Here is a 115,343-nt window from a genome sequence, read left to right on the forward strand (position 1 = left end):
CCGCGGTGTCCGCGGTGGTGTCCGCGTCGGTCATGACGTAACTCCTCGCGCGTGCGTTCGATGATGCCTGGTGTGTTCTCCCTGCTCGGCTGGAAGGATAGGCGGGCGGTGGGGGATCACGCGTCGGCGGTCCGTGGTGCGGACGCCCGTTGGTGAGGAGTCGCCCACGGGGGCGATGCGATGAGTGCGGTGCATGCCGTCGCGGCGTACGCCGTGTCTGCGGTGCATGCGGTGCATGCGGTGCATGCGGGTGATCGGGGGCGCGTCGGGCCGATCGGTGGGGCGGGGGCCAGTGTGATCATCTGTACATTTCGCGCATGGGTGCGATGCGTAGGGCGACGGTGGTGACGGTGGCGGCTGTCTCGGCGGCCATGGTGGTGGCGCTCGGCGCGGGGCCGGACGCGGTGGGGGCGGCCAGGGTGCCGGAGGTCTCGGACGGGCCGGACCTGCCGGTCGCGTCGGACGGGTCGGCTTCTGCCGCGGCGCAGGACGTCGACGGGCGCGAGGCCGATCTGGCGCACCACGGGCGGGTTTCGCTGACCCGCGGCCTGCTGGAGGTTCGCTTCGAGTCCGAGAACCACGGGCCGTCCCGGCTCGCGGACGCGACCGTACGGCTGGACTTCTCCGAACCCCTGGCCGCCGGCCAGACACTGCCGGCCGACTGCCTCTGGAACGGCGCGCGCACGGTGCTGTGCCGCACGGGGCAGCTCAGGGCGGTGGGGCGGAGCCACGCGTTCGACGTCCGGCTGCGGACGGCGGGACGCCCGCACCAGGTGGTGTTGCGGGTCGACACGGCGTGGAACGGGGGCGCGCTGGACTCCAATCCCGAGAACCACCGGCACCGGGTGCTGGTGCCCGACACGGGGGACAAGTACGCCTTCTGACGCGTCGATCGCCTCGCCTACGCCGCGTCGCCGAACTCGCGTACCGCGTCCTCGACGATCGCCGCCAGCCGGGCGTGGTGCGCGCCGCGCCAGTAGACCCGGTCGCAGGCGCCGCACTGCGCGAAGACGTCGTACGTGCGCTGAGTGCCGTCCCGCAGCCGTTCCCGCACGGATTCCTTGTCGGCCGGGCCCAGCTCCCCGTTGCAGGCGGTGCACCGGGTCCAGGGAGCGAGCACCGGGGCGAAGCGTTCGAGTACGTCCCTGAGCTGGTCCTCGGGGCGGTCGCTGTAGACGTACCCCCCGGCCCACAGTTCGCGTCGCCGCAGCAGGCCCCGGTCCCGGGAGAGCATGACCCGGCGCTCGGTGGCGGATCGGGTGGCCAGGGCGGCGTCGCCGATGTCCTCGCTCTCGTACGCCGCGTCGACCCCCAGCAGCCGCAGCCGCCGCGCGAGGGTGCCGAGGTGGACGTCGAGCAGGAAGCGCAGCGGTGCGCCCGGCACCCGCTGGGGGCGGCTCACCGCCCGGACCACCACGGATTCGCCCGCGGCCGGAATGTGCGAGACGGGCACCTCGCGGCCGTCGACGAGGAGCGCGCCGACCTCGGTGAGCGGGACGCCGAGCGACTCGACGGCGTGGCCGAGGGTGGACGAGCCGTCGGTGAGCAGGGCCGTCCGCCCCTGACGCCGCTCGGCGGGGACGAAGAGGCGCAGTTCAGGGGTGAAGTCGAGGTGGATCTCGGGACCGTTCACGCGGCCAGGATGCCACCGGGCGGGGGAGCGGGCCAGGGCTTTCCGCGCCGTCGCCGACGGTCCGGTACGGCCCGCGGCCCGGCCCGGCCCAGTACGGCCCGCCCCGCCCCGCACGCGGCGGCGCCCGACTCCTACGGAACGACTCCTACGGCACGACTCTGAAGTGCGTGATGACGGCGTCGGCGGCCCCGCTCTCCGGCAGGACGTGGAACGCGACACCGGGCGGCGCCACCCGGTCCGTCAGGCCCAGCCCGCTCTCCCAGGGCAGTCGCAGCGTCGAGACCACCCCGGGCGCCACCAGCAGCGGCCGGCCCGCGAACGTCGCGGCGGCCGGGGTGTGGGCGTGGCCCGTGAGGACGGCGGGGACGTTCGCGCGGCCGGCCAGGACCTCCGCGAGCCGGTCCGCGTTGGTCAGCGCTATCGAGTCCAGGTACGGGTGGTGCAGGGGCGTCGGCGGGTGGTGGAAGGCGGGTATCGCGGGGGTGTCGCCCAGCTCGTCCAGCGTGCGCGCCAGCCAGTGCAGCGTCTCGTCGTCCAGCAGTCCCTCGTCCGCGCCGGGAATGGTGGAGTCGCAGAGCAGCAGAGCGTGCCCGGCCACGAGTTCCACCCGGTTGACCGGTCTGTACGAGGCGGGGCCCGGGGCGGTCGCCTCCCCCAGCAGGACGGCGCGGTAGTTCGCCCGGTCGTCGTGGTTGCCGGGGCAGGAGAAGGCGGGCGCGTGGATGCCGGCGAGCAGCTTCGCCGCCTCCGCGTACTCGTCCGGGCCGCCGTGGTCCGCGATGTCACCGGTCACCAGCACGGCGTCGGGCCGCCGGGTCAGCCCGTTCAGGTAGGCGACGACGCGGGCCGCCCGCTCCGCAGCGAACTCCGAGCCGTCCAGGTGCAGATCGCTGATATGGGCCAGCAGCATGGCGCCCCTCCGTGGTTCTGTTGTCCCGTGCCCCATTGTCCCTAATGGTTGAGGAAGTCTATTCCATTAGGGTGTGGAGGCAGGGCGTCCCCCTTTCCCGGGGTGCCGGGCCTGGAATTCCGCTTCCCGGGCCCGGACCGGGCCCGTGCCCGCCAGGTCCAGGCGCCAGTCGTTGCAGCGCATCAGGTGCCCCAGGGGGTACTCGATGTCGCACTCGTCGCGCAGTTCGAAGCCCGCCCTGCGGCACACCCCGTTCGACGGCGGATTGCCGACGGACGGGAAGGCGTGCACGTACCGGTGTCCGCCCGCCGCCCGGGCCCGCTCGACGACCGCCTCCGCCGCTGCCGCCGCCATGCCCCGCCCCTGGTACGCGCCGAGCACCGTCCAGCCCGTCTCGTAGACGCACTGTCCCTGCCAGACCCGCTCCCAGAAGCCGATCGTCCCGACGGCCTCCCCGCCCGGGAGCAGGACGATGCGGAACATCCGGCCCTCCTCCGGCCGGGCCGCGCTCAGCGCGACATAGCGCCGGTGCCTGCCGAGCAGCTGTTCCTCGGTCTCCGGGCCGCCGAGGTGGTGCATCAGCTCGGGTGCGTTGGTGGCGCGGAGCAGGCCGAGATCGTCCTCCGTCCAGGGCTCCAGCCGGACGGGCGGCAGACCGTGGCTTCTTCGTACCGGGGACGTCGTGGTGTCCATTCGACGACTCTAGAGCGGTGCGCTGACATCGACAGTGGTATGTGGGTACGCGGGTGCGCGGGAGGCCGTACGGCAGCGGTCCTGTGCGGCGGCCGGTCCGTACGGTGCCCGTCCCGTACGGTGCCCGTCCCGTACGGCCTCCCGCCGTACCGTCACGGCAGGGGCAGCTCCGCCCAGATGACCTTGCCGTCCGGGGTGTAGCGGGTGCCCCAGCGTTCCGCGAACTGCGCGACCAGGAACAGCCCCCGGCCGCCCTCGTCCGTCGCCGCCGCGTAGCGCAGGTGCGGCGAGGTGCTGCTCGCGTCGGCGACCTCGCAGATCAGATGGCGTACGTGGAGCAGCCGTACCCGGATCGGACCGGCGGCGTAGCGGATGGAGTTCGTGATCAGCTCGCTGAGGATCAGCTCCGTCGTGAAGGCGATCTCGCCCAGGCCCCAGTCCTCCAGCTGCCGCGCCACGGCGGCCCGCAGGGCGGAGACCTCCGAGGGGTGGGAGGGCACCTCCCAGTGCGCGACCTGGTCGGGCCTGAGCAGCCGGGTACGGGCGACGATCAGCGCGATGTCGTCGCTCGGCCGGGCCGGGAGCAGCACGTCGAGCACCGCCTCGCAGGTCTCCTCGGGGGTGCGGCCGGGCGAGCCCGGGTGGCTGAGCGCCGTACGCAGCAGTTCGAGCCCGGCGTCGATCTCCCGGCTGCGGTCCTCGACCAGCCCGTCCGTGTAGAGCACGAGATGGCTCGCCTCGGGCAGCAGGAAGTCGGCCGTCTCGAACGGCCGCCCGCCGAGACCCAGCGGGGTCCCGGCCGGCAGGTCCAGGAACTCCACGCTCCCGTCCGGGCGGACCAGCGCGGGCGGCGGGTGGCCGGCGCGGGCGATGGCGCAGCGCCGCGTCACCGGGTCGTAGATGGCGTACAGGCAGGTCGCGCCGGTGACGTCCGTACCGCCGCCCGCGAGCCCCTCGTCCTGGTCGATATGGGCGATCAGCTCGTCCAGGTGGGAGAGGATCTCGTCGGGTGTCAGGTCGAGCGCGGAGAAGTTGTGCACCGCCGTCCGCAGCCGTCCCATCGTCGCCGCCGCGTGCATGCCGTGCCCGACGACGTCGCCGACCACCAGCGCCACCCGGGCGCCCGGCAGCGGGATGACGTCGAACCAGTCGCCGCCCACCCCCGACTCGGCGGGCAGATAGCGGTAGGCGACGTCGAGGGCGTTCTGCTCGGGCAGGACGCGCGGCAGCAGGCTGCGTTGCAGGGTCACCGCCATCGAGTGCTCACGCGTGTAGCGCCGGGCGTTGTCGATGCACACCGCCGCGTGGGCCGCCAGCTCCTCCGCGAGGGAGATGTCCTCCTCGTCGAACGGCTCGGAATTCTGCGCGCGCCAGTAGTTGACGACCCCGAGGAGCACCCCGCGCGCCCGCAGCGGGGCGGTGACGAGCGAGTGGACGCCGTATGTGACGATCCGGCCGGTCGCCTCCGGGTCCTGGGCGCGCCAGCCGGGGGCGCGGGTGAGGTCCGGCTGCACGGCGCCCCGGCCGCTGCCCATGCTCCACGCCGCGGGGGTGGCGGTGTGGAGGACGAACTCCCGGCCCACCTCGTAGAACGGATGGTCGTCGCGGATGCCCACCACGGCCGTACGGCGCATCGTGGAGGCGGGCTCCCGCGCTGGTTCCTCGCCCCGCAGAACGGGCTCCGCGAGGTCCACCGTGACGAAATCGGCGAACCGCGGCACGGCCACCCGCGCCAGCTCCTCGGCCGTACGGGGCACATCCAGGCTGGTGCCGATCTCCACGCCCGCGTCGTACAGCAGCTTGAGGCGTTTCTGCGCGATCTCGGCCCGGCCGGTGAGCGCGCTCAGTTCGGTGGAGTCGCGGAGCGTCGCGACGGTGCCGGGCGGGCCGCCGTCCTGGTCGGTGGAGCGGTTGTTCACCGCCAGCAGCCGGTCGCCCGTGGCCACCACCTCGTCGGAGACGATCCGCCCCGACGCGAGCATGTCGGCGATGTGCGGCTCCAGCCCGAGCTCGGTGACCCGCAGCCCCTCCGGGTGCGGAGGCAGGTCGAGGAGGCGCTGTGCCTCGTCGTTGGCGAGCATCAGCCGGCCGTCGCCGCCGACGATGAGGACACCCTCCCGTACGACGTGCAGCACCGCGTCGTGGTGCTCGTACATACGGGTCATCTCGCCCGGGTCGAGCCCGCGGGTCTGGCGCCGCAGCCGGCTGCTGACCAGCGCCGTGCCGCCGGCCGAGAGGGCCAGGGCGGTCGCGGCGGCGCCGAGGATCAGCGGGATCTCGCGGTTGGCGAGGCTGCTGACCTTGCTGACCGTGATCCCCGCGGAGACCAGGCCGGCCACCTTCCCGTCGGTGTCCTTGACGGGGGTGACGGCCGCCACCGCGGGGCCGAGGGTGCCGGGCCTGGTCTCGGTGACCGTACGGCCGTGGAGGGCGGGCCCGATCGTGCCGATGTAGTGCTCGCCGATGCGCTTGGGGTTGGGGTGGGTGAGGCGGATCCCCTTGGTCGTGATGACGACGACGAAGTCGAGTCCGGTCGCCTTGCGGATGGCCTCCGCCCTGGGTTGCAGGATCGCCGTGGGGTCGGGGGAGTGGATCGCCCGGACCATGCCGGGGGAGTTGGCGAAGGCGGTGGCGACGGCGATGGAGCGGTTACGGGCCTCCTGCTCGGCGTCGTCGTGGGCGACGATGAGGAGGGAGACGATGGCGGCGCCGATCAGGAGGACGACGATGGCGATCTGGAGGATGAAGACCTGACCGGCGACGGTGTGCGTGTTCAGCCAGGAGAGGGAGCCGCGCCGGCGCGACGAGGTGCCTGGACCGGCCGAGTTGCCTGGACCGGCCGAGGCGCCTTGGCCGGGCGAAGTGCGTGGGCCGGACGACGAGTCGTGGCCGGACGACGAGTCGTGGCGGTGCGCGGCGCCTGGGCCGGGCGATGTGCCGGGGGGCATGGTGCTCGCGCCGGGGCTCCTCGTACCCGCGCCGGAATCCGCGCGTGCGTCGTCCCGCCGCCGACTCCCTGAGCGGCGGCGGGGGAACACGCGACTGGTGGACAGGGATTTTGCCCAGGATCGACCCCTATTTCGGGCCATGTACCTACATCTACACCGCCTGCCTCTGTGAGGCGAGTGCGGTTCCGGGTACCCGCGGGGGGCGGGGGGAGAGAGTCAGGGGTGACCGTGGTGGCCGTGGTGCAGGGGGCGGCCGCCGACCAGATTCCACCGGCCCGCGCGTCCGCCGAGTTCGGTGAGGGTCAGCGGCCGTACGTCGATCCTCCAGAAGGCGGCCGGGGGCGCGCCGAGAGCGTGGACGGTGGCGGCGCGGATGACGTCGGGTTCCGCCACGACGAGGATTCGGCCGGTGCCGGTGCCGGTGCCGGTGCCGGTGCCGGTGCCATCGGCTTGCGTGTCGGTATCGGTATCGGTATCGGTACCGGTACCGGTATCGGTGTCGGCGTTTTTGGCTGTGGCCGCGGCTGCGGTGCTCAGGGTGTCGAGCCGACGGCCGACGCGGGCGAGGAAGTGGTCCAGCGACTCGCCGCCGTGCGGCGCGGTGGCCGGGTCCGTGAGCCAGCCGGCCACGGCGTCCGGTTCGGCGGCGGCCACCTCGTCGAGGGTCCGGCCCCGCCAGCGGCCCATCGCGCAGGGCGCCAGGCCGGGCAGCGGTTCGGCGGCCAGGCCGAGCACGTCGGCGGTGCGACGGCAGCGGGGCGTGGGGGAGACGTACCGGGCCGTGGCGCGGAGCGGGGAGCCGTCGCCCGCCCGATCCCGGAGGCACGCCGCCACGGCCTCCGCCTGACGCAGCCCGACGCCGTCCAGCGCGTCGGCGGCCCGGCCCTGCCCGGCCTTCTCGTGGCCGTACGGCTCCTCGCCGTCCGCCACGGGGAAACGGGCCTCGCGGAGGGCCGGGCCCATGGCGGGAGAAACGAACATCACGCGGGTGCTCATCACGCGGGCGGTCATACGAGTACGGCTCACTCTCTCGTCGGTCCTGAGTGCGGCGGGGGGCGGAACGGCGGCGGGAGGCGCCCTTGGCCCGTCCGCCTCTTCGCGGTACGTTCACGTCCGTCGCCCTCGACCCACGACAGTCGACCGGCGACACACAACTGCGACAGAGAACAGCGACACACAACAGAACGACATACGCGACGGCACGACGGAAGCCCGGTGAGAATCCGGCACGGTCGCGCCACTGTATGCCGGCGCCACGCCGCGTACGTACGACGTAACCACACGTCACGTACGGCGCGACAGGCTCCGGCGAGTCAGACCCGAGGGCCGTCGCCTCGAGCTCCACCGATCGGGACGCGAGTTCCCCAAGGAGGTTCAACGCCATGGCCCAGTCCATCGCGACGCCCGGCGGTCTGCCCGCCGACGCCCCCGCCATCCCCACCCCGCAGGACCCCATTCCGCTGCGCGCGGTCGCGCCGTGGGCCGTCTTCGGCGGTGTCCTGATGCTCGTACTGCTGTATTTCGTCGGCGCCGAACAGGGCGCCACCTCGGTGTTCTCCGGTGCCGGTGTGCACGAGTGGGTGCACGACGGCCGTCATCTCCTCGGCTTCCCGTGCCACTGACGGCCGGCGGAGACCACCTTCATGCGCGCTTCAGGCTCGTCCCCCGCGTCCGCCGTGTCCCCGGCGCCCGCCCCGACCGCCGTGACCGACGCGTCCACGGTCAGAACGCTCCTCGTCCACGGCATGATCGCGGGACTGCTCGCCGGTCTCTGCGCGTTCCTGCCGGCCTATGCGGCGGGGGAGCCCCCCGTACGGGACTCGATCGCGCTGGAGGAGACCCGGTCCGCTGCCTCCGCGCACGAGCCGTCGGCCCACGAGCCGTCGGCCCACGAGCCGTCGGCCCATGGGGCGGCGGCGCCTGAGCAGAAAGAGGAGGAGGCGGAAGAGGAACTGGTCAGCCGTCCGGTTCAGTCGACGTTCGGGCTGGCCACCGGCGTCCTCGTGTACGGCGTGGCCGTCGGCGGCATCGCCTCGCTGGTCTTCGCCGTGAGTCTGGGCAGGACCGGGCGGTTCCGGCCGAGGACGACGGCGGCGCTGGTGGCCGGGGCCGCGTTCACCACCGTCTGTCTGGTGCCGTTCCTGAAGTATCCGGCGACGCCGCCCGCGGTGGGCAACCCGGACACCATCGGGAAACGCACGGCACTGTTCTTCCTGATGATCGCGCTCAGTGTGCTGCTGGCGGTCATCGCCGTCATCGTCGGCAGACGGCTGGCCCCACGGCTGGGCAACTGGAGCGCCTCGGTGGTGGCGGGCGGCGGATACGTCCTCGCCGTGGTGGTGGCCTGTCTGGTCCTCCCGGCCAACTCGGACGCCGTGGCGGCGGATTTCCCGGCAGCGCTGCTGTGGGAGTTCCGCCTGGCGTCGCTCGGGGTGCAGGCGCTGCTGTGGACGGCCTTCGGGCTGATCTTCGGGGCGCTGGCGGAACGGGCGCTCGCGGAACGGGCACCGGCGGAACGGGCAGCGGCGCCGTCCGGTGACGTCGTACGGCCTGCCCCGTAGGCCGTGTTCGAGGAGCGGACGTGAGGGCCCGGCCTCTCATGTCCGCTCAGCCCGCCTCCCGGCCGCGCAGCGCACGGCGCGCGTACCGGCTCCGCAGCCAGTGGCCGGCCTCGCCCAACGCGACGAAGAAGGCGGCGGACGCCGCGCAGCCCGGCACGTTCGGCCCCTGGCCGAGCCCCATGGACAGCAGCGACAGAGCTGCCGTCACGACCACCCACCACGCGACCACCGACCACATACCGAACCACCGTCGTCCGTTTCGCACGGTCTCCCCTTCCGTCGTCGCGGGCCCCCATTATCTGTTTTATCTGTGTGTCCGCGTGCGGCGGCATTGCCCTGCCGGTTCCGGGCGGAACTCCCGCGTCGGACTCTCCCGCATTCGCGGCCAGTAGAGTGTGGGGCCGGTCTTTTCCCAGCTCAGCCAGGTCAGAGGTGTTGTACGGCAGTGAGCCCCCCGCCCCCAGCGTCCCCCGCACCCATCCCCGCGCCCGTCGCCACCGCTCCCGCCTCCGTCGCGCCCGTCACGGTCGTCGGGATCGGCGCCGACGGCTGGGCGGGGCTCACCGAGGAAGCACGGGCGGCGTTGCGGAGCGCCGAGGTGGTGATCGGCGGGCCCCGGCAGCTGGCGCTGCTGCCGACGGCCGACGGCCCGGGCGGTGGCCCGGCCGGTGCTCCGGCCGACGGCCCCGACGGGTGCCCGGGCGAGCGGCTGGCCTGGCCGTCGCCGCTGCGGCCCGCCGTGCCCGCCCTGCTCGCGGCCCACGCGGGACGGCGGCTGTGCGTGCTGGCCAGCGGGGACCCGATGTTCTACGGCATCGGCCGGGCCCTGGCCCAGGAGGCCGGGGCCGAGCGGCTGCGGGTCCTGCCGCACCCCTCCTCGGTCGCGTACGCGTGCGCCCGGCTCGGCTGGGCGGTGGAGGACACCGAGGTCGTCACGGTGGTGGGCCGTCCCGTCGAGCGGCTGGCCGCGGCCCTGCACGACGGTCGGCGGGTGCTGGTGCTGAGCGCGGGGGCCGCGACGCCGGGGCAGGTGGCGGCGCTGCTGCGCGAGCGGGGGTACGGGCCGAGCCGTATGCACGTACTGGAACAGCTGGGCGCGGACACCGTCACCCCGGACGGCAGCGTCCCCGGCGGCAGCGCGCCGGACACCGACGCCCGTGAGCGCCTGGTGTCGGGCCTCGCCGAGCAGTGGACCGAGCCGCCGGGGGACCCGCTGAACGTGGTGGCCGTCGAGTGCCGCCGGGCGGACGGCGCGCTGCGGCTCGGCGCGGTACCCGGGCTGCCGGACGAGGCGTACGAACACGACGGCCAGCTCACCAAGCGCCATGTGCGCGCCGCGACGCTGGCCGCCCTGGCCCCGGCACCCGGGGAACTGCTGTGGGACGTCGGCGGCGGGTCGGGATCGATCGCGGTGGAGTGGCTGCGTACGCACCGCTCCTGCCGGGCCGTGTCCGTGGAACGCGACCCGGCGCGCGCCGAGCGCATCGGCCGCAACGCGCGGGCGCTCGGCGTCCCGGAGCTCCGCGTGGTCACCGGCGCCGCGCCCGCCGCGCTGGCCGGACTGCCCGCGCCCGACGCCGTGTTCATCGGCGGCGGCCTGACCGTGCCCGGCCTGCTCGACGCGTGCTGGGACGCCCTGCGGGAGGGCGGCCGGCTGGTCGCCAACACGGTGACGATGGAGTCGGAGGCCCTGCTGGCGGACCGCTACCGCCGGTACGGCGGCGAGCTGGTACGGCTGGCCGTCGCGCACGCGGCCCCCGTCGGCGGCTTCACGGGCTGGCGGCAGGCGATGCCGGTCACGCAGTGGACGGTCACGAAAGCTCCTGGAGGAGAACGAGGATGACGGTGTACTTCATAGGCGCCGGTCCCGGCGCCGCCGATCTGATCACGGTGCGCGGCGCCCGTACGCTCGCGGCCTGTCACGTCTGCCTGTACGCGGGCAGCCTCGTACCGCGCGAGCTGCTGGCGGAGTGCCCGCCGGACGCGCGGCTGATCGACTCCGCGCGGATGGACCTGGACGCCATCACGGCCGAGCTGGTGCGGGCCCACGAGGAGGGCCACGACGTGGCCCGGCTGCACTCCGGCGACCCGTCGGTCTTCAGCGCCGTCGCGGAACAGATGCGCCGTCTGGACGCGGCGGGGGTGCCGTACGAAGTCGTCCCCGGCGTCCCGGCCTTCGCGGCGGCGGCAGCGGCTCTCAAGCGCGAGCTGACGGTGCCGACGGTGGGCCAGACGGTGATCCTGACGCGCGTCGCCCAGCAGGCCACGCCCATGCCGGCCGGCGAGGACCTGGCCACCCTGGGCCGCAGCGGCGCGCTGCTGGTGCTGCACCTGGCGGCGCGGTACGTGGACCGCGTGGTCGGCGAGCTGCTGCCGCACTACGGCCCGGACTGTCCGGCGGCGGTGGTGGCGATGGCCAGCCGCCCGGACGAACTCGTGCTCCGCGGCACGCTGTCGGACATCGCGCCGAGGGTGAAGGCGGCGGGCGTGGTCCGGACGGCGGTCATCATGGTCGGCCGCACGCTGGGGGCGGAGCAGTTCCGGGACAGCCACCTGTACTCGTCGGACCGGAACCGGGACGAGGAGCCCTGCGGCCGCTGACACGGCGGGGCCCGTGCCGCCGCCGACGCCGGTGACATCGGCGGCGCCCGCCCCGCAAGCCCGGGCTTCCGTACCCATGGACAAGGGGCCGTGGGTACCTCGTCCGGACGTCTCTCGTTATGGCGAGTGACGAGCAGCCGCTCCCGTGTGGAGCGAGGAAGACGGAAGCGCTGACCGTAGGAGAACCTGTGACGGCACTGAACACCGGGCGGGTCCGACGGGCGCCGGGGGGCGGGGGCCCAGGGGGCCGGGTCAGGCCAAGGGCGGACCGGGGCGTTCGCTGCGGCCCACCACCGCGCCCGCCCTGTCTATGCAGATGACGTCCACCGCCACCGGGGCCCCGCGCAGGACCCGGGCCGCCTCGTCCCGGGCCCGCGCCGCCACCGCGTCGCCGAGGGGGACGCCGCGCTCCTCGCACAGGCGCAACGCCGCCAGGCCGGTGTTGGCCTCCGCCACCGCCGCCGTCAGCGCCTCGTCCGCGCCCACCGACGCCGCCAGCTCCGCCAGGAACGCCTTGTCCACCTGGGAACGGGCCGAGTGGAGGTCCAGATGACCCGCGGCCAGCTTGGAGAGCTTCGCGAAGCCGCCGCAGATGGTCAGCCGGTCCACCGGGTGGCGGCGGACGTACTTGAGGACCGCGCCCGCGAAGTCGCCCATGTCCAGCAGCGCGTCCTCCGGGAGGCCGTGCACGGCGACGACCGTCCTCTCCGACGTCGACCCCGTGCAGCCCGCCACATGCGTCCGGCCCGCCGCGCGGGCCACGTCCACACCGCGCCGGATCGAGTCGATCCAGGCCGAGCACGAGTACGGGACGACGACGCCGGTCGTGCCGAGTATGGACAGGCCGCCGAGGATGCCCAGCCGGGGGTTCCACGTGGAACGGGCCAGCTCGGCGCCGTTCTCGACGGACACGGTGATCTCCACATCGCCCGTCCCGCCGTGCCGGGCCGCCACTTCGGCCACATGGGTACGCATCAGCTCGCGCGGCACCGGGTTGATCGCCGGCTCGCCCACCTCCAGCGGCAGACCCGGGCGGGTCACCGTACCCACGCCGGGGCCCGCGCGGAAGACGACACCGGAGCCGGGCGGCAGCAGCCGTACCGTCGCCCGTATCAGCGCGCCGTGCGTGACGTCGGGGTCGTCCCCGGCGTCCTTGACGACACCGGCCGTGGCCACGGCGCCCGGGTCTTTCGGGTGGGTGGTGGCCCTGAGAGCATCCGTGACCTCCGTGATCTCCGTGACCCCCACGGCCTCCACGGCCTCCACGGCCTCCATGGCATCCGGGGGCGACGGCGGGCGTTCCGCCGGCGACGAGAGCTCTTCCGTCGCCAGCGCGAACGCCGGTGTCTGCCCCTTCGGGAGCGTGATCGTCACCGGGTCCGGGAAGTCGCCCGTCAGCAGCGCCTCGTACGCGGCCGTCGCCGCCGCCGTCGCGCACGCCCCGGTCGTCCAGCCGTGCCGCAGACCCGTGTGCTTGAGTTGTGCGTCGCGCCCGCCACGGGCGTCACGCCCGCCCGTCACCTTCTCAGCCATGGACCGTTCCGATGCCGCACGTGTTGATCCTCGGTGGTACGAGTGAGGGCCGGGCGCTGGCCGAGGCCCTGGTGCCGTACGGCCCGCGCCTCGCCGTCACGTCCTCCCTCGCCGGGCGGGTCGCCCGGCCCGTCCTGCCGCCCGGCGAGGTACGCGTCGGAGGCTTCGGCGGCGCCGGAGGGCTCGGCCGCTGGCTCCACGAGCACCGTGTGGACGCGCTCATCGACGCCACCCATCCCTTCGCCGAAACGATCAGCCGTAACGCGGCCCTGGCGGCCGCCTCCGCCCATGTTCCCCTCCTCGCCCTGCGCCGCCCCTCCTGGGCCCCGGGTGCCGGGGACCGCTGGCACCGGGTCGGCTCGCTGGCGGAGGCCGCCGACGCGCTGCCCGCGCTCGGCGCCCGGCGGGTCTTCCTCACCACGGGGCGCATGGGGCTCGCCGCGTTCGCGCACCTGGACCGGACGTGGTTCCTCGTCCGGTCCGTGGATGCCCCCGAGCCGCCGTTTCCGGCTCGCACGCACCCCCTGCTGGACCGGGGCCCGTTCACCCTCGACGGGGAGCGCGAGGTGCTGCGCCGCCACCGGATCGACACCGTCGTCACGAAGGACAGCGGCGGTGCCGCCACCGCCCCCAAGCTCACCGCGGCCCGGGAGGCCGGGCTGCCGGTGGTCGTCGTACGCCGGCCGGCCGCGCCCGAGGGGGTGCCGGTGGTGGAGACGGTGACGGACGCGGTCGGCTGGGCACGGCGGGTCTGCGGCTGACGCGGGCGCACTCGCCCGGGGTGCGGCGACGGCGCGGGCCGGGGGGACGGCGCGGGCCGCGGGGTGTTCAGGTGGTGGTTCAGGGCGTCAGCCGGACGACCGGCCCGGCGTCGGTGTCGGAGTTGGTTCCGGCGTCGGTGCCGGCTCTTCGGTCGGCACCCGCTCCACTGCCAGGGCGGGCTCTGCCCGCGCGGGCTCCCCGGCCGGGGCCCGCCGAGCCCGGGGCAGGGGTTGGTGACGGGACCCGGCCCGCGTCGGGGGCGCGTCGCCGTGCGGAGCCGCGTCGCGGTCCGGGTAGCGGCGGGGGGTCCAGACGATCTCATCGCCGTCCCCGCGCCGTACCGCCACCGTCTGCGACGAGCCCACCAGCAGGATCGTCCGCATGTCCACCGACGCCGGATCGAGGTCCGCGAGGCGCGTGATCCGTACGTCCTCCGTCGCGCCGCCCACGTCCCGGGCCACCACGACCGGGGTGTCCGGCGCGCGGTGTTCCAGCAGGAGGTCGCGGGCCTTGCCGACCTGCCACGTACGGCTGCGGGAGCCGGGGTTGTACAGCGCGAGCACCAGGTCGGCCGACGCCGCCGCGCGCAGCCGGTCCGCGACGACGTCCCAGGGCTTGAGACGGTCGGAGAGCGAGAAGACCGCGTAGTCGTGGCCGAGCGGGGCGCCCGCGCGGGCCGCCGCCGCGTTGGCGGCCGTCACCCCCGGCAGGACCCGTACGGGAACGTCCCGGTACGGGTCCGCCGACGCCACCTCCAGCACCGCCGTGGCCATAGCGAAGACCCCCGGGTCGCCGCCCGAGACCACGGCCACCCGCCGGCCGCGCCGCGCCAGATCCAGGGCGAACTCCGCGCGCTCGGACTCCACCTTGTTGTCGGAGCCGTGCCGCGTCTGGCCGGGGCGGGCCGGGACCCGGTCCAGATAGGTGGTGTAACCCACCAGGTCCTGCGCGCCGGCCAGCGCGCCGCGCGCCTCCGGCGTCAGCCACAGCGGTCCGGCCGGGCCGGTGCCCACGACCACCACCTCGCCCATGACCGCCGCGTCCGTGGCCGCCTCGCCCACGGCCACCTCGTCCATGACTGCCTCGCCCATGGCCGCCTCGTCCGGGCCAGGAGGCGTGTCCGCGCCCGGCGTCGGGCCGGGGGCCGGGTCCGGTGCGGAGTACCACGCGCCCGCGCGGCTCGGCAGCACCGCCACGGAGAAGTACGGCACGGACCCGGCGTCGGTGTCCGCCAGCGCCCCGGTGCGCTCACCGCTCATCGTGGCCCGCTCGACGTACCGCGCCTCCGCCAGCCGTCCGGAGCGCTCGACCGCCCGCCGGACGGCCGGGAACGTCCGGCCCAGCTTCATCACCACCGCCGAGTCCGTGGCCGCCAGCCGGGCCGTCAGTTCCTCCTCGGACAGCGTGCCGGGCAGGACCGTCAGCACCTCCTCGCCCTCCACGAGCGGCGCCCCGAGCCGGGCCGCCGCGGCGCTCACCGAGGTGACCCCGGGGATCACCTCGGTCGGGTAGCGGTCGGCCAGCCGCTTGTGCATGTGCATGTACGAGCCGTAGAAGAGCGGGTCGCCCTCGGCGAGCACGGCGACGGTACGGCCCGCGTCGAGGTGCGCGGCCAGCCGGGCGGCGGACTCGGCGTAGAAGTCCTCCATCGCGCCCTGGTAGCCGCCGGGGTGGTCGGTGGTCCCGGTCGTGACCGGGTAGACCAGGGGCTCCTCGATGTGGTCGGGGCGCAGCAGCCCCGCGGCTATCGAGCGGGCTATGGACCGGCCGTGGCCCGCGCTGTGGTACGCGACGACATCGGCCTCGGCGATGACCCGCGTGGCCCGTACGGTCATCAGCGAGGGGTCGCCGGGGCCGAGCCCGACTCCGTACAGGCGGCCGGTGCCGGTGCTCGTGGTCTGCCCGCTCATTCTTCCTCGCTCGCGATCGCGTTGACGGCCGCGGCCGCGATGGCGCTGCCGCCCCGCCGGCCCCGTACGACCAGGTGGTCGAGGCCGGACGGGTGCCCGGCGAGCGCGTCCTTGGACTCGGCCGCGCCGATGAACCCGACCGGCACCCCGATCACCGCGGCCGGCCGCGGGGCGCCCGCCTCGATCATCTCCAGCAGCCGGAAGAGCGCGGTCGGCGCGTTGCCGACGGCCACCACCGAGCCCTCCAGCCGGTCCCGCCACAGCTCCAGCGCGGCGGCGCTGCGCGTCGTGCCCAGCTCGGCGGCCAGCGCGGGGACGGCCGGGTCGGACAGCGTGCAGACGACCTCGTTGGCCGCGGGCAGCCGCTTGCGGGTGACTCCGCTCGCGACCATCGCGACATCGCACAGGACCGGCGCGCCCGCGCGCAGCGCCGCCCGGGCGCGGGCCACCACGCCGGGCGTGAAGGCGAGGTCGCGCACCAGGTCGACCATGCCGCAGGCGTGGATCATCCGGACCGCGACCTGGGAGACGTCGGCGGGCAGCCCGGCGAGGTCCGCCTCGGCGCGGATCGTGGCGAAGGACTGGCGGTAGATCGCCGCGCCGTCCTTCTCGTAGTCGAACACTGTGGACACTGTGGTCTCGCTCATCTCGTCACTGTGGTTGTGCGTGCCGTCGCCACCGCCGCGGCGAGTTCCGGGCCCGCCGTCGTCGTCGTCAGGAGGCGTCCCCGTAGGGAGATTTCGTAGCTGTCGTCGGCCGTGGCCACCACGTCCACGTGTCCGCCGCCGGGACCGCCGGCCGGCCGGCCGCACCGGCGGGCGCAGCCCGACCAGTGGACGGGGCGGGCGCCCGGCACCGCGTCGGTGCCCGTGGTGTCCGGTACCGCGCCCGTGGCTGGGGTGTCCGGTACCGCGCCCGTGGCCGCGGCACGTGTGGCCGCCTCGGCGTCGGACCGGACGTCCGTGAGCGCCTTCGCGCACCCGGGCCTGCCCGTACAGGCGCTGACGCCGTACGAGGGCGCGGCCGCCGTGGTGATCAGCCCCGCCGCCCGGAGCCGGTCCAGCGAGGCGTCGGCGCCGGCCGGGTCGAGGCCCGGCACGATCACACCGCGCCAGGGCGTCACCCGCAGTTCGCCGGATCCGCCGACGGTGGTGAGCAGTCGCCACTGCCCGGCCGTCAGGCGCCCCAGCGGCGCGTACACGGACAAGGCCGTGGTGCCGTCGCCGGCGGTGACCGGACCCGGCGGTGGAGGGCCCGCCTCCGGCAGGTCCGGTGGCGGAGAGGTCGGCCCCGCCGCGATGCCGGCCTCCACCAGCCCCGCCGCCACCGCCTCGCCCAGCCCGTGGCCGGACGGCAGCTCCCGTACCCGCCAGGCTCCCGGACCGGTCGCCGTCGCCACCGTGAGGAATGTCTCGGCGGCGATCAGCGCGGCCTTCGGGGCATCGGCCGCCGCCACCTGGAACGCGGTGAAGAGCGGGCCGGAGGCCGTGCGTTCAGGGCGGTTCGTCCCGATACACAACACCGCCGTATCCGCGCCCTGGGCGCCCCGTGCGTCCTGCGTACCCCGTACACCCCGTGCGTCCTGCCTGCCCTGCGCGCGCTGTGCGAGCAACATCACATCCGCGCCCAGGCCGGCCATGTCGCCCCGGCCGTCGTCCAGCGCGAACAGGAACCGGCCCGACAGCGCCGTCGCCGCCGCGCTCGCGCACAGCAGCTCGTCCAGTCGCCGCGCCCACACCTGGACGTCCGCGCCCGGCCGTTGCACTGTGCCGTCCAGTCCGGCCAGGGGGGAGGCGACGATGTTCCGTACCCGCTCGTGCGCTTCCGAGGGCAGCAGACCCGCTCCGTGCAGGAGGTCCGCCAGCTCCGCGCCGCAGCTCTCGCCGAGCCCGCGCAGCTGGATGTTGCCGCGTGAGGTGATGTCCAGATGACCGTCGCCCAGCCGCTCGGCGACCGTGGCCAGCAGCAGTGCCTGACGGTACGTCAGAATCCCTGCGGGCAGGCGGAGCCGGGCCAGCCGGCCGTCGTCGGCGGGGTGCAGCCGCAGGGCACCGGGGCAGGCGTCGGCCCGGTCCCGTACGGGTGCCCCGTCCCCGTTCACGGGGGTCGGAGAGGTGGTGGGCGGCATGGCGGCGAGCATACCCACGTACGGCGCCGCCGCCCCCGGGCCGACCCCGCACCCGGGCCCCGCCCGGCACAGGCACCCTCCCCACCGTGATCCGCACCGCCTACTATGCAGTCGGCGGGTCCGCAGCCGGGCCCGTCACCGCCAGCGACGGCGTCAGGGGAGGAAGCCCGGTGTGAATCCGGCGCGGTCCCGCCACTGTGAGCCCGGCGCACGCACGACAGCACGACAGTCCGGCCGTACAACGGCACATCGCACAACGGCGCGACACCACGCCACCACGTGGGGGCCGCACCGCGCGGTGGCCGCCGTACGACGGACGACCACACGGCCGTGCGGGCCCCGGGTGAGCCAGGAACTCCCGCCGTCCTCCTACCGCCCGGGGCGCGGACCCCGAGGAAGGCCAGCCGCCGCATGATCCTGCTCCTGTCGACCTCCGACACCGATCTGCTCAGCGCACGCGCGGCGGGCGGTCCGGTCCCGTACCGCTACGCCAACCCCGCCCGGCTCCCGCTCGACGACCTGCCCGGACTGCTGGACGGCGCCGACCTCGTCGTCGTACGGCTCCTCGGCGGGCTGCGCGCCTGGCAGGAGGGGATCGACCAACTCCTCTCCGGGGACCGGCCGGTCGTCGTCCTCACCGGGGAACAGGCCCCGGACGCCCAGCTGATGGAGGCGTCCACCGTCCCCATCGGCATCGCCGCCGAGGCCCACGCCTACCTCGCGCACGGCGGCCCGGCGAACCTGGAGCAGCTCGCGCGCTTCCTCTCCGACACCGTCCTGCTCACCGGGCACGGCTTCGAGCCGCCCGCGCCCGCGCCGACCTGGGGCCGGGTCCACCGGCCTGCCAAGGCCACGCGCCTCGGCGCCGTGCGGCCGATCGTCGCGGTGCTCTACTACCGCGCGCACCACCTCAGCGGCAACACCGCCTTCGTCGACACCCTGTGCGAGGCGCTGGAGGAGGCCGACGCCCGGCCCCTGCCGATCTACGTCTCCTCGCTGCGCGCCCCCGAGCCCGAACTGCTCGCCGCGCTGCGCGAGGCGGACGCCATCGTCACCACCGTCCTCGCCGCCGGCGGCACCAAGCCCGCCGAGGCGTCCGCCGGCGGTGACGAGGAGGCGTGGGACGCGGGCGCGCTGGCCGCGCTGGACGTGCCGATCCTCCAGGCCCTCTGCCTCACCGGCAGCCGCGCCGCCTGGGAGGAGAACGACGAGGGCCTGTCCCCGCTGGACGCGGCCTCGCAGGTCGCGGTGCCGGAGTTCGACGGCCGCCTGATCACCGTCCCGTTCTCCTTCAAGGAGCTGGACCCGGAGGGCCTGCCGGTCTACGTCGCCGACCCGGAACGGGCCGCGCGCGTGGCTGGGATCGCCGTACGCCACGCCCGCCTGCGCCACCTCATGAACCGGGACAAGCGCATCGCCCTGGTGCTCTCCGCGTACCCCACCAAGCACTCCCGCATCGGCAACGCGGTCGGCCTGGACACCCCCGCCAGCGCGATCGCCCTGCTGCGCGAGTTGCGCGAGATGGGCTACGACTTCGGCGACGGCCACGGGGACGAGTCCGACGAAGACCACGGCGACGGCCTCGCGGGCGACTCCGACAGGGACCCCGGCGGCGACTTCCGTGGCGAGGAGGTCCCCGGCCTGGAGTCCGGCGACGGCGACGAGCTGATCTACGCGCTCATCGAGGCCGGCGGCCACGACCAGGCGTGGCTGACGGAGGAGCAGCTCGCCCGCAACCCGGTCCGCATCCCCGCCGCCGACTACCGGCGCTGGTACGGGAAACTGCCCGCCGAACTGCGCGCCTCCGTCGAGGAACACTGGGGCCCGCCGCCGGGCGAGATGTTCGTGGACCGCACGCACAACCCGGACGGCGACATCGTGCTCGCCGCCCTCCGGCGCGGCAACCTGCTGATCCTCATCCAGCCGCCGCGCGGCTTCGGCGAGAACCCGATCGCGATCTACCACGACCCGGACCTGCCGCCCTCGCACCACTACCTCGCCGCGTACCGCTGGATCCAGGCGGACCGCGAGGACGGCGGCTTCGGCGCCGACGCCATGATCCACCTGGGCAAGCACGGCAACCTGGAGTGGCTGCCCGGCAAGAACGCGGGGCTCTCCGCCGCCTGCGCGCCCGACGCGGCGCTCGGCGACCTGCCGCTGATCTACCCGTTCCTCGTCAACGACCCGGGCGAGGGCACACAGGCCAAGCGGCGCGTACACGCCACGCTGGTGGACCACCTCGTACCGCCCATGGCGCGCGCCGAGTCCTACGGCGACATCGCGCGGCTGGAACAGCTCCTGGACGAGTACGCGGCGATCTCCGCCATGGACCCGGCCAAGCTGCCCGCCATCCGGGCGCAGATCTGGACGCTGATCCAGGCGGCCAGGCTCGATCACGACCTGGGCCTGGAGGACCGGCCGGACGACGCCGGGTTCGACGACTTCCTCCTGCACGTCGACGGCTGGCTGTGCGAGGTCAAGGACGCGCAGATCCGGGACGGGCTGCACGTCCTGGGCGGCGCGCCGACCGGCCCGGAGCGGGTCAACCTGGTGCTGGCGATCCTGCGGGCCCGGCAGATCTGGGGCGGCACGACGGCCCTGCCGGGGCTGCGCGAGGCGCTGGGCCTGGACGAGTCGGCCGCGAGCCGCACCGCCGCCGACGAGACGGAGGCGCGCGCCCGGGACCTGGTCCAGGCGATGGAGGACGCCGGCTGGGACCCGGCGGCCGTGGAGCGGGTGGCCGACGGCCACCCGAAGCCGGTCGCGGACATCCTGGCCTTCGCCGCGACCGAGGTCGTCCCCCGGCTGGCCTCCACCACCGACGAGATCGAGCACGTGATCTCCGCGCTGGACGGGGGCTTCGTGCCGGCGGGCCCGTCCGGGTCCCCGCTGCGCGGCCTGGTCAACGTCCTGCCGACCGGCCGCAACTTCTACTCCGTCGACCCCAAGGCCGTACCCAGCCGGCTGGCCTGGGAGACCGGTCAGGCCCTCGCCGACTCCCTCCTCACCCGCTACCGCGACGACAACGGCGACTGGCCCACCTCCGTCGGACTCTCCCTGTGGGGCACGAGCGCGATGCGCACCTCGGGCGACGACATCGCGGAGGCGCTGGCGCTGCTCGGCATCCGCCCCGTCTGGGACGACGCCTCGCGCCGGGTGACGGGACTCGAACCCGTACCCCTCGCCGAACTGGGCCGCCCCCGCATCGATGTGACCCTGCGCATCAGCGGCTTCTTCCGGGACGCGTTCCCGCACGCGATCGGCCTGCTGGACGACGCCGTACGGCTCGCCGCCTCGCTGGACGAACCGGCCGACGCCAACCACGTACGCGCCCACGCGCAGGCCGACCTCGCCGAGCACGGTGACGAACGCCGCGCCACGACCCGTATCTTCGGCTCCCGCCCCGGCACGTACGGAGCCGGCCTCCTCCAGCTCATCGACAGCCGCGACTGGCGCACGGACGCGGACCTCGCCGAGGTGTACACGGTCTGGGGCGGCTACGCGTACGGGCGCGAGCTGGACGGGCGCCCGGCCCGGGAGGAGATGGAGACCGCGTACCGGCGCATCGCGGTGGCCGCCAAGAACACGGACACGCGCGAGCACGACATCGCGGACTCGGACGACTACTTCCAGTACCACGGCGGCATGGTCGCCACCGTGCGCGCCCTCAAGGGCACGGCCCCCGAGGCGTACATCGGCGACTCCACCCGCCCGGAGACCGTCCGCACCCGCACGCTCGTGGAGGAGACCTCGCGTGTCTTCCGCGCCCGCGTGGTCAACCCGCGCTGGATCGAGGCGATGCGCCGCCACGGCTACAAGGGCGCCTTCGAACTGGCCGCGACCGTCGACTACCTCTTCGGGTACGACGCGACGACGGGCGTGGTCGCCGACTGGATGTACGACAAGCTGACCGAGACCTACGTCCTGGACCCGGAGAACCGCGCCTTCCTCCAGGAGGCCAACCCCTGGGCCCTGCACGGCATCGCGGAACGCCTCCTGGAGGCGGAGTCGCGCGGCATGTGGGAGAAGCCGGACCCGCAGGTGCTGGCCGCGCTGCGGGAGGCGTACCTGGAGACGGAGGGCGAGCTGGAGGGAGAGGACCCGGAAGGCGACGCCTGACGCCGAGTCGGGTTCTCCGGCGGCGAGTACCGGCCCGAACCGGGCCGGCCGTCTGCGTGAGTGGCCGGGCCGTGCGCCGCACGGCCCGGCTCATCGCAGGCGCGAGACGTACGCGGGCGCCAGGGCCCGGACGCGGTCCTCCGGCATGTCGCCCCTGAGCGCCTGCACCGCCATGTCGACGCCGACGGTGCGACGTGCCCCGAAAAGCCGGTGCAGCAGCTCCGCGCCCTGGGAGGTGATGGCACCCACCCTGGGATCTTTTCGGAGGAGAGCGAACGACTCGGCGACCTCGCGTGCCGGCACGGACCGCATGATGCGCAGGACGTCACCCGCGTCCTTGTCCGTCAGGCGGTCAGGGCGCTTCTCCGCTTGTTCGACACGATCATTGATCTTGAAAGCCTTCGCGACCAGGAGGGCCGCGGGGCCCGCGACATTGACCATGACGGAACGGTGGTCCCCGGCCTCGAGGCTGGGAACGCGCATGGGCGACCTGTCCACGGCGGCGACCTCGAGGCCGGGCACCCATCGTGCCGACATGACGTCGTGCGGCGGGACCTTGGCGCTCCGGCGGCCGATCGCCGGCGCCAAGGTCTTCCCCATCAGAAGGTCGAACTCGATGGGGACGGTTTTGTCGCCGATGCGGGCCGCACGCGCCCAGAGCCCCGGCTCGTGTCGGCGTAAGAGCTCGAAACCCGCTCCCTGGAGCGCCTCGTCCAATCGCGGCCGGTCGCCCAGAAGCTCGGGGTCGATGCTGATGTCCCCGTCGGAGGTGAAGGTCGCGCCGTGCAGGGTGGTGTCCGGAGTACGCAGGTGGACGGCTTGGGCTCCGACAACAGTGAGCGCGTCGAGCTGATCACTGAGTGCGACGAGGCCGTCGAGGAGTACCCGCCGCGCGGCGATCGTGAGTTCGCGGGCATCGATGCCGTCGGGGACTTTGGCCACCGGTCTCCTCGCCCTGTGTTCAGCTGCTGAGGGAATGATCTTAAGGTTCCGGCGCCTTCGGGGCTCACGGATTACGGGAAAGCTCGCCACTCGCTCTCGTGTTCTGACATGTAGCCCATGACAGCCTCGCCCTCCGCCGGCATGCGCCCCGGACCGGACAGACAGTCCAGTACCAGTTGGCTCAGAGCGACGTGCCCGAGGCCGTCGACCGCTCTGGTGCGTTCGAAGACGACGTCATCGCCGGCACGGAGCAGCAGAACGTCGGCGCCCTCCTCGACGGGCAGGAGTCCCAGATCGTCCCCGATTTCCTCCGCCGCACCGGGGGCGGCCGGCACGTAGACCATCACTTGTCCTCCTCCCGTGAGAGGTGCCACGGCGCGCGCGGCGTAGGAGCCGGTGATCGGCAGAGGGCCGTACGCGCGGTACGAGCGGAGTCGCCGGAGTAGTTCGTCGATGCCGTTGGGGGCGAGCACGCTCACGAAGGGGTTGTGCTTCAGCAGGGTGACCTGTTCGGCGCGGACGCGCAGAAGTCCCTGCCAGTCGACGTCCGTGATGACGCGGTCCGCACGCCGGATGAGGAGTTGGTCCTCGAGGGCGTCGAGGAGGCGGGACACGTAGGGCAGGCTGAGAGAAGCGGCGATGGCGAGATCTTTGGCGCGGTGGGGCGGTGCGACATCGACCAGGAGCCGTACCAGACGTCCGGCCTTCGCGCCCGCCAGTGTGGGCTTGCCGCGTGAGGGCGCGCCTGCGCGCGAGGCCGGCTTCGTCCCCTGTGTGCGGATGACGACGGTGGGGCGCCGCATGCGGAGAGAGACATTGCCCGCCAGGTCCAGGTACCCGATGTCGTGCTCGCGGAGGACTTGCCGAGCGGCGGGCGGAATGAACGGCGCCATGACCAATACCGAGGTGTAAGCGTTCACCCGTTGGAGGAAGAGCTGTTTGGGAAGTGTGAGATCACGCACCCCCTTGGGGGAGACGGTGGTCTTCAGGTCGACCAGCAGCCGTCCGTAAGCGGCCTCGCCCTTGGCCTGGACACGCACCATGGTGTCGTGCTCCTGGTCGAACAGATCCGACTCACGGTGAAACGGGTCGATCGTGACATCCCAGTCCGGGCCGAGAAGATCACGTAGATGTTGCAAGCCGGTTCGGAGGATCGCTTCCAGGGTCGGATCGTCGGTGCTCATGGCCGCCTGCGGTCGAAGTTCACTTGCTCGTCCAGCTTACTTTTCCGGAACGGGAAAGTCTCGAATCCAGGTAAGTGGACAGGGTGTGGCGCACCGCGCAGGGGTGGAAAGTTCCTGTTCAATGACCCATTGATTGCGAGCCAACGGAGAGTGGTGCGCTCTGGATGATTACCCGCAGACTTTGTATCCTCAAGGTCTTGGTGTGCAAAGTCCAGAGTGGAGGTCGACATGCGCGGGAAGAGGACGATCGAGATCGACGCGGAGGTCTTCGCCTATCTGCAGCGCCATGGCGAACCCTTGGTCGATACTCCGAACGATGTGCTACGGCGTCTGCTTTTGGGGGACACCGAGTCATCGGCAGGCGAGGCGCGTCAGCCGGGAGCGCTGATGTTCATCCTGGAGGCCGGTCTGGTCGCGCCGGGGGACAGGCTGCGGCACCATCAGCCGCGCCTGAAGCGGACGCACGAGTCCGTCATCACGCCGGACGGCTGGGTCGAACTCCCCGACGGCAGAGTGTTCGCCCAGCCCTCGCCCGCCCTCAAGGCCCAGACCGGGGTCGACATCAACGGATGGGGTCAGTACATCCACCTCGCCAGTGGCCGCCGCCTGCAAGACCTGCGGGAGGAAGCCGCCGGGCGGCGGCAGAGCTGACTCGTCGTGCCGCGGGGGCTCTCCGCCTGTCGGCCCCGCTGCCCGTGCCCGCGCCATGCCGTGCTCAACGCCCCGTGCTGAGGGTGGTGCCCGCCCCCGCGTCCCGCCTCCCGCCTCCTGCGTCCTGCGTCCTGCGTTCTGCGGTCCCGCGACCCGCGTCGCGCGCCCGTGCGACGAAAGTGGCCAAAGCGGTGGATGACCGCCGTGTTGCCGCACCGTAAAGGCGCACGTGATCGGCCGCGTCCGGGCGTGCGCTGCGTTGAACGGCCGTGCCGCGTTTTGGACAACGTTGTCGTGCGCTCCTGACAGAACGTGTCCGCCATTGAAACGATCTCCGTACCGCACGGGCGTCATCGCACCTCTCCTCGCCGGACGGCACCTCCGCCTCCGGTCCCTTTTCCAGCCGGCCGGCCGTCACCGCACGGCCGGGCAGAAGGAGCACCAGGAGTGACGAACACCTCCCGTACCACCAACAGCACCACCAACAGCGCCAGTACCGGCGCCAGTTCGCCGTACGCATCGCGTCCGTTCCGCCCCGGCCGCGTCGCGGCCCTCGCCGCCGCCACCGTGGCCGCGCTCTTCGTCTCCGCCCTCCCGGCCTCGGCCGCCCCCGCCCCCGCCGGTGACGGCTCCCCGAGCGCGGCCACCGAGGCCGCCCGGCAGCGCCTCGTCGCCGCCGAGCCCAGACCCGGCGCGAGATCCGTGGGGCTCAGCCCCGCTCAGCGCGCGAAGTCCCTCCGGGCCGCGGCCGGGACCGGCCCCGCCACCGCCCGCGCCCTGGGCCTCGGCGACAAGGAGAAACTGCTGCCCAAGGACGTCGTCAAGGACGCCGACGGCACCGTCCACACCCGCTACGAGCGGACCTACGCGGGCCTGCCCGTCCTCGGCGGCGACCTCGTCGTCCACGCCCGCCCCGGCGACCGTACGCCCACAGTCTCCCGGACCACGGACGCCTCGGTCGCCGTCCCCACGACCACCGCCACCGTCCCGGCCGCCGCCGCGCGGAAGACCGCGCTCGCCACCGCGAAGGCCGACGGCACGACGAAGACGGCCGCGGACGGCGCCCCCCGGCGGGTCGTGTGGGCCGAGGACGGCGCCGCCACGCTCGCCTGGGAGTCCGTGGTCAACGGCGTACGCGAGGACGGCACCCCCAGCGAACTCCACGTCGTCACCGACGCCAGGAGCGGCAAGAAGCTCGCCGAGTTCGACCGCGTGCACACGGGCGTCGGCCACGGCCAGTTCAACGGGGAGGTCCAGGTCGGCACCGTCCGCGACGGCGACGTCTTCGAACTGACCGACCCCCAGGGCGGCAACCACAGCACGTACGACCTGAACAACACCGCCTCGACCGGCACCGGCACCCTCGTCACCGACGCCGACGACGTCTGGGGCGACGGCACGGTCGCCGACCGGCAGACGGCCGCCGTCGACGCCGCGTACGGCGCGCGCAAGACGTACGACTTCTACCACGACCGCTTCGGCCGCGACGGCATAGCCGACGACGGCATCGGCGCGTACTCCCGGGTCCACTACGGCAACCAGTACGTCAACGCCTTCTGGAGCGACGCCTGCTTCTGCATGACGTACGGAGACGGCGCGGGAGACGCCAACCCGCTCACCGAACTCGACGTCGCCGCCCACGAGATGAGCCACGGCGTCACCTCCGTGACCGCGGACCTGATCTACAGCGGCGAGTCCGGCGGCCTCAACGAGGGCACCAGCGACATCATGGCCGCCGCCGTCGAGTTCTTCGCCGGCAACCCCGCCGACGTACCGGACTACACCGTCGGCGAGCTCATCGACATCAACGGCGACGGCACCCCGCTGCGCTACATGGACCAGCCGTCGAAGGACGGCGTCTCCCAGGACTACTGGACCCCCGGCACGGCGAGCCTCGACCCGCACTACTCCTCGGGCGTGGCCAACCACTTCTTCTACCTGCTCGCCGAGGGCAGTGGAGCCAAGTCGGTGGAAGGCGTGGCGTACGACAGCCCCACCTACGACGATCTGCCGGTCCCGGGGATCGGCCTGCACAACGCGATCAACGTCTGGTACCGGGCGCTGACCCTTTACATGACATCCGGCACCGACTACGCGGACGCCCGCACCGCCACGCTCCAGGCCGCCGCCGACCTGTTCGGCCGGTCGAGCGAGGTGTACGAGACGGTCGGCAACACCTGGGCCGCCGTCAACGTCGGTGAGCGCTTCGTCGACCACATCGCGTTCGCCACCCCGGCCGCCCAGGAAGCCGCCGTCGGCCAGCCGGCGTCCTTCCGGGTCACCGCGACGACGAGCCGCGCCTCCGGCCTGACGTACGAGGCCACGGACCTGCCCGCCGGCCTGACGCTCGACGCCGCCACCGGCCTGATCACCGGCATCCCGGAGGAGGCCGGCGCCCACACGCCGACGATCACGGCGAGGACGGCGGACAGCTCCCTGTCCAGGACGTTCAGCTGGACGGTCATCCCCTCGGGTGGCGACTTCTTCGTCAACCCGGGCAACGTGCCGATCCCCGACGCCGACCCGGCCGGCGCCGAGTCGCCCCTGATCGTCACGGGCCACGACGGCAACGCCCCGAGCGACCTCCAGGTGACCGTCGACATCGTGCACACCTGGCGCGGTGACCTGGCGATCGACCTGGTGGGTACGGACGGCACGGTGGTCCGCCGCCTGAAGGCCCCGGATTCGAGCAGCGCGGACGACGTGCACGAGACCTACACGGTGGACGCCTCGGCCCTCCCGGCCGACGGGACGTGGAAGCTGCGCGTCACCGATGTCTACGCGAGGGACACGGGCTACATCGACAGCTGGAAGCTGACGTTCTGACGGCGCCCGGTTCCGAGGCGTGACGCCCGGTTCCGAGGCGTGCCGGTCACGTCGGGTCAGCCGCGTCGGGTCAGCCGCGTCGAGCCAGCCGCGCCGGATCAGTCGCATCCGACGTCGACCCACACCAGATCGAGCACGCGGAACTCACGCGTCCCGGGAAACCAGCGATAACTGACGAGCACGGGCAGGCGCGGCACATCGATGACGTACCTGCCGCCGTCGCCGACGGGCAGGCCGGGCAGTCCCTTGCCCGCGGCGACGGCGTTCCCGGCCTCGATGGCGAGCGCGCGGACGAAGAGCACGACCGCCCGGTACGTCTCCCCGTACCCGCCGGCCCGCATGGCCTCCAGGACGCGCGCGGCGTGCTCCGTGCGCTGCAGGCTCCAACCACGCTCGGGCTGGGTGGTCACGGGTCCTCCTCGCGGCCCGCGAACGGGGCCGAGCGCTCCGGGTCTCTCACCTTTGGCCACGGACCGACTCCGATTTCCGGCAAGCCCGTTGTACCGGCCACCCCTTTCCGACCCTAGCGGCATCGACTCCGGGTTGAACACGAAACGTCAATACTCGCTCACGGAGGGCAAGATGAGCCTGGTCGGGGGAGGAGCCCCGTCGCCCTTCGGCTCCGTGAAGCCGCCGGAACGGGCCCCCGGAACGCGCCGCCGGGAAGCCGCCGGAAGGCCGCCGGAAGGCCGCCGGAACGGTGCCGGCGACTACCGAGCCGGTCCGCGTACGCCCCGGTCCGCCGCCCGCAGGTCCAGCACCGCCCACAGTCGGCGCCCGTCCTCCGCCATGTCCGTACCGCAACTGGTCGCGCCCAGCGCGGCCAGCCGCGGCAGTACGTCCGTACCCGACAGGGCCAGGTCCGCGCGGTGGCTGAGGACCACGACCAGCGCCTGCCCGTCCTGATCCGCCAGATGGACGCTCAGCCGCCGGCCGCCGTCGGACAGGGCGGCCTCCACCAGCAGCGTCACCGCCTCGCCGACCAGGCGCTCGGACCCCGTACGCCCCGGTCCCGGTCCCGGCCCCGTACAGCCCCAGTCGCGCAGCCGGTCCAGCACCTGCGTCCGGGCGCGGCCGACCGACCACGGCTGGGCCTCCAGCGTCCAGTTGGCCCCCCGGCGGTTCGCCATGGTCACCGCCCGCCGGCTCGTCCTGGCGACCGTGCCCGTCGCGGAACGCGGCTTCGTGTCCGGACTCGGACGCGGCGGCTGCGCCGGACTCTTCGGCGGCGGAGGGGTCTTCGGCGGGTAGTCGGGCTGGTGACCGGCGTCCGGCGACGGTGACGGCATGGCGGCTCCCGGGCGAAGGGGGGAGGGACGTGCGAGGCCCCTCATCGTAGGACCGCGCCCATCCGTTACCGGCCGGTTCTGGCCGGTACGCCCTTCGCGTGGGCGACTTTCGGCGACTGTCGCGCGGGGCGTGGCGACGAACGCGCCGCGCGACGCAAAAGGCGGGAGCCCCTCGTGGAACGGCCGGGGTTCATTGGCCCGGGCGCACGCGGAACCATTCGAACTCCGCCTCGCCGCCCCGCGCGCCGGCCGAGTTCCCCGCTGTGTCGCCTGCCGGGTCGTCTGCCGCGTCGCCTGCCGCCTCGCGGGTCGTGCCGACGGCCTCCGGCCCGGTGGCGAAGAGGCCCACGGTCGCGCCGATCCACTTCCCCGCGGTCGCGGTGAACGGCGTACCGAGCGGAGCGAATCCCCGGCCGTCCGCGTCCGCCGCGAACTGGCACACCGCCCCGGGGCCCACGCTCACCCGCAGTCGTACCGCCGCCTTTCCCCTCCCCAACAGCACTGGGCGGGCGGCCTCCGTCTCGGCGGCGTCGGCCGCCGCGGTGCGGTACGTCAGAACGATCCGGTCGCCGTCGTGGCGGAGGCCCGCCCAGGCGTACGTCCCGCCCAAGACGACCAGCCCGGCACGGGCCCCGGCGGTGGTGGTGGACAGCGTCACCGAGGTCGTCGCGGTGAAGGTCTCCGCGGGAAACCGCTGACCCAGCACATTGGGCAGCAGCCGGAGGTCATGGGTGACGGGGCTCGGCCGGCAGGCCAGCGCCAGCCGACCCGGGAACCGGCGCAGGGACCACCAGGACGGGTCGGTGTTCGCCTGCCAGATCCACTGCCGCCCGAGTTCCGGACCGGTGAACTCGTCGCTCGTGGCCGGCGCGGTCACCCTCACCCGGGCGTCGACGCGCGGCTTGGCGTGCACCGGCACCGGGGTGCCCCGGCCGCTGCCGTCGTCGGCGCCCATCACCGGCCAGCCGTCCGTACGCCAGCGCATCGGCTGGAGGTGCACCACCCGCCCGTAGGCCTCTCGGTCCTGGAAGTGCAGGAACCAGTCCTCACCGCCCGCCGTACTCACCCAGGCCCCCTGGTGCGGCCCGTTGACGGGGCTGTCACCCTGGGCGAGCACGACACGGTCCTCGTACGGGCCCCAGACCGAGCGGGAACGGAACGCCGACTGCCAGCCGTGGGCGACGCCCCCGGCCGGAGCGAAGATCCAGTACCAGCCGTCCCGCTTGTACAGTTTCGGGCCTTCGAGCGTGGTGTAGCCGGGCAGTTCGTCGCCGTTGACCACGACTTCGCCCTCGTCGAGCAACCGCGTGCCGTCCGGGCTCATACGGTGCAGGGTCAGCCGGTTGTTGATGCCGCTCCGGCTCTTGGCCCAGGCGTGGACCAGGTAGGCCCGCCCGTCGTCGTCCCACAGCGGGCACGGGTCGATCAGACCCTTGCCCAGCTTGACCGGGTGGGGCCTGCTCCACGGTCCACTCGGGTCGGTGGCGGTCACCACGAAGATCCCGAAGTCCGGGTCCGGATAGAAGATCCAGAACGTGCCGTCGTGGTGGCGCAGCGCCGGGGCCCACACCCCGCCGCCGTGCCGAGGGGTGCTGAAGTGGTCCTTGGGCTCCAGCTCGGTCAGGGCGTGCCCGATGACGCTCCAGTTGACCAGGTCGGCCGAGCGCAGGACCGGCAGTCCGGGGACGCGGTTGAACGAGGAGGCGACCAGGTAGAAGTACGCGCCCACCCGAACCGCGTCGGGATCGGACCAGTCGGCGTTGAGCACCGGGTTCCGGTAGCGGCCGTCCCCGAGGTCCGCCACCCACGGGAGCCGCTGCCGAGCCGAGGCCGCCTCGCTCCCGGCGTCCCCGCCGAGTGCCCCGGCCGGTGCCGCCGGCCCGCCGGACCCCGGTGGCGCCGAGGCGTGGGCGGTACCACCGACGCCGCCGAGCACCGCCGATCCGGCCGCCGCCGCACCGAGGCCGGCCCGCAGTACCTGCCTGCGACTGTGCTCGTTCATCTGGTCTCCTCCGCGTCTCGGATCGGGGTGCGGGGCGCACTGGTGTGCCGGGCGCACCACGGCAGGCTCGCCGCGGTGCGCCCGGCGCTACAGCCTGGTGTCCTACGGTCAGGCGCCGATGGCCGCCTGGGGACCGGCGCCCTTGCCGACCAGGGACGGGACCTGGGCGGCGGCGTCCAGCGTGTAGGAGTAGTGGTCGCGGGGGCTGAACGTCGTACCGCCGGTCTGCTGGCGGCCTGTGCACCCGTTCAGGATGCTGCCGGTCTGCGTCAGTGAGGCGGTGGAGTCCCGGTAGTAGGGGTCCTTGACCTTGTCGAAGTAGCCGTTCTCGATGACGGTCCTGGACGAACCCCGCGAGTAGTTGCCGTAACCGGCCACGTTCTGCATGTAGTTGTTGTAGAGGTGGGCGTAGGCGACGTTGTCGATGCTGGGGTTGCGGGAGTTGGTGCCGCGGATCCAGTTGTGGTGGATGGTGATCCGGGCGGTGACGTTGTCGGTCCAGCCGATACCGAAGGACTTGTTGCCCTCGTTGAGGATGTTCCAGGACACGGTGAGGTTGGTGGTGTCCTTACGGCTGTCGATCAGGCCGTCGTTCATCCGCTCGATGCGGTTGTGGTCGATCCAGATGTGGTCCGCGGTGTCCATCTGGATGCCGTCGTAGTCGTAGGCCTTGTCGTCCGGGTCGTCGTCGGGCATCCGGGTGTCGCGGATCGTGAGGTTGCGGATGATGACGTTGCGGACGCCGGTGCCGAGGAAGAACCCGCCGCCCACGATCTGGCCCTGGGTGCCGACGCCGATGATCGTCTTGTCCGAGGTGACGCGGATCTCGTGGCCGAAGGGGCTGACGCTGATGGCGGCGGCGACCTTGATGACGTACGGGGTGGCGGCGGTGGCGTAGCGGTTGAGGTCGGCGAACGTGGTGACCGTGACCGTGGCCCCGGCGGCGCCGCCCGTCGTACCGCCATTGGTGGCCGCGAACCCCTCGGGCCCGTCCGCCCAGGCCGCGGCCGTACCGACGGCGGTCTCCGCGCCCGATGGCGGGGCCAGGGCCGGGCCGGCCGCCAGGGGCGCGGGCGCGCCGTACGCGGGGGCGCCCGCCAGCAGGCCGCAGAGGGCCACCACGAGCGCCACGAGTAACGAGCGGGGTCGCGTTGCGCTTCTCTCGGTCATGGATCGTCTCCAGACATGGTGTGGGGGGCGGAGTACCGGACCGGCATCCTGACCGGGGGAGCCCAGGACCTTGCGAAATTTTCGTTCATCCCGGTCCGCTAGTAAGCGCTTGCCGAGAACGTAGGACTCGCTGCTATGCCCGTCAAGAGCCCGGAGGCGAGCGAATCCGAGCGAATCACGGCGCAGCCGTGCGCGCGAAAATTTCGAAGCCGCTGGCTAGAATCGCCCCATGCCCTCAGCGGATTCAGGAAGGGGGCCGTTGACCAGCGCGGAGATCGCCCGGCAGGCCGGGGTCTCGCTGTCGACGGTCTCCAAGGTGGTCAACGGGCGCGCGGACGTCGGAGCCGAGACCCGCGCCCGCATCGAGGACGTCATCCGCCGGCACGGGTACCGGTGGCAGAAGCAGCGGGTCACCGGGCGCGCGGCCCTGCTGGAACTGGTTTTCCGTCAAGTACGGGACGCCTACGCCATCCAGATCATCAACGGTGTGCAACAGGTGGCGCGAGACAACCATCTCGCCGTCGTGCTCTCCGAGTTGCACGGCCGTCACACGCCGGGGCGGGGCTGGGTCGAGGACGTGCTGGCCCGTCGCCCGACCGGCGTCATCGCGGTGTTCGCCGGTCTCACCGACGCCCAAAGCGCCCAACTACGCGGCCGGGACGTCCCGTTCGTCCTCGTCGACCCCGGCGGCGAACCGGCCCACGCCGCCCCGTCGGTCGGGGCGACCAACTGGAACGGCGGACTGGCGGCCACCCGCCACCTCCTGGAACTCGGGCACCGCCGCATCGCGGTCGTCACCGGCCCGGCACACTCCCTGGCCGCCCGCGCCCGGCTCGACGGCTACCGCACCGCGATGGAGACGGCGGGCGTACCCGTGGACCCAGTGCTCGTCCGCGTAGGCAACTTCCGGCACGAGGACGGCCTGACGCACACCCGCGCCTTGCTCCGCCTGCCGGACCCGCCCACCGCCGTGTTCGCCTGCAACGACGCCCAGGCCCAGGGCGCGTACCTGGCCGCCGCCGAAGCCGGCCTGCGCATCCCGGCCGACCTGAGCGTCGTCGGCTTCGACGACCTTCCGCCGGCCCGCTGGACCGTCCCGCCACTGACCACGGTCCGCCAGCCCCTCACCGAGATGGCCGCCACCGCCGCCACCATGATCGTCACCCTCTCGCAGGGCACCCCACTGCCCCAGCACCGCGTCGAGCTCGCGACCGAACTCGTCGTCAGAAACAGTACGGCGCCGCCGCGCTGACGGGCGAACGGCGCGATTCTGTGACGCGGGGTCCGGTCAGGGCCGTCGTCCTGGTGCGGCCGGTAGATCAGTCTTGAGCGGTGGCCGGGTTTGTAGCAGGTCAGCGCACCGATTGATATCGGTCTGCGGGAACGGCCTCGCACCCGCACCACCGGGGTCCGGCCGCGTGGTGACCCGGTCCTGGCCTGCGGCGGCGTCATGGAGAACCCGGCTTCGTCCTCGAAATGGATACCGGCTAATCATCAGGAAGATCTGCGCGTTGCCGTATGCGTGCGTGAGGCAATCGCATGACACGGTGGACAAGTTGAAGTCAACAGGCTTGAACGCGTACAACAAGAAAACAGGGCCCCCGGGACCGCCCAGAATAGGGTAGCACCCTGAGCTGCCAGGAGGCCCTGCCCTCAGTCGTGCGCGTACCGCCGAAAGGCCACCCGATCAGGAGCTCTGTTCGACTTGTACGTTCCATGATCTGTTGAGACGCGGCTTCTCAGGAAAAAGCCATTACGTAGGCCCCCAGCCCGGCCCGACGCAGTTGTATTCTTTCTTGGTTGACACGTCGAAGTCGCAGAGCTCATAGGAGACGAAGAGGTTTTCTTCGAAGCTCTTGTTCACACTGGTCCAGACCCCCGGACCGCGGTCGCTGTAGATCACTCCACGACGCCAACTACCGTTGAGCGTCTGGTGACTCCATCTGATGGCGATGGGAACGTGGTCGTCGTAGTCGTCCAGCAGGTAGAACCATTCGCCGTACCCATCGAAGCAGGCCTTGCCGTCCCAGTCGATGACTGCGCAATAGCCGTCATCCGGAACGGTAGAACTCAGGCCGGCGCGCTGCAAACCGTCCGCCGCAGAAGCCGGCGATGGTGTGACCCCCAGAACGAGCGCGGAAGCAAACACCCCGCTCGCAAGAAATTTTCGAATACGCAACTCTTCTTATCCCTCTCCACTGGCCGTGAATCTCTGTTTCGCCCGTTGGTCGGGCCAGATAGAGAGTGTCGAGATGGAAGAGTGCGGGCAAGTAGGTGAGCTGTCCGGGACAGGTTGCTAGTTGTCCGGCCTGGTAGGAGGCCTGTCCGGATGTGTATCCGAAGGCTTGTCCGACGCTTCGTGGCTGAGCTTGTAGCCCCAGGGCGGCCGCGACACGGAGTATTACGTCGCCGGCGTGGTCAAGGTGCTGGCCGCGTTGTCGTCCACGTGCGCAAGTCACTCGCGCGACACAGCGGACAGCGGAAGTTGCCGGCGCGGTCGCGATCAACAGCGACAACAGGGCCTCCCGGCGTCGGTCGGTTCGGATTCGCGTGTCCGGTCTATCGAGAGGCCCTGACCTCGGGCTGTCCGTCCTCGATCAGGCGGCTCAAACGGCCCAGGAGTACGGGCTGAGTCACCAGCTGCGCAGCATCGAGGGCATCCGAAAGGGCCAGCAAGGATGAGCCAGGGAGTGCCAGTGCCGGAGCACCAGCAGCGCCAGATCACCGACGAGCAGTTCCACGACGCGACGCTGATCTGGAAGTACCACCATATGGGCCACGAGCTGCGGCCCTGCTCGGCGGCGATCGGCCTGGGCAGCCACGACCTGGGCGTGGCCACCGCGGCCGCCGGCCTCTACCGCGCCGGTCTGTTCCCCGTCCTGGTCCTCAGCGGCGGCAACAGCCCCACCACCCGCGCTCGCTTCCCACGCGGCGAGGCCGTCCACTACCGCGAGCACGCCCTGAGCCTGGGCGTGCCGGACGAAGCGATTCTCGTGGAGCCGAAGGCCGCGAACACCGGGCAGAACATCACCTTCTCTCGCGAACTGCTGGTCGACGCAGGTGTCATGGTGGAATCGCTGCTGCTGATCTCCAAGCCGTACATGGAGCGCCGCTCGTACGCGACCTGTCGCAAGCTGTGGCCCGAGGCCGAGGTCGTATGCGCCTCCGAGCCGCTGGAGCTGGATGACTACATCAAGTCCATCGGCGACGAGAAGCTCGTCGTCGACATGCTCGTCGGGGACCTGCAACGGGTGATCGAGTACCCGAAGCTCGGCTTCGCCGTCGAGCAGGATGTACCGGGGGATGTGTATGACGCCTATGAGCGCCTCCTGGGCGCCGGGTTCGACAGCCGCCTCATCAGCACCTGAGCCACCTCTTGGCAGGAAGGCACCTCCAGGCGGCCGCCTGATGGTCCCCGCACGGGCCACGGGCCACGGGCATGAAAAAGGCGGAGCCCGAAAGCCCCGCCCAATCCGCAGGAAACGCCAGGTCAGGTCAGGGCCACACCAGGCAGTACGGCTGGTGCCCGTTCTCGTGCAGCCTCTTGGAGAAGTCCTGCCATTCGTGCAGCGAATGGTAAAGGCGGGGTGTTGACCTGGGATTTTCTTGCGTCATGCGCACTGGCCAACAAAAACTACTCTCGGTAGCTGTCGCTGGGCGGCGTCATTTCCTAGGTTTATATGCCCTGAATGTTCCCTCGCGCGGGTAGGCCATCAGTCGCAACTGCTGAAGGGCCGCCCACCTCGGGGGACACCCCGGTCACTGAGGCGACTTGATCAGGAGAGCTCCCTACTCGCCACGCCTTGTGCCTGCCAAGTGCTCGTGGAAGGCGATGAGGCACACACTTCAGTTCCCGTCGGCTCTCTCCCAATACTCGTACACGCCCGGCATACGGCTGGTGCGGCGGGCGCGCCCACGAGGTCGTGGTGCCACTCAAAGCAACCAGGCCGTCGGCATGGCCGCCACTGCCGGCCCCCAGCCGGGCCCGTGCCCTGTCTGCGGCCCAGATGCAGACGCCTGCCTCTTCCTCGGTTCTTCTGGCCGCCCTGTACGGAGACCCCCGCCGCCAAGTCGTCTTGCTCTCCCGGCACTTGCCCGACCTCGTGGAACGACTCGGCAACCCGCCGTGGTGGTTCATCCGCTTCCGCGACCCGGACCAGCACCTCCGCGTACGCATCGCCCTCCCCGACCCGGAAGCCTTCGCCGACACGGCCCGAACGGTGAGCGCCTGGGCCGACGAGCTACGAAGCATCGGCCTGCTGGCCGACCTGCGCTATCCCACCTCCTACCGGGAGATGGGCCGCTGGGGCTCCGGTACCGCATGGGAGGCAGCCGAGGAGGTGTTCCGGGCGGACTCGTGCGCCATCCTGGCCCAGCTCATGCAGCCACAGTGCCCCAGCCGGCGCACGCTGGTGGCGGCCCACACCGTCGCCATCGCCTCGGCGTTCCTCGGCAGCACCGCAGCCGGGATGCGGTGGCTGATCGACCACATCCCGCCGACAGCCCCCAAACCGGTTCCACGCCCGCAGTTCATCGACGCCGTACGGCTCGCCGACCCGCGAGACGACTGGGCGAGGCTACGCCAGGTCCCGGGCGGGGACGCCATCGTGTCGGCATGGGCCGATCGGGATATGGCGCTCGCCGCGTACCGGCCGCACCTGCCCGGCCCGGACACCCAGGGCATCGCCGCCGACGACGTCCTGACCTCCCTGCTGCACGTCCACTTCGTACGCCACGTCGCCGTGAACTTCCCGGAGGAAGAGGTATGCCTCTACCTGGCACGTGCCGCCGCCCTGGCCTGGACCGCCCGCACCAGGGGGAAGGCCTCGTGACCGCTCTCCCCGCACTCGGCCTGGTCGACGCCATCGCCGCCCGGCTCGCCGCCCCGGACACCGTGCCCCTCGGCTCCAGGCTGCTGTCCTCGAACCGGCAGCATCTTGCTTACGGCCCGCCCGGAATCGTGCTCCTGCACATCGAGCTGGCGGCTAACGGCCTCGGCCCGTGGCAGCGCGCCCACGACTGGCTCGCCGCAGCCGCCCGGCAGCCGCTCACCAGCGGCCCGGACAGCCACCCCTTTTACGGAGTGCCCGCCTTCGCCTACGCCATGACCTGTGCCGCCGACCACCTTTCCGGCTCCTACCAGCGCGCCCTCGACGCGATGGATGAACAGATCGCAGTCGACGTCGGACGCCGCCTCGACACCGCACACCGCCGCATCGACGCCGAGCGGCTGCCGCAGCTCGCAGAGTTCGACGCCATCCGGGGCCTCACCGGATACGGCGCCTACTTACTGCGCCGAAACCCCGGCAGCTCCACGATGCGTGCCGTTCTCGACTACTGCGTGCGCCTCACAGAACCGATCACCCACCTCGGCGAGACCCTGCCAGGCTGGTGGGCGGATACCGGGCCCTCGGGCAGCCCGGACGACCGATTCTCCGGCGGGCACGCCAACACCGGTATGGCGCACGGCATCGGCTGCGTGCTCGCGCTCCTGGCCCTCGCCGCTCGGAACGGCTTCCTCACCGACGGGCACCACGCAGCACTGCGCACCATCCTGGCCTGGCTGGACCGCTGGAAGGCCGACGGCGGCGGGGCTTGGCCGTACTGGGTCACTCGGGGCGAACTGCGCCAGGGGCGTCTCGGCTCGTCAGGCCCCAGACGGCCGTCCTGGTGCTACGGCACCGCCGGCCTCGCCCGCGCCCAGCAACTTGCCGCGCTGGCCCTCGGCGATGCCAGCCGCCAGATTGACGCGGAGAACGCGCTCGTGGCTGCCCTCACCGATCTCGAGCAGCTGAAGGCCACGACGGACAACGGCCTCTGCCACGGGTTCGCCGGCCTCGCCCACACGGCCGCGCGTACGGCCGACGACGCCCACCCCTCGACCGCGGGGAAACTTCGAGCCGCGATCCCGGCCCTCCTGGCTGCGGTCATTCCACCGGGCACTGTCCCCGAACTCATGGCCACGGCGCTCATTCAGGACGAGAACGGCGGCCCCGGCTTACTCGATGGCGCCGCCGGCATAGCCCTGGCCCTCCTGGCGCCCAGCACCGCCGCACCACCCCGGTCCGCCTGGGACGCCTGCCTCCTCATCGCTTGATCCACCGACCAAAGGACCTCTATGCCGCCCGACCGCTGGCAGCAGTACAACATCACCTTCGTCGACCGCGAGAGCGCCCGGCGCGCCATCGCCGAACGCCTCCGCCCCGCCCTGATCGAGGCCGAGGCCGACGGGCAGCTCACTGGCTGGTGGTTCTTGAACAAGCAGCCTTGGCCGTTGCGTTACCTCGCGGACAAGCCCTCACCAGCCATTGAGTCGCTGCTGAGCGATCTCATCGGCGACGGCGTGGCTGTGTCGTGCCTGCCCTGCGTCTACGAGCCCGAGACCGACGCATTCGGTGGCCCGGAGGCCATGGCCGCGGCCCACGAACTGTTCCACAGCGACTCTCGCCACCTGCTCGCCTACCAGCCGAGCCCGATGCATTTGGGACGCCGGGAGACCACCGTCGTGCTTGCGAGCGTCATGATGCGCGGCGCCGGACTCGACTGGTTCGAACAGGGCGACGTATGGGCGAAGGTCGCGGCCCTTCGACCGGCCACCGCTCCACCACAACCCGAACGAGCCGCCGAACTGGCCCCGGCCATGCGGAAGCTCATGACCGCCGACGCCCACAGCCTCTGCCTCCCGGATGGCCCGCTCGACGCGCACGAGGAATGGGTGACCGCTTTCGAACGGGCCGGAGCCACGCTCGCCGACCTCGCAGACTGCGGCGCCCTCACCCGTGGCCTGCGAGCGGTCATCGCCCACCACGTGATCTTCCACGCCAACCGCGCCGGTCTCCTCCGGGACGACCAGAGTGCCCTGTCCCACATCGCACGAGAGGTAGTCATGGGAACGAGTGACCACACCGAGTCGCCCACCGACGCAACGACCGAGATCGATAGCGTCAGCGCGGTGAACACCGACACGATCACCACCCCCACGGCGGACGCCGAGCGCCTTCGTAACGCCCTCGTCGACCAGCTCCGTGCGGACGGACACGCCCGCGCCACTGCCGTCGAGACCGCGTTGCGGACCGTGCCCCGCCACGTGTTCGTGCCCGAGGCGTCACTCGAAGACGCCTACGCCAACGCACCCGTACACATCAAGTACAACACCGACGGCACGTCCATCTCCTGCGCCTCCCAGCCAGGCGTCGTCGCCCTCATGCTGGACCAGCTCGACGCCCGGCCCGGCGAGCGCATCCTCGAACTCGGTGCCGGCACCGGCTACAACGCCGGTCTGCTCGCCCACCTGGTTGGCGAGAACGGACACGTGACCACCCTTGATGTCGACGACGACCTCGTGGAGGGTGCCCGCACGCACCTCGCCGCCGCCGGAATCACCAACGTCGAGGCCGTGACCCGCGGTGGGGCCCTCGGCTACGCCGAAGCAGCGCCGTACGACCGGATCATCGCCACCGTCGGCGCGCACGGAGTACCGCACGCCTGGCTGCAGCAGCTCGCACCTGGCGGTCGGCTCCTCGTCCCCCAGCGCCTCAAGGGCACCGTCTCCCGCTCCATCGCCTACGAGCAGCGCGACGGCCGGTGGGTGTCCCTCGGCAGCGAGATGAACACCTTCATGCCGCTTCGGCGGGGCATCGCTGACGACGACCGCCGAGTGATCCCTCTCAGCACGGACGGCGCCGTACGACTCCAGGCCCCCGCCGGGCTCAACATCGACGCCGACGCCCTCGCGGGCGTACTTGACCAGCCGCGCACCGAGGAGTGGACCGGTATGACGGTCCGCGCCATGGAGTCGCCGGAGTGGATGGAACTGTTCGTCACCTGCTCCCTGCCCTCCGGTCTGATCCGGATGCTGTTCCCTCAGAGCGCCAAGGGCACTCTCCTCACCGAGGACCCCTACCCCTCGTCGACCGCGGTTGTCGACAAGGGCGCAGTCACCTACCTCGCCCGGCGCCTTTCGAAGAAGAAGACCCCCGAGGGTGGCAAGCTCTGGGAATTCGGCGTCGTCGGCCACGGCTCCGGCAGCGATGAGCTGGCCGCGAGGGTCGCCGATGCCATCCGCACCTGGGACCGCGACTACCGCGACCGTGAGGTCAGGTTCGAGATCCAGCCTCTCGACGCCCCCGAGATCGAGCAGCGCCCCGGTCTCTTCACTCTCGAGACCCCGGTGAACCGCATCATCGTCGACTGGCGGTGACGTCCCACGTGCAGCGGACGGTGCCCGCCGACCTACGGCCGACAGGCACCGTCACCTCAGCAGTTATCGCTCACGCCCGGGGGACCCATGGACCCGCACGGACCCACAGCCCAGCGCTTCCCGCTCGTAGCCCGATTCCGGCCCGCCTGTCTGCCCCTACCCGAGCGTGTGCGCGGTCTCGTCGACCTGGCCGACACTGCGGTGAACAAGACCGACCAAGGGCTCGCGTCGGCCGTTTACAACCAGGCCGCGCTCATCGCCTCCGACCTCGGTCTACCCGACCTCGCGCGCGAGATGCGCCACCAGCACGCCGCCGCCTACCTCGACGCCTGCCCCCTCCCCGGCATGAGCGCGATCCGAGGGTTGGAACCGGCCGTCAACCTGGCCCGCCTCCAGATCCGCGCCGGCCGCGCAGATGAGGGCCGTCGGCGACTGCTCGACCTGTACGAGGCCGTCGAAAAGGGCACGGCTGCCCGGTTCGGCGGCATCGTGGTACCGGCGCACCTCACCGCGACCGACGAGGACCACCACGAGGTCCGCGCATGGCTGTGGCGCGTGCTCCTCGCCGACGGCACGCGCACTCTCACCACCATGGGACGCTGGGCCGAGGCGCTGACGCACATTGAAGCTCACCGCGGCGTAGGCAAGCGGATGCTCGATGGGCGCCAAGTCGCCGTACTCGCCGCTCTCCTTGCGAATGACGTGGCAGGGGCCACTGAGCTCCTCGCCGACACGATGCCGGGCGACCCGTGGGAGCAGGCCGTCACGGCATGCCTGACCGTCCTGTGCCGACGCGACGCCGGGCAGCCGGTGAACGGCCACCTGGCGGACCTGGTGACGGTCTACTCCGAGCGGCAGGCCGAACCTGGGATGACTGTCTTCGACATCCGGCTCGGTCTAACCGTCCTGGACGCCCTCGACTCCGCTGATTCGCCCGCCGCGCACCGCATCGTCGCGGACCTCCACCGCAGAACGATGGACGCCGAAGACGGCTACGCGGCCCGCGAGATCCTCGCGAATCCTCTGTTCGCCGCACTTGCCACAGACCGGCAAGGTCATGACTGCCACGCTCTGTTGCGCGCCTGCGCTCTTGGCACAGGGGCCATCCCCGAGGAGCTGGGGGTGCAACTGGCCGCTGCTCTGCGCGTCGGCGACGGCGTGATTCGGAAGAGCCTCGGGCACGCACGTGCCCGCGACGTGTCCTGACCGCCCGACGGTCACTGTCGATGCCCGGCGAGGCGGCAAGGCGCGAAGCCCGCCCCGACCGACAACGTCATCTAACGCCTCGACTCAGGGCCACACCAGGCAGTACGGCTGGTGGCCGTTCTCGTGCAGCCTCTTGGAGAAGTCCTGCCATTCGTGCAGCAGTTGGTACACGTTGTACGCGTCCCTCGGGCCGCCCCTGTCCGGGACCGTCGACCAGATGAACGCAGCCGCGCCCACCGACTCCTCGCCGACGCCGCGCAGCGGGTCGACGACCGTCATGGGGAGCTTGACCACCGCGTAATCCGGGTGCAGGACGACCAGTTCGAGCGGCGGGACCTTGTGCAGCGGCATTCCCTGAATTCCCGTCAGGACCATCGCCGCTATCGTCTCGGGCTTGATCTTCGTGAACATGCCGCCCATGCCGAGCTCGTCGCCGCCCAGCTCCTCCGGGCGCATGGAAATCGGTACGCGGGCGGCCGTCGCGCCGTCGGGCGCGCCGAAGTATTTGTAGGTCACCCCCACCCGGCCACCACTCCTGATCTCCGGTACCTCCTCGGACCGCTCCGAGCCCGAGGATTCCGAGGAGCGCCCCCGCGCATCGCGCTCGCCACGACGGTGCTTCCCCCGCCTGGCCGGCTCCGGACCCAGGCCGTCGGTCCCCTCACCCAGTCCGCCACCGCGATGCATATCTCCACCCGACCACTCGCAGCCATGGCCGCGCAACCCGATCATCGTGACAGTGACCTCCCCCACGAACGGCACGTGAAACACCAGCCCGCAAGAACGTCCGAACCTCTGCCACCATGGATTCTGTGAGCCATCCCTTTGACGCCCCAGTTTCGCAGACGCTTTTCGACCGCGCGGCCGTTGTGACGCCCGGCGGCGTGAACTCTCCCGTGCGCGCCTTCCGCGCCGTGGGCGGTACGCCCCGGTTCATGGTGTCCGGGCGCGGTCCGTACCTCACCGACGCGGACGGCCGCGAATACGTGGACCTCGTGTGTTCGTGGGGTCCGATGATTCTCGGTCACGCCCATCCCCAGGTCATCGAGGCCGTCCAGGCCGCGGTCGCGCGGGGTACGTCCTTCGGTACGCCCGGTGAGGGCGAGGTCGCGCTCGCCGAGGAGATCGTGGCCCGGGTGGCGCCCGTCGAGCAGGTGCGGCTCGTGTCGTCCGGGACCGAGGCGACCATGTCCGCCATCCGGCTGGCCAGGGGTTTCACCGGGCGCGCGAAGGTCGTGAAGTTCGCCGGCTGCTACCACGGACACGTCGACGCGCTGCTGGCCGCGGCCGGCTCCGGGGTCGCCACCTTCGGGCTGCCGGACACGCCCGGGGTGACCGGGGCGCAGGCGGGGGACACGATCGTGCTGCCGTACAACGACCTCGACGCCGTACGGACGGCCTTCGCCGCGCACCCCGGCGAGATCGCCTGCGTGATCACGGAGGCGTCACCGGGCAACATGGGCGTCGTGCCGCCGCGCCACGGGTTCAACGCCGGGCTCAAGGAGCTGTGCGCTGCCGACGGCGCGCTCTACATCTCCGACGAGGTCATGACCGGGTTCCGTACGTCGAAGGCCGGCTGGTACGGGATCGACGGAGTCGTACCCGATCTGATGACGTTCGGAAAGGTCATGGGCGGCGGCTTCCCCGCCGCCGCGTTCGGCGGGCGCGCCGACGTCATGGGCCGGCTCGCCCCGGCGGGCCCGGTCTACCAGGCGGGCACGCTCTCCGGGAACCCGGTCGCCACGGCCGCGGGCCTCGCGCAGCTGCGGCTGCTCGGGGACGCGGAGTACGCGAAGGTCGACGCCGTCTCGCGCCAGGTCCAGGCGCTGGTGAGCGAGGCGCTCGACAAGGAGGGCGTCGCCCACCGCGTCCAGACGGCGAGCAACATGTTCTCCGTCTTCTTCACCGACGACGAGGTCCACGACTACGAGGACGCGAAGCGGCAGGAGTCCTTCCGTTTCACCCCGTTCTTCCACTCGATGCTGGCCGACGGCGTCTACCTGCCGCCGTCCTCCTTCGAGTCCTGGTTCGTCTCCACCGCGCACGACGACCGCGCGATCGAGCGGATCGCCGCGGCCCTGCCCGCCGCGGCCCGCGCCGCCGCCGAAGCCACCGAACCGGAGAGTGCCGCGTGAGCGAGAACGAAGAGAGGGACGCGAACAAGGACGTGGAGAGGGACGAGAAGAGCGACCTGACCGTCGTCCACCTCATGCGCCACGGGGAGGTCCACAACCCGGACGGCGTTCTCTACGGCCGCAGGCCCGGCTATCACCTCTCCGACCTGGGCCGGAAGATGGCTGACCGGGTCGCCGAGCATCTCGCGGAGCGCGACATCACCCATGTCGTCGCCTCCCCGCTGGAGCGCGCCCAGGAGACCGCGTCCCCCATCGCCCAGGCGCACGGGCTGGCCCTCGCCACCGACGGCCGGCTGATCGAGGCGGCCAACGTCTTCGAGGGCAGGAACTTCGGCGTCGGCGACGGCGCGCTGCGCCGGCCGGCCAACTGGAAGCACCTGACGAATCCCTTCCGGCCGTCCTGGGGCGAGCCGTACGTGGAGCAGGTCGTACGGATGCTCGCCGCCCTGAACGCCGCGCGGGACGCCGCCCGCGGGCACGAGGCGGTCTGCGTCAGCCACCAGCTGCCGATCTGGATCGTGCGCAGTTTCGTGGAGCGGCGCCGGCTCTGGCACGATCCGCGCCGGCGGGAGTGCACGCTCGCCTCGTTGACGACCTTCACCTACCGGGGGGACAGGATCATCTCCGTCGGCTACTCCGAGCCCGCGCGCGATCTCGTCCCCGCCCATCTCCTGGCCGGAGCCAGGCCGGTGAAGGGCGGTACGAAGGCGTACGGGGCCTGAGCGGCGGCCGCTTGCCCCTTGCCCCTTGCCCCTCGCGCTACGCGCGTCGCCCGCCGACGTAGGCCGACGCCCGACGCCCCACCCGGTATGCGCGTTGCCCGCAGCCTGATATGCACCGCTTGGCGCTTGGCGCGTAACGCGTTGTGTCCGGCGTCCGACACTTTCCGTCACAGCCGCTGTTACGCAAGTAAAGGCAATTAAAAGTTCGTCAATTGCTGGAACCCCACCCGCACGTGTCACCCTCTTCCGTGCTGCCGATCGTACGCACGTATGAACGGCCGACGAAGTAACGAGCGCGGATGGGAACGGTAATGCGCGACATCAGCCGACGGGGTCTGCTCGGAGCCGGAATGGGGGCCGCCGCCGCGATGGGGCTCGCGGCGTGCGGCTCCGACAGCGGTAAGCCGCATCTCCCCGGCGGAGCGGGCGACGGGGGGAAGAACGGCAATGGAAAGAACGGCAATGGAAAGAACGGCGGCGAAGGTCCGGGGAAGAACGTCCGGCCCATAGGCGACGGGTCCACGGCGCACACCGGAAAGCAGCCGCACCAGCCGCCCGAGCCCGTTCCCCTGGAGCCCGGTCAGACGCCGCCGCAGTTCGTCGTCTTCTCCTGGGACGGCGCGGGCGAGGTCGGCAACGGTCTCTTCCCGCGTTTCCTGGACCTCGCCAAGGACCACGGCGCGGCCATGACCTTCTTCCTCTCCGGGATCTACCTGCTGCCCGAGTCGAAGAAGACGCTCTACCGCCCGCCGAACAACCCGGTCGGCGCCTCCGACATCGGCTATCTCACCGACGACCACGTCAAGGCCACCCTGGAGAACGTGCGCCGGGCCTGGCTGGACGGCCACGAGATAGGCACCCACTTCAACGGCCACTTCTGCGCCGGCTCCGGTTCCGGGGCCAACTGGACCCCCGAGCAGTGGCGCAGCGAGATAGACCAGGCCGTGTCCTTCGTCACCGAGTGGCGTACGAATACGGGCTGGAAGGACCTCGAACCGCTGCCCTTCGACTACCGCAAGGAGTTGACAGGCGGCCGGACCCCGTGCCTGCTCGGGCAGGAGAACCTGCTGCCGACCGCGAAGAAGCTCGGCTGGCGTTACGACGCCAGTTCCCCGGGTGGCCACCAGATGTGGCCGGAGCAGAAGCAGGGAATATGGGACCTGCCGCTCCAGGGAATGCCTTTCCCCGGCCACAGCTTCGAAGTCCTTTCGATGGACTACAACATACTCGCCAACCAGTCGCAGAATTCGACCAAGGGTCCCCCCGCGAATTACCCGGGCTGGCGCAAGCAGGCCACGGAGGCGTACCTCGGCGGTTTCAACCGGGCGTACGAGTCGAATCGCGCCCCCTTCTTCATCGGAAACCACTTCGAGGAGTGGAACGGCGGCATCTACATGGACGCCGTGGAAGAGGCGCTGAAGGGAATGGCGGGAAAGAAGGACGTGCGGCTGGTGTCCTTCCGGCAGTTCGTCGACTGGCTCGACGTCCAGGACCCCGCCGTTCTCACGAAGTTGCGCACCCTGCAGCCGGGACAGGCGCCGGCCGGCGGGTGGAACGCTTTCTTTAAGGCGGCTTGACAAGCAGCTTTAGCGCCCGTAACGGGCAAGCAGGGGGGTGGGCAAGATCCCTGAATCGCCCATGCGAAACTTTTCACATGAACTCAGGCCGCGCCCCCCGACGCCCGACCGGGCGCCGGCCCGTCCTGCCGACGGGCCGGCGCCTTCGTGCTGTGCAGCCCACGCCGCGCCGCCGTCCCCGCGGCGCGCTGCTGTCCGCCGCGGCCGTCGCCGTGTCCGCGCTGACGCTCTCCGCGTGCTCGGGCGGCGGCACGTCCGGCGGTGGCGGCGACACCAACTTCGTGACGAACACGGGTGGTATCTCCACCGTCGCCAAGGGTGAGCGCAAGCCCGTCAACACGATCGCGGGCGAGACCCTGGAGGGGGAGAAGCTCGACGTCGCAGACCTCAAGGGCAAGATCGTCGTGCTGAACGTCTGGGGTTCCTGGTGCGGTCCCTGCCGCGCCGAGGCCCCGCACTTCGCGAAGGTCTCCGAGGAGACGGAGGCCAAGGGGGTGGCGTTCGTCGGGATCAACACCCGCGATCCCAACAAGGGCCCCGCCCTCGCCTTCGAGGAGGACTACGGCGTCCGCTACCCGAGCCTGTACGACCCGACGGGCAAGCTGATCGTCACCGGCTTCCCCAAGGGCAACCTCAACCCGCAGGCCATCCCCTCCACGATCGTGCTGGACCGGGAAGGCAAGGTCGCGGCCCGCTCGCTGATGGCGCTGGACGAGACGAAGCTGCGCAAGATGATCGACCCGCTGATCGCGGAGAAGTGATCCCGTGCAGGCTCTCGCCGCGGCCCCCGGACTGCTCGCCGCGCCCTCCGACGCGTACGCCGCGCTCGCCGCGTCCCCCGACACGTACACCGCGCTCGCCGCGACCTCCGGCATGAACGAGACCGTCTACAGCGGGGCGCTGCTGCTCGCGCTGCCGATCGCGCTGCTCGGCGGGCTCGTCTCGTTCTTCTCGCCGTGTGTGCTGCCGCTCGTGCCCGGCTACCTCTCGTACGTCACCGGTGTCAGCGGCACCGACCTCGCGGACGCCCGGCGGGGCCGGATGGCGGCCGGCGCGGCCCTCTTCGTCCTCGGGTTCACCGTGGTCTTCGTCTCGGGCGGGGCCCTGTTCGGGTACTTCGGCGCGACGCTGCAGAGCTACCGGGACGTGGTGTCCAAGGTGCTCGGCGCGCTGATGATCCTCATGGGCGCGTTCTTCATGGGGCTGATGCCCTGGCTCACCCAGCGGGAGTTCCGCCTGCACAAGCGGCCGGTGACGGGCCTCGCGGGCGCGCCCCTGCTGGGCGCGCTGTTCGGAGTCGGCTGGACGCCCTGCCTGGGGCCGACCATCTCCGCCGTCAACACCCTCGCGCTCAGTCAGGGCAGCGCGGGGCGGGGGGCCATACTGACCGTGGCGTACTGCCTGGGCCTCGGGCTGCCGTTCGTCGTCGCGGCGGTGGCGTTCCGCAGGGCGCTCGGCGCCTTCGCCTGGGTCAAGAGGCACTACGCCTGGGTCATGCGGATCGGCGGCGTGATGATGATCCTGACCGGGCTGGCCCTGATCACCGGGGCCTGGGACCTGCTCGTACAGCAGACGCAGTCCTGGTCCGACGGCTTCACGGTGGGGATCTAGTGCCATGAACGAGGTGTTCGGCCCCTACGCCACCCACGAGCAAGAATTCCGCGAGTGATTCCATGAGCGAGACAGAGACCGACGAGACCACGGCCGCCGGTCAGAACACGGCCCCCGGCCCGGAGCGCCAGGGGGCTTCGGCCGGCCCGGGCGGTTCGGGGGCTTCGGCCGGTTCGGGCGACGATGCCGCCGCCGCCCGCCTGTCCACCGCCCCGCGCGAGGAGGGCGAGGACCGCGACGGGACGGTCGTCGGCGGCCCCACCCTCGGGATCATCGGCTGGCTGCGCTGGTTCTGGCGCCAGCTCACCTCCATGCGCGTGGCGCTGATCCTCCTCTTCCTGCTCTCCCTCGCCTCCATCCCCGGCTCGCTGATCCCGCAGGCCGGGATCGACGAGCTCAAGGTGCAGGAGTTCAAGGACCGGCACGAGACCCTCGCGTCGGTCTACGACAAGCTCCAGCTCTTCCACGTCTACAGCTCGGTGTGGTTCTCCGCGATCTACATCCTGCTGTTCGTCTCGCTGATCGGCTGTATCGTCCCGCGCACCTGGCAGTTCGTCGGCCAGCTGCGCTCCCGCCCGCCGCGCGCGCCCGGGCGGCTCGACCGGCTCCCCGCGTACACCACCTGGCGCACCGCCGCCGAGCCGGAGGCCGTCCGTGAGGCGGCGCGCGCGCTGCTGCGGAAGCGCCGGTTCCGCTCGCACGTCTCCGGTGACGCGGTCGCCGCGGAGAAGGGCTACCTCCGCGAGGCGGGGAACCTGATCTTCCATGTCGCGCTGATCGTGATGCTGATCGCGTTCGCCTGCGGACAACTGCTGAAGTCCGAGGGCGGCAAGCTGATCGTCGAGGGCGACGGCTTCGCCAACACGCTCCTCCAGTACGACGACTTCAAGTCCGGCTCGCTGTTCGACCCCGACGACCTCGAACCGTTCGCCTTCACCCTGGACAAATTCACGGGGACGTACGAGCGGACCGGACCGCAGCGGGGCACCCCGCGCACGTACAAGGCCGACCTCCGCTACACCGTCGGGGACGGCACGGAGGAGCGCAGGTCGGTCGTCGAGGTCAACAAGCCGTTGGTGATCGACAACACCAAGGTCTACCTGAACGCGCACGGGTACGCGCCGGTCGTCACCGTCCGGGACGGGCGCGGCAAGGTCGTCTACAACGGCGCGGTGCCGCTGCTGCCCGTCGACAACAACGTCTCGTCCACGGGCGCCATCAAGGTCATGGACGGATACCGCGACAAGAAGGGCGAACGGGACCAATTGGGCTTCGCGGCCTTCTTCGTGCCGACGTACGGTGGCAAGGGCTCGGGCCAGATGTTCTCCCAGTTCCCCGCGCTCGACTTCCCGGTGCTCAACGTGGGCGCTTACCACGGCAGCCTGGGCGTCGACTCCGGGCTGCCGCAGAACGTGTACCAGCTGGACACCCGCAAGATGAAGCCCTTCAAGGACGCGGACGGCAACGTCCTGAAGAAGACGCTGCTGCCAGGTGAGAAGCTCACGCTGCCGGACGGCGCCGGCTCGATCACCTTCGAGAAGGACGTCAAGGAGTGGGCGAGCTTCCAGATCACCGAACAGCCCGGTGACGGCTGGGCGCTGGCCGGCGCGATCGCCGCCATCGGCGGACTGGCCGCCTCGCTGTTCATCCAGCGGCGCCGGGTCTGGGTCAGGGCCGTACGGGGGGCCGACGGCGTGACCGTGGTCGAGATGGCCGGGCTCGGCCGCAGTGAGTCCGCGAAGCTCCCCGAGGAACTGGGCGAACTGGCCGCCGCCGTGCACGAGGAGGCGCCGACCGCGCCGAGCGACGCGCCGACCGCACCGGGCGACGCACCTGCCGCGTCGGGCGACGCGTCCACCGCGTCGGGCGACACTGAAGATTCCGCGGAGCCGGAGTCACCGAAGTCCGTGGCGTCGGCGGAGTCGCCGAAGTCCCCAGGGCCCCCGAAGTCCCCGGCCGAGTCCGCATCCGAGTCCCCGTCCGAGTCCCCGTCCGAGTCCGAGTCCGCAGAGAAGCCCGAAGCGAAGCCTGTCGAAGGGCCTGAGAAGTGAATCTCGCCGCCGCAGCAACCAACGAGAGCCTGGCGAACACCAGCAATGTGCTGATCTATTCGGCCATGGCCGTCTACCTGCTGGCCTTCTTCGCCCATATGGCGGAGTGGCTCTTCGGCAGCCGCAGCAAGGTCGCCCGCACGGCGGCCGCGCTGACGAGCGACCGTACGGGCACGGGGAAGGCGGCCGGTCCGGCCGCTGCCCGGGCGCGGGCCGACGGCGCCGAGGGCAAGGGCGGCACCGCCGTCCTGGACCGGCCGAAGGTCGTCACCCGCTCCGCGCCCGGCGCGCGCGACGTCCCGGACGGCCCCGGCGCGCACGGCGGGGACGAACAGGGCGACCTCTACGGCCGGATCGCCGTCTCCCTCATGGCCCTCGCCTGGGCCCTGGAGGCCGGTGGCGTCCTCACCCGCGCGCTGTCCGTGCGGCGGGCGCCTTGGGGCAACATGTACGAGTTCAACATCACGATCACCACCGTGGTCGTCGGCGTGTACCTCGTACTGCTCGCGCTGAGGAAGAACGTCCGGTGGCTGGGCCTGCCGCTGGTGCTCACGGTCCTGCTCGACCTCGGACTCGCGGTCACCGTCCTCTACACCGCGAGCGCCCAGCTCGTGCCCGCCCTCCACTCGTACTGGCTGTGGATCCACGTCTCCACGGCCATCTTCTGCGGCGCGGTCTTCTACGTCGGCGCGGTCGCCACCCTGCTCTACCTCTTCCGGGAGCGGTACGAGACCAAGCTGGCCGCCGGCCTGACACCCGGCAGGTTCGCCACCTCCGTCATGGAACGGCTGCCGGCCTCCATGACGCTCGACAAGTTCGCGTACCGCGTCAACGCCGCCGTCTTCCCGCTGTGGACGTTCACGATCATCGCGGGCGCGATCTGGGCCGGCGACGCCTGGGGCCGCTACTGGGGCTGGGACCCCAAGGAGGTCTGGTCGTTCATCACCTGGGTCGCGTTCGCCGCCTACCTGCACGCCCGTGCCACGGCCGGCTGGAAGGGCCGCAAGGCCGCCTACCTGGCGCTGATCGCCTTCGGCTGCTGGCTGTTCAACTACTACGGCGTCAACATCTTCGTGACCGGCAAGCACTCGTACGCCGGCGTGTGACAACAAGAGGGGGCGTGCGCCCGCGTACACCCTCTTCATGCGAAAGTGCCCCGCACGGACTTGACTCCGTGCGGGGCATCGGTGTATTCGACGAAGATTCGCCGATGATGCTGTGGAGGTGCGATGGGGGGTGTGCGCGCCCTCGGCTGAGCGGCCGACGGCGATGGGGCCCGACGGCGGTGGTGGGAGGCCCGGAGGACGGGCGGCGTGCGGATCGAGCCACGGCACCGTGCCAGTTCCGTTCCCGAGCAGAGGCCGTACGTGCGCCGGGCCCCCGAGAGTCATCATTGCACAATGCAAAGGATTATGAACTGCCTTTACATAAAGCCCACTTGACGGCCTTGCGGCTACTCGGAGGTCTACTTCGGTGTCACGGCCTTCTCGACGTCCGCGAGGGTCGAGCCGTCGACCAGCCCGGTGTCCTCCAGGACCTCCATGTGGTCCAGGACGGTCTGGTTGGCCTGCCGCGCGTGGCGCCGGATCAGGTCGTTCTGCGTGGCCGCCCTGACCTCGCCGATGGTGGCGAAGATCTTGCCGTGCGAGGCACGCAGGACGTTGGCGAACATGCGGTCGAACTCGGCCCCCTTGGCGTTCTCCAGGTTCGTGACCCACTCCTGCTGCTCGGGGGTGGCCTCGTCGGGCAGGTCGACCCCGAGGATCCGGGCGTCCTCGCGTACCAGCTGGTCGAGCTTGCTGTGCCCGTCGAGCAGGTGCAGCCCGGCGCGCTTGACCTGCTCGCTGGACGCCTGCGTCTGGGCGAGCTTGCCGGCCGGGATCTCCCACAGTCCGGCCTGCCGGACCGCGACGAGGAACGTCTTGTCCACCTCGGTCACCGGCTGGGGTCCTGACGCCGCCTGACCCTCCGCCGCGTCGGTCCGGCCGGAAGCCGCGTGCCCCGCGTTCCCGCTGTCGTGGTCGCTGTTGGGCTGGTAGGGCGCGTTCGCGGCGACCGGCCCCGCGCTCGCCTCGCCCTGGTCGTTCTGTACGAAGACCGTCACGGCCACGGCCGCGACGACGGCGGTCGCGAGGGCCACGACCGCCCGCATGGAGATCCTCGACTGTTCTGCGCGTCGATTCGTGCGCATGACGCCTCCCGGTTGAGCAGTGAAAGTCCTTCGGGTCGTCGGGAGCGGAACAATGCGGCTGGCACGGCGCGCAGAGAGGAATACGGACGCGGCCGCCCGGGCGTTCACCGTGAGTCAGGCGCGGTGAACCCGCACACCCTGAGCCACACCCCGGGCGCACACCGGGCCCGCGCCGGGCGGACCCGTCAGGTGGACCACGCCAGGAGGACCCGTCAGAAGGAGAACACGGTCGGGAGGCCGGTCGGGAAGACCCGTCAGGAGGGAGATTCGTCGGTGCCCTTCCCGCCGCCCCCAGAGCCCTTCCCGCCGCCCCCAGAGCCCTTCTCGCGCCGCTCGACCTCTTCCTCGCGCCGCTTCAGCTCGGCCTCCCAGCGCGCCAACTGCTCCTGCTGCTCCCGCCGCTGCTCGCCGCCCGCGTCGTTCGCCGGGTCGTCCTTCGACGCGCTGTCGTCCTTCAGCCGGTCGCCCTTCGGCCTGTCGTCCTTCAACCGGTCGCCCTTTGCCTTGTCGCCCTTGAGCGAGTTGAGGAACTCCGGATTGTCGTCGGGCGCGACCCAGTTCCCCCGCCGCGCGGTCCTCGCGCGGTCGCGGCCCACGATCAGCCACGAGATGGACCCGACCAGCGGGAAGAGCAGCACGAGGATCGCCCAGATCGGCTTGGGGAGGTAACGGATCTCCTTCTCCTCGGTGGTGATGCAGTCGATGAACGCGTAGATGCTGAGAGCCAGCGGCACCAGAATCATCAGCACCCGAAGCATGGCGGTCCCCCTGGGAACGGAGTGGGAACGGAGATCGGGACCGGCCGGGCGGCCCCCGTGACAGGTCCAGGGTAGCGAGTGGCGGATACTGGACCACATGGCTTACGACGATCTCCGCTCGCTGCTGCGGGCTCTGGAGCGCGAGGGCGACCTCAAGCGCATCAAGGCCGAAGTCGACCCCCACCTGGAGGTCGGGGAGATCGTCGACCGGGTGAACAAGGCGGGCGGGCCCGCGTTGCTCTTCGAGAACGTACGCGGGTCCTCGATGCCCCTTGCCATGAACGTGTACGGCACGGACCGGCGGCTGCTCAAGGCCCTCGGGCTGTCCTCGTACGGCGAGATCGGCGAGAAGATCGGCGGACTGCTCAAGCCCGAGCTGCCGCACGGGTTCGTCGGCGTGCGCGAGGCGTTCGGCAAGCTCGGGTCGATGGCGCACGTGCCGCCGAAGAAGGTCAAGGACGCCCCGGTCCAGGAGCGGGTCCTGACGGGGGACGAGGTGGACCTCGACCAGCTCCCCGCGCTGTTCAGCTGGCCCGGGGACGGCGGGTCGTTCTTCAACCTCGGTCTCACGCACACCAAGCACCCCGAGACCGGCATCCGCAACCTCGGCCTCTACCGGCTCCAGCGGCACGACCGCCGCACCATCGGCATGCACTGGCAGATCCACAAGGACAGCCGCAACCACTACCAGGTGGCGGCCCGGCGCGGCGAACGGCTGCCCGTGGCCATCGCGTTCGGCTGCCCGCCCGCCGTCACGTACGCCTCGACCGCGCCGCTCCCCGGCGACATCGACGAATACCTCTTCGCCGGCTTCCTCCAGGGGCGGCGGATCGAGATGGTCGACTGCAAGACCGTGCCGCTCCAGGTCCCGGCGCAGGCCGAGGTCGTCATCGAGGGCTGGCTGGAGCCGGGCACCATGCTGCCCGAGGGGCCGTTCGGCGACCACACGGGCTTCTACACCCCGCAGGAGCCGTTCCCGGCGCTGACCATCGACTGCGTGACGATGCGGCGGAGGCCGCTGCTCCAGTCGATCGTGGTCGGCCGGCCGCCGACGGAGGACGGGCCGCTGGGCCGCGCGACGGAACGGTTCTTCCTGCCGCTGCTGAAGATCATCGTGCCGGACATCGTGGACTACCACCTCCCCGAGTCGGGCGGATTCCACAACTGTGCGATCGTTTCGATCGACAAGAAGTACCCCAAACACGCACAGAAGGTGATGCACGCGATCTGGGGCGCGCACATGATGTCACTGACCAAGCTGATCGTGGTCGTCGACGCGGACTGCGACGTCCACGATCTGCACGAGGTCTCCTGGCGCGCGCTGGGGAACACGGACTACGCGCGCGACCTCACCGTCGTCGAGGGCCCGGTCGACCATCTCGACCACGCCTCCTACCAGCAGTTCTGGGGCGGCAAGGCGGGCATCGACGCGACGCGCAAGCTCCCCGAGGAGGGCTACACCCGGGACGGCGGCTGGCCGGAGATGGTCGAGTCGGACCCCGCGACGGCGGCCACGGTGACGAGGCGCTGGAAGGAGTACGGCCTGTGAGCAGCGCCGCCGCCGTCCCGCAGCCGGGCAGGACCAGGGCCTTTCTGCGGCTGGTGATGATCGAGCACTCGGTCTTCGCGCTGCCCTTCGCCTACATCGCCTCGCTCACCGCGATGTTCCGCCAGGACGGGAGCATCCACTGGGGCACCCTGCTGCTGGTCACGGTCGCGATGGTCGGCCTGCGCACGTTCGCGATGGCCTGCAACCGGATCATCGACCGCGAGATCGACGCCCGTAACCCGCGCACCGCCGGCCGGGAGCTGGTCACGGGCGCGGTGTCCGTACGGTCCGCCTGGACCGGCGCGCTGATCGCCGTCGTCATATTCCTCGGCGCCGCCGCGCTGCTGAACCCGCTCTGCCTCGCGCTCGCGCCCGTCGCCGTGGTGCCGATGGTGGTCTACCCGTACGGGAAGCGGTTCACGAACTTCCCGCACGCCATCCTCGGCCTCGCCCAGGCGATGGGCCCGGTCGGCGCCTGGATAGCGGTGACCGGGACCTGGTCGTGGGACGCGGTGATCCTCGGTCTCGCGGTCGGCGTCTGGATCGGCGGCTTCGACCTGATCTTCGGCTGCCAGGACGTCCAGGCGGACCGCGCCCACGGCGTGATGTCCGTACCGGCCCGCTTCGGTATCCCGGCCGCCCTCCACGGCGCCCGCGCCGCGCACGCCGTGACGACGGTGCTGCTGGTCTGGTACGGGCTGGCGACGGACGCGGGGGGCTTCTTCTGGCTGGGCCTGCTGATCGTGGCGGGGGCGTTCCTCTACGAGCACACGATCGTGCGGCCGCACGACCTGTCCCGCCTGAACAGGGCGTTTTTCTCCGTCAATGGTTTTATCGGGATTGCCCTTTTCGTGTGTGCGCTGCTCGATCTGCTGGTGCGTGGTCTGACGGTCTAGCTACCGTCGGCCCTGCCATCGAGTGCAGGACAGGGGCAGGGAGGCCGACGTGACCATCTCGGAGACCGAACGCCCGCACTCACAGCTCAGCCGGTTCGAGGACATGTTCCCTGGCTACGGGACAGAGATGGGCCGCCTCGCCTTCGACACGAGCGAACTGCCGGTGGACCCCCGCCACACCTGACCTCGGCCCCGGCTCCGGGCGCCGATAGGCTCGTACGCGTGGAGCAGGCGAATGTGGACGGTCAGCGGCGGCGCGTTCCGTGGGTCGTCGGAGTGTCCGGCGCTTCGGGGACGCCGTACGCGGCGGCCGTGCTGCGGGGGTTGCTGGACGCGGGGGAGAGCGTCGACCTCGTGGTCAGCAGGGCGTCGCGGCTGACGCTGCTGGACGAGACGGGCATCGCGTTCCGCGACGCGCACTGGCGGGACGATCTCGCCGCCTGGCTGGCGCGGGGCGCGGACGGGAAGCCGCTGGGGACGGCGCCGGACCTGCGCGACGTACGGCACTGGCCCGCCGGGGACCTGGCCGCCGGACCGTCCTCCGGTTCGTATCCCGTCAAGGGCATGCTCATCGTGCCCGCGTCCACGGCCAGTGTGGCCGGCGTCGCGCTCGGGCTGTCGAAGGACCTGCTCCAGCGGGCCGCGAGCGTGACGCTCAAGGAACGGCGCCCGCTGGTCGTCGCAGTACGGGAGACCCCGCTGAACGGGCAGACGCTCAAGCACCTGGTGGCGCTGGACGAGGCGGGCGCGGTGGTGCTGCCGGCGTCCCCGGCGTTCTACGCGGGCGCGACCCATATCCAGGACCTGGTGGACTTCGTCGCCGGGCGGGTGCTGGACGCGGCCGGCGTACCGCACCGGCTCTACCGCCGCTGGGCAGGGGAACTCGGCGGCGGCTCGCGCCGTGCCGGCGACGGGGGTGACGGGGTGACGGAGCGACGGTGAAAGGCGGGGGCGGTGACCCGGCGCCGTCGTGCTTCTCCGTACAGTGCGTGCCCTGGCCCTTGCGTGCCTTAGATTTTATCTGTAAAACGTGGCATCGCTGAGTAATGGAAGGCTTCAGGCATATGGACGCCGTGGATAGGCAGCTCATCCAGGCTCTGCGGGAGAACGGCAGAGCCTCGTACGCCGAGCTCGGCCGGCTCGTCGGGCTCTCCGGTCCCAGTGTCACCGACCGGATCAACCGCCTCGAAGCGGCGGGCGTGATCACCGGTTACCGCGCCACGGTCGACTCGGCCTCGCTCGGCCTCGGAGTCACCGCGCTCATCGGGATCTCGCTCTCCGACGCCGCCGACCACGAGGACGTGGCCCGCCGGATGCGGGACCTCGGGGAGATCGAGGACTGCTGGTTCATCGCGGGTGACGACTCGTACATGCTCAAGGTGCGGGCGAGCGACGTGGACGGCCTGGAGAAGACCATCGGCCGCCTCACCGGGACGAAGGGCGTCTCCCGGACCCGTACCACCATCGTGCTCTCCACCAAGTGGGAGAACAGGGTGGGGGAGCTGCCCGAGGAGTGAGGCGGCGACGGGCACGCCCTCGCCGTCGCGGAAACGCCCCGCCGGAAACGCCCCCGCGCGTCGGCGGGAGGGCCGCGTCCGTGGTGTCCGAGCGGGGGCGTAGGCTCGACAGGCCCGATTGGTAGACGTATGGGAGGCGGCCGACATGGACGCGGGGCTCAAGCGCGAGCTGGAGGAGAAGGTCCGGGCCGGTGAGCGGCTGTCCCGCGAGGACGGCATCGCGCTGTACGAGTCGGACGACCTGGCCTGGCTCGGCGGACTCGCCCACGAGGTGCGCACGCGCAAGAACGGTGACGTCGTCCACTTCAACGTCAACCGCCACCTCAACATGACGAACGTCTGCACCGCCTCCTGCGCGTACTGCTCCTTCCAGCGCAAGCCCGGCGAGAAGGACGCGTACACCATGCGCATCGAGGAGGCCGTCCGCCTCGCCAAGGCGATGGAGGGGGAGAACCTCACCGAGCTGCACATCGTCAACGGCCTTCACCCCACCCTGCCGTGGCGTTACTACCCGCGGTCGCTCAGCGCGCTCAAGGAAGCCCTCCCGCAGGTCTCCCTCAAGGCGTTCACCGCCACCGAGATCCACCACTTCGAGACGATCTCCGGTCTGACGGCCTCCGAGATCCTCGACGAACTGATCGACGCCGGCCTGGAGTCGCTGACCGGCGGCGGCGCCGAGATCTTCGACTGGGAGGTCCGGCAGCACATCGTGGACCACGCCACCCACTGGGAGGACTGGTCGCGCATCCACCGGCTCGCGCACGAGAAGGGGCTCAAGACGCCCTCGACCATGCTGTACGGGCACATCGAGGAGCCCCGGCACCGTGTGGACCACGTGCTGCGGCTGCGTGAACTGCAGGACGAGACCGGCGGGTTCCAGGTCTTCATCCCGCTGCGCTACCAGCACGACTTCGTGGACATGAAGGACGGCAAGATCCGCAACCGGCTCCAGGCGCGGACGACCATGGCCACCGGCGCCGAGGCCCTGAAGACCTTCGCCGTCTCGCGACTGCTCTTCGACAACGTGCCGCACGTGAAGGTCTTCTGGGTGATGCACGGCGTCCAGACCGCCCAACTGGCCCTCCAGCACGGCGCGGACGACATGGACGGCTCGGTCGTCGAGTACAAGATCACGCACGACGCGGACAACTACGGCACGCCCAACAAGCTCGGCCGCGAGGACCTGCTCGACCTGATCCGCGACGCCGGCTTCCGCCCCGTCGAGCGGAACACCCGTTACGAGATCATCCGCGAGTACCCGGGGCCGGACGCGGACCGCCGCGAGTCCCCGCAGCCGATGCGGGTCTGAGGACGGGTCTGAGGAGCGGGGAGCATTCCGGGCATGGCGCTCACTTTCGAACTGGATCCGGCGGTGGACCCGGCCCTGCGCGACGGCGTGCTCGCGCTCTGGGCGGACGTGTCCAACGCGGGCGGCGCGGTCGGCTTTGTACCGCCGGTCACGCCCGACGAGATCCGGCCGCAGCTGGTCAAGCACCTCACGGCCATGGCCGAGGGCCGGATGCGGCTGCTGGTCGGCCGCGACGAGGAAGGCGCCGTCGCGGCCACGGCGTTCTTCGCGCTCAACACCCACCGGCTGATGCGGCACTGGCTGTGGCTGTACACGGTGATGGTCCACCCGCGCCACCAGGGCAAGGGGTACGGGCGTGACCTGATGGCCGCGGCGGCGGAGGCCGCCGCCGGGTTCGAGGGCATCGAGGCGATCCGGCTCACCTGCCGGGGCGGCACGGGCGTGGACCGCTTCTACGCGTCGTGCGGCTACAAGGAGGTGGGGCGGGTGCCCGACGCGATCAGGGTCGCGCCGGGCGACGACCGGGACGACATCATGATGCTGCTGCCCCTGCACGCCTTGGCCGGCCCGGAAGGCGCGCGCGGCCCGGAAGGCGCGCGCGGCCCGGAGGGCTCGGACGGCGCGTACGGCTCCGAGCGTTCGGGGACGCGCTGAAGGCCGGTGCACGCCCGACAAAGCGGGCGTGCTTCACTGGATGACAGCCCCTGTCGTACGGAGACCGGAGACGGCGAGGGGCGAAGGAGAGGGAGGAACCGCCGTGACCGCTGCCAAGTCGCACGCCATGCTGCGCTACACCGCGATGCGCCTGGGCGTCTTCGTCGGCTGCTTCGTCGTGGTGGCCGCTCTCGTGCAGTTCGGGATCGTGCCCAAGGGGCTCGGTGATTCGAGCCTCCTGTGGATCCTGCTGCTCTCCATCCTGCTCTCGGCGCCGCTCAGCTTCGTCCTGCTGCGCAAGCAGCGCGACGAGATGTCCGTGCAGATCGCCCCCCGGGTCGAGGGCGCGAAGGCCAAGCTGGACGCCCGGCTCGAGGCGGTCCGCGGCCAGGAGGACCGCTCGGCGCAGTGACCGTGGAGCGCCGCCTCCGGCGCTCGCGTGACGCCGCCTCCGCGACATCGCTCACCTGACACCGCTTACGTAACGTTCCTCACATCACCCCGACTCCGGGAACCATTCTTCCGGAGCCGGGGTGGTGCGTTTTCCATGGATTTCATGGCGCTCTGAGGCTTTCGCCCCCTCATCGCCTCTCTTCGTATCTCAAAGAAGCACTTTGAGACCCTCAAAGTTCAAGTGTTAACGTCTCGGACATGAAGTCGGTTCTCAAGGTCCCGTTCTGGGCGCAGATCGTCGCGGGCCTGGTCCTCGGCGTGCTGCTCGGCTGGCTCGCCCGCAGCCAGGACATCAGTTGGCTGTACACCACCCTCGACAAGGTCGGCAGCATCTTCGTCCAGCTGCTGAAGCTGGCGGTCGCGCCGCTCGTCTTCTTCGCGATCCTCGTGTCGATCACCAACCTGCGCAAGGTCAACAACGCGGCCAGGCTGGCCACCCGCACCCTGCTCTGGTTCATGATCACCTCGCTGATCGCGGTCGCCATCGGCCTGGCGATCGGCCTGCTCACCAACCCGGGCGCGGGCACCGGCCTCACCCCGAAGGACGGCAAGGCGCCCGAGGGCTCGGGCTCCTGGCTCGACTTCCTGACGGGGATCGTGCCCACGGACGTCATCACGCCGTTCACCGAGCTGAACGTGCTCCAGATCGTCTTCATGGCCGCCGTCGCCGGCATCGCCGCGCTCAAGCTCGGAGACCGGGCCAAGCCGATCCTCACCCTCAGCGAGGCCGTGCTGGAACTGCTCCAGAAGGCCCTGTGGTGGGTCATCCGGCTCGCCCCGATCGGCACGATCGGTCTGATCGGCTTCGCGATCGCCGACTACGGCTGGGACCTCATCGGCAAGTACGCGACGTTCACGGCGGACGTCTACATCGGCTGCGCGCTGGTGCTGTTCGTGGTCTACCCGGTGCTGCTGGCGACGGTGGCGAAGGTCAACCCGCTCCAGTTCTACAAGGGCGCCTGGCCGGCCATCCAGCTGGCCTTCGTCTCGCGCTCCTCGGTCGGCACGATGCCGGTCACCCAGAGGGTCACCGAGCGCCTGGGCGTGCCCAAGGAGTACACCTCCTTCGCCGTCCCGTTCGGCGCGACGACCAAGATGGACGGCTGCGCCGCGATCTACCCGGCGCTGGCGGCGATCTTCATCGCGCAGATCTTCGACGTGCAGCTGGGCATCCAGGACTACCTGCTGATCGCCTTCGTCTCGGTCGTCGGCTCCGCCGCCACGGCCGGCCTCACGGGCGCGACGGTCATGCTCACGCTGACCCTGTCCACCCTGGGCCTGCCGCTGGAGGGCGTGGGCCTGCTGATGGCGATCGACCCGATCCTGGACATGATGAGGACGGCGACGAACGTCGCCGGCCAGGTCGTCACCCCGTTGATCGTGGCCTCGCGGGAGAAGATCCTGGACCACGACGCCTACCGCACGGCGTCGTCGTCGCCGGTCGCCGACCCGGCTGACGCCGACGCGGTGGAGGGCAAGGTCCCGGCGGCGGCCTGATCCGCTCGCGTCCGCACCGTTCGCCGTACGGCGCCCCCGCCCAGCCGGGCGGGGGCGCCGTCGCGTACGCGTACGGCGACGGGGTCTTGTGTCGTACGGTGCGTTGCCGGCCACGGCCGGCGCCAGAGCCGGCGCGGGCGCCAGAGCCACGGGCCCGGCTCCCTGCCCGGTCCGTGATCGTCCGTGACGGGCGTTCAGGAACCTTCCTGACCTGGGACCCTGGCGTCCGGCGGCGGAACACGGAACGCTGCTCCCCGGATCACCCGCACCAAGGAGCCAGGAGTTACACGTGCCCGTCCCCACGTCCGCCTCCCCGCCGCCGGCCGAGCCCGAGAAGCTGCGCGTGGACGGGGTCGTCAGAGAGGTGTACGTACCGCCCCTCGCACCGCCCGTCCGGTCAGGGTCCCTCGCCGAGATCCCCTTCGACAACGCCCGTGAGGATCCCGACGCGGTGGTGCTCAGCCGCAAGTGCCCGGTGCGCGCGGCGGACCGGCCCGGTCCCGGACCGGGCGCCGGCCGGCACCTGCCCGGGACCGGTCCCGGCCGCAGGCTCCTGCCCCTGGGCCGGGCCAGGACGGGTCCCGGGGCCAGGACGGGCTCCGGGGCGGGGGCCGGCCCGGGGTCCGGGCCGGGAGCCGGATCCGCGGGGCGGCCCGGCGACTGGCAGGACGTCACCGCCACCGCCTTCGCCGCCGAGGTCCACGCCGTCGCCAAGGGACTGATCGCGCACGGCCTGCGCCCCGGCGACCGGCTGGCGATCATGTCCCGTACGACCTACGAGTGGACGCTGCTGGACTTCGCCGCCTGGGCCGCCGGCCTGGTCACCGTCCCCATCTACCCGACCTCCTCCGCCTTCCAGACCCGCTGGATCCTCCAGGACTCGGGGGCGGTCGCCTGCGTCGTGGAGGACGCGCACCAGCAGTGGCTGATCGGCCAGGAGCGCGAGCGGCTGCCGGGCCTGGCCCACCTCTGGGTGTTCGACAGCGGCGCCGTCGAGACCCTGTGCGCGGCCGGTGCGGACGTCCCGGACCGGGAGGTCGCCAAGCGCCGCATGGGGCTCGGCCCGGAGTCCGTGGCCACGATCTGCTACACCTCGGGCACCACGGGCCGCCCGAGGGGCTGTGTGCTCACCCACGGCAACTTCTTCGCCGAGGTCGACAACGCGATCGAGCTGCTGTACCCCGTCTTCAAATCGGCGGACACCGCGGCGGCCGCGGAGGCGGCGGGTGCCGCACACGCGACCGACGGCACCGATACCACCGGGACCACCGGGACCACCGGGACCACCGGGAACGCCGGCACCACAGGCACCACAGGCACAGACACCACAGGCACAGACACCACAGCCACCATTGACCGCACGGGCGTCACCAGCAACCCCGGCAGCGACCCGGGAGGCGCGGGGAGCGCGGGGGCGCCCCGTACCGCCGGTGCCGCCGCCCCCGGTGCCGGGCTCTCCACGCTCCTCTTCCTCCCGCTCGCGCACGTCTTCGGCCGGATGGTCGCCATCGGCTGCCTGCGCGCGCGGGTACGGCTCGGCCACGCGCCCTCCCTCAAGACCGACGACCTGCTGGCCGACCTGGCCACGTTCCGGCCGACCTTCCTGCTGGCCGTGCCGTACGTCATGGAGCGCGTCTACAACACCGCCCGCGCCACGGCGGAGCGGATGGGCCGGGCCGCGTCCTTCGACCGCGCCGCGAAGGTCGCCCAGGAGTACGGCGAGGCGACGGAGGCGGCGCTGCGCGGCACGGGGCCCGGCCCCGCGCTGCCCCTGCGGGCGGCCCGGGCGCTCTACGACCCGCTGGTCTACCGCCGTGTCCGCGCCGCCCTCGGCGGCCGGGTCAGGCATGTGATCTGCGGCGGTTCCCCGCTGGGGCGCCGGCTGACCGCGTTCTACCTGGGCGCGGGCATCACCACCTTCGAGGGGTACGGCCTGACGGAGACCACGGCCGCCGCGACCGTCATCCCGCCGCACCGGCCCCGTATGGGCACCGTGGGCCCGCCCCTGCCGGGGACGACCGTGCGGATCGCCGACGACGGCGAGATCCTGCTGCGCGGCGGCCAGGTGTTCGGGGGCTACTGGGACGGCGAGCGCGGCGAGGCGGTCCTCCCGCACGGGCCCGGAGCAGGCCCGGGTGACCTCGCCGGGCGGAACGGCGGCCGTACGGAACCGTCCGAGGACGGCCGTACGGGACCGTCCGGCGACAGCAGCCGTACGGAATCCGCCGGGGAGAACGCCTCGGGCTGGTCCGACGGCTGGCTGGCCACCGGCGACCTGGGCTCGCTGGACGAGGACGGCTACCTCACCCTCACCGGCCGGAAGAAGGACGTGATCATCACGTCGAGCGGGAAGAACGTCATCCCCGCGCCCCTGGAGGACTGGCTGCGCGCGCACCCCCTGGTGAGCCAGTGCATGGTGCTCGGCGACAACCGCTCGTACGTCACCGCGCTGATCACCCTCGAACCGGAGGGCCTCGCCCACTGGCGGCTGATGAAGCGGAAGCAGCACATCCCGATGCGCGCGCTGGCCGACGACCCGGATCTGCGCGGGTCGCTCCAGCGCGCCATAGACGAGGCGAACCGGCTGGTCTCCCGCGCCGAATCGATCCGCCGGTTCCTGGTCCTGCCGGTGGACTTCACCGAGGAGGCGGGCCATCTGACGCCCTCGCTGAAGATGCGGCGCCAGGCGATCGCCCGTGATTTCGCGGCCGAGATCGAGAGCCTGTACCGCGCATGAGGCGGCGGCGAGCCGAATTGTGTACGGATTCCGCGTAAGCCATACAGAACGCACATGTGAACGTAGACGCAAAGGTGCAGGTGGCCGGAAGCGGAAAAGGCAGGAGCCCTGTTTCCCCCGGAAGGGAAGCAGGGCTCCTTGGGTACTTCTGTCGATCAGTGCGCGATCGCCGACCTGGCAACTAGGCCGGGGTGACGTTCTCCGCCTGCGGGCCCTTCGGACCCTGGGTGACGTCGAAGTTCACGACCTGGTTCTCCTCGAGGGAGCGGAAGCCGGTCGCGTTGATCGCGGAGTAGTGGACGAAGACATCCGGGCCGCCGCCGTCCTGGGCGATGAAGCCGAAGCCCTTTTCAGCGTTGAACCACTTGACGGTTCCGGTAGCCATAAGCCCTCCTTGGGCCAAAGGGTTGCCCTGCTCCAGAACCTGCAAAGAAGTCTGAAAACTACGAGAGCCTGCGGGTCACATGCTCCGCAGGCTCTGTACTGCAAGGGAAACCAAACTGCAACTTGCGGCGAGCCTAGCACGCAGTGTGCGGGCGGCGGTAGAGGTAAAGATCACTTCACCCGGATGCCTGAGCGGCCCCCCTCATGCTGACGGACCACGCCCCCGGAAGCCGCCGTCTTTCGCCCCGGGGCTAGCCTCGCGCTGTGGACAGTCCAGAGGAAAACGCAGCGGCAGAAGCGGGTACGCGTGCGGACGCGGAAGCGGGCCGCGCGCCGCGCGGCGAGGTGGCGGCGGGGACGAACGGGGAGGTGGCGGCGGGGACGAACGGCGGTGGCCCGCCCCGGACCCGGCCGCGCGTCGGCCATATCCAGTTCCTGAACTGCATGCCGCTCTATTGGGGCCTCGCGCGCACCGGAACCCTCCTCGATCTGGAGCTGACCAAGGACACGCCCGAGAAGCTCAGTGAGGGGCTGGTGCGCGGCGACCTGGATATCGCTCCCGTCACCCTCGTCGAATTCCTCCGCAATGCCGACGACCTCGTCGCGTTCCCGGATATCGCGGTCGGCTGCGACGGCCCCGTCATGTCGTGCGTGATCGTGTCGCAGACACCGCTGGAGCAGCTGGACGGCGCCCGGGTCGCCCTCGGCTCCACGTCCCGCACCTCCGTGCGGCTGGCGCAGCTGCTGCTGAGCGAGCAGTACGGGGTACGGCCCGACTACTACACGTGCCCGCCGGACCTCGGCCTGATGATGCAGGAGGCCGACGCGGCGGTCCTGATCGGGGACGCGGCGCTGCGCGCCTCCCTGCACGACGCCCCCCGGCTCGGCCTGAAGGTCCACGACCTGGGGCAGATGTGGAAGGAGTGGACGGGGCTGCCGTTCGTCTTCGCGGTGTGGGCGGCGCGCAAGGACTATCTGGCGAGGGAGCCCGTGGTCGTACGGAAGGCGCACGAGGCGTTCCTGTCGTCGCGGGACCTGTCCCTGGTGGAGGTCGCGAAGGTCGCCAAGCACGCGGCGCGCTGGGAGCTGTTCGACGAGGAGCTGCTGGAGCGTTACTTCACGACGCTGGACTTCCGCTTCGGCGAGGCCCAGCTGGCGGGGGTGCGGGAATTCGCCCGCAGGACCGGGGCGACGACCGGCTATCCGCCGGACGTGCGCGTCGAGTTGCTCTCGTCCTGAGCCGCGCGGCACGCGGCGCGGGGCACGGGCCCACGGGGCCGTACGGCCGGCGCCGTACGGCCCCACGGGCTCGAGCACCGGGCGCCCGCCGCCGTCCCTCGTACCCCCTGGCGTAGGCTGGATCGGTCGTGAGCAACCGCTCGCCCGCCCGTACCGCCTCTGTGGGAAGGACCGCCCGGTGACCGAGAAGGCCGACCCTACGTCCGTGAACGTCACCGAAGTCCTGGAGCGTGCCTCCGCCGGCGGCCGGATCACCCCCGAAGAGGCGCTCGTCCTCTACCGTTCGGCTCCGCTGCACGCGCTGGGCTCCGCCGCCGACGCGGTGCGCCGCCGCCGGTACGCGGGGACCGAGCACATCGCGACGTACATCATCGAGCGGAACATCAACTACACGAACGTCTGCGTGACGGCGTGCAAGTTCTGCGCCTTCTACGCCGCGCCCAAGGACACCGCCAAGGGCTGGACCCGGGACCTCGACGACATCCTGCGCCGCTGCGCGGAGACCGTGGAGCTGGGCGGCACGCAGATCATGTTCCAGGGCGGGCACCACCCGGACTTCGGCGTCGAGTACTACGAGAAGCACTTCGCCGCGATCAAGAAGGAGTTCCCGCAGCTCGTCATCCACTCCCTCGGGGCCTCCGAGGTCGAGCACATGGCCAGGATCTCCAAGGTCTCCGTCGAGGAGGCGATCCGGCGCATCCACGCCGCCGGCCTCGACTCGTTCGCGGGCGCCGGCGCCGAGCTGCTGCCGGAGCGGCCCCGCAAGGCGATCGCGCCGCTCAAGGAGTCCGGCGAGCGCTGGCTGGAGATCATGGAAGCGGCGCACGGGCTGGGGGTCGAGTCGACGTCCACGATGCTGATGGGCACGGGCGAGACCAACGCCGAGCGCATCGAGCACCTGCGGATGATCCGGGACGTGCAGGACCGCACGGGCGGCTTCCGCGCGTTCATCCCGTACACCTACCAGCCAGAGAACAACCACCTGAAGGGGCAGACGCAGGCGACGCTCTTCGAGTACCTGCGCATGATCGCCATCGCGCGGATCTTCCTGGACAACGTCGCGCACATCCAGGGCTCCTGGCTGACCACGGGCAAGGAGGTCGGCCAGTTGTCGCTGCACTACGGCGCGGACGACCTCGGCTCGATCATGCTGGAGGAGAACGTGGTGTCGTCGGCCGGCGCCAGGCACCGCTCCAACCGGCTGGAGATCATCGACCTGATCCGCAAAGCGGGCCGGGTCCCGGCGCAGCGCGCCACGACGTACGAGCACCTCGTCGTGCACGACGACCCGGCGAACGACCCGGTCGACGAGCGCGTGGTCTCGCACATCTCCTCGACCGCGATCGAGGGCGGCACGGCCCATCCCGAGCTCAAGCTCATCTCCTCCCACTGAGCCCGGGGCAGCGCGCCGGTGGAGACCTTGCACGTGGCCGACGAGGTACGGCGCACCTGGGACGATCCCGAGCCGATCCCGGACGGGGCCGTCGTCGTGGGCCGGGACCGGGTGAGAGCGGTCGGTCCGTACGAGGAGCTGAGGGCGCGCTTCCCGGACGCGCGGGTACGGCGCTGGACCGGTGTGCTCGGTCCGGCGCGCGTCCACGAGGGCCCGCTGCCCGACGCGCCGACCCCGCGCGAGCGGATCCACGCGGTGCTGAAGGCGGGCGCGGCGGCGGTGCGGGCGGAGTACGCGGGCGGGCCGGGCCTGGGCGCCGCGGCCGAGCGGGTGGGCGTCCGCCTCCTGCCCGTGGCGGGGGCCGGAGCCATCACGCGGGACGGCCGGGCGGACCTGGCGGTGTTCGACGCGGAGGGCCGGTGCGTGGCGACGGTCTGCGCGGGCCGGCTGGTGCACCGGCGGGCGTGAGGCGGGCGCGGCTCCTGGCGCCTGGGGCTCCCGGCTCCCGGGACTTCTGGTCCGGCCGGGACGACCGGGACGACCGGCCCGGAAGGTCCGCCGCCCGCCCTGCCACAATGGCCGGGTGACCCGAGCATCCCTGGAAAAGCAGCCGCACGAAGTCGCCTCGATGTTCGACGACGTGGCGGCGAAGTACGACCTCACCAACGATGTGCTCTCGCTCGGCCAGGCCCGGCTGTGGCGCAAGGAGGTCGCCAGGGCGGTCGCCGCGCGCCCGGCGGAGAAGGTCCTCGACCTGGCCGCCGGGACGGCCACGTCCTCGCAGCCGTTCGCCGCGACCGGCGCCTATGTGGTGCCCTGCGACTTCTCGCTCGGCATGCTGCGGGAGGGCAAGAGGCGGCACCCGTGGATGCCGTTCACGGCGGGCGACGGGACGAGGCTGCCGTTCGCGGACGAGGTGTTCGACGCGGTGACGATCTCGTTCGGCCTGCGCAACGTCCAGGACACGGATCGCGCGCTGCGCGAGCTGTACCGGGTGACGAAGCCGGGCGGACGGATCGTGATCTGCGAGTTCTCCCACCCGACGTGGGCGCCGCTGCGGACGGTCTACAGCGAGTACCTGATGCGCGCGCTGCCGCCGGCCGCGCGGGCGGTCTCCTCGAACCCGGAGGCGTACGTCTACCTCGCCGAGTCGATCCGCGCCTGGCCCGACCAGCCCGCGCTGGCGGCCCGGCTCCAGGATGCGGGCTGGTCGAAGGTGGCGTGGCGCGATCTGACGGGCGGAATCGTGGCCCTGCACCGCGGTGTACGCGCCTGACGACACAAGAGACGCGCCGCCGCCGGGCCGGGCCGGGCCCGGCAGAACGCCCGGGTCCGGCCCGGAGCCGTACCGCCCGGCGCCTGACCCGTACCGCCCCGCGTCGGGCGGGCCGCGTCAGAGCGTCAGACGGAAGCAGTGCGCCGTGTCCCCCGTCGAGGGGATCGGATACGTCGTCGCCAGTTCCATGCCCAGCCGGCGCGTGACCGCGATCGAGCGCTCGTTGCGGGAGTTCACCATGGCCACGATCCGTTCGACGCCCGCGGCCCGGACCCGTTCCAGTGTGGTCCGCGCGGCGGCCGTCGCGTAGCCGCGGCCCCAGTGCGCGCGGCCCAGGCGCCAGCCGATCTCGATCTCGCCGACCGGTCCCAACGTCTCGTGCGGCCAGGGCTGCGCGCCCGTGAAGCCGATGACCTCGTCGTCCTCGTCCAGCATGGTCCAGAAGCAGAAGCCGCGCTCGGCGTCGTGTCTGCGCTGCCGGGCGGTCAGCTCCTCGTACGCCGACAGTTCCGCCGGCTTCCCGCCGTGGAACTCCATCACGTCGGGGTCGTCGAACACCCGGTGCCAGGCGTAGGCGTCCTCCTCGGTGGGGACGCGGAGACGGACAGTGGGCAGCGGCTCGGTCGGCTCGCTCGGCTCGGTCATGGGGCAGCCCTTCTCTGGGAGTTCGGCGCGCCCCCATAGACTGCACATGTCCAGTGCCGCTCGGTACGCCATTTCGAATCTTCGGGAGATCCGCCGTGAGCGAGACGCCCTCCGAGAACACCGCGGACGTGATCGTCGTCGGAGCGGGCCCGGCGGGCTCGACCACGGCGTACTACCTCGCCAAGGCCGGACTGGACGTGCTGCTGCTGGAGAAGACGGCGTTCCCGCGCGAGAAGGTGTGCGGCGACGGCCTCACCCCGCGCGCGACGAAGCAGCTGGTCGCGATGGGCATCGACATCTCCGAGGAGGCCGGCTGGCTGCGCAACAAGGGCCTGCGGATCATCGGCGGCGGGGTGCGGCTCCAGCTGGACTGGCCGGACCTGGCCGCCTATCCGGACTACGGGCTGGTGCGCAAGCGGGACGACTTCGACGAGCAGCTGGCGCGGCAGGCGCAGAAGGCGGGCGCGCGGCTGTACGAGCGGTGCAACGTCGGCGCCCCGATCACCGACGACCGTACGGGCCGGATCACCGGCGTCCACGCCAGGCTGGGCGAGGAGAAGACACCGGTCACCTTCCACGCGCCGCTCGTCGTCGCCGCCGACGGCAACTCCACCCGGCTGTCGCTCGCGATGGGACTGCACCGCCGCGAGGACCGTCCCATGGGCGTGGCGGTCCGTACGTACTTCACCTCGCCCCGCCACGACGACGACTACCTGGAGTCCTGGCTGGAGCTGTGGGACCGGCGCGGCCCCGGCGAGGACCGGCTGCTGCCGGGCTACGGCTGGATCTTCGGCATGGGCGACGGGACGTCGAACGTCGGCCTGGGCGTCCTGAACACCTCCAACTCCTTCAAGGAGCTGGACTGGCGCGAGGTGCTCAAGGCGTGGTGCGCGTCGATGCCCGAGGAGTGGGGTTACACGCCCGACAACATGACGATGCCCATCCGGGGCGCCGCGCTGCCGATGGCGTTCAACCGGCAGCCGCACTACACCAAGGGGCTGCTGCTGGTCGGTGACGCGGGCGGCCTGGTCAACCCGTTCAACGGCGAGGGCATCGCGTACGCGATGGAGTCGGGGCAGATCGCCGCCGACGTCATCGTCCAGGCCCATGCCCGCGCCACCCCCACGCAGCGCGAACTGGCTCTCCGGCACTACCCGAAGGTGCTCAAGGACACCTACGGCGGTTACTACACGCTCGGCCGGGCCTTCGTGAAGCTCATCGGCAACCCCAAGATCATGAAGCTGGCGACGGAGCGCGGCCTGACGCACCCGCTGCTGATGAAGTTCACGCTGAAGATGCTGGCGAACCTGACCGACCCGACCGGCGGCGACGCGATGGACCGCATCATCAACGGCCTGTCGAAGGTGGCGCCGAAGGCGTGAGGCACCCTCACCGGACGTGGGTGAGGCACTCGCGCAGGGCGGCCGGCCAGGCAGCAGAGGGCGTCCGGCGCGTCACGCGTCAGGGGTTTCCCTTTCCCGCGTGACTACTTGTCCGCCCACTTCCGCAGCGCGGCCCGGTCCTCGAACGCGCCCACATTCGTGTCGACCGGGCTGTCGGTGTACTGGTGGAACGTCCACTTCGCCTTGATGCGGGGCTTTCCGGCGTCCACGTAATCCGCGATCCAGAGCGCGTCGCCCGCGTTGCTCGTGGTGTCGCGGTTCAGCCAGTAGTAGCGGCTGCAATAGAGCCCGACCCGGTGGGTGTCTCCCCGCAGACGCTTCACCTCGGCCAGGAACGCGTCCTTCTGGGCATTGGAGACGCCTTCGTCCTCCCAGTCGCCGAACAGGGGGTCGCCATGAATGCTGGCGCATTCCTCCACGAAATACCGGGCCTGGTCCCTCATGCTGCCGGGCCGGAGAAAGTGATAAAAGCCGACGACAAGTCCGGCGGATCGCGCGCGGGCGGCCTGCGCGACCATCTTGGGATTGATATACGAAGTGCCCTCGGTGGCCTTCACGAACACGAACGAGAGACCGCTCGTGCTGTAGGCCGAACTCTGGTAGGACGAGACGTCGATGCCTTTGACGGTCATGGGGCGTGCCTGCCTTCTGGCCGGGCGGGTGGGGGCGCCCGACCGCCTCAGTGCTGAGCTTCCACGTGCTTCATACCCAACCGGCGTTGGATCGGATCTCACTCGATCGGGTCCGGTGACGCACGTGACCGACCGTACCGATGTGGCTCGTGAGGCGCAGGTGTTTCACGCACCCCGGCGGGGCGATGTTCCGGCAGGGGCCCCGCGGGCCTGCGGGCCGGCTACGCGGGCACCGCGCTTCGGTCGGCCCAGTGCCGTAGCTCCGCGAGGTCGGCGAACCTGCCGATGCTCTGGTCGACCGGGTGTTCGGAGAACTGGTGGAACTTCCAGTCGAATGTGATGCCCGGCTTCCCGGCGGTCGTGAAGTTGGCGATCCACAGGGCGTCACCCGCGTTGCTGGTGGTGTCCCGATGGGTCCAGAAGTCCCGGTTGCAGTAGAGCCCCACCCGGTGGGTGTCACCCCGCAGACGCTTCACCTCGGCGAGGAAGGCATCCTTCTCGGCGCCGGAAATGCCGTCGACCTCCCAGTCCGCGAACAGCGGGTCGCCCTCCTGACTGGCGCACTTCTCGACGAAGTGCCGGGCCTGCGCCTTCATGTCGCCGGGACGCATGAAGTGGTAGAAGCCGACAACCACTCCGGCGCTGCGGGCGTGGGCGGCCTGCGCGGTCATCTTGGAATTGACGAACGTGGTGCCTTCGGTTGCCTTCACGAATACGAACTCGAGGCCGCTCGTGGAGAAGTTGGTGTTCTGGAACGACGAGACGTCGATACCGTTGACGGTCATGGCTGGTTCCTCCTGTGCGGGAAAACGCGCAGGCTGGTCCTAGCGTGTGGTGATGGTGGGAGGAACGATGCGCTCCTCAGTGCCTTTCACAAGTGCGTTTCACACCAAAGTGGATGGCTCCTTTCCGCTGTCTCGGGTATGCGGAAAGCGCGCGGCGCGGCCGCGAAGCACCTTCGGTGTCCGAGCCAGGTGTCCGACGTTCCCGGCCGACCGGATCCACGGGACCCGAGGGTCGGCGGGCCGTCCTCCGCGCCTGGTTCCAGGGTACGCCTGCCCCACGGCCGGCGCGGAGTTGGCGTCACCGGTCCCGTGCCGCCGGCCGGCCCACGACGAGGACCCGCACCCCGTGTCCCGGGGTGCGGGTCCTGTGCCCCGCGGGGCCCGTGTCCGTACGTACGGCTGTCAGAGCACGCGGACAGCGCCGGTCGGCGGGTCGTAGTCCAGGGACCGCTCCACCACGCCGGTGCTGGGGTTCTGGGCGCCCACGAACTTTCCGTCACCGATGTAGATGGCGGTGTGGTACGCGCTGCCCGCGCTGCCCCAGTAGAGGATGTCGCCGGGCTGGAGGTTGTCCAGGGAGACCTGCGTACCGGCCGTCGACTGGTCCTGCGAGACGCGCGGGAGGTCGACGCCGATCTGCTTGTACGCCGCGCCCACCAGGCCCGAGCAGTCCCAGGCGTTGGGGCCCGTGGAGCCCAGCACGTACGCGTCGCCGACCTGCGCCTGGGCGAAGGCGATCACGGCCGCGGCCGAGCCGGTGGCCTGCGAGACGGCAGAGGACGACGAGGAACCGGACGACGAAGAGGAGGAGGACGAGGACGAGTCGGACGAACCGGAGTCGGAGGCCGGTGTGGCGAGCGCCGTGCGCTCGGCCGCGCGGGAGGCGCGCTCGGCGGCGGCGGCCTTGGCGCGGGCCTCGGCCTCCTTCCGCTCGGCCTCGGCCTTGCGGTCCGCCTCGGCCTTGGCCTTCTTGGCGGCCTTGGCGGCCTTCTCGGCGGCGGCGTCCTGCTGGGCGCGGACGTCGAAGTTGCTGGCGGCCCGCTGGGTGGCGTCGGCGGACTGCGCGACGGTGCCGGCGAAACCGGAGGTGAGCGTGGGCATTTCGATGGTCTCGGTCACCGGCTCGGCGCTTGCCGTTCCGGCGGCACCGGCGACCGCGATGGTGCTGAGAACGCCACTGGCGACTCCGGCACGGAGCGCGGTCTTCGGCGCGCTGCGGCGGGGCTTCCGGTGGCTGCGTATGTGAGCGGTGTGGGACATGGGTCAACCGCTATCAGGCCGTGCATGGTTCTCGTCAAGGAAGGTGTGTTGCGCCACAGTTACGCGCGGAAGCCTCGAAACCGGCGCCCTGGGACCTTTATTGACGCCGTAACGGTCAAACCGGGCATGCGTGATCACGGCTGTGATCAGAGTCTTTCCGATAAAGGTCCGAATTGCCCGCCGCCTACCATCCCTCCACACTCATGGCCAAGCCCGCTTCCTCGACGGGTCGGATCGAGTGGTGCAGGTCACAGGACGGTTACTGTTCGACAGTCCGAATGATCACGGTGTGCATGGTCTGTGAGCACGGGTTCCCCGGGTGCTCGACCGCCGGGATGGATCATGGTGGCCCGGTTGCTCGTGAATGCGTGCACATGTCCGCATCGGTCGATCCGCGCGAGTCGGGCCGAGGGGTGTGGGGGTGTCCCGGCGGGTCACCGGGGCGCTCGGGACGGCCGCGCGGTCGCGGCTCGTATCACCTTCTCCAGGTCCATCGCAAATTTGGCTGTAGCGTGCAACGCTTGATATAGCAACCCCGTCTTGACCAGGGTTAACGCGTCCGAATGTCACAGCTGGTGATCATCTGGACGCTTCGCGTACAAAGATCGCCGCTCATCCGACTTCATGATCGTTCGCCGGGTGGTGGAGATCACAAAGACGTTGCCGTACCCCGTGTCGCAGATCACATGGCGACGGGCATAGGATGCGGGGCAGTCGGGCTTGTGAACTGCCTCACATGTATGTGATCTTCGGTGATCCGTCGGTGCGGGCCCATGGGAACGACCCGGCGCGGTCCAACGGTCAACGACGACTGGAAGGAGCTGAGGATCGTGAACGCCTACGCGCCCATCCTCGTGCTCGGCGCCCTCGGGGCTGGGTTTGCGATCTTCTCCGTGGTCATGGCCACGCTGATCGGCCCGAGGCGGTACAACCGGGCCAAGCTCGAGGCGTACGAGTGCGGCATCGAGCCCACGCCGACGCCTGCCGGGGGCGGTCGTTTCCCCATCAAGTACTACCTGACGGCGATGCTCTTCATCATCTTCGATATCGAGATCGTCTTCCTCTATCCCTGGGCCGTGAGCTTCGACTCCCTGGGGATCTTCGGGCTCGTGGAGATGCTGCTCTTCGTGCTCACCGTCTTTGTCGCTTATGCGTATGTATGGCGGCGCGGCGGTCTGGAATGGGACTAGCGGGCCGCCAAGGGCCGCAACAGGGCTACCAAGAGGGCTACTAGAGGGCTAGAGGGGCTGAGGGCCACCAATGGGACTCGAAGAGAAGCTGCCGAGCGGTTTCCTGCTGACCACCGTCGAACAGGCCGCGGGGTGGGTGCGCAAGTCGTCCGTCTTTCCCGCGACCTTCGGCCTCGCCTGCTGCGCCATCGAGATGATGACGACCGGCGCGGGGCGGTACGACCTGGCGCGGTTCGGCATGGAGGTCTTCCGCGGTTCGCCGCGCCAGGCCGACCTGATGATCGTGGCCGGCCGGGTGAGCCAGAAGATGGCGCCCGTGCTGCGGCAGGTCTATGACCAGATGCCGAGCCCCAAGTGGGTGATCTCCATGGGGGTTTGCGCATCGTCGGGCGGGATGTTCAACAATTACGCGATTGTTCAGGGCGTGGACCATATCGTCCCCGTCGACATCTATCTGCCCGGTTGTCCACCACGTCCCGAGATGCTGATGGACGCCATCCTCAAGCTCCACCAGAAGATCCAGGGCTCCAAGCTCGGGGTCAACGCGGAGGAGGCGGCCCGCGAGGCGGAGGAGGCGGCCCTCAAGGCGCTCCCGACGATCGAGATGAAGGGGCTGCTGCGGTGACCGACGAGCGACGGACCGGTAACGGCGAACAGGGCGCCGGGGGCACCGACCTGCCCGCGGCGCGCGGCGACACCGGCGATGTCATCCGCGTGCAGAAGGGGATGTTCGGCGCCAACAACGGCGGCGACACCACCGGTTACGGCGGTCTCGTCCGCACGGTGAGCCTGCCGGGCGCGTCCAGCCGCCCGTACGGCGGGCCCGGCGGCGTCTTCGACGAGATCGCCGACGAGCTCGAGGGCGCGCTGGAGGAACAGGGGCTCGTCCCCGGGAACGCCATCGAGAAGACGGTCGTCGACCGTGGCGAAATCACCTTCCACATCGCCCGCGAGCACCTGGTCCAGGTCGCGCGGACGCTGCGGGACGACCCCGCGCTGCGCTTCGAGCTCTGCACGGGCGTCTCGGGCGTCCACTTCCTCGGCGACCAGGGCCGCGAGCTGCACGCCGTCTACCACCTGCGGTCGCTCACCCACGGCCGGCTGATCCGCCTGGAGGTCTCCGCGCCGGACGCCGACCCGCACGTCCCGTCCCTCGTCGAGGTCTATCCGACCAACGACTGGCACGAGCGCGAGACGTACGACTTCTTCGGCCTGATCTTCGACGGACACCCGGCCCTGACCCGGATCATGATGCCGGACGACTGGCAGGGCTTCCCGCAGCGCAAGGACTACCCCCTCGGCGGCATCCCCGTCGAGTACAAGGGCGCCCAGATCCCGGCTCCGGACCAGCGGAGGTCGTACTCCTGATGTCTGCTCCTCACGCACCGCACTCCTCCCACGGACAGCGGGGAACCCCGTCGGACGGCGGCTCGGCAACAGCTGGTTCGGGGTCCGCCCGTACGACGACCGAAGGCACCGTCTACACGGTCACCGGCGGCGACTGGGACGAGGTCGTCCGGTCCGCGGCCGAGGCCGACGACGAGCGCATCGTCGTCAACATGGGTCCCCAGCACCCGTCCACCCACGGGGTGCTCCGGCTGATCCTGGAGATCGACGGCGAGACCGTCACCGAGGCCCGCTGCGGCATCGGCTACCTGCACACCGGAATCGAGAAGAACCTCGAGTTCCGCAACTGGACGCAGGGCACCACCTTCGTCACGCGCATGGACTACCTGACGTCGTTCTTCAACGAGACGGCGTACTGCCTGGGCGTCGAGAAGCTGCTCGGCATCCAGGACGACGTCCCGGACCGCGCCACGCTCCTGCGCGTCCTGCTGATGGAGCTGAACCGGCTCTCCTCGCACCTGGTCTGCATCGCCACCGGAGGGATGGAGCTGGGCGCGACCACGATCATGATCTACGGCTTCCGGGACCGCGAACTGATCCTCGACGCCTACGAACTGATCACCGGCCTGCGCATGAACCACGCGTTCATCCGGCCCGGCGGACTCGCCCAGGACCTGCCCCCGGGCGCCGTCGACCACCTCCGCGAGCTGCTGAAGACCCTGCGCGCCAACCTCCCGGAGTACGACAAGCTCGCCACCGGAAACCCGATCTTCAAGGCGCGCATGCAGGACGTCGGCTACCTCGACCTGGCCGGCTGCATGGCGCTGGGCGCCACGGGGCCGATCCTGCGCTCCACCGGCCTCCCGCACGACCTGCGCAAGAGCGACCCGTACTGCGGCTACGAGACCTTCGACTTCGACGTCCCGACCGCCGACACCTGCGACGCGTACGGCCGCTTCCTCATCCGCCTGGAGGAGATGCGCCAGTCGCTGCGGATCGTCGAGCAGTGCCTGGACCGGCTGGAGCCGGGGCCCGTGATGGTCGCGGACAAGAAGATCGCCTGGCCCGCCCAGCTCGCGCTCGGGCCCGACGGCCTCGGCAACTCGCTCGACCACATCAAGAACATCATGGGCACGTCCATGGAGGCCCTCATCCACCACTTCAAGCTGGTGACGGAAGGCTTCCGGGTCCCGCCGGGCCAGGCGTACGCGGCCGTCGAGTCGCCCAAGGGCGAACTCGGCGCGCACGTCGTCTCCGACGGCGGCACCCGCCCCTACCGGGTCCACTTCCGCGATCCGTCCTTCACCAATCTCCAGGCCATGGCGGCGATGTGCGAGGGCGGCCAGGTCGCCGACGTCATCGTCGCCGTCGCGTCCATCGACCCCGTGATGGGAGGCGTCGACCGGTGACCGCCACACCGCACCGTTCCCAGGCCGGACCCGACTCCGGCACCGGCGCCGCGGCCACCGGCGCCACCACCGGAGCCGGCGCCGGTACGAGCGCCGGGGTCAGCCTGGGGATGCCGCAGCTCCCCGCCCCCGAGTACCCGGCCGAGGTACGGGCCAGGCTCGACGCGGACGCGAGGGAGATCATCGCCCGCTACCCGGACAACCGCTCCGCGCTGCTCCCGCTGCTGCACCTCGTCCAGTCCGAGGAAGGCCACGTCTCCCGCACGGGCATGGCCTTCTGCGCCGACCACCTCGGCCTGACCACCGCCGAGGTCACCGCGGTCGCCACCTTCTACTCCATGTACCGGCGCCGGCCGGGCGGCGACTACCAGGTCGGCGTCTGCACCAACACGCTCTGCGCCGTGATGGGCGGCGACGCCATCTTCGAGGAGCTGCGCGAACACCTCGGCGTCGGCAACAACGACACGACCGAGGACGGCAAGGTCACCCTCGAACACATCGAGTGCAACGCCGCCTGCGACTTCGCGCCCGTGGTGATGGTCAACTGGGAGTTCTTCGACAACCAGACGCCCGAGTCCGCCAAGCGGCTCGTCGACGACCTGCGCGCGGGCCGTACCGTACGGCCGACGCGGGGCGCGCCCCTGTGCACGTACAAGGAGACGGCGCGCATCCTCGCCGGCTTCCCGGACGAGCGCCCCGGCGCGGTCGAGGCCACCGGCGGCGCGGGGCCCGCGTCGCTGACCGGGCTGCGGCTGGCCAAGGGGGAGCGGTCCCAGCCGCGCGTGGTCCGGCCGCGGGACGCCCATCCGCCCCGGGCGGCCGAGCCGCAGCCCGGCGCCGAACACCTCAGCTCGCACGACGCGCCGCAGCCGACATCGGCCTCCGACCCGGCCCATCCCGCGGGCCCCGCCAAGCGCACGGATCACGCCGATACCACCGATCCCGCCGGTCCGGGCGGTCGCGCCGACCGCGGGGGCCCCGCAGCCGAGGAGGGGGAGTGATGACCATGGCACCCGAGCTCGACGAGAACGGCACCAGCCCCGAGAAGCTCCTCTCGCCCGTCCTGTCCGCCTTCTGGGACGAGCCCGAGCCCTGGACGCTGGCCACCTACGAGCGCCACGAGGGGTACGAGGGACTGCGCAAGGCGCTGGCGATGGCGCCCGACGACCTCATCGCCTACGTCAAGGACGCCGGACTGCGCGGCCGCGGCGGCGCGGGCTTCCCCACCGGGATGAAGTGGCAGTTCATCCCGCAGGGCGACGGCAAGCCGCATTATCTCGTCGTCAACGCGGACGAATCGGAACCCGGCACCTGCAAGGACATCCCCCTTCTCTTCGCCAACCCGCACTCCCTCATCGAGGGCATCGTGATCGCCTGCTACGCGATCCGCTCGCGCCAGGCGTTCATCTACCTGCGCGGCGAGGTCGTCCCCGTGCTGCGCAGGCTGCACGAGGCCGTGCGCGAGGCGTACGCGGCGGGGTACCTCGGCACGAACATCCTCGGCAGCGGGCTCGACCTCGACGTCGTCGTGCACGCGGGCGCGGGCGCGTACATCTGCGGCGAGGAGACCGCGCTGCTGGACTCCCTGGAGGGCCGTCGCGGACAGCCCCGGCTGCGTCCCCCCTTCCCGGCGGTGGCGGGCCTGTACGCCTGCCCCACCGTGGTGAACAACGTCGAGTCCATCGCGTCGGTTCCCGCGATCCTGAACCGGGGCAAGGAGTGGTTCAGGTCGATGGGCAGCGAGAAGTCCCCCGGCTTCACGCTCTACTCGCTCAGCGGCCATGTCACGAGCCCCGGCCAGTACGAGGCCCCGCTCGGCATCACCCTGCGCCAACTGCTCGACATGAGCGGCGGGATGCGGGCGGGCCACCGGCTCAAGTTCTGGACGCCGGGCGGCTCCTCGACCCCCATGTTCACCGACGAACACCTCGACGTGCCGCTGGACTACGAGGGCGTGGGGGCCGCCGGCTCCATGCTCGGCACGAAGGCGCTCCAGTGCTTCGACGAGACGACCTGCGTGGTCCGGGCCGTCACCCGCTGGACCGAGTTCTACGCCCACGAGTCCTGCGGCAAGTGCACACCCTGCCGTGAGGGGACGTACTGGCTCGTGCAGTTGCTGCGCGACATCGAGGCGGGCAAGGGGCGGATGTCCGACCTCGACAAGCTGAACGACATCGCCGACAACATCAACGGCAAGTCGTTCTGCGCGCTCGGCGACGGCGCGGCGTCGCCCATCTTCTCCTCCCTGAAGTACTTCCGCGAGGAGTACGAGCAGCACATCACCGGCCGGGGCTGCCCGTTCGACCCCGCGAAGTCCACACTCTGGGCCGACCAGAACCCGCACCTGGAGGTGAACGCATGACCACCGTCACCACATCCGCCACCTCCGGCGGCGGCGAGGCCGCGGTGCCACCCGAGGACCTGGTCACGCTGACGATCGACGGCATCGAGATCTCGGTCCCCAAGGGGACGCTGGTGATCCGCGCCGCCGAGCAGCTCGGCATCGAGATCCCGCGCTTCTGCGACCACCCGCTCCTCGACCCGGCCGGCGCCTGCCGCCAGTGCATCGTCGAGGTGGAGGGCCAGCGCAAGCCGATGGCCTCCTGCACCATCACCTGCACCGACGGCATGGTCGTCAAGTCGCAGCTGACGTCGCCGGTCGCCGAGAAGGCCCAGCGCGGGGTGATGGAGCTGCTGCTCATCAACCACCCGCTGGACTGCCCGGTCTGCGACAAGGGCGGGGAGTGCCCGCTGCAGAACCAGGCGATGCAGGTCGGCGACCCGGACACCCGCTTCGAGGGCCACAAGCGGACGTTCGCCAAGCCCGTGCCGATCTCCACCCAGGTACTGCTCGACCGCGAGCGGTGCGTGCTGTGCGCCCGCTGCACCCGCTTCTCCCAGCAGATCGCGGGCGACCCGATGATCGAGCTGGTCGAGCGGGGCGCGCTCCAGCAGGTCGGCACCGGCGAGGGCGACCCGTTCGAGTCGTACTTCTCCGGCAACACGATCCAGATCTGCCCGGTCGGCGCGCTGACCTCGGCGGCGTACCGCTTCCGCTCCCGCCCCTTCGACCTGGTGTCCTCGCCGGGCGTCTGCGAGCACTGCGCGGGCGGCTGCGCGACCCGTACGGACCACCGGCGCGGCAAGGTGATGCGGCGGCTGGCGGCGAACGACCCCGAGGTCAACGAGGAATGGCTGTGCGACAAGGGGAGGTTCGCGTTCCGCTACGCCCAGCGGCCGGACCGGCTGACGACCCCGCTCGTACGGAACGCGGACGGCGTTCTGGAACCGGCGAGCTGGCCCGAGGCGCTCGAGGCGGCGGCGGCCGGCCTGGCGGACGCGCGCGGCCGTGCCGGGGTGCTCGCGGGCGGCCGGCTGACCGTCGAGGACGCGTACGGGTACGCCAAGTTCGCCCGCGTCGCCCTCGGGACGAACGACGTCGACTTCCGCGCCCGGCCGCACAGCGGCGAGGAGACGGAGTTCCTGGCGGCGCATGTGGCGGGCCGGGGCCACGACCTGGACGGCACGGGCGTCACGTACACCTCGCTGGGCAAGGCGCCGGCCGTGCTGCTCGTGGGGCTGGAGTCGGAGGAGGAGGCGCCCGGCGTCTTCCTGCGGCTGCGCAAGGCGTGGCGCAAGCACGGACAGCGGACGTTCGCGGTCGCCCCGTACGCGACCCGGGGCCTCGAGAAGGCCGGGGGCACGCTGCTGCCCGCCGCGCCCGGCACCGAGACGGAGTGGCTGGACGCCCTGGCCTCCGGCGCGGGGCCGACCGGTGACGGCGACGTGGCCAGGGCCGCGCGGGCACTGCGCGAGCCGGGCGCGGTGATCGCCGTCGGCGAGCGGCTGGCGACGGTTCCGGGCGGGCTGACGGCGGCGGCACGGGCCGCCACCGCGACCGGCGCGCGGCTGGTGTGGATCCCGCGCCGGGCCGGTGAGCGCGGCGCGGTGGAGGCGGGCGCGCTCCCGTCGCTGCTGCCCGGCGGCCGGCCGGCCACCGACCCGCGGGCCCGCGAGGAGGTCGCGGCGCTCTGGGGCGTACGGGAGCTGCCGCAGCGGTACGGGCGGGACACCGGTCAGATCCTGGCCGCCGCCACGACCGGCGAGCTGGCCGCGCTGGTCGTCGCGGGCGTGGAGGTCGCGGACCTGCCGGACCCGGCGGCGGCGCGGGCCGCGCTGGACTCGGTCGGTTTCCTGGTCTCCCTGGAACTTCGGCCGAGCGAGGTCACCGAGCGGGCGGACGTGGTCTTCCCGGTGGCGGCGGTCGCGGAGAAGCCGGGCACGTTCCTCAACTGGGAGGGCAGGGCGCGGCCGTTCGAGGCGGCGCTGAAGCCGGAGCAGATGACGCGGCCGGTCGCGCCGGCCGACGCCCGGGTGCTGCACATGCTGGCGGACGAGCTGGACACGCACTTCGCGCTGCCGGACGTGGCGGCGGTACGGGCGGAGGTGGACCGGCTGGGCCGCTGGGACGGCCCCCGGGCCGCCGAACCGCTGGAGGTGGCCGTTCCGTTGCCGAGGCCCGGCACCGGCGAGGCGGTCCTCGCGGGCCACCGGCAGCTGCTGGACCAGGGGCGCCTCCAGGACGGCGACGAGGCGCTGGCGGGCACCCGCCACGCGGCGCTCGCCCGGCTGTCCGCGGCGACGGCCGCCGACACGGGCGTCAAGGACGGCGACGAGCTGGCGGTGACCGGCCCGGCGGGCACGGTGACGCTGCCGCTGCGGGTGACGCCGATGCCGGACCGGGTGGTCTGGCTGCCGCTGAACTCGCGCGGCGGCGGGGTCCACGCGGACACGGGCGCGCGCCCGGGGGACGTGGTCCGCGTCGGCCCGGCGGAACCGGCCGCCCCGGCGGACGGCGCCCCGGCGGACGGCGCCCCGCTGGCCGGCGCCGTACCGCCCACGGCTGCCGGTCCGTCCGAGGCCGCCGGTTCGTCCGACGCGGAACCGGAGGCGCGGCCATGACCGACCCCCGTGATCCCCGAGTCGCGTGTGACAGCGGCATCACGTGTGACCACCGCGTCGCGCGTGGCCACCACGTCGCGCGTGACCACCGCACGGTGTGTGTATCTGTCGTCCGGCCGGGCTACCGGCCCCACCCGGCACCGGAGGTGCGCGCATGACCGCCCTCGATCGACTCGCGGCGGCCCCGGGGACTGTGCTCGCCGCCGAGGACCTGTCGATGTTCGGCCGCGACCCCTGGTGGCTCGTGGCCGTCAAGGCCGTGTTCTGCTTCGCGTTCCTGATGGTGACCGTGCTCTTCGCCATCGTGTGGGAGCGCAAGGTCGTCGCCTGGATGCAGCTGCGCATCGGCCCCAACCGGCACGGCCCCTGGGGGCTGCTCCAGTCGCTCGCCGACGGCGTCAAACTGATGCTCAAGGAAGACGTCGTCGTCAAGCGCGCGGACAAGGTCGTCTACATCCTGGCGCCGATCGTCGCCGCCGTACCGGCCTTCATGGCGATCGCCGTGATCCCGTTCGGCCCGGCGAACAACGAGGTCTCGATCTTCGGGCAGCGCACCACGATGCAACTGACCGACCTGCCGATCGCGATGCTCTACATCCTCGCGGTCGCCTCCGTCGGGATCTACGGCATCGTCCTCGCCGGCTGGTCGTCCGGGTCGACGTACCCACTGCTCGGCGGCCTCCGCTCGTGCGCGCAGATGATCTCGTACGAGATCGCCATGGGCGCCGCCTTCGCCTCCGTCTTCCTCTACTCCGGCTCGATGTCCACCTCGGCGATCGTCGAGGCGCAGGCGGACCGCTGGTACATCCTGCTGCTGCCCGTCTCCTTCGTCCTCTACATCGTCACGATGGTCGGCGAGACGAACCGCGCGCCCTTCGACATGCCGGAGTCCGAGGGCGACCTGGTCGGTGGCTTCAACACCGAGTACTCGTCCATCAAGTTCGCGATGTTCATGCTCGCCGAGTACGTCAACATGGTCACGGTCTCGGCCGTCGCGACCACGCTCTTCCTCGGCGGCTGGCGCGCCCCGTGGCCGGTCTCCACCTTCTGGGAGGGCGCGAACCACGGCTGGTGGCCGATGCTCTGGTTCGTCCTCAAGGTGCAGCTGCTCCTCTTCTTCTTCATCTGGCTGCGCGGCACACTGCCCCGCGTGCGCTACGACCAGCTGATGAAGCTCGGCTGGAAGGTCCTGATCCCGGTCTCGGTGGTCTGGCTGATGCTCGTCGCGACCGTACGCGCGCTGCGGAACGAGAACTACGACTTCCAGACGATCGTGCTGTACGTGGCCGGCGCGGTCATCACGCTGCTGCTGCTCTCCTTCGTCGTCGACATCTTCCGCGACAAGCAGGACAAGGCCGCGGCCGCGCGGGAGCCCGAGCCACCGGCCTTCGACCCGATGGCGGGCGGGTTCCCCGTGCCGCCGCTGCCCGGGCAGAGCCTGCCGCCCGTACCGCGCAGGCGCCCGCGAGGGGACCGGGAGCTGATTGTCAGTGGCGGGGGCAATACTGTGAGTGACGGTACCGAGAGTGACGGAAAGGAGGCTGACGGTGTCTGATTCTTCGCGCGAGGAACCTCGCGCCCCCCGGAATCCGGTGGCCGGCTTCGGCGTGACCTTCAAGGCCATGTTCAAGAAGCGGCTGACCGAGCAGTATCCGGAGCAGCAGAAGGTGACGGCTCCCCGCTTCCACGGCCGGCATCAGCTGAACCGGCATCCGGACGGCCTGGAGAAGTGCATCGGCTGTGAGCTGTGCGCCTGGGCGTGCCCGGCCGACGCGATCTACGTGGAGGGCGCGGACAACACGGACGAGGAGCGCTACTCCCCGGGAGAGCGGTACGGCCGTGTGTACCAGATCAATTACGCGCGCTGCATCCTCTGCGGCCTGTGCATCGAGGCGTGCCCGACCCGGGCGCTGACGATGACCAACGACTTCGATCTGGCCGACAGCTCCCGCGAGAACCTCATTTACACCAAGGAGGAGCTGCTCGCGGGTCTGGAGGACGGCATGGTCGACTCGCCGCACGCGATCTACCCGGGCATGGACGAGCAGGACTACTACCGGGGCCTGATCACGGAGGCCGCGCCGGGCACGGTCCGGCAGACGGCCGTCACCAAGGGCGAGAAGCCGCAGGAGGGCGCTTCGGACTTCGGTCCGGAGGAGCCCGCGTCGCGGAAGGTGGTCGGTAAATGATCGCGCTCGCGGGCTCGTTGGCGGCGGCGGCCTCGTCCGCCGCCGCCCCCACGGCCGCCGCCCCCTCCTCTCTTTCCTCGTCTCTCTCCACCTCTTTCCATTCGTCCCTCACCTCGTCCCTCACCTCCGTCGCGGCGTCCACGACCTCGACCGGGGAGGCCGTGCAGTTCTGGATCCTCGGGACGGTCGCCGTCCTCGGCGCGCTCGGCACGATCCTGATGAAGCGAGCCGTGCACAGCGCGCTGTGCCTGGCCGGGACGATGATCGTCCTGGCCGTTTTCTATCTGGCCAACGGGGCGTATTTCCTGGGCGTCGTCCAGGTCGTCGTCTACACCGGCGCGATCATGATGCTGTTCCTCTTCGTCGTGATGCTGGTCGGTGTCACCGCCGCCGACTCCCTCAAGGAGACGATCAAGGGCCAGCGCTGGCTGGCGGCCCTGTGCGGGGTCGGCTTCGGCGTGCTGCTGATCGCCGGTATCGGCCATGCCTCGCTGAACTCCTTCAACGGGCTGGGCCAGGCCAACGCGGGCGGGAACGTGCAGGGCCTGGCCGCCCTGATCTTCACGAAGTACGTGTTCGCCTTCGAGATCACCGGCGCCCTGCTGATCACGGCGGCCGTCGGCGCGATGGTGCTCACCCACCGCGAGCGCACCGAACGGCTCAAGACGCAGCGCGAGTTGGCGCAGGAGCGCGTCCGCGCCGGCGTCCAGCTGCCGCCGCTGCCGGCCCCCGGCGTCTACGCCCGGCACAACGCGGTGGACATCGCGGGCCTGCTCCCCGACGGCACGCCCTCCGAGCTGACGGTCAACAAGACGCTGAAGGGCCGCGGCCAGATCCGCGACGTGTCGAACGAGGCCATCGCGGACCTGCGGGCACTGGAGCAGCGCTCCAACGAGCGGCTCGGCCGCGCCGGCCGCGCGGGCGGCGGTGCGGGTCGTCCGGGCGGCGGTCCCGCCGGCGGTTCGGCCGGCGGTTCGGCCGGCGGTTCGGTCCGGGACAAGGGGGAGGAGATCAAGCGATGAACCCGGTCTACTACCTCTATCTCGCGTCCCTGCTCTTCACCATCGGCGCCGCCGGGGTGCTGATCCGGCGCAACGCGATCGTGCTGTTCATGTGCGTCGAGCTGATGCTCAACGCGTGCAACCTCGCGTTCGTCACCTTCGCCCGGATGCACGGCAATCTCGACGGCCAGATCATCGCGTTCTTCACGATGGTCGTCGCCGCGGCGGAGGTCGTCGTCGGGCTGGCGATCATCGTGTCCGTGTTCCGTTCCCGCCACTCGGCCTCGGTCGACGACGCCAGCCTGATGAAGCTCTGAGGGGCGCTGAATCGTGGAGAATCTGATCGCGCCGCTCATCGCGGCGCCCTTGCTCGGAGCCGCCGTCCTGCTCTGCGGCGGCCGCCGGCTCGACCGTGCCGGCCACTGGATCGGCACGGTCCTGGCCGGGGCCTCCTTCGTGATCGGCGTGCTGCTCTTCGCCGATCTGCTCGGCAGGGGTGCCGAGGACCGTACGCTGCACCAGCACCTGTTCAGCTGGATCCCCGTCGGGAGCTTCCGGGCGGACATCGCCTTCCAGCTCGACCAGTTGTCGATGACGTTCGTCCTGCTGATCACCGGTGTGGGCACCCTGATCCACATCTACTCGATCGGGTACATGGAGCACGACGAGCGGCGCCGCCGCTTCTTCGGCTACCTGAACCTGTTCCTGGCGGCGATGCTGCTGCTGGTCCTCGCCGACAACTACCTCCTGCTGTACATGGGCTGGGAGGGCGTCGGTCTCGCCTCGTACCTGCTCATCGGCTTCTGGCAGCACAAGCCCAGCGCGGCCACGGCCGCGAAGAAGGCGTTCCTGGTCAACCGCGTCGGTGACCTCGGTCTGTCGATCGCGATCATGCTGATGTTCACCACCTTCGGTACCTTCGCCTTCGGCCCGGTGCTGGGGGCGGCGGGCGACGCGTCGGAGGGCAAGCTGACGGCGATCGGCCTGATGCTGCTGCTGGCCGCCTGCGGCAAGTCGGCCCAGGTGCCGCTCCAGTCCTGGCTCGGAGACGCGATGGAGGGCCCGACCCCGGTCTCCGCCCTGATCCACGCGGCGACGATGGTGACGGCCGGCGTCTATCTGATCACCCGGTCCGGAGCGATCTTCAACGGGGCGCCGGACGCACAGCTCGTGGTCGTGGTGGTCGGCGCCGTCACCCTCCTGTTCGGTGCGATCGTCGGTTGCGCGAAGGACGACATCAAGAAGGCGCTCGCCGGATCGACGATGTCGCAGATCGGCTACATGATCCTGGCGGCGGGCCTCGGCCCGATCGGCTATGTCTTCGCGATCATGCACCTGGTGACGCACGGCTTCTTCAAGGCCGGGCTCTTCCTCGGCGCCGGTTCCGTCATGCACGGCATGAACGACGAGGTCGACATGCGCAAGTACGGCGGCCTGCGGAAGTACATGCCGGTCACGTTCGTCACCTTCGGCCTCGGCTACCTGGCGATCATCGGCTTCCCCGGTCTCTCCGGGTTCTTCTCCAAGGACAAGATCATCGAGGCGGCCTTCGCCAAGGGCGGGACGGAAGGCTGGATCCTCGGCGGCGTCGCCCTCCTGGGCGCGGCGATCACCGCGTTCTACATGACGCGCGTGATGCTGATGACGTTCTTCGGCGAGGAGCGCTGGCGCGGCCGGGAGACCGCCTCCCCCGCCGAGCCGAGCGCCGAGCCCGCGGCCGAGGAGCGCGGCCGGCACGCGGAGCCGCATCCGCACGAGTCCCCGAAGTCCATGACGATCCCCATGGTGGTCCTGGCCTTCGGCTCGGTCTTCGCCGGCGGGCTCTTCTCCTTCGGTGACAGCTTCGTGCGGTGGCTGGAGCCCGTCACCGGTTACGCGCACGGACACCCGCCGATCAGCGCGGCGGCCGTCACCACCGCCACGGTCGTGGCGCTGGTGATCGGTGTGGCCGTGGCCTGGCTGATGTACGGACGCGTCCCGGTGCCGGTGACCGCGCCGCGCGGCTCGCTGCTCACCCGCGCCGCCCGCCGGGATCTGCTCCAGGACGACTTCAACCATGTGGTCCTGGTGCGCGGCGGCGAGCACCTCACCCGCTCCCTGGTCTATGTCGACCACACCCTGGTCGACGGTGTCGTCAACGGGACGGCGGCGTCGTTCGGCGGGCTCTCCGGCCGGCTGCGCAAGCTCCAGAACGGCTACGCCCGCTCCTACGCGGTCACGATGTTCGGAGGTACGGCGGTGCTGATTGCCGCGACCCTGCTGATGAGGGCGGTGTGAGGCCGAGATGTCCTTCCCTCTCCTGACGGCGACGGCGGCCCTGCCCGCTCTCGGCGCGATCGCCACGGCGGCCGTCCCGGCCGCCCGGCGCACCGCGGCCAAATGGCTGGCACTGCTGTTCTCGCTGGGCACGCTCGCGCTGGCCGTCGTCGCGCTGGTGCGCTTCGAGCCCGGCGGCGCCCGCTACCAGCTCACCGAATCGCATGCCTGGATCGCGGAGTTCGGGGTGCGCTACGAACTGGGCGTGGACGGCATCGGGGTGTCGCTGCTCGCGCTGACCGCCCTGCTGGTCCCGTTCGTGATCCTGGCGGGCTGGCACGACGCCGACCCGCTGGAAGACGCGCGTCCCAATCGCCGCTGGCGGCCCACCCAGGGTTTCTTCGCGCTGATCCTTGCGGTCGAGGCGATGGTGATCCTCTCCTTCGAGGCCACCGACGTCTTCCTCTTCTACATCCTCTTCGAAGCCATGCTCATCCCGATGTACTTCCTCATCGGCGGCTTCGGGGACCGGGCGGCACCCGCTCAGTTCGCCGCGAAAGCGGCGGGCGCCGGGGACGAGGCGGCGGCCACCCAACGGTCGTACGCGGCCGTGAAGTTCCTGCTCTACAACCTGGCCGGCGGCCTGATCATGCTGGCCGCCGTCATCGGCCTCTATGTCGTCGCCGGCACCTTCTCGCTCACCGAGATCGCCGAGGCGCGGGCGAACGGGTCCCTGTCGATGGCGACGAACACGGAGCGGCTGCTGTTCCTCGGCTTCTTCTTCGCGTTCGCCGTGAAGGCCCCGCTGTGGCCGCTGCACACCTGGCTGCCCAACGCCATGGGCGAGGCCACCGCGCCCGTCGCCGTCCTGATCACGGCGGTGGTCGACAAGGTCGGCACGTTCGCGATGCTGCGCTTCTGCCTCCAGCTCTTCCCCGAGGCGTCGAAGTGGGCCACGCCGGCGATCCTCGTGCTGGCGCTGATCAGCATCGTGTACGGGGCGCTGCTCGCGGTCGGCCAGCGCGACATGAAGCGCCTGATCGCCTATGCGTCGATCTCGCACTTCGGCTTCATCATCATGGGCATCTTCGCGATGACCAGCCAGGGCCAGTCCGGCGCCACGCTCTACATGATCAACCACGGGATCTCGACGGCCGCGCTGATGCTGGTGGCGGGCTTCCTGATCAGCCGGCGCGGCTCGCGTCTGATCGCGGACTACGGCGGGGTGCAGAAGGTGGCGCCGGTCCTCGCGGGCACGTTCCTGATCGGTGGTCTCGCCACGCTCTCGCTGCCGGGGCTCTCCCCGTTCGTGAGTGAATTCCTGGTCCTGGTCGGCACGTTCAGCAGGTATCCGGTGATCGGCGTCATCGCCACCCTCGGGATAGTGCTCGCGGCGCTCTACGTCCTGGTCCTCTACCAGCGCACGATGACGGGCCCGGTGAAGGCCGAGATCAGGACCATGCCGGACCTGAGGGTCAGGGAGCTGGTGGTGGTCGCCCCGCTGATCGCGCTGCTCCTGTTCCTGGGGGTCTATCCCAAGCCGCTCACCCAGATCGTCGATCCGGCGGTCGAGCACACGCTGTCCGACGTGCAGAAGACCGACCCCAAGCCCGAGGTGGAGGCCGCCCGGTGAGTGTGACAGCCGTCCACAGCCTGTGGACAACGACGGCGGCCCCAGGCTCCCCTGGAGTGCCGGCCATCGACAGGATCCCGGCCCCGACCATCGAATACGCCCAGCTGGCACCCGTACTGATCGTGGTGGGCGCCGCAGTCCTGGGGATCCTGGTCGAGGCGTTCGTGCCCCGGAAGGGGCGGTACCACGCACAGCTGTTCCTCTCCGTCGTGGCGCTGGCCGCCGCCTTCGCGGCGGTGGTCGCCCTCGCGGCCGGCGGGTACGGCACGACGAAGAAGCACATCGCCGCGATGGGCGCCATCGCCATGGACGGCCCGACGCTCTTCCTCCAGGGCACGATCCTGCTGGCGTCGATCGTCGCCGTGTTCACCTTCGCCGAGCGCCGGCTCGACCCGGAGGCGCACGGCAACCGCGTCGACTCGTTCGTCGCGCAGGCCGCGGCCGTACCCGGCGGCGAAGGGGAGAAGGCCGCGGTCAAGGCTGGTCTGACCACCACCGAGGTCTTCCCGCTCGCCCTGTTCGCGGTGGCCGGCATGCTGGTCTTCCCGGCGGCCAACGACCTGCTGACGCTCTTCATCGCGCTGGAGGTCCTCTCGCTCCCGCTCTACCTCCTGTGCGCGCTGGCCCGCCGCAAGCGGCTGATGTCGCAGGAGGCCGCGGTCAAGTACTTCCTGCTGGGCGCGTTCTCCTCGGCGTTCCTGCTGTTCGGGATCGCCCTGCTGTACGGGTACGCGGGCTCCGTCTCGTACGCCCGGATCGCCGAGGTCATCGGCGGCTCGGTGCAGAGCGTCGACCCGGCGCTCGCCGACACCATGGGCAATGACGCGCTGCTGCTGATCGGTGCCGCCCTGATCCTGATGGGCCTGCTGTTCAAGGTCGGCGCGGTGCCCTTCCACATGTGGACCCCGGACGTCTACCAGGGCGCGCCCACCCCGGTCACCGGCTTCATGGCCGCGGCGACCAAGGTGGCGGCCTTCGGCGCGCTGCTCCGGCTGCTGTATGTCGTCCTGCCGGGCCTGCGCTGGGACTGGCGGCCGGTGATGTGGGCGGTGGTCATCGTCACCATGCTCGGCGGCGCGATCGTCGCGATCACCCAGACGGACATCAAGCGGCTCCTGGCGTACTCCTCGATCGCGCACGCCGGGTTCATCCTGGCGGGCGTGATCGCGGCGACGCCCGACGGGGTCTCGTCCGTCCTCTTCTACCTGGCGGCGTACTCCTTCGTGACGATCGGCGCGTTCGCGGTCGTCACGCTGGTGCGCGACGCGGGCGGCGAGGCGACCCACCTGTCCAAGTGGGCCGGCCTCGGCCGCCGTTCGCCGCTGGTGGCGGCGGTCTTCGCGGTCTTCCTGCTCGCCTTCGCCGGTATCCCGCTCACCTCCGGCTTCTCCGGCAAGTTCGCGGTCTTCAAGGCGGCGGCGGACGGCGGCGCGGGCGTGCTGGTGGTGGTCGGTGTGATCGCCTCGGCCATCGCGGCGTTCTTCTACATCCGGGTCATCGTGCTGATGTTCTTCAGCGAGCCGAAGCCGGAGGGCCCGACGGTCGCGGTGCCGTCGGCGCTGACGACGGCGGCGATCGGCGTGGGCGTCGTGGTCACGCTGGTGCTGGGAGTGGCGCCGCAGTACTTCCTGGAACTGGCGGGGCAGGCGGGAGGCTTCGTGCGGTAGCCGTAGCCGTAGCCGTAGCCGTAGCGGGCCGTGGTGTGGGCCCACGCTCGTGGACGCGGTCGGTGTCCGGTGCCCCGGGGGAGGGGCCGGACACCGCCTGCGTCTGGGGGTTACAGGTCGTCTGTGAAGTCCGGGCGCGGCATGATCGCTGTGAGGTCCAGGTCCATCGGAAGGGGGGACGAGACCTTCATACGGTCGCGGAAGATGCCCGTGGCGACGTAGACACCCGTGGCCGGCTCCAGCTCGAAGACGTAGACCACGGCATTGCCGGTTCCGTCGTTCTCCACCCGCCAGTAATGCTGGATCCTGGCCCGAGCGTATTTGAGCGGCTTGCTCATCCGATCGCGGGAGATTGAATCCCTGGAGACCACTTCGACGGCAAGCAGCACGGTCTCGGCCGGAATCCGGGTCTGCTCGTGTGCGAGCAGAACCTTCGCGTCACAGAGGATGACATCCGGTTCCGGTCGGTTCTGCTCGTCGATGTCGATGGTGAACTCGCGGAGAACGAGCAGGTCCGAAGGTGCGACGGACTTGAGCTGCCACTTGAAGAAGTCGACCGCCTCCTCATGGAAAAACGTCTGCGGACTCACGAAAACAAGGCTCCCGTCGATCAGCTCCGTGTGCGGAGGCAGGTCCGGAAGCTGGTCCAGGTGATCGGCTGTCCAACCGCCCGCGGGCGGGATCGGCCACCTGGGAATGGAGGCATCGGGCTGGGTTGCCTCGGGGTCGACGCTCATTAGTGCTCCCATGTGACGGAGTCTCGCGAGTAAACCCAGCGTAACCGCCGGATACGGGATAAAACCCATACGCACGAGTGATCGGATCGCGTGGCGTCGACGCGCCCGACGGCGGTGGCGGCGAGGGCGACGGCTCACGCGGGCACGATCCGCCCGCTCACCTCGCCCAGGCCCACGCGGACACCGTCCGGACCCGGGGCCCAGGCGGTCAGGGTGATCTCGTCGCCGTCCTCCAGGAACGTCCTCGCGCCGCCGGGCAGGTCGAGGGGCTCGGTGCCGTTCCAGGTCAGCTCCAGCAGGGAGCCGCGTTCACCGCGCCCCGGGCCGCTGACCGTGCCGGACGCGAAGAGGTCTCCCGTACGCAGCGAGGCGCCGTTCACCGTCATGTGGGCCAGCTGCTGCGCGGCCGTCCAGTACATGCCGGCGAACGGCGGCTCGGAGATCACCTGCCCGTTGAGCGACACCGAGATCCGCAGGTCGAAGCCGCCCGGCTCCTCCTCGTCGGAGTCGTCCAGATAAGGGAGGAGCGGTTCGGTGCGGGCCGGGGGCGCCACCCGGGCCTCGTCCAGGGCCTCCAGCGGGGTCACCCAGGCGGAGACGGACGTGGCGAAGGACTTGCCCAGGAACGGGCCGAGCGGGACGTACTCCCAGGCCTGGAGGTCGCGCGCCGACCAGTCGTTGAGCAGACAGAGCCCGAAGACATGGTCGCGGAAGGCGGACTGGGGCACGGGCACGCCCTGCCGGGACGGCGCACCGACCACGAAGCCGACCTCCGCCTCGATGTCGAGCTTGACGGAGGGCCCGAAGACGGGCGCGGGATCGGCCGGCGCCTTGCGCTGGCCCGAGGGGCGCACCACGTCCGTACCGGAGACGACGACGGTGCCCGCCCGGCCGTGGTAACCGATCGGCAGATGCTTCCAGTTGGGCGTGAGCGCGGCCCCGTCGGGGCGGAAGATGCGGCCGACGTTGGTGGCGTGGTGCTCGCTCGCGTAGAAGTCGACGTAGTCGGCGACCTCGTACGGCAGGTGCGAGGTCACCGTGGCGAGGGGATGCAGGAGCGGCTCTATGTCCGGCCGGTGCGCGGGGACGGTGACCCATGCGGTCAGGGCGCGCCGGACGTCCCGCCAGGCCGTGCGCCCGGCGCCCATCAGCGCGTCGAGACCGGGCCGCGCCAGCAGCGCGGCGTACGGGGAGCCCAGCGCGAGGGCCGCGGCGCCGGCGTCGAGCACATGGTCGCCGATGCGGACCCCGACGCGGCGCCGGTCCGGCTCGTCGGCGGTGGAGAAGACGCCGTACGGCAGGTTGTGCGGTCCGAAGGGATCGCCTTCGGCCGTTTCGAGCGGGCTCTGCTCGGGCATGCGGTGCGCCTCGCTTTCCAGGTCGATGAGGACACGTTACGTCGGCGTGGCGGATGTACCTGGGGGTTTTCGCGGGGTCCGGGGTCGCGCCGCCCGTCAGTTGATCACCGCCACGCCGTCCGCCGACTCGGCTCGTCCGTGACGGGCCGCCAGATACGCGGGTACAGAGGGGCGGGAGGGGGGCGTAGGGGCGCGCGGGCAAGGGAAGGGGAGGGAGGCAGGGGAGACGGAGGCGAGGGGTGTTGCCTCTCCGTGTTCGGTTCCGTACCGGTCGTCGTTCCGGGCCGCCGGTCAAAACGGCCGCCGCGGGTCGTACGGCCGATCTCGAACATACCGGGACCTCCGGGAAGGCGCCCATGGTGATCGAAAGGGGACCGGATACGCTGACTTGAGTGATGACAACGACACATCGACAATCCGTGTGATCGTCAGCAGACAGGAGTACCTCTCGTGACCGTCGTGGGGCCGTTCGGGCTGAGCGTGCGGGACCAGGCTCTTGAGGCCGATGTCCAGGCGGGGTTGGCGGCCGTGGAGGCGGGCCTGCTCGACGCCACCAAGAGCGATGTGCCCTTCATCACGGAGGCCGCTCAGCATCTGGTGCGGGCCGGTGGCAAGCGCTTCAGGCCGCTGCTGGTGATCCTCGCGGCGCAGTTCGGCGATCCGGACGCGCCGGGCGTGGTCCCGGCGGCCGTCGTCGTGGAGCTGACGCACCTGGCGACGCTCTACCACGACGACGTGATGGACGAGGCGGAGGTCCGCCGCGGCGTGGACAGCGCCAACGCCCGCTGGGGCAACTCGGTGGCCGTCCTCACGGGTGATTTCCTGTTCGCCCGCGCCTCGCACATCCTGGCGGATCTGGGCCCAGAGGCCGTCCGGGTCCAGGCGCAGGCATTCGAACGGCTGGTCACGGGCCAGATCCTGGAGACGGCGGGGCCGCGTGACGGACGCGATCCGGTCGAGCACTACATGGACGTGCTCGGTGGCAAGACCGGTTCGCTGGTGGCCGTCTCGGGCCGGTTCGGCGCGATGGTGTCCGGTGCGGACGAGGCGGTCGTGGACATCCTCACGCAGTACGGGGAACGGCTCGGCATCGCCTTCCAGCTCGCCGACGACGTCCTGGACATCGCGAGCGATTCGCACGAGTCCGGCAAGACGCCCGGCACGGATCTGCGCGAGGGGATCCCGACGCTGCCGGTGCTGCTGCTGCGCGCCGAGGCCGAGGCCCACCGGCGCCCGGAGGACTTGGCGCTGGTCGAACTGCTGGCGGGCGACCTGGCGGACGACGCGCGGCACGCGGAGGCGCTCCGCCTGCTGCGCGCGCACCCGGCGCTGGAGCGGGCGAGACGGGAGACCGTGCGGTACGCCGAGGCGGCACGGGCGATGCTGGCGCCGCTGCCGGAGTGCGACGCGAAGCGGGCGCTGGAGGAGCTGTGCGACGCGGTGGTGCACCGGGCCGGGTGAGGCGGCCCTGGCGTCCGCTGTGTGGCTGACGGGTCCCTGACAGTTTCGGCTCCCGCCCGGCGTGCGCGCGACCGGGGGCGGTCGTGCGGGCCGGTCGTGCGGGTCGGCCGTGTGAGTTGCCCGTGTGAGTTGGCCGTGCGAGTTGAGGGCTGTCCGCCGCTGTACATCTCAGGGTCCGGGCCCGTACGTCATCCCAGAGCAGTACGGGAAGTTGCTCCCGGGGGCTGACGCCTACAGACGGCTGATTTGGTCAGATGGTTAACACCACTCCTTACCAATTCAGGTGAGACTGGCGGCGCGGGGTGGACGCGGGCAACGGACGGAAGCCGCCGACCACGGAGGTAGGGCACACATGGCACCGAACGACAGCGCACAGGCCACGGAGGAGGACAGGGAGCCCGGCGCGCTCCGCCGCAAGGCGACGCGCTACGCGGTTCCCGTCGCGGTGGCGGGCGTGGCTGCGGCGACCATCGGGCTCGTCCCGGCACTCGCCGCCACCGGCGACCCTGATCTGCCGAGGATCAGCGCGCAGCAGCTCATCGAGAAGATGGCGGCCTCGGACACCGAGCAGCTCTCGGGCTCGGTGAAGATCACCACGGACCTGGGTCTTCCGTCGCTGGCGGGCCTCGGCGACATGATGGGCGGTTCGCCCGCCCTCAAGGGCGGCGGGGGCGGCCAGGGGGACGGCTCCGCCGCGGACCCGGCCGCCAAGCTGGCGGAACTCAGCTCGGGCTCGCACACCCTGCGCGTCGCGGTGGACGGCGCCGACAAGCAGCGCCTCTCGATCGTGGACGACGCCGCCGAGTACAGCCTGATCCACAACGGCGACGAGGTCTGGGCGTACGACAGCGCCTCCAACGAGGCCTACCACGCGAAGTCCCCGGGGTCCTCCGAGACGTCGAAGGGCGGCGCGGACAGGGACGGGCACAAGGACGGGCACAAGGGCGGGGGCGCGTCGAGCGACGAGCTCCCGGCGACTCCCCAGGACTTTGCCGAGCAGGCGCTGAAGGCGGTCGGCGACACGACCTCCGTGACGGTCGACGGCACCTCGCGGGTCGCCGGGCGGGACGCGTACCAGCTGTTGATCAAGCCCAAGCAGTCGGGCTCGACGGTCGGTGCGATCAAGGTCGCGGTCGACTCCGAGACCGGCACCCCGCTCAAGTTCACGCTGGCGCCCAGCAGCGGTGGCAAGGCCGTGCTCGATGTCGGGTTCACCGACGTGGACTTCGCCAGGCCCGCCGCCTCGACGTTCGACTTCACTCCGCCCAAGGGCACGAAGGTGACGGAGGGCGAGAAGTCCGGGAAGGAGCCCCGGAAGGCCCCCCAGGGCCCGCGCGGCCCGCAGGGTCTGCCGCTGCTGCCCGGCGGTGACCATGACGGCCAGGGCGGCATGAAGGTCATCGGCGAGGGCTGGACCGCGGTCTACGTGCTGGGCGAGGGCGCGGGCAGCCACGAGGGCGCGCAGTCCGGGAAGGCGGAGAAGCAGGAGAAGTCGGCGAAGCCGGAAGGCATGCCGGCGGACGCCGAGAAGCTGCTGGGCTCGCTGGGCAACCGGGTCGACGGAAAGTTCGGTTCGGGGACGGTCTTCGAGACCCGGATCGTCAACGCCCTGGTGACGGACGACGGCACGGTCTACGCGGGCGCGGTGACGAAGGAGTCGCTGCTCAAGGCCGCCAACGAGGCGAAGTGACGCCGGACTGAGGCAGGACCGGCGCGGAACGCGGAACGCGGAACCGACGCGGGAACGAGCCGCCCCGTCGCACCTCGTGTGCGGCGGGGCGGAACGCTGACCGGCGCCGGTCCGTTCAGGAAACGGGGCTCCGCGGTCGATGACGGACGACGAGGAGCGGGACGGACGTCGAGGGGAGGACGGGCCGTGGGTGCCGGACCGGGTACGCACGCGCACGACGGGATCGCGGCGGGCGACGGCGCCGTGATCGAGACGCGCGGTCTCACCAAGCGCTACCGGGGTGGCCGGCCCGCGGTCGACCGCCTCGACCTCGCCGTGCCCGCCGGCAGCGTCTTCGGCTTCCTCGGGCCCAACGGATCGGGAAAGACCACCACGATCCGGATGCTGCTGGGCCTGATCGCGCCGACGGCCGGTTCGGTCAGGCTCCTCGGCCGGCCGATGCCCGGCGCGGGGCGCGCCGTCCTGCCCGAGGTGGGGGCGCTGATCGAGGGCCCCGCGCTGTACGGGTACCTGTCGGGCCGGGACAACCTCCTGCGGTACGACTCCGCCGACCCGACGGCCGACCCCCGGACGCGTACCGCGCGGGTGGCAGCGGCGCTGGACCGGGTGGGGCTGGCCCCGGCGGCGGGGAAGAAGGCCAGGGCGTACTCCCTCGGCATGAAACAGCGGCTCGGCCTGGCGTCGGCGCTGCTGCGCCCGCGCCGGCTTCTGGTGCTGGACGAGCCGACCAACGGACTGGACCCGCAGGGCATGCGGGAGATCAGGGCGCTGGTGCGGGAGCTGGCGGCGGAGGGCACGACCGTTTTCCTCTCCTCGCACCTCCTCGACGAGATCGAGCAGGTGTGCACGCACGTCGCGGTGATGACCCGGGGGCGGCTGATCACTCAGGGGACGGTCGCCGAGCTGGCGGCCGGGACCCGCGGCCGTCTCGCGGTCACGACGCCGGACACGGGCGAGGCGGTCCGGGTGCTGGCGGGGCACGGGGTGACGGACGTGAGCGTGGCGGGGGACAGGGTGAGCGGCCGGCTCCCCACGGAGGACATGGCGGCCGCGGCAGGCACGGCAGGCACGGCAGGCGCGGCAGGCACGACAGGGACGGCCGACGGGGCGGGTGCGGCAGGCGGGGCGGCGTCCGTGGATCCGGCCGATCTCAACGCCGCCCTCGTCCGCGCCGGAGTGCGGGTACGGGCGTTCGGCGTCGAGCGGGTCTCCCTCGAGGACGCCTTCGTCGCGCTGACGGGGGAGGGCTTCGATGTCGCGGGCTGAGCCCCCTGCCGCCACGGCGGGGCGGGGAGCGAAGGAGAGCGTTGGCGTGGACCCCGAGGCGGGCGTGGACCCCGAGGCGGGTGCGGGCCCCGGGGCGGGCGGCGGTCGTGACGCGGGTACCGGTCGCGAGGCCGGTGCCCCGGTCCGGGCGCGGCGGCCTTGGTGGACGCCGGCGCTCGTCCGCTCCGAGCTGACCATCACCTTCCGCCGCTGGCGCACGGCCGCCCTGCTGGCCGTCCTCGCGGCCGTACCGGTCCTCATCGGCATCGCCGTACGGATCGAGACGGGCGGTGGCGGAGGGGCCGGGGGAGCCGGCGGGACCGGCGGCGGCCACGGCATGACGGGTGGCGGTGGCCCCGCCTTCCTCACCCAGGTCACCAACAACGGCCTGTTCCTGGTCTTCGCCGCCCTCGCCGCGACCCTGCCCGTCTTCCTGCCGATGGCGGTCGGCGTCATCGCGGGTGACGCGGTCGCGGGCGAGGCCGGCGGCGGGACGCTGCGCTACCTGCTGGTGGCACCGGCGGGGCGGACGCGGCTGCTGCTCGCCAAGTTCGTCTCCACCCTGGCCTTCTGCCTGGCCGCGACGCTCGTCGTGGCGGCCTCCGCGCTGGCCGTGGGGGCACTGCTCTTCCCGCTGGGAGAGGTCACGACCATCTCGGGAACCCGGATATCGTTCGCCGAGGGGCTGATACGGGCCGCGCTGATCGCGGTGATCGTCGCGGCCTCCCTGGCCGGCGTCGCCGCGCTCGGCCTGTTCGTCTCCACCCTGACCGGCAGTGGGATCGCCGCGATGGCGGCCACGGTGGGCCTGGTGATCACCGCGCAGATCGTGGACACGATCCCGCAGTTGCACGCGATCCAGCCGTACCTCTTCCCGCACTACTGGCTCTCGTTCGCGGACCTGCTGCGCGAGCCGGTCCACTGGGAGGAGATCGGCAGGAACCTGGGACTTCAGGGGCTCTACGTGGCGGTGTTCGGGTCGGCCGCGTGGGCGCGCTTCACGACGAAGGACATCACGTCGTGACCGTCGGCGCAGGGGCCGCTCGGGCCGCAGGGACCGCTCGGGCCGCAGGGACCGCCGGGGCCGCAGGGTGCGCCATCGGTCACGGGACCGCCCGCGTGCGCGGTGTACGTACGCGTACACCGCGCACGCGGGCGGGTCGGTGTGCGGGCCTGCGCCACGCGGGGGTTCGTGACTACGCCGACAGCTCCCAGAGCGCGTAGGCGATCGCGTCGCTGTTGCGGTCGAGCGCCGTGTCGTTGATGTTCGACGTGGTGTCGCAGGAGCGGTGATAGCAGTTGTCGAAGGCCCGGCCGGAGGTGCCGCCCCACTTCTGCGCCTGCGCGGCGGTCTTGATGTAGTCGGCGCCGCTGAACAGCCCGCCGACCGGTATGCCCACGTTCTTGAACGGGGCGTGGTCGGAGCGGCCGTCGCCCTCCGTCTCGATCTCCGTCGCGACGCCGAGGCCCGCGTAGTAGTCCTTGAACGTCTGCTCGATCGTGGGATCGTCGTCGTAGACGAAGTAGCCGGGGTTCGGGCTGCCGATCATGTCGAAGTTCAGATAGCCGCTGACGCGGGCGCGGTTCGCGGAGGACAGGTTGTTGACGTAGTACCGCGAGCCCACCAGCCCCAGTTCCTCCGCGCCCCACCAGGCGAAACGGAGGTGTTTGGCCGGCGCGAGCTTGGCGCGGGAGACGGCGAGCGCGTTCTCCAGGAGGGCGGCCGAACCGGAACCGTTGTCGTTGATACCGGCGCCCGCCGTGACCGAGTCCAGGTGGGAGCCGGCCATGATGACCTGGTTGGTGTCGCCCCCCGGCCAGTCGGCGATCAGGTTGTAGCCCGTGGCGCCGCCCGAGGTGAACTGCTGGACGGTGGTGGTGAAGCCCGCCGCGTCCAGCTTGCCCTTGACGTAGTTCAGGGACGCGAGATAGCCGGCGCGGCCATGGGCACGGTTGCCGCCGTTGGCCGCGGCGATCGACGACAGCTGCGTCAGGTGTGCCTTGACGTTGGCGAGCGGGATGTCGGGAGCGGCGAGGACGCGCGCCGCCGGGGCGGGCGCGGGCGCCACGGCCGCGGGTGCCAGGGGGGCGGGCGCCGCCGTGGCGGCAGGCGCGGCACCGGCCAGCAGTCCGGTGAGAGCGAGGCCGACGGCGCCCGTCAGTCTCGCCTGACGGGCGGGTATTCGACCGGGGACGGAAAGTCTCATGTGGGGGCTCCGGATTCCGAACGGGGACAGGACGGAAGTGCGGGACGCCCCACGACGGTCGGGCCGTGGGGCGTGTGGAGCGGTTGTCGCGTGGTGGGGTGCGTTTGAGCGTTGCGCGCGCTGAATGGTCAGTGCTCCGCCGAGCTGACGTCAAGGGCGCGAACGGGACACGGGAGTTCGCCCGGAGGCGGCGCGGGGGGCCGGGAGGCCCGGGGGACAGGCGGCCGGCCCGGGGGACAGGCGGCCCGAGGGACGGGCGGCTACGCCACGCAGAACTCGTTCCGTTCGGGGTCGAGCATGAGTGTCCACTCGCCCCCGTGCTCCTTGACCTGGCGCACCACCGTCGCCCCGAGCTCCTCCAGCCGCTCGACCTCGGCGGCACGGCCTCCGGGGCCGCTGTGCACGTCGATGTGCAGCCGGTTCTTCGCGGAGGTGTCCGTCTTCCGCTCCGGTACCCGCTGGAAGAGGATCCGACGGCCGAGCCCCGTACCGCTGGTCTCGTCGTAGGGATCGTCCGGATGGCGGACGGCGATCAGGTCACGAAAGGCACGCCGGCCGTGTGATTCCACGGTGGCGGCGGCCGGCACCTGGCCGAGCGCCAGCAGCCGGTCGACGAGGGCGCTGTTGTCCTCGACGACGTACCCGAGTGCCGCTGCCCAGAAGTCGGCCTGGGCGTGGGGGTCGTTGGCGTCGATGACGAGTTTCCAGTGCAGAGGCATGGGAACACTTGTACTAGTCGGGCGAGAGGGGTGCAACGGATATGCCCGGCCCGCCGCCCCGGTGGCGCGGGCGGTTCCGCCTCAGCCGGCCGGTTCGCGGGTGTCGGGGGACGCGGACTCCGCCGCCCCGGCCCGCGGGGCGCGCCCATCCGGCCGGTCCCGCGCGTCCGTGCGGACCGGCGGGGCCTCGGTGGCCGGTGTCGCCCGCGCCGCCGAGGCCGCCAGTCGCAGCGCCTGGGCCCTCGTACGCCGGGCCGTTCGCAGCGCGTCGGCCGTCAGGAGTGTCAGCGCCAGCCAGACGAGCGAGAAGCCGGCCCACCGCTCCGGGGGCATCGCCTCGTGGAAGTAGAGGATGCCCAGCAGGAACTGGAAGACAGGGGCCAGGTACTGGAGCAGGCCCAGGGTCGACAGCGGTACGCGGATCGCCGCCGCGCCGAAGCAGACCAGCGGCAGCGCGGTGATCAGGCCCGTCGACGCGAGCAGTGCCACATGGCCGGCGCCCTCCGAGCCGATCGTGGCCCCGCCCGTGGCGCTCAGCCACACCAGATAGCCGAGCGCGGGCAGGAACAGGACCGCCGTCTCCGCTGCCAGGGACTCCAGGCCGCCGATGTTGACCTTCTTCTTGACCAGGCCGTACGTCGCGAACGAGAAGGCCAGCACCAAGGAGATCCACGGCGGGCGCCCGTACCCGACGGCCAGCACCACCACCGCCGCGCCACCGACGAGGACCGCCGCCCACTGGGCGGGCCGCAGCCGCTCCTTGAGCAGCAGGACGCCCAGGGCGATGGTCACCAGGGGGTTGATGAAGTAGCCCAACGACGCCTCGACGACCCGCCCGGCGTTGACCGCCCAGATGTAGAGACCCCAGTTGACGGTGATGACGGAGGCCGCCACCGTGATGAGCCCCAGCTTGCGCGGCTCCCGCAGCAGTGCGCGGATCCAGCCCCAGCGGCGCAGCACCAGCAGCCACAGGGCCACCAGCGCCAGCGACCAGACCATCCGGTGGGCGAGGATCTCCATCGCCCCGGCCGGTTCCAGCAGCGGCCAGAAGAGCGGGACCAGCCCCCACATGCCGTAGGCGCCGATCCCGTACAGCAGACCCGCCCGCCGCTCGGTGTCCGCTCGCCGCCCGGTGTCCGCCCGCACCGGCCCTCGCCCTCCCACTGGTCCTCCCCCTGCGTGTGCCGTGGCCCGTGCGCGGCCCGGCGGTACCGCTGACGGTAGCGCCGGGCCGGGCGGGGTGTCATGCCCGTATCGCCATACGGTCATGACCATGGACGAACGGACCGGCGGTTTGCGGGGGTTCGGGAGCAGGGAGTGACGAATGCGGGCGGGGGAGGAGAATCAGGAAGCGAGGGCCTTGGCCACCGTCTCGGCGAGCGGGGTGGTCGGCCTGCCGATCAGCCGGGCCAGGTCGCCCGGCGTCGCGGCGAGCAGCCCGCGCTCGATCGCCTTGTCCACGTCCACCAGGATCTCGGCCATGGGCGCGGGCACTCCCGCGCCGGTGAGGACGGAGAGCAGCGTCTCGGCCGGCACGTCGTTGTAAGCGATGGTCCGGCCGGTCCGGCGCGTGAGCTCCGCCGCGTACTCCGCGAGGGACCATGCCGTGTCGCCGCTCAGCTCGTACGCCTTGTTCAGGTGGCCCTCACCCGTCAGGACGGCGGCCGCCGCCTCGGCGTAGTCCACCCGTGCGGCGGAGGCGATCCGGCCCTCGCCCGCGCTCGCTACGACGGCGTCGTGCGCCAGCACCGGCGCGAGGTTCTCGGTGTAGTTCTCGGTGTACCAGCCGTTGCGCAGGAAGGTGTACGGCAGCCCGGAGTCCAGGATCAGCCGCTCCGTCACCTTGTGCTCGTCGGCCAGCTTGAAGTCGGCGTCGGGACCGCCCAGCACCCCCGTGTACGCGAGCTGTGCCACGCCCGCGGCCTTGGCCGCCTCGACGACCGCCGTGTGCTGCGGCACGCGCCGGCCGACCTCGCTGCCGGAGATCAGCAGCACGCGGTCGCCGGCCCGGAACGCCGGTGCCAGCGTCCGCGGGGCGCTGTAGTCCGCCACCCGCAGCCGGACACCGCGTGCCGCGAGGGGCGCGGCCTTCTCCTCGTCCCGGACGACGGCCACGATGCCTTCGGCGGGCACGGCGGCGGCCAGCAGGGCTTCGACGACCAGCCGGCCCAGGTGTCCGGTGGCTCCGGTGACAACGATGCTCATGGGGAGGTGCTCCAGTTCGTACGATTCGTATCGCTCTGATGCTCACCCTAGGGAGCGCGCTAACCAAAGGAAAGTGCCCACTTTGAAGTAAGGTACTGGTATGAGCGTAAGCAAGATGTCGGCGCCGGACGTCAACCAGTCGATGTGCCCCTCCCGGCAGGTGCTGGAGCACGTCACCAGCCGCTGGGGCGTCCTCGTCCTCGCCGCCCTCCTGGAACGCTCCTACCGGTTCAGCGAACTGCGGCGCACGGTCGGCGGGGTCAGCGAGAAGATGCTCGCGCAGACGCTCCGGACCCTGGAGCGGGACGGCTTCGTCCGCCGCGACGCCCAGGCCGTCATCCCGCCGCGCGTGGACTACTCGCTGACCGAGCTGGGCCGCGAGGCCGGCGAACAGGTGTGGGGTCTGGCGCGCTGGGTGGAACGGCGGATGGACGAGGTGTCCGAGGCCCGCCGGGGGTACGACGAAGCCCGGACCTCCTGAGAGGCCCGGGCCACGGTTGCCCGACCGGCGGGCCGGCCGACGTACCGGTCCGGACGACCCGGCCGCGCCGGCCCGCCGGCGGGTCCGGCCTCCGGTCCGGTTTCCGGCCCGACCGGCCTCCGGTCCGGTTTCCGGCCCGACCGGCCTCCGGTCCGGTTTCCGGCCCGACCGGCCTCCGGACCGGCCGACGATCTAGCCGACGACCGTCCACGTGTCGCCGCCGGCCAGCAGCTTGGCCAGGTCGCCCTTGCCCTGCTGCTCCACGGCCGTGTCCAACTGGTCGCTCATCAACGTGTCGTAGACGGGGCGCTCCACGTCGCGCAGCACGCCGATGGGCGTGTGGTGCAGCGTGTCCGGGTCCGCGAGGCGGGACAGCGCGAACGCCGTCGTCGGACTGGCCGTGTGCGCGTCGTGCACGAGGATCCGCGACTCGTTCTCCGCCGTGACGGTCACGACCTCCAGGTCGCCGGTCGCGGGATCCCGGACGACACCCTTCGAACCGTCCGCGCCGAAGCGGATCGGCTGCCCGTGCTCCAGCCGGATCACGGCCTCCTCCGCACGCTCCTTGTCCTTCAGGACCTCGAAGGCGCCGTCGTTGAAGATGTTGCAGTTCTGGTAGATCTCCACCAGGGCGGTGCCGGGGTGGGCGGCGGCCCGGCGCAGCACCTCCGTGAGGTGCTTGCGGTCGGAGTCGACCGTACGGGCCACGAACGACGCCTCCGCGCCGATGGCCAGCGACACCGGGTTGAACGGCGCGTCCAGCGAGCCCATCGGCGTGGACTTGGTGATCTTCCCGACCTCGGAGGTCGGGGAGTACTGGCCCTTCGTCAGCCCGTAGATCCGGTTGTTGAACAGCAGGATCTTCAGGTTGACGTTCCGCCGGAGCGCGTGGATCAGGTGGTTGCCGCCGATGGAGAGCGCGTCGCCGTCACCGGTGACCACCCAGACGGACAGGTCGCGGCGCGAGGTCGCCAGACCCGTGGCGATGGCGGGCGCCCGGCCGTGGATGGAGTGCATCCCGTAGGTGTTCATGTAGTACGGGAAGCGGGAGGAGCAGCCGATGCCGGAGACGAAGACGATGTTCTCCTTGGCCAGGCCCAGTTCGGGCATGAAGCCCTGGACCGCGGCCAGCACCGCGTAGTCACCGCAGCCGGGGCACCAGCGGACCTCCTGGTCCGACTTGAAGTCCTTCATGGACTGCTTGGCCTGGGCCTTGGGGACCAGCGTCAGCAGCTCGTTCGTGTCGATCGCGTCAGACATCGATGGCCTCCTTGAGAGCCGTGGCGAGCTGCTCGGCCTTGAACGGCATTCCGTTGACCTGGTTGTACGAGTGGGCGTCGACCAGGTACTCGGCCCTCAGCAGCGTGGCGAGCTGGCCGAGGTTCATCTCCGGCACCACGACCTTGTCGTAGCGCTTCAGGATCTCCCCCAGGTTGCGCGGGAAGGGGTTGAGGTGGCGCAGATGGGCCTGGGCGATCGCCGTGCCGTTCTTGCGCAGCCGGCGGACGGCCGCGGTGATCGGCCCGTACGTGGAGCCCCAGCCCAGCACCAGGGTGCGCGCGCCGTCGGGGTCGTCGACGACCAGGTCCGGCACCTGGATGCCGTCCACCTTGGCCTGGCGCGTGCGCACCATGAAGTCGTGGTTGGCCGGGTCGTAGGAGATGTTGCCCGTGCCGTCCTGCTTCTCGATGCCGCCGATGCGGTGTTCGAGTCCGGGCGTGCCGGGCACCGCCCAGGGGCGCGCCAGCGTCTCGGGGTCGCGCTTGTACGGCCAGAACGCCTCGGTGCCGTCCGGCAGCTCGTGGTTGGGCCCGGTGGCGAACGGGACACGCAGGTCGGGCAGTTCCGCGGGCTCCGGGATCCGCCAGGGCTCGGAGCCGTTGGCGAGGTAGCCGTCGGAGAGCAGGAAGACCGGCGTACGGTACGTCAGCGCGATCCGCGCGGCCTCCAGCGCGGCGTCGAAGCAGTCGGCCGGGGTCTGCGGTGCGACCACCGGCACCGGCGCCTCGCCGTTGCGCCCGTACATCGCCTGGAGCAGGTCCGCCTGCTCGGTCTTGGTCGGCAGCCCGGTGGAGGGGCCGCCGCGCTGGATGCCGACGATCAGCAGCGGCAGCTCCAGGGAGACGGCCAGGCCGATCGTCTCGGACTTGAGCGCCACTCCTGGACCGGATGTGGTGGTCACGGCGAGGGCACCGCCGAAGGCCGCGCCCAGCGCGGCGCCGATGGCGGCGATCTCGTCCTCGGCCTGGAAGGTCCGTACGCCGAAGTTCTTGTGCCGGGACAGCTCGTGCAGAATGTCCGAGGCCGGGGTGATCGGGTACGAGCCCAGGTAGACCGGCAGGTCCGCCTGGTGGCCGGCCGCGACCAGGCCGTACGAGAGCGCCAGGTTGCCGGAGATGTTGCGGTACGTACCGGTCGGGAACGCGCTGTCCGCCGGGGCGACCTCGTAGCTGACGGCGAAGTCCTCGGTGGTCTCGCCGAAGTTCCAGCCCGCCCGGAAGGCGGTCACGTTCGCCTCGGCGATCTGCGGCTTCTTGGCGAACTTGGCGCGCAGGAACCTCTCGGTGCCCTCGGTCGGCCGGTTGTACATCCACGACAGCAGCCCGAGCGCGAACATGTTCTTCGAGCGCTCGGCCTCCTTGCGGGAGAGGCCGAACTCCTTCAGCGCCTCGATCGTGAGCGTGGTCAGCGGCACCGGGTGCACCTGGTACCCGTCCAGCGAGCCGTCCTCCAGCGGCGAGGTGAGATATCCCACCTTGGCCATCGGCCGCTTGGTGAACTCGTCGGTGTTCACGATGATCTCGGCGCCGCGCGGTACGTCGCCGATGTTGGCCTTCAGCGCGGCCGGGTTCATCGCGACGAGGACATTGGGCGCGTCACCGGGCGTGAGGATGTCGTGGTCGGCGAAGTGCAGCTGGAACGAGGACACGCCCGGCAGGGTGCCGGCGGGCGCGCGGATCTCGGCCGGGAAGTTCGGCAGCGTCGACAGGTCGTTCCCGAACGACGCCGTCTCCGAGGTGAACCGGTCGCCCGTCAGCTGCATCCCGTCGCCCGAGTCGCCCGCGAAGCGGATGATGACCCGGTCCAGACGGCGGACCGCCTTCTCGCTCTCCCCCTCGCCGCGCGTGCTCTCGCCGCGTTCGCTCCCGTCCGGGACGGCGCCCGAGCCGTCCCGGGGCCCGGGTCCGTGGCCCGTGCGAGAACGGGGAGAGGTGGGGGACGTGTGAGACGCGCGAGGCGCGGATCCGGAGCGCGGGGCACGCTGCTCACCGACGGCGCCGCCGTTCTCACGGGCGCCGTCGGCCTCGTCGGCGTGCTCGGCTGGGCTACTGACCTGGCTGGTCACTGAACTGGACCTCCCTGGAGGCGACGGCTCGGAACTGGCCGGCCACCGGGCAGTCCCGGAGGCCACCCTACGTCGGTAAGGGTCGCCTTCCCTGGAGGGACCATATGGTGGACGCCCTTTTGAGACAATCTGATGTGCCAGTTTGTCATGCCTTGCCTGCCCTTCGGCCGCTTCCGGTGCCGTTCGCCGCACCTCATCCTTTAGTTCTAGGTCCAGTGGTTCCAGAACCGCGGGCCCCGGCGCGGTGTTCCGGAGACCGCGGCTCCGACGCCCGCGCTTCCCGGGCCGGTGCTCACGGGGCCAGGGGGTCCGCGGCGATCCCGCTTCAGTTGCGCAGGTACGTCAGCACCGCCAGCACCCGGCGGTGGTCGCCGTCGCTGGGGGAGAGGCCGAGCTTCTGGAAGATGTTGCTGATGTGCTTCTCCACCGCGCCGCCACTGACCACCAGCTGCCGGGCGATCGCCGAGTTCGTCCGCCCCTCCGCCATCAGGCCGAGCACCTCCCGTTCCCGGGCGGTCAGCCCCGCCAGCGCGTCCTGCTTCCGGCTGCGCCCCAGCAACTGGGCCACCACCTCCGGGTCCAGCGCGGTCCCGCCCGAGGCGACCCGTACCACCGCGTCCACGAACTCCCGGACCTCCGCCACCCGGTCCTTGAGCAGGTAGCCCACCCCTCTGCTGCTGCCGGCCAGCAGCTCCGTCGCGTACCGCTCCTCCACGTACTGCGACAGGACCAGCACCCCGACCCCCGGATGGTCCCGGCGCAGCCGCACGGCCGCGCGCACCCCCTCGTCGGTGTGCGTCGGCGGCATCCGTACGTCCGCGACCACCACATCCGGCAGCAACCCCTGGGCCGCCAGGTCACCGACCGTCTTCACCAGCGCGTCCCCGTCCCCCACCCCGGCGACCACGTCGTGCCCCCGGTCGGTCAGCAACCGGGTCAGGCCCTCCCGCAGCAGCACGGAGTCCTCGGCGATGACCACCCGCACCTTGTCGTTCACGACGTCGAAGCCCCCTGGCTGAGATCTGTCCGCCCCTGGAGGGGCGAGCGAATCCCGCCCCTCCCACAGCATCCCAGCATCCGGACCGCTCCATGCCCGGGCCGAGGGCGGGGCGGCCCCGGAGCCGTACGGGGACGGGCAGGCGGGGCCGGTGCGCATGAGGCCGACGCGCGCCGCGGGGCTCAGGTCCGCCAGGGCAGCTCCACCGTCACCGTCGTCGGTCCGCCGTCCGGGGAGTCGGTCACGAGGATCCCGTCCACCGCGTCCAGCCGCTCCGCCAGGCCGGTCGGCCCGCCGGTCGCCGTCCGGTCGGCACCGCCTCTGCCGTCGTCTGTGACCTGGAGCATCAGCCGGTCCGACGCCCGCCACACATCCACGGTGGCCCGGGTGGCCCGGGTGGCCCGGGCGCGCTCACCGATGTCCCGGAGCAGCTCGCAGACCGTGAAGTAGGCGATGCCCTCGATCGCCGGGGCAGGGCGGGAGGGCAGCTCGACCTCCACGGCCACCGGGACCTCGGAGCGTGAGGCGACCGCGGACAGCGCCGCGTCCAGACCGCGGTCGGTGAGCACCGCCGGGTGGATCCCCCGTGCCAGGTCGCGCAGCTCCCGCAGCGCGGTCTTCACCTCGCCGTGCGCCTCGCCGACCATGCGCGCCGCGGCCTCCGGGTCCGTCGGCAGCTTCTCCTTCGCCTGCCCCAGATCCATGGCCAGGGCCGCCAGCCGGGCCTGGGCGCCGTCGTGCAGCTCCCGTTCTATCCGGCGCAGGTCCGCCGCCGCCGTGTCCACGACCACACCCCGGTCCGACTCCAGCTCCGAGACCCTGGCCGCCAGCGGGGACGGCCCGAGCAGCCCGGCGATCAGCAGCCGGTCCACGCTCGCCAGGCCCCGGATCACCCATGAGGAGAGGAGGACGAGCACCAGCCCGATCGCGCTGGTGGCGGCTATCTCGAACGGGGTGTCGAGAAAGAGGCCGTTCCCCCTGCCGTCGCTGTACAGGGCGATACCGTCCTGACCGAGATGGCGGGGGAGAACCCACTGCCACAGCGGATAGAGGAGCAGCGACCAGCCCGCGGCCGAGAGGGTCAGGGAGACGACGAAGGCGAAGACCGCCCAGGGCATGTGCAGCACCGCGTAGAGGAGGTGGCGCCAGGACACCCCGCTCTTGAGGACCGCGCCCACCCAGGGCAGCAGCCCGCTCCTGCGCCCCCTGACCGGAGCCGGTTCCGTCATCCTCAGCCCCAGCAGCGCCCGGGCCCGGGCCCGCTCCAGCACTCCGAAACCACGGCAGCCGGCCAGGGCCGCGGCGAGGACCGGGACGCCGAGGAACGTGACGAGCAGCCCAGCGGCGAGCGAGAACATGGTGACGGCGTAGACGAACATCAGCACGCTGATCGGCAGGCTCAGCAGCAGATGGCCGAACGCCCGCCAGGTGCGCCCCTCGACCGGCGCGCGCAGTGCCGGGGGAAGGACATGGCGCCGCCCTCGAGCCGCGCCGTACCCGCCGCCGTACGAGTCGCCGCGGTTCCCGGCATACTCCCCGTCGTTCCTGTCGTACGTTCGGTCATACCTGCCGTCGTACCCGTTCAGGTGGGTGTCCGTGGCCATCGTGAGGTCCGTTCTGCCTGGATGCGGGAGCGGGGAGAAGAGCGGGGAGGGAACTGGGAAGAAGCGGGAAGAAGGGGGAGAAGCGGGTGAACCTCCGTCCATGTCCTCCATGTCCTCCATGCTTCCGGGCCCGCGGACCCCGCGCCATGAGGTCGTTCTCACTCTTTCGTTCGGGTTTTCCCCACCCCCGGCGGAAGACCGGGTGCCACCTCACGCCCCCGGGCGACGCCGCCACGGCAGCTCCGCCGTGACCACCGTCGGCCCGCCGGGCGGCGAGTCGCAGACGAACAGCCCGTCGACCGCGCCGAGCCGCTCGGCCAGCCCCGCCATGCCCGTACCGCCGGCCGGCCGGGCGCCGCCGCGCCCGTCGTCCCGTACCTGGATCAGCAGCCGGTCGTCCGTCCGCCACACATCCACGGACGCGGCACGCGCCGCGCTGTGCTTGCTGACGTTCTGGAGCAGCTCGGAGACCGTGAAGTAGGCGATGCCCTCGATCGCCTCGGCCGGCCGCTCCGGCAGGTCGACGTTCACCACGACTGGAACCGTGCAGCGTGAGGCGACGGCGGACAGCGCCGCGTCCAGACCCCGGTCCGTCAGGACGGCCGGGTGGATGCCGCGCGCCAGGTCGCGCAGCTCCTGAAGGGCCAGTTTCACCTCGCCGTGGGCCTCGTCGACCATGCCGGCGGCCGCCTCCGGGTCCTCCAGCAGTTTCTCCTTCGCCAGGCCGAGCCCCATGGCCAGGGCCACCAGCCGGGCCTGGGCGCCGTCGTGCAGGTCCCGTTCGATCCGGCGCAGGTCGGCCGCCGCCGTGTCGACCACCACGCCCCGGTCCGACTCCAGCTCGGCGATGCGCCGTTCCAGCTCGTCCGACGGGGACAGCAGCCCGCGCACCATCGCCCGGTCGGCGTTCGCGAGCGCACGCGCCACGTAGGGCAGGACCGGCCAGAACACGAGCAGGCCCACCAGCGTGACGGCGAACGTCACGGCTCCCCACGGCAGCCGCATGAACGAGAACAGCACCGTCCGCCACGCCACCGGATCCTTCAGGCCGGTCCACAGCCGGTTCAGCGGTCCCCGTGGGCGGTGGCCCCTCTTACGCCCGTTCAGCGGGCTCGGCTCGTCGATCCGTACGCCCAGCAGCGCCCGGGCCCGGGCGCGTTCCGCCCGGCCGAGTCCCCGTGCCCCCGCGAGACCGAGCACGAGCAGCGGCACCCCGATCACCGTCACCGACAGCGCGGCCCCCAGCGCGGTGGTGCACACCGCGTAGACGAACCCCATCACCACGTACGGCAGGTTCAGCAGGAGATACCCGATCTCCCGCCACGTCTGCGGGGCGTACGCGGGACGGACGGGCGGCGGCCGGTCGTCGTCCCCGGGGGATCCGGCGGAGCCCGTGAGGGAGTCGGCGGAACCCGTGGGGAAGCCGATGGAGTTCGTGGGGGCGCCGCCGGGGGAGCCGCTTCTCGCTGTCATGGGAACCAAGCGTGCCCGGCTTCCCCGACGCGAGCCATGGGGGTGCTGGGTGCGGCTCGGTGGGGATAACCCCACCTGAGCTCCCCCCGAGTCCCACCTGAGCTCGACCCGAGTCCCGTCCGAGCCCACCTGCGTCCCGCCTGAGCCCCGCCTGAGCCCCGCCTGAGCTCCCGGAGAGACGGCCCTGCCCGGGCCCCCCTTGGCAGGGCCTAGACTCCGTGAGTACAGATCGTTGAAGAAGCGCTACGGAGTCAGGGAGCGAGGGGCGGACGTGTCGCAACCGACCGTTCTCGCGTCGGAGTACTTCCAGAGCTATTCGGTGGTCGGTCTGCTCGCGGTCGTCGGTGTGCTGTTCGTCGCCGTGGCCTTCGGAGCCGGCCGACTGCTGCGGCCGGTGGTGCCGACGCCGGAGAAGATGCTCACGTACGAATGCGGCGTGGACCCCGTGGGCGAGGGCTGGGCACACACCCAGGTCCGCTACTACGTCTACGCGTTCCTCTACGTGATCTTCGCGGTCGACTCGGTCTTCCTCTTCCCGTGGGCCACCGTCTTCGCCGCCCCCGGGTACGGTGCGACGACCCTGGTCGAGATGTTCGTCTTCCTCGGCTTTCTCGCCGTAGGACTGCTCTACGCATGGAAGAAGGGCGTCCTGGAATGGACGTGACCCCCGCTCCCGAGTCGCCGCCCGAGCCGACGGGCGTGCCGCTGCCGGAGCCGAGGCGCCTCGGCGTGCTCTCCCGGCTGGCCCCCGAGCCCATGAAGGTGGTCCTGAACTGGGGCCGCCGCTACAGCCTGTGGGTCTTCAACTTCGGGCTCGCCTGCTGCGCCATCGAGTTCATCGCCGCCTCCATGGCCCGCCACGACTTCATGCGGCTCGGCGTGATCCCCTTCGCGCCCGGTCCGCGTCAGGCCGACCTGATGGTCGTGTCCGGCACGGTCACGGACAAGATGGCCCCCGCCGTCAAGCGGCTGTACGAGCAGATGCCCGAGCCCAAGTACGTGATCTCCTTCGGCGCCTGCTCCAACTGCGGCGGACCGTACTGGGACTCCTACTCCGTGACGAAAGGCGTCGACCAGATCATCCCGGTTGACGTGTACGTGCCGGGTTGCCCGCCCCGCCCCGAGGCGCTGCTCCAGGGCATCCTCAAGCTCCAGGAGAAGATCGCCCGCGAGTCGCTCGGCGAGCGGTACGCCCAGCAGGGCGCCCGTACGCCGGTCGACGCCCTGCGCAGCGGCCTGGTCGCCGCCCCGCCGACGCCCGGCGAGGGAGGCACGCCATGACCGCCAACGGTGAGCAGGAGCCGAAGCAGCCGCAGACACCGCAGGAACCGCGGGCACGGCACGAGTCGCAGTCGCCGAAGGAGCCGTGCGGCGGGTACGACCGGCTGCCGGACGCCGCCGCCGAGATCTTCGGCGAGGGCGCCTCGGCCGAGTCGGCCTACGGCCTGCTGACGGTCGACGTCCCCGCGGCGTCGTGGCTCGACGCCCTCGAAACCGCCCGCGACCGGCTGGGCTGCGTCTATTTCGACTGGCTGAGCGCCGTCGACGAACCGGGCACGGGCTTCCGCGTCTGCGCCCATGTCGTCGCCCTGGCCGACGGTACGGTGCGCAGGCTGCTGGTCCGTACGACCGTGCCGCACGACGCGGCCGTCCTGCCCTCCGCCGTGCACGTCTACGCGGGTGCCGCCTGGCACGAACGGGAGACGCACGAGATGTTCGGCGTCTCTTTCACCGGCCACCCTCATCTCGCTCCCCTGCTGCTCCCCGAGGAGTTCGAGGGGCATCCGCTGCGCAAGGACTTCGTCCTCGCGGCGCGGGTCGCCAAGGCCTGGCCGGGTGCCAAGGAGCCGGGGGAGTCCGAGCACGGTGGGCCGAAGCGCCGCCAGATGCTCCCGCCCGGAGTCCCCGACCCGAACGAGTGGGGCCCCCTCAAGGGGCAGCTCCCCCCGGCCCCGGCCCGTCCCGCGCGCGGTGCCCGGGCCGCCGGCGGCGCTGCCGCCCGGGCGACGGGAGCGGCCGGCGAGCGCCCCGCCCGCCGGACGCGCAGCGCGTCCGAGGGCTCGGCCGGCAGCCGCGCCGCGGGGGGAGCCCCCAGCCGCGCCGCGACGGGAGCACCGTCCGGGACGGGCGTACGGCCCGAACCCACCGATACCGCCGAGCCCGCCGGGACCGCTGAGCCCGCCGGGAAGGCGCCGCCCTCCTCGTCCGACGCGCCCTGGCACAGCCCCCGTCCGGCCTTCGCGGACCGGCCCGAGCGGGACGGTCCGCGGACCGACGGTCCGCGCACGGACAGCCCGCGCACGGACAGCCCGCGCACGGACAGCCCGGGGGCGGGCGACCCGCAGACGGACAGGCCCGAGAACGGCTCGCAGAGCGACCGACCCGACCGTGACCGTCCCGAAGGTCCCGAAGGAGACGCGTGAACGACGCACTCGACGTCGCCCTCCGGCTGGTGGTCGTCTTCGCCGTGTTCCTGGTCGTCCCCCTGGTCGTGGGGCAGACCGAACACAAGGTCATGGCCCACATGCAGGGCCGCCTCGGCCCCATGCACGCGGGCGGCTTCCACGGCTGGGCCCAGCTCGTCGCCGACGGCGTGAAGTTCGTCCAGAAGGAGGACGTGGTCCCGGCCGAGGCCGACCGCCGGATCTTCCAACTGGCCCCGGCCGTGGCCCTCCTGCCGTACCTCCTGGTCCTGGTCGCCATCCCGATCGGCCCCGGCGAGGGAGCGGTCGGTCAGGTCGTCGACGCCGGCATCTTCTTCGTACTCGCCGTGATGGGCGTCGGCGTACTCGGATCGCTGATGGCGGGGTGGGCCTCGGCCAACAAGTTCTCCCTCCTCGGCGGTCTGCGTACGGCCGCGCAACTCCTCGCGTACGAACTGCCGATGCTGCTCGCCGCCGCCTCCGTGGCCATGGCGGCCGGCACCGTCTCGCTGCCCGGCATCGTCGGCGCCTTCGAGTGGTGGTGGCTGCCCTGGCAGATCGTCGGCGCCCTCGTCTTCTTCGTGGCCGGTCTCGCCGAACTCCAGCGCCCTCCCTTCGACATGCCGGTCGCCGATTCCGAGATCATCTTCGGCGCGTACACCGAGTACACCGGACTGCGCTTCGCGCTGTTCCTGCTCGCCGAGTACGCGGGCATCGTCGTCCTGTGCGGGCTGACGACCGTCCTCTTCCTGGGCGGCTGGCACGGCCCGTTCGGCGCCGACGGGCTCGGCTGGGTCTGGACACTGCTCAAGACCGCCGTCCTCGCGTTCGTCGTCATCTGGCTGCGGGTGAGCTACCCGCGGCTGCGCGAGGACCAGTTGCAGAAACTCGCCTGGACCACCCTCATCCCCCTCGCACTCGCGCAGATCGCGCTCACCGGCATCGTGAAGGTGGCGATCGCTTAAATGCCTTCGATTCCCGGCTCCGGCCTGGCCAAGGGCCTGGCCGTCACCCTGCGGACGATGACGAGGAAGTCCGTCACCCACCAGTACCCGGAGGCCCTGCCCGAGCTCCCGCCCCGTACCCGCGGGGTCATCGGGCTGTTCGAGGAGAACTGCACGGTCTGCATGCTCTGCGCCCGTGAGTGCCCCGACTGGTGCATCTACATCGACTCCCACAAGGAGACGGTCCCCGCCGCGGCCCCCGGCGGCCGCGAGCGCAGCCGCAACGTCCTCGACCGGTTCGCCATCGACTTCTCGCTCTGCATGTACTGCGGTATCTGCATCGAGGTCTGTCCTTTCGACGCGCTGTTCTGGTCGCCGGAGTTCGAGTACGCGGAGACCGACATCCGCGAACTCACCCACGAGCGGGACAAGCTCCGCGAGTGGATGTGGACGGTGCCCGAGCCGCCCGCCCTGGACCCGGGAGCGGAGGAGCCGAAAGAGATCGGCGCCGCGCGCAAGGCGGCCGAGAAGGCCGGGAAACTCGCGGCCGCGCAGCGGCAGGAGCAGGCACAGGCACAGGCTCCGGGGCGCGAACGGGAACAGGAGGGCGGCGAGTGACCTTCGCAGCGACCGTGGCCACAGCGGCGACCGCGGCCACCGCGACGAGCACGCACCCGGCGGCCCCGGCGGCCGGTCCCGGATTCCTGTCGCCGACCGGCGTCGAGATCGCCTTCGTGCTCGTCGGCCTCGTCACCTTCGGCGCGGCCCTCGTCACCGTCACCACCCGGCAACTCGTGCACGCGGCCCTCTGGCTGGTCGTGGCGCTCGGCGGCCTGGCCGTCGAATACCTCCTGCTGACCGCCGAGTTCATCGCCTGGGTACAGGTCCTGATCTATCTCGGTTCCGTGGTGGTCCTCCTGCTGTTCGGACTCATGCTGACCAAAGCGCCCGTCGGCCGCTCCCCGGACGCCGATTCCGGCAACCGCCCGGCCGCGCTGGCGGTGGCCGTCGCCGCGGCCGCCGCCCTCGTCTGGGTGGTCGTCGACGCCTTCCGCACGACCTGGATCGACCTCGGCGGCCCCGCCCAGGGCTCCACCGAGGTCACCGGGCGGATGCTGTTCCAGAACTGGGTACTGCCCTTCGAGGCCCTGTCCGTCCTCCTCCTGGCCGCCCTGGTCGGCGCCGTCGTCCTCTCCCGCAAGCGCGGCGCTTCCGACGGCGGCCACGGCAGCGACAAGGAGCGGCAGCGCTGATGCATCTCGCCTATCCCGCCGTCCTCGCGGCCCTCCTGTTCGCCACCGGGCTGTACGGGGTGCTCGCGCGCCGCAACGCGATCCTCGTCCTGATGTCCGTCGAGCTGATGCTCAACGCCGTCAACCTGAACCTGGTCGCCTTCGACGTCTGGCTCCGCGACACGCTCCACGCCGGCCAGGCGCTCACCCTCTTCGTCATCGCCATCGCCGCGGCCGAGATCGGCATCGGCCTGGCCATCGTCCTGATGGTCTACCGCAACCGCGGCACCTCCGACGTCGACCGGCTCCGCGACAACGCCGAGGGCCCGGACGACGACACCTCCCCGGACGACCCGACCGCCGCACCCGCGCCCAAGGACGAGAAGGCCGAGGCCACCGCGTGACGACCACGACCCTCGCCGTCCTCGTCCCCCTCCTGCCGTTCCTGGGCGCCGCCGCCGGGCTGCTGCTGGGCCGGACCGCGCCCGGATTCGTACGCCCCCTGGCCGTGCTGCCCACGCTCGCGGCGGCCGTGCTCGCCGTCGTCGTGGCCATACGCCAGGGCGGCGGCGCCGGTGCCGGGAAGGCGCCGCTGGAGGCCGCCACCCAGCTCACGCCCACCGGCTCGGTCCCCATCGACCTCGCCCTGTACATCGACGGCTTCGCCGCCCTGGTCGCCGTCCTCGTCGGTGTCGTCGCCTCGTGCGTGCAGATCTACTCGACGGGCTACCTGCGTGGCGACCCGCGTTACCCCTCGTACGCGGCGCTCGTGTCCCTCTTCACCTCCGCGATGCTGCTCGTCGTCTACTCCGGCGACCTCATGGTGCTGCTGGTCGGCTGGGAGATCATGGGCATCTGCTCGTACTTCCTCGTCGGCCACTACTGGGAGACGCCCGAGGCCCGCGCCGCCTCCCTCAAGGCGTTCCTGGTCACCAAGCTCGGTGACGTCCCCTTCCTGATCGGTCTGTTCGCGCTCGCCGCCGACGCCGGCACGTTCCGGATCGACGGGGTCCTGCGGACCGTCGCGGACGGCGGTCTCGGCAACCCCACCCTCGTCGCGCTGCTGCTGCTCGCGGGAGTGGTCGGCAAGTCGGCCCAGTTCCCGCTGCACACCTGGCTGCCCGACGCGATGGCGGGCCCCACCCCCGTCTCCGCGCTGATCCACGCCGCGACCATGGTCGCCGCCGGTATCTACTTCGTGGCCCGTCTCCTCCCCGTGTTCGCGGCCTCGACGGCCGCGCTGGCCGTGCTGGCCGTGCTGGCCGCGATCACCATGGTCGGCTCGGCGCTGGCCGCCATCGCCCAGGACGACATCAAACGCGTGCTCGCCTACTCGACCATCGGCCAGCTCGGCTACATGTCCGGCGCCCTGGCCGTCGGGGACCGCGGCGCCGCCGTCTTCCACCTCATCTCGCACGGTGCGTTCAAAGCCCTCCTCTTCCTCGGCGCCGGCGTGATCATCCACGCCGCGGGCACCAACTCGCTCGCCGCCATGTCCCGGACGCACGGCCTGGTCCGGCGCATCCCGGACGCCTACTGGACGATGACGGTCGGTCTGCTCGCTCTCGCCGCCATCCCGCCCTTCGCCGGCTTCTTCTCCAAGG

At 71.4% G+C, this 115,343-nt stretch carries 99 protein-coding genes, 4 pseudogenes and 1 riboswitch (2 of these 104 cut by a window edge); of the genes and pseudogenes, 65 read left to right on the forward strand and 38 right to left on the reverse strand.

Annotated features, from left to right (window positions below):
• On the reverse strand, positions 1-34 hold the beginning of the coding sequence (locus IG02_RS0104050) for an SDR family NAD(P)-dependent oxidoreductase (protein ID WP_030741917.1). Its footprint begins 791 nt before the window's first position; only the first 34 of its 825 coding nucleotides appear in the window; the start codon lies at positions 32-34; its stop codon lies beyond the left edge, outside the window.
• A 283-nt stretch (positions 35-317) separates the two neighbouring features.
• Here IG02_RS0104050 and IG02_RS0104055 point away from each other — a divergent pair, with 283 nt between their 5' ends.
• Positions 318-884 (forward strand): hypothetical protein, encoded by a 567-nt coding sequence (locus IG02_RS0104055; RefSeq protein ID WP_158712232.1) that lies wholly within the window; start codon positions 318-320, stop codon positions 882-884.
• Between the two features lie 17 nt (positions 885-901).
• On the opposite strand, the gene IG02_RS0104060 is transcribed toward IG02_RS0104055, so the two are convergent.
• The 5 genes from IG02_RS0104060 to IG02_RS0104080 form a co-directional block, all read right to left on the reverse strand.
• Positions 902-1,633, reverse strand: a complete 732-nt coding sequence (locus IG02_RS0104060; RefSeq protein ID WP_030741923.1) for a Mut7-C RNAse domain-containing protein — start codon at positions 1,631-1,633, stop codon at positions 902-904.
• Between the two features lie 145 nt (positions 1,634-1,778).
• Entirely contained in the window at positions 1,779-2,543 is a 765-nt protein-coding gene (locus IG02_RS0104065; protein ID WP_030741925.1) for a metallophosphoesterase, read from the reverse strand.
• A gap of 66 nt (positions 2,544-2,609) precedes the next feature.
• Positions 2,610-3,236, reverse strand: coding sequence for a GNAT family N-acetyltransferase (locus IG02_RS0104070; RefSeq protein WP_063756727.1), 627 nt, complete (start codon positions 3,234-3,236; stop codon positions 2,610-2,612).
• A 152-nt stretch (positions 3,237-3,388) separates the two neighbouring features.
• Positions 3,389-6,184, reverse strand: a complete 2,796-nt coding sequence (locus tag IG02_RS0104075) for a SpoIIE family protein phosphatase (RefSeq protein ID WP_078854184.1) — start codon at positions 6,182-6,184, stop codon at positions 3,389-3,391.
• 216 nt (positions 6,185-6,400) lie between these two features.
• On the reverse strand, positions 6,401-7,180 hold the full coding sequence (locus IG02_RS0104080) for a histidine phosphatase family protein (protein WP_030741932.1): 780 nt from the start codon (positions 7,178-7,180) through the stop codon (positions 6,401-6,403).
• 210 nt (positions 7,181-7,390) lie between these two features.
• A riboswitch (cobalamin riboswitch) is annotated at positions 7,391-7,503 on the forward strand.
• Positions 7,504-7,566: 63 nt separating this feature from the next.
• Between IG02_RS0104080 and IG02_RS0104085 the strand changes: the two genes are divergently transcribed.
• Both IG02_RS0104085 and IG02_RS0104090 read left to right on the forward strand, forming a co-directional pair.
• Complete coding sequence (locus IG02_RS0104085) at positions 7,567-7,806, forward strand: CbtB domain-containing protein (RefSeq protein WP_030741934.1); 240 nt, start codon at positions 7,567-7,569, stop codon at positions 7,804-7,806.
• Positions 7,807-7,827: 21 nt separating this feature from the next.
• Positions 7,828-8,745 (forward strand): CbtA family protein, encoded by a 918-nt coding sequence (locus tag IG02_RS0104090; RefSeq protein ID WP_078854185.1) that lies wholly within the window; start codon positions 7,828-7,830, stop codon positions 8,743-8,745.
• Positions 8,746-8,791: 46 nt separating this feature from the next.
• Here IG02_RS0104090 and IG02_RS0104095 read toward each other — a convergent pair whose 3' ends face one another.
• Positions 8,792-9,010 (reverse strand): hypothetical protein, encoded by a 219-nt coding sequence (locus tag IG02_RS0104095; protein ID WP_107055529.1) that lies wholly within the window; start codon positions 9,008-9,010, stop codon positions 8,792-8,794.
• 213 nt (positions 9,011-9,223) lie between these two features.
• Here IG02_RS0104095 and IG02_RS0104100 point away from each other — a divergent pair, with 213 nt between their 5' ends.
• Together IG02_RS0104100 and cobM are read left to right on the forward strand one after the other, a co-directional pair.
• The gene (locus IG02_RS0104100) at positions 9,224-10,588 is read left to right on the forward strand and encodes a bifunctional cobalt-precorrin-7 (C(5))-methyltransferase/cobalt-precorrin-6B (C(15))-methyltransferase (protein ID WP_030741941.1); all 1,365 of its coding nucleotides are present in this window, start codon (positions 9,224-9,226) and stop codon (positions 10,586-10,588) included.
• Entirely contained in the window at positions 10,585-11,346 is a 762-nt protein-coding gene (cobM, locus tag IG02_RS0104105) for a precorrin-4 C(11)-methyltransferase (protein WP_030741943.1), read from the forward strand. Before IG02_RS0104100 ends, cobM begins: the two co-directional genes overlap by 4 nt.
• A gap of 252 nt (positions 11,347-11,598) precedes the next feature.
• Here cobM and IG02_RS35895 read toward each other — a convergent pair whose 3' ends face one another.
• The gene (locus tag IG02_RS35895) at positions 11,599-12,879 is read right to left on the reverse strand and encodes a cobalt-precorrin-5B (C(1))-methyltransferase (RefSeq protein ID WP_037802228.1); all 1,281 of its coding nucleotides are present in this window, start codon (positions 12,877-12,879) and stop codon (positions 11,599-11,601) included.
• 11 nt (positions 12,880-12,890) lie between these two features.
• On the opposite strand from IG02_RS35895, the gene IG02_RS0104115 reads away from it, so the two are divergent.
• Entirely contained in the window at positions 12,891-13,640 is a 750-nt protein-coding gene (locus IG02_RS0104115; RefSeq protein ID WP_030741947.1) for a cobalt-precorrin-6A reductase, read from the forward strand.
• Positions 13,641-13,928: 288 nt separating this feature from the next.
• On the opposite strand, the pseudogene IG02_RS0104120 reads toward IG02_RS0104115, so the two are convergent.
• The 3 genes and pseudogenes from IG02_RS0104120 to IG02_RS0104130 all read right to left on the reverse strand — a co-directional run.
• Positions 13,929-15,551: pseudogene (locus IG02_RS0104120) on the reverse strand (precorrin-2 C(20)-methyltransferase); the annotation flags it as partial.
• Positions 15,548-16,174, reverse strand: coding sequence for a precorrin-8X methylmutase (locus IG02_RS0104125; protein WP_199813957.1), 627 nt, complete (start codon positions 16,172-16,174; stop codon positions 15,548-15,550). The gene IG02_RS0104125 and the pseudogene IG02_RS0104120, both read right to left, overlap by 4 nt.
• Positions 16,175-16,194: 20 nt before the next feature.
• On the reverse strand, positions 16,195-17,679 hold the full coding sequence (locus IG02_RS0104130; protein ID WP_234314597.1) for a cobalamin biosynthesis protein CobG: 1,485 nt from the start codon (positions 17,677-17,679) through the stop codon (positions 16,195-16,197).
• 411 nt (positions 17,680-18,090) lie between these two features.
• Here IG02_RS0104130 and cobN point away from each other — a divergent pair, with 411 nt between their 5' ends.
• A complete protein-coding gene (cobN, locus tag IG02_RS0104135) occupies positions 18,091-21,798 on the forward strand; it encodes a cobaltochelatase subunit CobN (RefSeq protein ID WP_030741956.1) in 3,708 nt (1,235 codons plus the stop codon).
• 90 nt (positions 21,799-21,888) lie between these two features.
• On the opposite strand, the gene IG02_RS0104140 is transcribed toward cobN, so the two are convergent.
• Entirely contained in the window at positions 21,889-22,740 is an 852-nt protein-coding gene (locus IG02_RS0104140; RefSeq protein ID WP_030741958.1) for a hypothetical protein, read from the reverse strand.
• Between the two features lie 71 nt (positions 22,741-22,811).
• On the reverse strand, positions 22,812-23,924 hold the full coding sequence (locus IG02_RS0104145; RefSeq protein WP_078854186.1) for a hypothetical protein: 1,113 nt from the start codon (positions 23,922-23,924) through the stop codon (positions 22,812-22,814).
• A gap of 228 nt (positions 23,925-24,152) precedes the next feature.
• Between IG02_RS0104145 and IG02_RS0104150 the strand changes: the two genes are divergently transcribed.
• A complete protein-coding gene (locus IG02_RS0104150; protein ID WP_158712233.1) occupies positions 24,153-24,575 on the forward strand; it encodes a hypothetical protein in 423 nt (140 codons plus the stop codon).
• A 447-nt stretch (positions 24,576-25,022) separates the two neighbouring features.
• On the forward strand, positions 25,023-27,401 hold the full coding sequence (locus IG02_RS0104155) for a M4 family metallopeptidase (protein ID WP_030741964.1): 2,379 nt from the start codon (positions 25,023-25,025) through the stop codon (positions 27,399-27,401).
• A gap of 98 nt (positions 27,402-27,499) precedes the next feature.
• Here IG02_RS0104155 and IG02_RS0104160 read toward each other — a convergent pair whose 3' ends face one another.
• Positions 27,500-27,811 (reverse strand): hypothetical protein, encoded by a 312-nt coding sequence (locus IG02_RS0104160; protein WP_030741966.1) that lies wholly within the window; start codon positions 27,809-27,811, stop codon positions 27,500-27,502.
• Between the two features lie 300 nt (positions 27,812-28,111).
• On the reverse strand, positions 28,112-28,531 hold the full coding sequence (locus IG02_RS42515) for a hypothetical protein (protein ID WP_234314598.1): 420 nt from the start codon (positions 28,529-28,531) through the stop codon (positions 28,112-28,114).
• Here IG02_RS42515 and IG02_RS43400 point away from each other — a divergent pair.
• Positions 28,530-28,652 carry a hypothetical protein gene (locus tag IG02_RS43400; protein WP_267958487.1) on the forward strand — a complete coding sequence of 41 codons (123 nt, stop codon included), beginning with the start codon at positions 28,530-28,532 and terminating at the stop codon, positions 28,650-28,652. The two genes, IG02_RS42515 and IG02_RS43400, sit on opposite strands and share 2 nt — an antisense overlap.
• Before the next feature lie 228 nt (positions 28,653-28,880).
• Here IG02_RS43400 and IG02_RS0104170 read toward each other — a convergent pair whose 3' ends face one another.
• Positions 28,881-30,692 carry a glycoside hydrolase 43 family protein gene (locus tag IG02_RS0104170; protein ID WP_234314599.1) on the reverse strand — a complete coding sequence of 604 codons (1,812 nt, stop codon included), beginning with the start codon at positions 30,690-30,692 and terminating at the stop codon, positions 28,881-28,883.
• 108 nt (positions 30,693-30,800) lie between these two features.
• A complete protein-coding gene (locus IG02_RS0104175) occupies positions 30,801-31,862 on the reverse strand; it encodes a pectate lyase family protein (protein WP_030741973.1) in 1,062 nt (353 codons plus the stop codon).
• Between the two features lie 229 nt (positions 31,863-32,091).
• Between IG02_RS0104175 and IG02_RS0104185 the strand changes: the two genes are divergently transcribed.
• Positions 32,092-33,114 carry a LacI family DNA-binding transcriptional regulator gene (locus IG02_RS0104185; protein WP_030741974.1) on the forward strand — a complete coding sequence of 341 codons (1,023 nt, stop codon included), beginning with the start codon at positions 32,092-32,094 and terminating at the stop codon, positions 33,112-33,114.
• 50 nt (positions 33,115-33,164) lie between these two features.
• On the opposite strand, the pseudogene IG02_RS42520 reads toward IG02_RS0104185, so the two are convergent.
• A pseudogene (locus IG02_RS42520) lies at positions 33,165-33,350 on the reverse strand (IS630 family transposase); the annotation flags it as partial.
• A 265-nt stretch (positions 33,351-33,615) separates the two neighbouring features.
• Complete coding sequence (locus IG02_RS0104190) at positions 33,616-34,041, reverse strand: hypothetical protein (RefSeq protein WP_158712234.1); 426 nt, start codon at positions 34,039-34,041, stop codon at positions 33,616-33,618.
• A 499-nt stretch (positions 34,042-34,540) separates the two neighbouring features.
• Here IG02_RS0104190 and IG02_RS0104195 point away from each other — a divergent pair, with 499 nt between their 5' ends.
• The 5 genes and pseudogenes from IG02_RS0104195 to IG02_RS0104215 all read left to right on the forward strand — a co-directional run bounded on the left by IG02_RS0104195 (position 34,541) and on the right by IG02_RS0104215 (position 41,268).
• Positions 34,541-35,230, forward strand: a complete 690-nt coding sequence (locus IG02_RS0104195; protein WP_030741976.1) for a YdcF family protein — start codon at positions 34,541-34,543, stop codon at positions 35,228-35,230.
• A gap of 519 nt (positions 35,231-35,749) precedes the next feature.
• Positions 35,750-36,694 (forward strand): annotated as a pseudogene (locus IG02_RS0104200) (thiopeptide-type bacteriocin biosynthesis protein); the annotation flags it as partial.
• Positions 36,691-37,959 carry a lanthionine synthetase C family protein gene (locus tag IG02_RS0104205; protein ID WP_030741980.1) on the forward strand — a complete coding sequence of 423 codons (1,269 nt, stop codon included), beginning with the start codon at positions 36,691-36,693 and terminating at the stop codon, positions 37,957-37,959. The pseudogene IG02_RS0104200 and the gene IG02_RS0104205, both read left to right, overlap by 4 nt.
• A gap of 21 nt (positions 37,960-37,980) precedes the next feature.
• Complete coding sequence (gene fxlM / locus IG02_RS0104210) at positions 37,981-40,062, forward strand: methyltransferase, FxLD system (RefSeq protein WP_030741982.1); 2,082 nt, start codon at positions 37,981-37,983, stop codon at positions 40,060-40,062.
• Positions 40,063-40,149: 87 nt separating this feature from the next.
• Positions 40,150-41,268 carry a hypothetical protein gene (locus IG02_RS0104215; RefSeq protein WP_030741984.1) on the forward strand — a complete coding sequence of 373 codons (1,119 nt, stop codon included), beginning with the start codon at positions 40,150-40,152 and terminating at the stop codon, positions 41,266-41,268.
• 84 nt (positions 41,269-41,352) lie between these two features.
• Here the strand turns inward: IG02_RS0104215 and IG02_RS0104220 are convergent, their stop codons facing one another.
• Complete coding sequence (locus tag IG02_RS0104220) at positions 41,353-41,955, reverse strand: hypothetical protein (RefSeq protein WP_078854187.1); 603 nt, start codon at positions 41,953-41,955, stop codon at positions 41,353-41,355.
• A gap of 116 nt (positions 41,956-42,071) precedes the next feature.
• On the opposite strand from IG02_RS0104220, the gene hemL reads away from it, so the two are divergent.
• The 7 genes from hemL (at position 42,072) to ccsB (ending at position 50,470) form a co-directional block, all read left to right on the forward strand.
• Positions 42,072-43,403, forward strand: coding sequence for a glutamate-1-semialdehyde 2,1-aminomutase (hemL, locus tag IG02_RS0104225; RefSeq protein WP_078854188.1), 1,332 nt, complete (start codon positions 42,072-42,074; stop codon positions 43,401-43,403).
• Positions 43,404-43,477: 74 nt separating this feature from the next.
• Positions 43,478-44,125, forward strand: a complete 648-nt coding sequence (locus IG02_RS0104230; RefSeq protein ID WP_051764478.1) for a histidine phosphatase family protein — start codon at positions 43,478-43,480, stop codon at positions 44,123-44,125.
• A gap of 311 nt (positions 44,126-44,436) precedes the next feature.
• Positions 44,437-45,702 carry a hypothetical protein gene (locus IG02_RS0104235; protein ID WP_030741995.1) on the forward strand — a complete coding sequence of 422 codons (1,266 nt, stop codon included), beginning with the start codon at positions 44,437-44,439 and terminating at the stop codon, positions 45,700-45,702.
• 77 nt (positions 45,703-45,779) lie between these two features.
• Positions 45,780-46,463: a TlpA family protein disulfide reductase gene (locus IG02_RS0104240; RefSeq protein ID WP_078854189.1), complete on the forward strand. Its 684-nt coding sequence runs from the start codon at positions 45,780-45,782 to the stop codon at positions 46,461-46,463.
• Positions 46,464-46,575: 112 nt separating this feature from the next.
• Positions 46,576-47,313: a cytochrome c biogenesis CcdA family protein gene (locus IG02_RS0104245; RefSeq protein WP_030742000.1), complete on the forward strand. Its 738-nt coding sequence runs from the start codon at positions 46,576-46,578 to the stop codon at positions 47,311-47,313.
• 62 nt (positions 47,314-47,375) lie between these two features.
• Positions 47,376-49,364, forward strand: a complete 1,989-nt coding sequence (gene resB, locus IG02_RS0104250; RefSeq protein ID WP_030742001.1) for a cytochrome c biogenesis protein ResB — start codon at positions 47,376-47,378, stop codon at positions 49,362-49,364.
• Between the two features lie 65 nt (positions 49,365-49,429).
• On the forward strand, positions 49,430-50,470 hold the full coding sequence (ccsB, locus tag IG02_RS0104255; RefSeq protein ID WP_078854216.1) for a c-type cytochrome biogenesis protein CcsB: 1,041 nt from the start codon (positions 49,430-49,432) through the stop codon (positions 50,468-50,470).
• A 359-nt stretch (positions 50,471-50,829) separates the two neighbouring features.
• On the opposite strand, the gene IG02_RS0104260 is transcribed toward ccsB, so the two are convergent.
• Positions 50,830-51,555 (reverse strand): DUF4142 domain-containing protein, encoded by a 726-nt coding sequence (locus tag IG02_RS0104260; RefSeq protein ID WP_107055531.1) that lies wholly within the window; start codon positions 51,553-51,555, stop codon positions 50,830-50,832.
• 254 nt (positions 51,556-51,809) lie between these two features.
• Positions 51,810-52,313 (reverse strand): PLD nuclease N-terminal domain-containing protein, encoded by a 504-nt coding sequence (locus IG02_RS0104265; RefSeq protein ID WP_030742006.1) that lies wholly within the window; start codon positions 52,311-52,313, stop codon positions 51,810-51,812.
• A gap of 97 nt (positions 52,314-52,410) precedes the next feature.
• Between IG02_RS0104265 and IG02_RS0104270 the strand changes: the two genes are divergently transcribed.
• The 10 genes and pseudogenes from IG02_RS0104270 to IG02_RS42525 all read left to right on the forward strand — a co-directional run bounded on the left by IG02_RS0104270 (position 52,411) and on the right by IG02_RS42525 (position 62,925).
• The gene (locus IG02_RS0104270) at positions 52,411-53,862 is read left to right on the forward strand and encodes a menaquinone biosynthesis decarboxylase (protein WP_030742009.1); all 1,452 of its coding nucleotides are present in this window, start codon (positions 52,411-52,413) and stop codon (positions 53,860-53,862) included.
• Positions 53,859-54,758, forward strand: coding sequence for a menaquinone biosynthesis prenyltransferase MqnP (gene mqnP, locus IG02_RS0104275; protein ID WP_030742011.1), 900 nt, complete (start codon positions 53,859-53,861; stop codon positions 54,756-54,758). The genes IG02_RS0104270 and mqnP overlap by 4 nt, the downstream gene beginning before the upstream one ends.
• A gap of 49 nt (positions 54,759-54,807) precedes the next feature.
• Positions 54,808-54,942 carry a hypothetical protein gene (locus IG02_RS43405; RefSeq protein ID WP_267958488.1) on the forward strand — a complete coding sequence of 45 codons (135 nt, stop codon included), beginning with the start codon at positions 54,808-54,810 and terminating at the stop codon, positions 54,940-54,942.
• Positions 54,943-54,980: 38 nt separating this feature from the next.
• Positions 54,981-55,700, forward strand: coding sequence for a UbiX family flavin prenyltransferase (locus tag IG02_RS0104285; RefSeq protein ID WP_420707714.1), 720 nt, complete (start codon positions 54,981-54,983; stop codon positions 55,698-55,700).
• Positions 55,701-55,822: 122 nt separating this feature from the next.
• Positions 55,823-56,275, forward strand: coding sequence for an Lrp/AsnC family transcriptional regulator (locus tag IG02_RS0104290; protein WP_030742016.1), 453 nt, complete (start codon positions 55,823-55,825; stop codon positions 56,273-56,275).
• A 145-nt stretch (positions 56,276-56,420) separates the two neighbouring features.
• Positions 56,421-57,584: an aminofutalosine synthase MqnE gene (gene mqnE / locus IG02_RS0104295; RefSeq protein WP_030742019.1), complete on the forward strand. Its 1,164-nt coding sequence runs from the start codon at positions 56,421-56,423 to the stop codon at positions 57,582-57,584.
• A 33-nt stretch (positions 57,585-57,617) separates the two neighbouring features.
• Positions 57,618-58,136: pseudogene (locus IG02_RS0104300) on the forward strand (GNAT family N-acetyltransferase); the annotation flags it as partial.
• Positions 58,137-58,341: 205 nt separating this feature from the next.
• Positions 58,342-58,650: a DUF4229 domain-containing protein gene (locus IG02_RS0104305; RefSeq protein ID WP_030742023.1), complete on the forward strand. Its 309-nt coding sequence runs from the start codon at positions 58,342-58,344 to the stop codon at positions 58,648-58,650.
• A gap of 239 nt (positions 58,651-58,889) precedes the next feature.
• Entirely contained in the window at positions 58,890-60,188 is a 1,299-nt protein-coding gene (locus tag IG02_RS0104310; RefSeq protein ID WP_051764452.1) for a dicarboxylate/amino acid:cation symporter, read from the forward strand.
• A gap of 289 nt (positions 60,189-60,477) precedes the next feature.
• Positions 60,478-62,925 (forward strand): AMP-dependent synthetase/ligase, encoded by a 2,448-nt coding sequence (locus tag IG02_RS42525; RefSeq protein ID WP_037802238.1) that lies wholly within the window; start codon positions 60,478-60,480, stop codon positions 62,923-62,925.
• 181 nt (positions 62,926-63,106) lie between these two features.
• Here the strand turns inward: IG02_RS42525 and IG02_RS0104320 are convergent, their stop codons facing one another.
• Entirely contained in the window at positions 63,107-63,310 is a 204-nt protein-coding gene (locus tag IG02_RS0104320) for a cold-shock protein (RefSeq protein WP_017948713.1), read from the reverse strand.
• A gap of 368 nt (positions 63,311-63,678) precedes the next feature.
• Here IG02_RS0104320 and IG02_RS0104325 point away from each other — a divergent pair, with 368 nt between their 5' ends.
• The 4 genes from IG02_RS0104325 to IG02_RS0104340 all read left to right on the forward strand — a co-directional run bounded on the left by IG02_RS0104325 (position 63,679) and on the right by IG02_RS0104340 (position 67,217).
• Positions 63,679-64,548 carry a menaquinone biosynthetic enzyme MqnA/MqnD family protein gene (locus tag IG02_RS0104325; RefSeq protein ID WP_030742030.1) on the forward strand — a complete coding sequence of 290 codons (870 nt, stop codon included), beginning with the start codon at positions 63,679-63,681 and terminating at the stop codon, positions 64,546-64,548.
• A 178-nt stretch (positions 64,549-64,726) separates the two neighbouring features.
• Positions 64,727-65,941, forward strand: coding sequence for a cyclic dehypoxanthinyl futalosine synthase (mqnC, locus tag IG02_RS0104330; protein ID WP_030742032.1), 1,215 nt, complete (start codon positions 64,727-64,729; stop codon positions 65,939-65,941).
• Positions 65,942-65,959: 18 nt separating this feature from the next.
• Positions 65,960-66,409, forward strand: a complete 450-nt coding sequence (locus IG02_RS0104335; protein WP_030742034.1) for an imidazolonepropionase-like domain-containing protein — start codon at positions 65,960-65,962, stop codon at positions 66,407-66,409.
• A gap of 115 nt (positions 66,410-66,524) precedes the next feature.
• Positions 66,525-67,217 (forward strand): demethylmenaquinone methyltransferase, encoded by a 693-nt coding sequence (locus IG02_RS0104340; protein ID WP_030742035.1) that lies wholly within the window; start codon positions 66,525-66,527, stop codon positions 67,215-67,217.
• Positions 67,218-67,334: 117 nt separating this feature from the next.
• Here the strand turns inward: IG02_RS0104340 and IG02_RS0104345 are convergent, their stop codons facing one another.
• Positions 67,335-67,862 (reverse strand): GNAT family N-acetyltransferase, encoded by a 528-nt coding sequence (locus IG02_RS0104345; RefSeq protein ID WP_030742038.1) that lies wholly within the window; start codon positions 67,860-67,862, stop codon positions 67,335-67,337.
• 95 nt (positions 67,863-67,957) lie between these two features.
• On the opposite strand from IG02_RS0104345, the gene IG02_RS0104350 reads away from it, so the two are divergent.
• Positions 67,958-69,244 (forward strand): geranylgeranyl reductase family protein, encoded by a 1,287-nt coding sequence (locus IG02_RS0104350; protein WP_030742039.1) that lies wholly within the window; start codon positions 67,958-67,960, stop codon positions 69,242-69,244.
• Between the two features lie 104 nt (positions 69,245-69,348).
• Here IG02_RS0104350 and IG02_RS0104355 read toward each other — a convergent pair whose 3' ends face one another.
• The 3 genes from IG02_RS0104355 to IG02_RS0104365 form a co-directional block, all read right to left on the reverse strand.
• Entirely contained in the window at positions 69,349-69,897 is a 549-nt protein-coding gene (locus IG02_RS0104355; protein WP_030742041.1) for a glycoside hydrolase family 25 protein, read from the reverse strand.
• A gap of 221 nt (positions 69,898-70,118) precedes the next feature.
• On the reverse strand, positions 70,119-70,682 hold the full coding sequence (locus IG02_RS0104360) for a glycoside hydrolase family 25 protein (protein WP_030742042.1): 564 nt from the start codon (positions 70,680-70,682) through the stop codon (positions 70,119-70,121).
• 402 nt (positions 70,683-71,084) lie between these two features.
• A complete protein-coding gene (locus IG02_RS0104365; protein ID WP_030742044.1) occupies positions 71,085-71,942 on the reverse strand; it encodes a C40 family peptidase in 858 nt (285 codons plus the stop codon).
• Between the two features lie 830 nt (positions 71,943-72,772).
• Between IG02_RS0104365 and IG02_RS0104370 the strand changes: the two genes are divergently transcribed.
• From IG02_RS0104370 to nuoN, 14 genes are all read left to right on the forward strand, one after another.
• The gene (locus IG02_RS0104370; RefSeq protein WP_030742046.1) at positions 72,773-73,132 is read left to right on the forward strand and encodes an NADH-quinone oxidoreductase subunit A; all 360 of its coding nucleotides are present in this window, start codon (positions 72,773-72,775) and stop codon (positions 73,130-73,132) included.
• 70 nt (positions 73,133-73,202) lie between these two features.
• Positions 73,203-73,757 carry a NuoB/complex I 20 kDa subunit family protein gene (locus IG02_RS0104375; protein WP_030742049.1) on the forward strand — a complete coding sequence of 185 codons (555 nt, stop codon included), beginning with the start codon at positions 73,203-73,205 and terminating at the stop codon, positions 73,755-73,757.
• The gene (locus tag IG02_RS0104380; protein WP_030742052.1) at positions 73,754-74,500 is read left to right on the forward strand and encodes an NADH-quinone oxidoreductase subunit C; all 747 of its coding nucleotides are present in this window, start codon (positions 73,754-73,756) and stop codon (positions 74,498-74,500) included. Before IG02_RS0104375 ends, IG02_RS0104380 begins: the two co-directional genes overlap by 4 nt.
• Positions 74,500-75,888, forward strand: coding sequence for an NADH-quinone oxidoreductase subunit D (locus IG02_RS0104385; RefSeq protein WP_030742054.1), 1,389 nt, complete (start codon positions 74,500-74,502; stop codon positions 75,886-75,888). Before IG02_RS0104380 ends, IG02_RS0104385 begins: the two co-directional genes overlap by 1 nt.
• A 110-nt stretch (positions 75,889-75,998) precedes the next feature.
• Positions 75,999-76,889, forward strand: coding sequence for an NADH-quinone oxidoreductase subunit NuoE (gene nuoE / locus IG02_RS0104390; protein ID WP_037802318.1), 891 nt, complete (start codon positions 75,999-76,001; stop codon positions 76,887-76,889).
• Entirely contained in the window at positions 76,889-78,250 is a 1,362-nt protein-coding gene (gene nuoF / locus IG02_RS0104395) for an NADH-quinone oxidoreductase subunit NuoF (RefSeq protein WP_030742058.1), read from the forward strand. The genes nuoE and nuoF overlap by 1 nt, the downstream gene beginning before the upstream one ends.
• The gene (locus IG02_RS0104400) at positions 78,247-80,850 is read left to right on the forward strand and encodes an NADH-quinone oxidoreductase subunit G (RefSeq protein WP_078854191.1); all 2,604 of its coding nucleotides are present in this window, start codon (positions 78,247-78,249) and stop codon (positions 80,848-80,850) included. The genes nuoF and IG02_RS0104400 overlap by 4 nt, the downstream gene beginning before the upstream one ends.
• A 154-nt stretch (positions 80,851-81,004) precedes the next feature.
• On the forward strand, positions 81,005-82,405 hold the full coding sequence (gene nuoH / locus IG02_RS0104405) for an NADH-quinone oxidoreductase subunit NuoH (RefSeq protein ID WP_030742062.1): 1,401 nt from the start codon (positions 81,005-81,007) through the stop codon (positions 82,403-82,405).
• The gene (gene nuoI, locus IG02_RS0104410; RefSeq protein ID WP_030742064.1) at positions 82,398-83,039 is read left to right on the forward strand and encodes an NADH-quinone oxidoreductase subunit NuoI; all 642 of its coding nucleotides are present in this window, start codon (positions 82,398-82,400) and stop codon (positions 83,037-83,039) included. The genes nuoH and nuoI overlap by 8 nt, the downstream gene beginning before the upstream one ends.
• On the forward strand, positions 83,036-84,061 hold the full coding sequence (locus tag IG02_RS0104415) for an NADH-quinone oxidoreductase subunit J (protein ID WP_078854192.1): 1,026 nt from the start codon (positions 83,036-83,038) through the stop codon (positions 84,059-84,061). Before nuoI ends, IG02_RS0104415 begins: the two co-directional genes overlap by 4 nt.
• Complete coding sequence (gene nuoK / locus IG02_RS0104420) at positions 84,058-84,357, forward strand: NADH-quinone oxidoreductase subunit NuoK (protein ID WP_030742068.1); 300 nt, start codon at positions 84,058-84,060, stop codon at positions 84,355-84,357. The genes IG02_RS0104415 and nuoK (IG02_RS0104420) overlap by 4 nt, the downstream gene beginning before the upstream one ends.
• A 13-nt stretch (positions 84,358-84,370) precedes the next feature.
• A complete protein-coding gene (nuoL, locus tag IG02_RS0104425; RefSeq protein ID WP_030742070.1) occupies positions 84,371-86,317 on the forward strand; it encodes an NADH-quinone oxidoreductase subunit L in 1,947 nt (648 codons plus the stop codon).
• 7 nt (positions 86,318-86,324) lie between these two features.
• Positions 86,325-87,929: an NADH-quinone oxidoreductase subunit M gene (locus IG02_RS0104430; RefSeq protein WP_030742072.1), complete on the forward strand. Its 1,605-nt coding sequence runs from the start codon at positions 86,325-86,327 to the stop codon at positions 87,927-87,929.
• Positions 87,926-89,596, forward strand: coding sequence for an NADH-quinone oxidoreductase subunit NuoN (gene nuoN, locus IG02_RS0104435; protein WP_030742074.1), 1,671 nt, complete (start codon positions 87,926-87,928; stop codon positions 89,594-89,596). Before IG02_RS0104430 ends, nuoN begins: the two co-directional genes overlap by 4 nt.
• 110 nt (positions 89,597-89,706) lie before the next feature.
• Here nuoN and IG02_RS0104440 read toward each other — a convergent pair whose 3' ends face one another.
• Positions 89,707-90,333, reverse strand: coding sequence for a Uma2 family endonuclease (locus IG02_RS0104440; RefSeq protein ID WP_030742076.1), 627 nt, complete (start codon positions 90,331-90,333; stop codon positions 89,707-89,709).
• A gap of 134 nt (positions 90,334-90,467) precedes the next feature.
• Positions 90,468-91,691 (reverse strand): fumarylacetoacetase, encoded by a 1,224-nt coding sequence (fahA, locus tag IG02_RS0104445; protein ID WP_030742078.1) that lies wholly within the window; start codon positions 91,689-91,691, stop codon positions 90,468-90,470.
• Between the two features lie 450 nt (positions 91,692-92,141).
• Here fahA and IG02_RS0104450 point away from each other — a divergent pair, with 450 nt between their 5' ends.
• The 4 genes from IG02_RS0104450 to IG02_RS0104465 all read left to right on the forward strand — a co-directional run bounded on the left by IG02_RS0104450 (position 92,142) and on the right by IG02_RS0104465 (position 97,132).
• Positions 92,142-93,152: a polyprenyl synthetase family protein gene (locus IG02_RS0104450; protein ID WP_030742080.1), complete on the forward strand. Its 1,011-nt coding sequence runs from the start codon at positions 92,142-92,144 to the stop codon at positions 93,150-93,152.
• Positions 93,153-93,504: 352 nt separating this feature from the next.
• Positions 93,505-94,842, forward strand: a complete 1,338-nt coding sequence (locus IG02_RS0104455) for a LolA family protein (protein ID WP_030742082.1) — start codon at positions 93,505-93,507, stop codon at positions 94,840-94,842.
• Between the two features lie 186 nt (positions 94,843-95,028).
• Entirely contained in the window at positions 95,029-96,108 is a 1,080-nt protein-coding gene (locus IG02_RS0104460) for an ABC transporter ATP-binding protein (protein ID WP_037802250.1), read from the forward strand.
• Positions 96,095-97,132 carry an ABC transporter permease gene (locus IG02_RS0104465; RefSeq protein ID WP_030742086.1) on the forward strand — a complete coding sequence of 346 codons (1,038 nt, stop codon included), beginning with the start codon at positions 96,095-96,097 and terminating at the stop codon, positions 97,130-97,132. Before IG02_RS0104460 ends, IG02_RS0104465 begins: the two co-directional genes overlap by 14 nt.
• Before the next feature lie 172 nt (positions 97,133-97,304).
• On the opposite strand, the gene IG02_RS0104470 is transcribed toward IG02_RS0104465, so the two are convergent.
• From IG02_RS0104470 to IG02_RS0104485, 4 genes are all read right to left on the reverse strand, one after another.
• On the reverse strand, positions 97,305-98,315 hold the full coding sequence (locus tag IG02_RS0104470) for a M28 family metallopeptidase (protein WP_030742087.1): 1,011 nt from the start codon (positions 98,313-98,315) through the stop codon (positions 97,305-97,307).
• A gap of 260 nt (positions 98,316-98,575) precedes the next feature.
• Positions 98,576-99,034: a VOC family protein gene (locus IG02_RS0104475; RefSeq protein WP_030742088.1), complete on the reverse strand. Its 459-nt coding sequence runs from the start codon at positions 99,032-99,034 to the stop codon at positions 98,576-98,578.
• Positions 99,035-99,115: 81 nt separating this feature from the next.
• The gene (gene rarD / locus IG02_RS0104480; protein ID WP_051764481.1) at positions 99,116-100,105 is read right to left on the reverse strand and encodes an EamA family transporter RarD; all 990 of its coding nucleotides are present in this window, start codon (positions 100,103-100,105) and stop codon (positions 99,116-99,118) included.
• A gap of 273 nt (positions 100,106-100,378) precedes the next feature.
• The gene (locus tag IG02_RS0104485) at positions 100,379-101,239 is read right to left on the reverse strand and encodes an SDR family oxidoreductase (protein WP_030742092.1); all 861 of its coding nucleotides are present in this window, start codon (positions 101,237-101,239) and stop codon (positions 100,379-100,381) included.
• A gap of 100 nt (positions 101,240-101,339) precedes the next feature.
• On the opposite strand from IG02_RS0104485, the gene IG02_RS0104490 reads away from it, so the two are divergent.
• Positions 101,340-101,720, forward strand: a complete 381-nt coding sequence (locus tag IG02_RS0104490) for a winged helix-turn-helix transcriptional regulator (RefSeq protein WP_030742094.1) — start codon at positions 101,340-101,342, stop codon at positions 101,718-101,720.
• 192 nt (positions 101,721-101,912) lie between these two features.
• Here the strand turns inward: IG02_RS0104490 and IG02_RS0104500 are convergent, their stop codons facing one another.
• From IG02_RS0104500 to IG02_RS0104520, 5 genes are all read right to left on the reverse strand, one after another.
• Entirely contained in the window at positions 101,913-102,980 is a 1,068-nt protein-coding gene (locus tag IG02_RS0104500) for a 2-oxoacid:ferredoxin oxidoreductase subunit beta (protein WP_030742098.1), read from the reverse strand.
• A complete protein-coding gene (locus IG02_RS0104505; RefSeq protein ID WP_030742100.1) occupies positions 102,973-105,066 on the reverse strand; it encodes a 2-oxoacid:acceptor oxidoreductase subunit alpha in 2,094 nt (697 codons plus the stop codon). Before IG02_RS0104505 ends, IG02_RS0104500 begins: the two co-directional genes overlap by 8 nt.
• A gap of 325 nt (positions 105,067-105,391) precedes the next feature.
• The gene (locus IG02_RS0104510) at positions 105,392-106,051 is read right to left on the reverse strand and encodes a response regulator transcription factor (protein WP_030742102.1); all 660 of its coding nucleotides are present in this window, start codon (positions 106,049-106,051) and stop codon (positions 105,392-105,394) included.
• Between the two features lie 194 nt (positions 106,052-106,245).
• A complete protein-coding gene (locus IG02_RS0104515; protein ID WP_037802253.1) occupies positions 106,246-107,667 on the reverse strand; it encodes a sensor histidine kinase in 1,422 nt (473 codons plus the stop codon).
• Between the two features lie 210 nt (positions 107,668-107,877).
• Positions 107,878-109,140, reverse strand: coding sequence for a sensor histidine kinase (locus IG02_RS0104520; RefSeq protein ID WP_078854195.1), 1,263 nt, complete (start codon positions 109,138-109,140; stop codon positions 107,878-107,880).
• A gap of 232 nt (positions 109,141-109,372) precedes the next feature.
• Between IG02_RS0104520 and IG02_RS0104525 the strand changes: the two genes are divergently transcribed.
• The 8 genes in view from IG02_RS0104525 to IG02_RS0104560 are tightly spaced (each overlapping or abutting the next) and all read left to right on the forward strand, a layout consistent with a single transcriptional unit that may run on beyond the window.
• Positions 109,373-109,804, forward strand: coding sequence for an NADH-quinone oxidoreductase subunit A (locus tag IG02_RS0104525; protein WP_037802254.1), 432 nt, complete (start codon positions 109,373-109,375; stop codon positions 109,802-109,804).
• Positions 109,795-110,421 carry an NADH-quinone oxidoreductase subunit B gene (locus IG02_RS0104530; protein WP_030742110.1) on the forward strand — a complete coding sequence of 209 codons (627 nt, stop codon included), beginning with the start codon at positions 109,795-109,797 and terminating at the stop codon, positions 110,419-110,421. The genes IG02_RS0104525 and IG02_RS0104530 overlap by 10 nt, the downstream gene beginning before the upstream one ends.
• Positions 110,418-111,563, forward strand: a complete 1,146-nt coding sequence (locus tag IG02_RS35905) for an NADH-quinone oxidoreductase subunit C (protein WP_078854196.1) — start codon at positions 110,418-110,420, stop codon at positions 111,561-111,563. The genes IG02_RS0104530 and IG02_RS35905 overlap by 4 nt, the downstream gene beginning before the upstream one ends.
• Positions 111,560-112,528 (forward strand): complex I subunit 1/NuoH family protein, encoded by a 969-nt coding sequence (locus IG02_RS0104540; RefSeq protein WP_030742114.1) that lies wholly within the window; start codon positions 111,560-111,562, stop codon positions 112,526-112,528. The genes IG02_RS35905 and IG02_RS0104540 overlap by 4 nt, the downstream gene beginning before the upstream one ends.
• Positions 112,529-113,125 carry a NuoI/complex I 23 kDa subunit family protein gene (locus IG02_RS0104545; protein WP_030742115.1) on the forward strand — a complete coding sequence of 199 codons (597 nt, stop codon included), beginning with the start codon at positions 112,529-112,531 and terminating at the stop codon, positions 113,123-113,125.
• Positions 113,122-113,760 carry an NADH-quinone oxidoreductase subunit J gene (locus IG02_RS0104550; RefSeq protein WP_078854197.1) on the forward strand — a complete coding sequence of 213 codons (639 nt, stop codon included), beginning with the start codon at positions 113,122-113,124 and terminating at the stop codon, positions 113,758-113,760. Before IG02_RS0104545 ends, IG02_RS0104550 begins: the two co-directional genes overlap by 4 nt.
• Complete coding sequence (gene nuoK / locus IG02_RS0104555) at positions 113,760-114,143, forward strand: NADH-quinone oxidoreductase subunit NuoK (protein WP_030742118.1); 384 nt, start codon at positions 113,760-113,762, stop codon at positions 114,141-114,143. The genes IG02_RS0104550 and nuoK (IG02_RS0104555) overlap by 1 nt, the downstream gene beginning before the upstream one ends.
• A protein-coding gene (locus IG02_RS0104560; RefSeq protein ID WP_030742119.1) for an NADH-quinone oxidoreductase subunit L crosses the window boundary here: on the forward strand, positions 114,140-115,343 show its 5' portion. 803 nt of this gene lie beyond the right edge of the window; the window shows 1,204 of its 2,007 coding nt (coding positions 1-1,204); the start codon lies at positions 114,140-114,142; its stop codon lies beyond the right edge, outside the window. Before nuoK (IG02_RS0104555) ends, IG02_RS0104560 begins: the two co-directional genes overlap by 4 nt.

Source organism: Streptomyces sp. NRRL F-5135 (assembly GCF_000719775.1).
Taxonomy (GTDB): Bacteria; Actinomycetota; Actinomycetes; order Streptomycetales; family Streptomycetaceae; genus Streptomyces; species Streptomyces hebeiensis.

Coding starts and splice junctions, on each gene's coding strand:
- IG02_RS42515 (WP_234314598.1), bottom strand. CDS start 28,531: ATGGCGAACCGCCGGGGGGCCAACTGGACGCTGGAGGCCCAGCCGTGG.
- IG02_RS0104515 (WP_037802253.1), bottom strand. CDS start 107,667: ATGGCCACGGACACCCACCTGAACGGGTACGACGGCAGGTATGACCGA.
- IG02_RS0104270 (WP_030742009.1), top strand. CDS start 52,411: ATGGCTTACGACGATCTCCGCTCGCTGCTGCGGGCTCTGGAGCGCGAG.
- IG02_RS0104310 (WP_051764452.1), top strand. CDS start 58,890: ATGAAGTCGGTTCTCAAGGTCCCGTTCTGGGCGCAGATCGTCGCGGGC.
- IG02_RS0104090 (WP_078854185.1), top strand. CDS start 7,828: ATGCGCGCTTCAGGCTCGTCCCCCGCGTCCGCCGTGTCCCCGGCGCCC.
- IG02_RS0104440 (WP_030742076.1), bottom strand. CDS start 90,333: ATGAGCGTCGACCCCGAGGCAACCCAGCCCGATGCCTCCATTCCCAGG.
- IG02_RS0104360 (WP_030742042.1), bottom strand. CDS start 70,682: ATGACCGTCAACGGTATCGACGTCTCGTCGTTCCAGAACACCAACTTC.
- IG02_RS0104055 (WP_158712232.1), top strand. CDS start 318: ATGGGTGCGATGCGTAGGGCGACGGTGGTGACGGTGGCGGCTGTCTCG.
- IG02_RS0104265 (WP_030742006.1), bottom strand. CDS start 52,313: ATGCTTCGGGTGCTGATGATTCTGGTGCCGCTGGCTCTCAGCATCTAC.
- IG02_RS0104520 (WP_078854195.1), bottom strand. CDS start 109,140: ATGACAGCGAGAAGCGGCTCCCCCGGCGGCGCCCCCACGAACTCCATC.
- nuoK (WP_030742068.1), top strand. CDS start 84,058: ATGAACCCGGTCTACTACCTCTATCTCGCGTCCCTGCTCTTCACCATC.
- hemL (WP_078854188.1), top strand. CDS start 42,072: ATGGATTCTGTGAGCCATCCCTTTGACGCCCCAGTTTCGCAGACGCTT.
- IG02_RS0104385 (WP_030742054.1), top strand. CDS start 74,500: ATGTCTGCTCCTCACGCACCGCACTCCTCCCACGGACAGCGGGGAACC.
- nuoK (WP_030742118.1), top strand. CDS start 113,760: ATGCATCTCGCCTATCCCGCCGTCCTCGCGGCCCTCCTGTTCGCCACC.
- IG02_RS0104485 (WP_030742092.1), bottom strand. CDS start 101,239: ATGAGCATCGTTGTCACCGGAGCCACCGGACACCTGGGCCGGCTGGTC.
- IG02_RS0104145 (WP_078854186.1), bottom strand. CDS start 23,924: ATGAGCACCGACGATCCGACCCTGGAAGCGATCCTCCGAACCGGCTTG.
- IG02_RS0104260 (WP_107055531.1), bottom strand. CDS start 51,555: ATGCGCACGAATCGACGCGCAGAACAGTCGAGGATCTCCATGCGGGCG.
- mqnE (WP_030742019.1), top strand. CDS start 56,421: ATGGACGCGGGGCTCAAGCGCGAGCTGGAGGAGAAGGTCCGGGCCGGT.
- IG02_RS0104400 (WP_078854191.1), top strand. CDS start 78,247: ATGACCACCGTCACCACATCCGCCACCTCCGGCGGCGGCGAGGCCGCG.
- IG02_RS0104365 (WP_030742044.1), bottom strand. CDS start 71,942: ATGTCCCACACCGCTCACATACGCAGCCACCGGAAGCCCCGCCGCAGC.
- cobM (WP_030741943.1), top strand. CDS start 10,585: ATGACGGTGTACTTCATAGGCGCCGGTCCCGGCGCCGCCGATCTGATC.
- IG02_RS0104195 (WP_030741976.1), top strand. CDS start 34,541: ATGAGCCAGGGAGTGCCAGTGCCGGAGCACCAGCAGCGCCAGATCACC.
- nuoE (WP_037802318.1), top strand. CDS start 75,999: ATGCCGCAGCTCCCCGCCCCCGAGTACCCGGCCGAGGTACGGGCCAGG.
- nuoH (WP_030742062.1), top strand. CDS start 81,005: ATGACCGCCCTCGATCGACTCGCGGCGGCCCCGGGGACTGTGCTCGCC.
- IG02_RS0104545 (WP_030742115.1), top strand. CDS start 112,529: ATGCCTTCGATTCCCGGCTCCGGCCTGGCCAAGGGCCTGGCCGTCACC.
- IG02_RS0104220 (WP_078854187.1), bottom strand. CDS start 41,955: ATGCATCGCGGTGGCGGACTGGGTGAGGGGACCGACGGCCTGGGTCCG.
- IG02_RS0104355 (WP_030742041.1), bottom strand. CDS start 69,897: ATGACCGTCAAAGGCATCGACGTCTCGTCCTACCAGAGTTCGGCCTAC.
- IG02_RS43400 (WP_267958487.1), top strand. CDS start 28,530: ATGGTCACCGCCCGCCGGCTCGTCCTGGCGACCGTGCCCGTCGCGGAA.
- IG02_RS0104500 (WP_030742098.1), bottom strand. CDS start 102,980: ATGTCTGACGCGATCGACACGAACGAGCTGCTGACGCTGGTCCCCAAG.
- IG02_RS0104215 (WP_030741984.1), top strand. CDS start 40,150: ATGGACCCGCACGGACCCACAGCCCAGCGCTTCCCGCTCGTAGCCCGA.
- IG02_RS0104415 (WP_078854192.1), top strand. CDS start 83,036: ATGATCGCGCTCGCGGGCTCGTTGGCGGCGGCGGCCTCGTCCGCCGCC.
- IG02_RS0104245 (WP_030742000.1), top strand. CDS start 46,576: ATGAACGAGACCGTCTACAGCGGGGCGCTGCTGCTCGCGCTGCCGATC.
- IG02_RS0104470 (WP_030742087.1), bottom strand. CDS start 98,315: ATGAGACTTTCCGTCCCCGGTCGAATACCCGCCCGTCAGGCGAGACTG.
- fxlM (WP_030741982.1), top strand. CDS start 37,981: ATGCCGCCCGACCGCTGGCAGCAGTACAACATCACCTTCGTCGACCGC.
- fahA (WP_030742078.1), bottom strand. CDS start 91,691: ATGCCCGAGCAGAGCCCGCTCGAAACGGCCGAAGGCGATCCCTTCGGA.
- IG02_RS0104320 (WP_017948713.1), bottom strand. CDS start 63,310: ATGGCTACCGGAACCGTCAAGTGGTTCAACGCTGAAAAGGGCTTCGGC.
- IG02_RS0104455 (WP_030742082.1), top strand. CDS start 93,505: ATGGCACCGAACGACAGCGCACAGGCCACGGAGGAGGACAGGGAGCCC.
- IG02_RS35905 (WP_078854196.1), top strand. CDS start 110,418: ATGACCGCCAACGGTGAGCAGGAGCCGAAGCAGCCGCAGACACCGCAG.
- IG02_RS0104475 (WP_030742088.1), bottom strand. CDS start 99,034: ATGCCTCTGCACTGGAAACTCGTCATCGACGCCAACGACCCCCACGCC.
- IG02_RS0104185 (WP_030741974.1), top strand. CDS start 32,092: ATGCCCTCAGCGGATTCAGGAAGGGGGCCGTTGACCAGCGCGGAGATC.
- IG02_RS0104240 (WP_078854189.1), top strand. CDS start 45,780: ATGAACTCAGGCCGCGCCCCCCGACGCCCGACCGGGCGCCGGCCCGTC.
- IG02_RS0104290 (WP_030742016.1), top strand. CDS start 55,823: ATGGACGCCGTGGATAGGCAGCTCATCCAGGCTCTGCGGGAGAACGGC.
- IG02_RS0104070 (WP_063756727.1), bottom strand. CDS start 3,236: ATGGACACCACGACGTCCCCGGTACGAAGAAGCCACGGTCTGCCGCCC.
- cobN (WP_030741956.1), top strand. CDS start 18,091: ATGATCCTGCTCCTGTCGACCTCCGACACCGATCTGCTCAGCGCACGC.
- nuoF (WP_030742058.1), top strand. CDS start 76,889: ATGACCATGGCACCCGAGCTCGACGAGAACGGCACCAGCCCCGAGAAG.
- ccsB (WP_078854216.1), top strand. CDS start 49,430: ATGGCCGTCTACCTGCTGGCCTTCTTCGCCCATATGGCGGAGTGGCTC.
- IG02_RS0104080 (WP_030741932.1), bottom strand. CDS start 7,180: ATGAGCACCCGCGTGATGTTCGTTTCTCCCGCCATGGGCCCGGCCCTC.
- IG02_RS0104430 (WP_030742072.1), top strand. CDS start 86,325: ATGTCCTTCCCTCTCCTGACGGCGACGGCGGCCCTGCCCGCTCTCGGC.
- IG02_RS0104085 (WP_030741934.1), top strand. CDS start 7,567: ATGGCCCAGTCCATCGCGACGCCCGGCGGTCTGCCCGCCGACGCCCCC.
- IG02_RS0104065 (WP_030741925.1), bottom strand. CDS start 2,543: ATGCTGCTGGCCCATATCAGCGATCTGCACCTGGACGGCTCGGAGTTC.
- rarD (WP_051764481.1), bottom strand. CDS start 100,105: ATGTGGGGGCTGGTCCCGCTCTTCTGGCCGCTGCTGGAACCGGCCGGG.
- IG02_RS0104530 (WP_030742110.1), top strand. CDS start 109,795: ATGGACGTGACCCCCGCTCCCGAGTCGCCGCCCGAGCCGACGGGCGTG.
- IG02_RS0104130 (WP_234314597.1), bottom strand. CDS start 17,679: ATGCCGCCCACCACCTCTCCGACCCCCGTGAACGGGGACGGGGCACCC.
- IG02_RS35895 (WP_037802228.1), bottom strand. CDS start 12,879: ATGGCTGAGAAGGTGACGGGCGGGCGTGACGCCCGTGGCGGGCGCGAC.
- IG02_RS0104150 (WP_158712233.1), top strand. CDS start 24,153: ATGCGCGGGAAGAGGACGATCGAGATCGACGCGGAGGTCTTCGCCTAT.
- IG02_RS0104375 (WP_030742049.1), top strand. CDS start 73,203: ATGGGACTCGAAGAGAAGCTGCCGAGCGGTTTCCTGCTGACCACCGTC.
- IG02_RS0104345 (WP_030742038.1), bottom strand. CDS start 67,862: ATGACCGAGCCGAGCGAGCCGACCGAGCCGCTGCCCACTGTCCGTCTC.
- IG02_RS0104170 (WP_234314599.1), bottom strand. CDS start 30,692: ATGAACGAGCACAGTCGCAGGCAGGTACTGCGGGCCGGCCTCGGTGCG.
- IG02_RS0104465 (WP_030742086.1), top strand. CDS start 96,095: ATGTCGCGGGCTGAGCCCCCTGCCGCCACGGCGGGGCGGGGAGCGAAG.
- IG02_RS0104115 (WP_030741947.1), top strand. CDS start 12,891: ATGCCGCACGTGTTGATCCTCGGTGGTACGAGTGAGGGCCGGGCGCTG.
- IG02_RS0104235 (WP_030741995.1), top strand. CDS start 44,437: ATGCGCGACATCAGCCGACGGGGTCTGCTCGGAGCCGGAATGGGGGCC.
- IG02_RS0104230 (WP_051764478.1), top strand. CDS start 43,478: ATGCGCCACGGGGAGGTCCACAACCCGGACGGCGTTCTCTACGGCCGC.
- IG02_RS0104175 (WP_030741973.1), bottom strand. CDS start 31,862: ATGACCGAGAGAAGCGCAACGCGACCCCGCTCGTTACTCGTGGCGCTC.
- IG02_RS0104075 (WP_078854184.1), bottom strand. CDS start 6,184: ATGCCCCCCGGCACATCGCCCGGCCCAGGCGCCGCGCACCGCCACGAC.
- IG02_RS0104490 (WP_030742094.1), top strand. CDS start 101,340: ATGAGCGTAAGCAAGATGTCGGCGCCGGACGTCAACCAGTCGATGTGC.
- resB (WP_030742001.1), top strand. CDS start 47,376: ATGAGCGAGACAGAGACCGACGAGACCACGGCCGCCGGTCAGAACACG.